Below are 113526 nucleotides of genomic sequence, written 5' to 3' on the forward strand. Positions count from 1 at the left end.
ATCTGGTTGTGGTCGGAGTCCGTGGTGCACACGAAGCGGGCGGTGTGCAGCGTCTCGGAGATACGGACGGACGCGGTGTCGACGCCGTGCCGGTCCAGCCAGGCGCGGTACTCGTCGAAGTCGAAGCCCGCGGCGCCGACGAGGATCGGCTTCGTGCCGAGCAGGCCCATACCGAAGGCGATGTTCGCGCCGACGCCTCCCCTGCGTACGTCGAGGTTGTCGACCAGGAAGGAGAGCGAGACCGTGTGCAGCTGGTCCGCGACGAGCTGGTCGGCGAAGCGGCCGGGGAACGTCATGAGGTGGTCGGTGGCGATGGAGCCGGTGACTGCGATACGCACGGCGAGGCTCTCCAGAAGAAGGGTGTATTGACACTTCACGCTATCGGGTCCGTATGGAGTACTGCGAGGAGGCCGACGGCGCGGTGAAGCAGGTAAAACTACCCGATAGTAGATCTTTCTTCGCGGGCTTGGACGTGCTTACGGTTCCGTCATGACGAACCTTGAGCTGTACACCTCCACCCCGGCCGACCTGGACGGTGACCTCGCCTCGCTGCGCGGTGACTGCGCCCGGATGGCTCCGCACTGGGCGGCTCCCGACCGGATCGCGGCGCTTCCGGTCTCTCCCTCGCTCATCCACGGTGTGACGGTTCCCGAGGGGTCCGCCCGGGTGCTGGAGGCCATGTCGGAGTACCGCGACTGAGCCACGGCGCCGAGGCAGGGCGCGTGCGTCGGCGCGTTCGAGGGAACCGCGCGCTCCCCCGCTGCGTCCCATCGCCGTCCCCCGGAAAGGGGATGCGGGATACGACCCGTTTGCCGACCTTTTTGACAGGGCCGGGTCAGGGTCGAGGGACAGTTGCGCAGCAGAAGGAGCGATGCGGTGAACACCGAGCGACCCGACAACAACGACCCCGGCGAGACCTCCGACGCCGGGGACGAGAGCGCTGCGGAAGCGCGGGGTGCCGGTGGGGCGAGCGGTACCGAAGCGCAGGGCGGCGGCGAGGCGAGTGGCGCTGCGGAGGAGCGGGGTTCCGAGGCTCCCGGTGACGAGGGCACGAGCGGCGCCGAGGCCGGTCGCGGTGGTGGAACCGAGGGCACGGAGAACGCCGGGGCTGCCGCCGCGGACACGCCGGAGGACGAGGACGCCGAGGGTGTCGCCGACTCCGACTCGGACGACTCCCCGGGCTCCGACACCGAAGCCACCGCTGCCGCTGCCGTTGCCACCGAGCCGGAGGGCTCCGTAGGTGCCCGCTCCTCCCTCGGTACCGGTGCCGATCCCGACGTCACCGGCGCTGCCTCCCCCGCCGCTCGCCCCGACTCCGAGATCCCCCGGGACGGGGATGCCGGGGTGCCTCGGGTGGCTCGGCATCGGTCGCCCGTCGCCATCGCCGCCGTAGCCGCCGCTGTGTTGCTGGTGGGGGGCGGTGGGGCATACCTCGCCGCCGGTACCGCCGGGGGGTCCGGCGGTGGCGCGGCCTCCGGTGCCGCCGGAGACGGCACTCCGCCGCCTCTCGCGCTCGACGGCTACGGCGCGGGCGGTGAGACGGGGAACGGGATCGCGCCGGGGGAGCCGAATCCGTACGGCGTGACCTATCGCGTCGACGGCAGCCTCCCTCAGGGGCCCGGCTCGGCGCCCGTCTACCGGGTCCAGGGGCAGGTCACCGAGGACGACGTGACCCGGCTGGCCGAGGCGCTCGGGGTCGACGGGAAGCCGGTGGCGCAGGGGCAGCTCTGGCGGATCGGGGTCAAGGACGGTTCGGGGCCGAGTCTGCAGGTGAACCGGCAGGCGCCGGGCGCGTGGACCTTCCAGCGCTACTCCCCCGTCATCGACGACTGCCGGAGCGCCACCGTGTGCGGGGCGCCCACCGGCCGTCCGGTGAGCGAGGCGGTCGCAGAGAAGGCCGCCGCGCCGGTGCTGAAGGCGGTGGGCCAGGGCACCGCGAAGCTGGACGCGAGCCAGGTCATGGGCGCCCAGCGGACCGTGAACGCCGACCCGGTCGTCGGCGGGCTGCCCACGTACGGCTGGGCGACCGGCGTCACCGTGAACGGACAGGGCGAAGTGGTCGGCGGCACCGGCCAGTTGAAGGCGCCGGTCAAGAGCGACACGTATCCCGTGCTGAGCGCCGAGAAGACGCTGGGGCTGCTGAACAAGGTGCCCGTGTCCGGCCACCGCATGGGCATCGGCGGCTGTGCCAGTCCTGTACCGCTGAAGGACCGGCTGGAGGCGCCCTGCGGGGAGTCGACGGCGAGCCCGGCGAACAACACGCTCAGCGTCGAGAAGGCGGTGTTCGGGCTGGCGTCGCACTTCGTGGGCGGCCGGCAGGCGCTGGTGCCGTCCTGGCTGTTCGAGGTGCGGGCGCCGGGGGCGAAGGACGCCTTCACGGTGACGTATCCGGCGGTCGACCCGGCGTACATCACCTCCCCGGCGACGGCGACGCCGACCACGCCCGTCTCCCCCACCGCACCCTCCGACCGGCCCACCTCCGCGCCGAAGACGCGGGACGTCCAGGTGGACGGCTACACCGCCGAGGGCAATGAGCTCACCGTGAGCTTCACGGGCGGGGTGTGCGGGGACTACACGGCGTCGGCGGGCGAGAGCGCGGACGAGGTGAAGGTCACGGTGACCTACACGCCGTGGCCGGACAAGGTCTGCATCATGATCGCCAAGGAGATCCAGAAGACCGTGCCGCTCGACGAGCCGCTCGGTGCCCGCAAGGTCGTGGGCTCGGACGGCAAGGAGATCCCGCTGAAGAAGGCGGGCGCACGACTGCCGGAGACCTCCGGGGCGGCCCGGTAGTAGTCCTGCGGATGCGCGAAGGCGGCGGCCCCGTCGGAGGGGGCCGCCGCCTTCTGTCGCTCTGGGCCGGTGCGAACCGCGGGTCAGCTGAAGGAGTCGCCGCAGGCGCAGGAGCCGGTCGCGTTGGGGTTGTCGATCGTGAAGCCCTGCTTCTCGATGGTGTCCACGAAGTCGATGGACGCGCCGCCCAGGTACGGGGCGCTCATGCGGTCGGTGACGACCTTGACGCCGCCGAAGTCCTTGACGACGTCGCCGTCGAGCGAACGCTCGTCGAAGAAGAGCTGGTAACGCAGGCCGGAGCAGCCGCCGGGCTGAACGGCGACGCGCAGGGCCAGGTCCTCACGGCCTTCCTGGTCGAGCAGGGCCTTGACCTTCGCCGCGGCGGCGTCGGACAGGATGATGCCGTCGGTGACGGTGCCGGTCTCGTCCGATACGGACATCTACATCTCTCCCGGGTTGTACGGAGACTGCTTGCCGACTGGTGCAACCGGCAAGGCCGCGGATTCATTCCGGGCCGGACGCCGGTTTTTCCGGCGCCTCCTTCATGCTCGCACATGCCGTGCTGGGCGGAAAACGTCTCTTCGGGATTCACGTCACATCGACGCAATGACCATCGTCAAAGTGACGTGAACCGGGTTATGATAGATAACGTCAGTTCGACGAAAAGTAGAAAGGGTGCGTGTCGTGACCACCGCCCAGACCACGGAGCTCGACGTACAGCCGACTCCGCTCGCCCTGTTGCTGCTCGGCCGCGAGGCCGACCCGAGGAGCGAGCGGGGCGTCGAGTGTCCCGGCGATCTGCCCTCGCCCTCCGATCCCGACCTGGTCGAGCGCGCCCGCGCGGCGAAGGAGAAGCTCGGCGACAAGGTGTTCGTGCTCGGCCACCACTACCAGCGTGACGAGGTCATCCAGTTCGCCGACGTCACGGGCGACTCCTTCAAGCTGGCCCGCGACGCGGCTGCCCGCCCGGAGGCCGAGTACATCGTGTTCTGCGGTGTGCACTTCATGGCCGAGTCCGCGGACATCCTCACGTCCGACGACCAGAAGGTGGTCCTGCCCGACCTCGCCGCCGGCTGCTCCATGGCCGACATGGCGACGGCCGAGCAGGTCGCCGAGTGCTGGGACGTCCTCACCGACGCCGGCATAGCCGAGCAGGTCGTGCCGGTGTCGTACATGAACTCCTCCGCGGACATCAAGGCGTTCACGGGCAAGCACGGCGGCACCATCTGCACGTCGTCCAACGCCAAGAAGGCTCTGGAGTGGGCCTTCGAGCAGGGCGAGAAGGTGCTGTTCCTCCCCGACCAGCACCTCGGCCGCAACACCGCCGTGCGGGACATGGGGATGACCCTGGAGGACTGCGTCCTCTACAACCCGCACAAGCCGAACGGCGGCCTGACCGCCGAGCAGCTGCGGGACGCGAAGATGATCCTGTGGCGCGGCCACTGCTCGGTCCACGGCCGCTTCTCGCTGGAGTCCGTGGAAGACGTCCGCGCCCGCATCCCCGGGGTGAACGTCCTCGTCCACCCCGAGTGCAAGCACGAGGTCGTGGCCGCGGCGGACTACGTCGGCTCGACCGAGTACATCATCAAGGCGCTGGAGGCGGCCCCGGCCGGCTCGAAGTGGGCCATCGGCACCGAGCTCAATCTCGTACGACGCCTCGCGAACCGTTTCGCCCCCGAGGGCAAGGAGATCGTCTTCCTCGACAAGACGGTCTGCTTCTGCTCGACCATGAACCGCATCGACCTGCCCCACCTCGTCTGGACCCTGGAGTCCCTGGCCGAGGGCAAGCTCGTCAACCGGATCGAGGTCGACAAGGAGACCGAGGCGTTCGCGAAGCTGGCGCTGGAGCGGATGCTGGCGCTGCCGTAGCACCGTCGCCAGAAGCGCTCACCCCGATGCGGAGGTCCGCTCGGGGTGGGCGGGGTCGAGGGTGAAGATGTCACCGGACGGGGTGGTGACGACCAGGGCGCCGTTGTTGAGCAGCACCTTGGGCAGCCGCTCGTTCAGTGCGTTCACCCACTCGGCACGCGGCAGCGTCTCCCACAGCAGCGTGCCCTTCCTGGCGTCCAGGGCCGCGACCCGGCCGCTGGCGCTGGACACGTAGACCACGTGGGCGCCCGGGGCGGAGGTGACACCGCCCGGCTGCTCCAGGCTCGTCGGGGTCTGCCACAGCTGCTTGCCGGTGCGGACCGACACGGCGGTCACCCGGCCGGAGGTGCCGGTGAACCACAGCGTGCCGTCCGCCGACGCCACCGTGCCCTCGAACTCCTTCGCCAGTTCCGTCGTCGTGGCGGCACCGGTGTCCGGGTCGACCAGCCGGATACGGGAGAAGGGGCCCCTTTCGTCGGAGGCCAGGCGCCCTGCCTCGAGGTAGAGCAGGCGGCCGTCGTAGGTGCCGACGAGGATCGCGTGACTGGGCACCGTCAGGCGCCGCACCGAGCCGTCGGAGCGGTCGAAACCCAGGACCAGGATCTCCTTGCTGGGCGTCATGGGGGGTACGCACTCCAGGTAGAGGCCCTCGTTCGAGCGGCCCGGGTCGCATTGCATCCCCGACGGAAGCGGCGCCTTCCAGCGCTCGGCGCCGGTGCGCGCCGACCGTGCGGTCACCGATCCGCGCTCCATGTCCGGGACGAGCAGAAGGTCGCCCGAGAGGTACGGGTGGCTCGACTCGGAGTCCACCGTGCGGCGCCACAGCCGTTCCCCTGTCCCGGTGTCGAGGGCGATGACCGAGAGCACGAGATCCCCGCCCTCGGGCTGGTAGCGCTGCTGGACCAGCATGACGTCGTCCGCGAACCCGAGGAGCGAGAAGGCGTAGGACCTCTTCCTCAAGACGGACGGCACCCCGTCGGCGCGCCAGTCGACCCGTCCGGTGAGACCGTCGAGGCGCACGGGCAGCACCGCGTCGCCCGCGCAGTAGGCGGAGCCCTCGTGCATCTGGCACTCCGGGCCGCTGTCCAGACCTCCCTCGAGGAGGGTGATCCCCTTCTTCAGGCCCCGGTCGGCGGGGGCGTACACCGTCGTCTGCCAGGGCTGCCAGCCGCTGGGCAACGCCGTCCAGCGGGAGACGGCGGTCTGCGCACCGGCCGTGCCGGCCTCGTCGTCGCCGCCCGCCCGTCCCGGTCCGGTCAGCAGATACGCCGTCAGCCCGAGCGCCACCACGCCGATCGTGGCGGTCGCCGCCCACAGCGGGCGCAGCCGACGTCCTCGGTGGCCCGGCGACGTGGCCGACCTCGGGTCCGGGGCACCGGTGTCGGAAGGGTCCGGCAGGCCCCCGCGCAGCGTCACCGTCTGCGGGCCCTCCATTGCCTCCTCCGGCAACACCCTCGCGAGCTCCCGGGCCACGTCGTCCAGTCCGGGCCGGTCCGCGGCATCCTTGGCCAGACAGCTCTCCAGGACCGTCCGCAGCTGCGGCCGTACGCCGTCCAGGACCGGTTCGTCGTGCACCACCTGGTACGCCGTGAGATAGGGGCTGTCCGCGTCGAACGGCCCCCGGCCGGTGAGGGTGTACACCAGCAGCGCGGCGAGCCCGAAGACGTCGGAGGCCGGGCCGACCGTGCGGGCGTCGGTGAGCTGTTCCGGGGACATGAAGGGCGGGGTGCCGATCATCTGGCCGGTCTCGGTCAGCGGGTTGTTCTCCGCCGCCCGCGAGATGCCGAAGTCGATGACGCGGGGGCCGTCGTCGGCCATCAGGACGTTGGCGGGCTTGAGGTCGCGGTGCACGACACCGGCGCGGTGGATGTCCCGCAGCGCCTCCACCAACCCCAGGGCCAGGCGCCGCAGTTCGGTCTCCCGCAGCGGGCCGAGCTCGGAGATCCGGTCGGCGAGCGAACGGCCGGGGACGTACTGGGTCACCATCCACGGCCGTGCCGCCTCAGGATCGGCGTCCACCACCGGGGCGGTGAAGGCGCCGCTCACCTTGCGTACGGCCGCTATCTCCTGGCGGAAACGGGTGCGGAAGACGGGGTCCTCGGCGTACTGGGCGTGCACGACCTTCACCGCGACCTCGCGCCCGGAGCGGGATCTGCCCCGGTAGACGACGCCCATTCCCCCGGACCCGAGCCGGTCGACGAGCTTGTATCCGCCGACCGATTTCGGGTCGTCCTTGTGCAGCGGCATGCCCGCATCCCCTTCCCCCGTGCGGCAGTCCGAGGGCCCAGCATATGTAAGGGGGGTGACCGGCCCTGCCTCGGCGAGGTCCCGGGCGCCCCGTCAGTTGCGCGGACGGGAGTTGAGCCGGGCCGCCTGGCGGGTCAGGTAGTCGCGTTCGGCGAGGTTGGGGGCCTTGCGGGCGGCCTCGGCGTAGAGGCGGGCCGCGGTCGTCGGGTCGCCGGCGCGTTCGTAAAGATAGGCCGCGGCCGCGGTGTGGCGGGGCAGTGAGTCCTCGACCGCCGCCAGGGCGGCCAGGCCCGCGCGGGGGCCGTCCGCCTCGCCCACGGCGACCGCCCGGTTGAGGCGGACGACGGGGCTGTCGGTGAGGCGGGCGAGCTCGTCGTACCACTCGACGATCTGCACCCAGTCGGTCTCCTCGGCGGTGGGCGCGTCGGCGTGCAGGGCGGCGATGGCGGCCTGGGCCTGGAACTCGCCGAGGCGGTCACGGGCGAGGGCGGTCTGGAGGATCCGGACGCCCTCGGTGATCGCCGCGGTGTCCCAGCGGGCGCGGTCCTGCTCGGCGAGCGGCACGAGACTGCCGTCGGGGGCGGTGCGGGAGGCGCGGCGGGCGTGGTGGAGCAGCATGAGGGCGAGCAGCCCCGCGACCTCGGGGTGGTCGATGGCGGCGGCGAGCTGCCGGGTGAGCCGGATGGCCTCGGCGGCGAGGTCGACATCGCCGGAGTAGCCCTCGTTGAAGACCAGGTAGAGGACGCGCAGCACGGTGGCGACATCTCCGGGCTGGTCGAAGCGGACCCCGGAGACGGTCCGCTTGGCCCGGCTGATGCGCTGCGCCATGGTCGCCTCGGGCACGAGGTAGGCCTGGGCGATCTGGCGGGTGGTGAGTCCGCCGACGGCGCGCAGGGTGAGGGCGGCGGCGGAGGACGGGGTGAGCGAGGGGTGGGCGCACAGGAAGTACAGCTGGAGCGTGTCGTCCAGGGCGGGCGCCGGTCCTGGCGCCGGTTCCTCCTCGATACGGTCCTCACGCCGGCGGCGAGCGGTGTCCGAGCGGGTCGCGTCGAGGAACTTGCGCCAGGCCACGGTGACCAGCCAGCCCTTCGCGTCCCGTGGCGGATCGGCCGGCCAGACCCGGACCGCCTCGACCAGCGCGTCCTGGACGGCGTCCTCGGCCGCCGCGAAGTCGGCTCCGCGGCGGACGAGGACGGTGAGCACACTCGGTGTGAGGCTTCTGAGCAGCGCCTCATCCACCGGGGTGGCACTCCGGGTCGGTGGGTGAGGCCGCGTAGAACGGGCGCAGCTCCAGCCACTCGTGGATCGGCTTCCCGCCGGCGCCGGGGGCGGCCGACAGTTCCCCGGCCAGTTCGAGGGCCCGCTCGTAGCTGTCGACGTCGATCACCATCCAGCCGGCGATGAGGTCCTTGGTCTCGGCGAACGGCCCGTCGGTGACGGGCGGGCGCCCCTCGCCGTCGTACCGCACCCACGTCCCCTCGGGAGCGAGCGCCTGCCCGTCGACGTACTCCCCGGTCTTCACCAGCCCGTCCGCGAAGTCCCGCATGTACTGCACGTGCGCCGAGATCTCCTCGGGCGTCCACTGCTCCATGGGCACGTCGTTGGCCGGAGCCGGAGCGCCACGGTAGTGCTTCAGCAGCAGGTACTTGGCCATGGTGTCTCTCCTCGGTCCCGATGCGACCCATTCTGGTCGCTCTCATCACGGGGACGGAGCGGGGCACGGGTTCTCGACATCACCGCGAGAATTCTTTTTCCGGCCCTCGTGTTCAGGTGAGTGGACCTGGGTCATTCCACCCTCGGCCGTACCAGCCCCGACTCGTAGGCGATCACCACGAGCTGGGCCCGGTCCCGGGCGCCCAGTTTGGCCATGGCCCGGTTGACGTGGGTCTTGACGGTGAGCGGGCTGACCTCGAGGCGCTCGGCGATCTCGTCGTTGGAGTGGCCGCCGGCGACCTGGACGAGGACCTCGCGCTCGCGGACGGTGAGGGCGGCGAGGCGTTCGGAGCGCACCGGATCGTCGTCGTCCGCGTCGCCCTGGGCGAGGAAGCGGGCGATCAGGCCCTTGGTGGCGGCCGGGGACAGCAGGGCCTCGCCGCCGGCGGCGACCCGGATGGCGCTGAGGAGTTCCTCGGGTTCACTGCCCTTGCCGAGGAAGCCGGAGGCACCCGCGCGCAGGGACTGCACGACGTAGTCGTCGACCTCGAAGGTGGTCAGGATGACCACGCGGACGTGGGCGAGGGAGGGATCCTCGCTGATCATGCGGGTGGCGGCGAGACCGTCCGTGCCGGGCATCCGGATGTCCATGAGGACGACGTCGGCGCGCTCCTGCCGGGTCAGCCGGACCGCCTCGGCGCCGTCGGACGCTTCGCCGACCACCTCCATGTCCGGCTCCGAGTCGACGAGCACACGGAAGGCGCTGCGCAGCAGTGCCTGGTCGTCGGCGAGCAGGACACGGATCGTCATACGGGCTCCCCTGGTTCGTCCCTCGCCGCGGCGCGGGTCCTGACCGGCAGGATCGCATGGACGCGGAAGCCGCCTCCGTAGCGGGGACCGGTGGTGAGGGTGCCGCGCAGGGCGGTGACGCGCTCGCGCATGCCGAGCAGGCCGTGGCCGCCGCCGTTGTCGGGATCGTCGTCCTCGCCGGCGCCGTTGTCGAGGACGGTGATCTCCACGTTGGGTCCGACGCGTACGACGCTGACCTCGGCCTTGGCCTGTGTGCCGGCGTGCTTCTGGACGTTGGTGAGGGCTTCCTGGATGACCCGGTAGGCGGCCAGGTCGACGGCGGCGGGGAGGGTGGTGCCGTGGTCGGCGCGGGCGACCTCGACGTGGAGGCCCGCGCTGCGGAAGGTGCCGACCAGTTCGTCGAGGCGGGCGAGGCCGGGGGCGGGTTCGGTGGGGGCCTCGGGGTCGCCGGACTGCCTCAGCAGGCCGACGGTGGCGCGGAGTTCGTTGAGGGCGGAGCGGCTGGCCTCGCGGACGTGGGCGAGGGCTTCCTTGGCCTGGTCGGGACGCTTGTCCATGATGTGCGCGGCGACTCCGGCCTGGACGTTGACCAGGGCGATGTGGTGGGCGACGACGTCGTGCAGGTCGCGGGCGATGCGCAGGCGTTCCTCGGCGACCCTTCGGCGGGCCTCTTCCTCACGGGTGCGCTCGGCCTTCTCGGCGCGCTCCCTGATGGCCTGGACGAAGGCGCGGCGGCTGCGGACGGCGTCTCCGGCGGTGGCTCCGATGCCGGTCCAGGCGAAGATGCCGAGGTTCTCCTGGGCGTACCAGGGCAGGGGTCCGGCGAGCATCGCGGCGCCGGTGAGCACGGTCATGGTGAGCAGGCCGGCCCGCAGGGTGGTGGGACGGTCGGTGGTGGAGGCGACCGTGAACAGGGCGATGACGGCGGCCATGGCGACGGGGGCGCGGGGGTCGCCGGTGACGCACTCGATGATGGAGGCGCTGCCGGTGAGGGCGAGGACGGTGAGGGGGGCGCGGCGGCGGAAGACCAGGGCGAGGGCACCGAGGGCCATGAGGACGAGGCTGAGCGGCTCGGGGGTGTGGATGCTCCAGCTGACGGCGTCCTTGTCATGGGGCTCGACGAAGGAACCGGCCACCATGCAGGCGAGGACGCCCGCCGCCAGGACGGCGTCCAGGGCCAGGGGGTGCGCCTTGAGATGGTGCCGGGCGCGATCGACGGTGCGGCTCACTCCTGAACAGTACGGGGACCCTGCCGGGGGCGGAACGGGGGCTAGCAGTGCGTTTCCGGCTCCGCGGGCGCGCGGTGTGCTGGTCAGCAGACGCCGGGCTGAGGCGTGGGGTGCCTGCGGCACGGCGGGCGCGCCCTTGACGCCGGTAGAGCCAGTGGTGCGGGCAGGGGCGAAGGCACGAGCGGACGTGCCGGGGGCGGCACGGAGGCCACCAGTGCCTTTTCGGCACCGCGGGCGCGGCGTGCGGTGACCGTCCTCGGAGCGCCGGTCACCAGACGCCGGGCTCAAGCGGGGGTGCCTGGGCACGGCCGGGGCGTCCTTGACGCCGGTAGCGCCAGTGGCGCGGGCAGGGGCGAAGGTGCGAGCGGACGTCGGTGGCTCGGTGGCTGGGGCACATCGACGTGTGAAGTGCGGCGGCTGAAGGGGCCCGGCCCGTATCAACGGGGCGGAGTCGGTCGTACGGGCCGGTGTTCGGCGGGGTGGTCTCAGCCCGGGATCAGGCCGTCGTCGCTGAGCAGGTCCCGGACTTCCTCCAGGGTCGCGTCCGGGGACGGGAGGATCAGATCCGAGGGTTCCAGGGAGTCGTCGGGGAGCGGGTCGCCCAGGTCCCGGACCCTGGTGAGGAGGGCTTGGAGAGTGCGGCGGAAGCCCGGGCCGTCGCCGTTCTCCATCTCGGCCAACAGCTCGTCGTCCAGCTTGTTCAGGTCGGCGAGGTGGCTCTCGGCCAGCCTCACCTGCCCCTCCCCCATGATCCGTACGATCATGTCGCCCTCCTCGGCGTGGGACCTACTGCTTGTCGAAGCGTGGAGTGTCCTGCGGCTGCTGGGACTGCGACTGGCCGGTGCCGCCCTCGATGGCCTGCTGCGACGACGAGCCTCCCGCCAGCTCCGCCTTCATGCGCTGCAGTTCCAGCTCTACATCCGTACCACCGGAGAGCCGGTCCAGCTCGGCCTGGATGTCGTCCTTGTGCATGCCGGACTGGTCGTCGAGGACACCCGAGGCGAGGAGTTCGTCGATGGCACCCGCCCGGGCCTGGAGCTGTGCCGTCTTGTCCTCGGCCCGCTGAATCGCCAGGCCGACGTCGCCCATCTCCTCGGAGATGCCGGAGAACGCCTCGCCGATACGGGTCTGGGCCTGGGCCGCGGTGTACGTCGCCTTGATGGTCTCCTTCTTGGTGCGGAAGGCGTCCACCTTGGCCTGGAGGCGCTGGGCCGCAAGGGTGAGCTTCTCCTCCTCGCCCTGGAGCGTCGAGTGCTGGGTCTCCAGGTCGGTCACCTGCTGCTGGAGCGCGGCACGGCGGGACAGCGCCTCACGGGCGAGGTCCTCACGGCCGAGCGCGAGCGCCTTGCGGCCCTGGTCCTCCAGCTTGCCCGACTGCGACTGCAGCTGGTTCAGCTGGAGTTCCAGGCGCTTGCGGGAGGTGGCCACGTCGGCCACGCCCCGGCGCACCTTCTGCAGCAGCTCCAGCTGTTTCTGGTACGAGTAATCGAGGGTTTCGCGCGGGTCCTCGGCCCGGTCAAGGGCCTTGTTCGCCTTCGCGCGGAAGATCATCCCCATACGCTTCATGACACCGCTCATGGGCTTCGCGCGCCCCCTTCTGACGGACTTCCAGCTCAGCTCTGCGACAAGACCCACAGTACGGGCCCTGCATCCATTGACGCACTGTTCCGGGACGGATGCGCTCATCCCCAAGGACGACTGACCGATCCCCTGCTCCGGCGTAAGGAGTAGGTGACCTTCAGGGTGAGCAACCCGGCACCGGACATCCCCTCTGTCCCCCTGCATGACGACCGGTGTTGCCGGATCGTTCCCCACCGGGCTGGGGTCCAACCCCGGACACCCCTTACCCTTGGGTTTTGTGTTCCGTAGCCGTGCCACCAAGGAAGAGAAGGCCGCCGTCGCCGACAAGGCGCAGCTGACCGACTCCAAGCAGCCCCGCGACCCGCAGGCCCCCAAGGGCCGGCCCACGCCCAAGCGCAGTGAGGCCCAGTCCCAGCGCCGCAGCGTCGCCAACACGTCGCTCACCCGCAAGGACGCCGCCAAGCGCCAGCGTGAGGAGCGCCGCAGCGCGCTGGAGAGGCAGCGCCAGGCGCTGGCCGGCGGTGACGAGCGGTATCTGCCCGCGCGGGACAAGGGCCCGGTGCGCAAGTTCGCCCGCGACACCATCGACGCGCGGTTCAACGTGGCGGAGTTCTTCCTGCCGATGGCCGTGGTCATCCTGGTGCTGAGCGTGGTGCGGGTGGGCGCACTGCAGAGCATCGCGCTGCTGCTGTGGCTCGTCGTGATCGTGCTCATCCTGCTGGACTCGGTCCTCACCGCTTTCCGTCTGAAGAAGCGGCTCGCCGAGCGCTTCCCGGACCACAACCGCAAGGGCGCGGTCGCCTACGCCCTGATGCGCTCCCTCCAGATGCGTCGCCTCCGGCTGCCGAAGCCGCAGGTCAAGCGCGGAGAGCGGCCCTGAGTACGACATCTTTCTCCGGGGGCGCGGCCGATGCCTGGCTGGACAAGCTGGGTGGGCTGCGAAATGTCGTACGACAGGAGCTGGTGGCCCGGCAGCTCGATGAGCAGATAGTGGGGCGGTACCCGGTCGGACAGCGGCTGCGGGTGCTCGACGTGGGGATGGGCCAGGGCACGCAGTCGCTGCGGCTGGCCCGGGCCGGGCATCAGGTGACCGGCCTGGAGCGGGACTCCACCATGGTCGCGGCGGCCCGGGAGGCCCTGTCCGCCGAGCCCGAGGGCATCCGGGAGCGGATGCGGATCATCGAGGGCGACGGCCGGGACACCGGGGTGCACTTCCTGCCGGGCAGCTTCGACGTGGTGCTGTGCCACGGCGTGCTCATGTACGTCGAGGAGCCGGACCCGCTGCTCGCCGGGCTGGCGCGGATGCTGGCACCGGGCGGGCTGCTGTCGCTGCTCGTGCGCAACGCCGACGCGCTGGCGATGCGGCCGGGGCTGGCCGGGGACTGGGCCGGCGCCCTGGGCGCCTTCGACACCACCGCCTACCGCAACCGGCTGGGGCTCGATGTGCGGGCCGACCGGCTGAGGACGCTGACCGCCACCCTCGCCGGCATCGGGGCGCCGCTCCAGGCCTGGTACGGCGTGCGGGTCTTCACCGACACGGCAGCGGACGACACCGAGGCACCTGCCGACGTGGAGACGCTACTGGCCTGCGAGGAGCGGGCCGGGCGCACGGACCCCTACCGCGGGGTCGCCGCACTGCTGCACCTGTGCGGGGTGCGGGGCTGAGCGTTCGGTGACGCTGGGTGAGCAGTAGCGCGGTGCCGGGCGAGGGTGGTGCCGCTGCGTCCCTCGCCCAGCCCGGTCACGCTTCCTCTGCCGCCTTCAGGCTCATCGGGCCGTAGATCTCCGTGGCGTCCTCGAACAGCCGCACCTGTTCCGCGCCGCCGGCGAGCAGGGGCTTCCAGTACTCGCCGAGCCAGGACTCGGCGTCGCCCTGGGTGGTGAACTCCTCCGGCTCTACGGCGGGCTGGGTCTCCGCGCCGTCGGCCTTCTCGAATCGCCAGGTCCATGTCGCCATGTGAGCCTCCCGTGTTTGATCCGTTACGAAGAGCACCCTAAGCGGTGCGTCGTCGGCTGCGGGCCGGTGGGGGCGCACCCCCTGCGACGCGGCCGCGTATCGACACGGCCCCGCGCCCCTTGAATGCGCCGCTGCGCGCGCTGGATCACCGGGCACCGGCGAGAATCGTCCCGTGGAACTGACATTGCTCGGCACCGGCGCTCCCGCCGGCCTCCCCCGCCCCGCCTGCTCCTGTGCCGCCTGTGCCGTCGCGCTCGGTGAGGACGCCCGGGCCGCCACCTCCGTGCTCGTCGACGAGACGCTGCTCCTCGATCTCACCCCCGGTGCCGCCTTCGCCGCCGCCCGGGCCGGGCACTCACTGGCCGGCGTACGGCAGGTGCTGCTGTCGCACCCCCATGACGGGCCCCCCGTCGAGGTGCCCGCCGGGCTCCCGCAGCCGGGGCGGGTGCCGGACGGGCGGGAGTTGGCGTTGCTGACGGGACATCGGGTACGGGCCGTGGCGCTGGACGCGCCGGGGACCGGGTACGCCGTCACCGGGCCCGCGGGGCAGCGGGTGCTGTATCTGCCCCCCGGGGGTGCGCCCGCCGGGCTGGAGAGGGGCCCCGTGGAGTCGTACGACATGGTGCTCGCCGATGTCGTACGGCGGCCGGACGCGCTCGCCCGGCTGCGCGCCGTGGGAGCCGTGGGGCCCACGACCGACGTGGTCGCCGTGCATGTCGATCACGACGTGCCGCCCGGCACGGAGGTGCGGCGGAGGCTGGCCGCCGCCGGGGTGCGGGTCGTGCCCGACGGGACGACTCTGGTCGTCGGGGTCTACGAGGACGTCCCCGACGTGCCGCGGCGGACGCTGGTGCTGGGCGGGGCGCGGTCCGGGAAGTCGGTGGAGGCGGAGCGGCGGCTGGAGGCGTTCCCCGACGTGCTGTACGTGGCGACCGGCGGCTCGCGGAACGGGGACACCGAGTGGGCTTCCCGGGTCTTCGCCCATCGGGAGCGGCGGCCGGGGTCGTGGCGTACGGCGGAGACCTGCGACCTGGTGCCACTGCTGAAGGACGACGGGGCGCCGCTGCTGATCGACTGTCTGTCGCTGTGGCTGACGGACGCGATGGACGCCGTGGGGGCGTGGGACGACGCGGAGTGGGCCGGCGGCGGGGAGCGGGAACTGCGGGCGCGGGTACAGGAGTTGACGGAGGCGGTGCGGGACACGCGGCGGACGGTGGTGGCCGTGTCGAACGAGGTGGGGTCGGGGATCGTGCCGGCCACCGCGTCGGGCCGCCGCTACCGGGACGAACTGGGGCGGCTGAACGCGGCGTTCGCGGGTGAGTGCGAGCAGGTGCTGCTGGTGGTGGCGGGGCAGGCGATGGTCCTACGGGGCTGACGGCTCCTTGCGGGCGATGACCCGGTAGGTCCTGGCGAAGCGGGTGCCGGCGAGGAGGAGGGCCAGGGCGTGGTCCAGCGCTCTCGCGGCAAAGGCCGTCGGTCCGGTCGCCCTCGGCGGCAGGCGGGTCGTCACGCGGCCCGGGATGTGCGCGGACCTGCGGGCCGTGGCGACGATGACGCAGCCCCGGGCCTCCAGTTCGGCGCGGGGGTCGTGCCGGGATTCCACCAGGAGGTGGCCGCCGGGGCGCAGCACGGCGAGGGCCGCCGCGAGTTCCCCGGGGTCCGCGTGCGGGTTCAGCAGGCTCACCACGTCGTAGCGGGCCCGCAGGTGGGCGGTGATCGGCGGGTCCGTCAGACGGCCCAGGTAGCCCTCCTCCAGGCGCTCGACCGCCTGGGCGTGCAGGACGCGGGGGGTGGGGTCCAGGCCGTCGAAGGCCGTGTAGGGGAAGTACGTTCGCGCCGCCTCCGGGAAGTCCGCGTCCCCGGTGTCCACGTCCAGCCAGCTCTCGGGTTCGGGGAACGGCAGTATCGCGCGGGCGGTGGAGCGAAGACGCCGTACGGAAGGGGCGGTCGGAGCGGGCATGGAGCCTCCCGGGGGCGCACGGCAATTCGTACAAAGCGGAACGTATGGGATCCCGATCCCGGGTGCAATGACGCCATGGCCACGTGGCGCCCCCGTGTTCGATCAGGGCCGGTACTGTTCAGCGAATGAGCTCGCTTAATCTCGACGACTTCACCGATCTGATCGAGCGCCCCGACGGCGGGATGCGTCGCGACGCCGAGGCGCGCCGGGAGCGTCAGATCGTGCCGCCCGGGGCGCTGGGCCGCCTCGACGACCTGGGTGAGTGGCTGGCCGCGGCGCAGTCGGCCGTACCGGTACGGCCGGTCGAACGGCCGCGGGTCGTGCTGTTCGCAGGCGACCACGGGATCGCCGAACTGGGTGTCTCGGGGCGGGCCGCGGGCAGCGCGTCGGAGCTGGTGCGGGAGGTCCTGGAGGGCGGCCGTCCGGTGTCGGTCCTCGCGAGGCGCTTCGGCGTGCCGGTGCGGATCGTCGACATGGCGCTGGACTGCGATCCGGCCGAGCTACCGGAGGCGGTCGTACGGCATCGGGTGCGGCGCGGGAGCGGTCGTATCGATGTCGAGGACGCGTTGACCCTCGAGGAGGCGGAGGCCGCCTTCCGGGCCGGGATCGCGGTGGCCGACGAGGAGGCCGACTCCGGGACCGATCTCGTGGTGCTCGGCGATGTGAGCGTGGGCGGGACCACGGCGGCCGGGGTGCTGGTCGCCGCGCTGTGCGGGACCGACGCGTCGGTGGTGACCGGGCGGGGCGGGACCGGGATCGACGATCTGGCGTGGATGCGCAAGTGCGGGGCGATCCGGGACGCGCTGCGGCGGGCGCGGCCGGTGCTCGGGGACCAGTTGCAGTTGCTGGCGACGGTGGGCGGGGCCGACCTCGCGGCGATCACCGGGTTCCTGCTCCAGAGCGCGGTGCGCAAGCTGCCCGTCGTGCTGGACGGGGTGGTCGTGGCCGCCTGTGCCCTGGTGGGCCAGCGGATCGCGTTCCGGGCGCCGGACTGGTGGCTGGCCGGGCAGAACAGCGGTGAGCCGGGGCAGACGAAGGCGCTGGACCGGATGGCTCTGGAACCGCTGCTCGACCATGGCGTGACGGTCGGAGAGGGCGCGGGCGGACTGCTGGCGCTGCCGCTGGTGCAGGCCGCGGCGGCGCTGGCCGCCGAGCTCCCGGAGAAGCCCGCGGTTTCCGAGGAGGAGCCGGAGCAGGCGGAACCGGAGAAGGTGTCCGAGGAGGAGTAGCCGCGAAGGAGCAGCCGCGGACAGGTGAGTGCCCTTGCGACGGAATCGCCCGTGCAAGGGGCATGATCGCCCTTCATGGGAGATGTCCGGGTTGCACCCGTTCGGAATGTCCGCCGGTCCACCGGTGCCTCACGACGGGCCGCCGGGTTCGCCGTCTGGTACCTGCGGGTCGTCGCGTTCGTCAACTTCCTCAGCGCGGTGTGGGTCTCGCTGGGGCAGGACGTGCGACGGCACAACCAGGAGGACTTCTTCACGCCGTATCTGCTGACGGCGGGCTTCGCCTCCGGGGTGTTCACGGCCTTCCTCGCGATCACCATGCGGCGGCGCAAGCGGGCGGCGTGGATCCTGAACCTGGTGCTGTCGGGGGCGTTCCTCGCGCTGTTCGTCCTCGCGATGGCGTTCCCGGAGATCCGGCGGTACGCGCAGAACTGGATCTCACTCGGTCTCACGGCCGCGTTCGTCGCCGCCCTGCTCGCCGGCCGGCGGGAGTTCTACGCCAAGGGCGACCGGTCCAATCCGCGGCTCGCCGCCGCCGTGGCCGTGGGCGGGCTGCTCGTGTCCTCGCTGCTGGCCGCGCTGCTGGTGACCGCCACCAACAAGGCGTCCAGGTCCTCGTCCTTCGGGGAACGGTGGTGGTACGGAACGCTGCGGCTGGTCTCCGTCGCCGCCGACGACTCCCGCTTCGACGGGATCCTGACGCCGAACTGGGTCAACGTCGCCATCAACGTGCTCAGCACGGTCCTCGTCCTCGCCGTCCTCTACGCCGCCTTCCGCTCCCGGCGGGCGGTCGACCCGCTCACCGAGGACGACGAGCGGCGGCTGCGGCAACTGCTGGAGCGCCACGGGGAGCGGGACTCGCTCGGGTACTTCGCGCTGCGCAGGGAGAAGAGCGTCGTCTGGTCGCCGACCGGGAAGGCGGCCGTGACCTACCGGGTCGTCAGCGGGGTCTCGCTGGCCTCCGGCGATCCGATCGGCGACCCGGAGGCCTGGCCGGGGGCGATCGAGCCGTGGCTCGCCGAGGCACGAGAGCACGGGTGGCTGCCGGCGGTGATGGGGGCAGGCGAGGACGCGGGGACCGTGTACGCCCGGCACGGACTGAACGCGCTGGAGCTGGGTGACGAGGCGATCGTCGAGGTCGCCGAGTTCACGCTGGAGGGGCGGGCGATGCGGACCGTCCGGCAGGCCTACAACCGGGTCAAACGGGCCGGGTACACGGTACGGATCCGGCGCCACGAGGACATTCCCGCCGAGGAGATGGCGGCTCTCGTACGGCGGGCCGACGACTGGCGGGACGGGGCCACCGAGCGCGGGTTCAGCATGGCGCTGGGGCGGCTCGGGGACCCCGAGGACGGCCGGTGCGTGGCGCTGGAGTGCAGCGATGCCGAGGGTGAGCTGAAGGCGGTGCTCTCCTTCGTGCCGTGGGGGCCGCACGGGCTGTCCCTCGACCTCATGCGCCGGGACCGCGACGCGGAGAACGGCCTCATGGAGTTCATGGTCATCGAACTGCTGAACCGGGCCCAGGAGATCCGGATCACCCAGGTCTCGCTCAACTTCGCGATGTTCCGTTCGGTCTTCGAACGTGGTGCACGTCTTGGCGCCGGGCCGGTGCTGCGGCTGTGGCGGTCGCTGCTCAGCTTCTTCTCCCGCTGGTGGCAGATCGAGTCCCTGTACCGGGCCAACGCCAAGTACCGGCCCATCTGGGAGCCGCGGTTCCTGCTCTTCGAGAAGAGCGCGGACCTGCCGCGCATCGGCATCGCCTCGGCGCGCGCGGAGGGGTTCCTCGAGGTGCCGGGACTGCCGGGGTGGCTACGGCGCCGGGAGCACCTCAGTACGCACAGATGAGGACCATGGGATGAAGAGGGTCGCCCGCTGGGCCCGCGCGGAGTGGGGGCCGCTGTACGTCACCGTGCGCGGGCCGTTGCTCCGGCGGGGGTGGCGGGCGGTCCCCCTGGCCCTGGCGGCCGTGTGTCTGACGGCGGCCCTGCACTTCGTGCACAACCAGTCGTGGGGCTACGGCTTCGTCCAGGACGTCGGTGCGGTACGCGCCGCGGATCCCCTCTGGCTCGCCCTGCTCCGCACTCCGCTCTCCCTGTTCGTGCCGGCCCTGGACCTGCCGGTGTGGGGTGCGCTGGCGCAGCTCCTGTTCGTGTTCGGGATCGCCGAGATCTGTCTGGGCCGGTGGCGGACTCTCGCTCTGGCCTACGCGGCCACGCTCGCCGGGACGCTGTACGCGCGCGTGGGCATCTGGCTGGGCCCCGACAGCCCACTCGGCCTGCCCGCCTCGGACGCCCACGTCGTCGACACCGGGCCGTCGGCGGCCGTGGTGGGCCTCGCCGTCTTCCTCGGCCTGCGCTACGGCGCGCGGGTCACCGCGGGTGCCGTGATCGCGGCGATGGTGGTCGAGGTACTGGTGAAGGAGAACCTCGCCGGCAAGGAACACATGGCGGCGATCGCGGCGATGCTGATGCTGTGCGCGATCCCGGCGGAGCGTCGGCGGCGGGCGAGGGAACGGGTCCGGACGGACCTGCCGCCGTCAGGACGGTGAGGGGACCGGCAGACAGCCGTTTCACACAGCCCTCGCGGTGCGTCAGCGGCGTTCCAGTGACGGGGTCGGGTCCGGTTTGCCGCCGATCAGGTCCTGGAATTTTCGGCGGGGGCCCGACCAGCGTCTGTCCCGGCGGTAGGCGCGCAGGACGGCCCGGGCACGGGCGCGCGGGCGGCGGCGGTAGAAGCGGCGGGCCCAGGGTGAGCCGGGGCGGGCCAGGCGGAGGACGCCGATCAGGCCGACGAGCGGGACGATCACGCTGAAGATCGCCATCCGGGTCTTGCCCTTGAACAGGACGAGCATCGCGAAGAGGAAGTTGATCACCACACTGGTGATGACGCCGCCCCGGTCCTGGGCCTCCTCCTGCGTCACGTCGTTGACACCGAACGGCGAGAATCCCGCGAGCATCAGACCGACCAGCGCCGCGGTGAGGACGACGACCTCGACGCTCTTGCGGCCCTCCTCGCTCCAGTACACGTCGTCGAGGTGCAGGATCAGCGCGAACTCGTCCAGCACCAGACCCGCGCCCATCCCGAAGACGACCGCGCACAGCCCCGCCACGAAACCGTGCCGCCCGCTCGTGACCGCGCCGAAGCCGCCGACGATGGTGAGGACGACTCCGGGCACCACGTGGTGGATGTGCACCCCTCCGGTGCTGACGTTGCCGAAGGGACCCTTGCCCGCCCGGATGAGCCGGGTGATGACCCGTGTGATCAGGAAGGTCAGCACGAACGCGGTCAGGGCGAGGAGCAGCGGCAGCTTGCCGGGTTCCACGATGTTGCGGTGCAGCCAGTGGCCCATGGAACCAGTCTCCGGTCGGCGGGGGCGGGCCGCCCGGCGGCCGGGGCGTCCGGGCTACCCTGCCGACGTGTCCATGACCCTGCCCCCGCTCGACGGCCTCCGCTTCGCCTTCGGCACGCTCAGCGTGCTCCCCGTGAAGGTGACCCGCTGGGACCGGGAGGCGGCGCGCGCCGGAATGCTGTGCGCGCCCCTGGTGGGGCTGGTGCTGGGCTGCGGGTCGGCCGCGGTGGGGCTCCTGCTCCTGTTGCTCGGTGTCTCCGCGCCGCTCGCCGCGGTCGCCACGGTGGCCGTACCCGCCGTCCTCACCCGGGGCCTGCACCTCGACGGCCTCGCGGACACCGCCGACGGCCTGGGCAGCGGCAAGCCCGCCGAGGACGCCCTGCGGATCATGAAGCAGTCGGACATCGGCCCGTTCGGGGTGATCACCCTCGTCCTCGTGCTCCTCGCCCAGGTGGCCGCGCTCTCACAGATGTACGGCGACTCCTGGGCGCGGGGTGCGACAGCCGCGGTGGTCTCGGCGACGGCCGCGCGCCTGGCCCTGACACTCGCGGCCCGCGCCGGAGTCCCGCCGGCCCGGCCGGAGGGGCTGGGGGCCACGGTGGCCGGGGTCGTCCCGGTGCGGGGGGCGGTGCTCACGGCCGCCGCGGTGACCCTGGGGGCGGCCGCGGTGGGGGCGCTCTTCGGGTTGTACGACGTCGTCCGCGCGGTTCTCGCGGTGGCCGCCGCCGTGGGCGTGGCCGAGCTCGTGCTGCGGCACTGCACGCGCCGCTTCGGCGGAGTGACCGGGGACGTGTTCGGCGGGCTGGCGGAAACGGCGGCCACGACGGCGCTGGTGGTCCTGTCGATGACGTTCTAACAGGCCTTCCGCCACGACCCGAGCTCGTACTTCTTCAGCATCGAACTCAGCTTCAGCCGCCGGGACTCGGCGCAGAAGCGGCTGGTGGGGAGTTCGTACTCGACGTGGAAGACCGCCTTGCCGGCCTTGATGAACGGCTCCATGTCCCCGCACTCGCCGTACTGCGCGCACTGCTCGTTGACCGCGAAGTCGAAGTCCCCCACCAGCGCCGGGATCTGGTCGAGGTCGTTCTTCAGGCCGACCGACATGCCGCGCTCGTGGGCCAGTTCGGCGAGCAGGCGGTTGTAGCGGAGCTGGTCCGCCGCCGTCAGCGGGAAGCCCGTGCGGTTCCGGTAGCCGTCCATGTTGTCCGGCTCCACCGCGTCGAAGCCCTTCTCGCGGCACATGTCGAGGCGGTCCGCCATCAGCGGTTCCAGGACGTCCGTGGCGCGGATGTCGAGCCAGCGCTCCCCTTTCCAGCCGTTGCCGCGCCCGATCACCGACTTGGGGAAGTCTCCGGCGTCGGGGCGCCAGTCCTCCCACGCGCCCGTGGAGAGGTAGCAGATGACCTTGCGGCCTTCACGGTGGAGCGACGACACCACCGCCTTCGGCTGGTCGAAGCCGTCGATGTCGTACACCGGCACGTCCACGGAGGTGTCGACGCGGCCGGTCAGCTGCCACTGCCAGGCGATGCCGGGGCGGGGCCGCCAACGGGAGTCCCCTGACCCGGAGTCGGGGGCGGAGTGAGGGGTGGAGCGAGGGGCGGTCGAGCATCCCGTCGCCAGGAGGAGCAGGGTCACGAGCAGGAGGCGGCGTATCAAGAGGTGGGCTCCAGGGCGTGCGGCGAACGATCGGCGGCCGACCCGAGCGTAGGCTCTTCCCGGGTGGTCGCCGACAGGGGTGAAGGCCCCGATCGGGATCCGTGTTCGGACACGAAATAGGGTCGGCCGTCGGGCCCGGTCGACCCACCCGCTCGACCCAGACAACCTCACATCGGAAGCGAGAATTCACCACCGTGACTGCTCTGACTCTCAGCACCTCCGCGGCGCCCGGCCTGCGGGCCGACGCGATCGTGATCGGTGTCGCCAAGGGCGTGAAGGGCCCGGTCGTGGCGCCGGGCGCCGAATCCGTGGACAAGGCCTACGACGGCAGGCTCGCCGGTGTCCTGGAGACCCTCGGTGCCTCCGGCGCCGAGGGCGAGGTGACGAAGCTGCCCTCTCCCGCCGGCCTCAAGGCCCCTCTCGTGGTGGCGGTCGGCCTGGGCGCCGAGCCCGAGAAGGACTCCTCGTTCGCCGCGGAGACGCTGCGCAAGGCCGCCGGTGTCGCCGCCCGCACGCTGACCGGCGCGAAGAAGGCCGCGTTCGCGCTGCCACTCGCTGACGCCGCCGACCTCGGCGCGGTCGCGGAGGGCGTGCTGCTCGGGGCGTACTCCTTCGACGCCTACAAGGAGAACGCGAAGGACCCCAAGGCCAGGAACGGCAAGGCGCCGCTGGCCGAGGCCGTGCTGCTGGGCGGCAAGCCGCGCGACGCCGCGTACAAGGCCGCGCTCGCCCGGGCCGTCGCGGTCTCCGAGGAGCTCAACCGCGCGCGCGACCTGATCAACATGCCGCCGAACGACCTGGACCCCGCTGCCTTCGCCGCGATCGTGCAGGCCGCGGGCAAGGAGCACGGCCTCAAGGTGCAGGTGCTCGACGAGAAGGCCCTGGAGAAGGGCGGCTACGGCGGCATCCTCGGCGTCGGCGCGGGCTCGGCGTCGGGGCCGCGACTGGTGAAGCTGTCGTACACCTCGTCCAAGGCGAAGAAGCACCTCGCGCTGGTCGGCAAGGGGATCACCTACGACTCGGGCGGTATCTCGCTGAAGCCGGCGGGCCACAACGAGACGATGAAGTGCGACATGAGCGGGGCGGCGGCGGTGTTCGCGGCCGTGGTCTCGGCCGCGCGGCTGGGCCTCGAGGTCAACGTGACCGGGTGGCTGGCGCTCGCCGAGAACATGCCGTCGGGGTCCGCGACGCGCCCCGGTGACGTGCTGCGCATGTACAGCGGCAAGACGGTGGAGGTGCTCAACACCGACGCCGAGGGCCGGCTGGTGCTCGCGGACGCCCTGTGGGCGGCGTCGGCGGAGAAGCCGGACGCGATCGTGGACGTGGCGACGCTGACCGGGGCGATGATGCTCGCGCTGGGCAGCCGGACGTTCGGGATCATGGCCAACGACGACTCCTTCCGTACGGCGGTGCACGAGGCCGCGGAGGAGGTCGGGGAGCCGGCGTGGCCCATGCCGCTGCCGGAGCACCTGCGCAAGGGGATGGACTCCCCCACCGCCGACATCGCGAACATGGGCGAGCGGTTGGGCGGTGGCCTGGTCGCCGGACTCTTCCTGCGGGAGTTCGTGGGCGAGGGCATCCCGTGGGCGCATCTCGACATCGCGGGGCCGGCGTTCAACGACGGTGGCCCGTTCGGGTACACGCCGAAGGGCGGGACGGGGTCCGCGGTGCGTACGTTGGTGCGGCTGGCGGAGCTTGTCGGCTCGGGTGACCTGGGGTGATGGTCGCCTAAGAGCTCGATGCCATCGGTTGTGTGGCGTCCATAGGGGCGTGGGGCTGGTCGCGCCCACGCGGCGGAGCCGCATATGGCTACAGCCCCGCGCCCCTTGCGTGTCTCACATGAACCCTTCTTCTCATGTGAGCGTGTGGTGTCTCACACCCCGGCCCGGCGTCTCGTTCAGTGCTGACAAGTGCGAAGATGGGGCTCGGCAGGACAGGGCCCCCACACAGGGCCGAAGAAAGAGCGGCCGGACACCAGCCGCCGCCCGGTCACTGGAGACCGGCGTACGGCGCACATGCATGGAGGACGTGACGTGGCGAACGACGCCAGCACCGTTTTCGACCTAGTGATCCTCGGCGGTGGTAGTGGCGGTTACGCCGCGGCCCTGCGCGGGGCGCAGCTGGGGCTTGACGTCGCCCTGATCGAGAAGGACAAGGTCGGCGGTACCTGCCTGCACCGGGGATGCATCCCCACCAAGGCCCTGCTGCACGCGGGCGAGATCGCCGACCAGGCCCGCGAGAGCGAGCAGTTCGGTGTGAAGGCCACCTTCGAGGGCATCGACATCGCCGGGGTGCACAAGTACAAGGACGGCGTGGTCGCCGGCCTGTACAAGGGCCTGCAGGGGCTCGTCGCCTCCCGCAAGGTGACGTACATCGAGGGTGAGGGCCGGCTGTCGTCGCCGACCTCCGTCGATGTCAACGGTCAGCGCGTCCAGGGCCGCCACGTGCTGCTCGCGACCGGCTCCGTGCCGAAGTCGCTGCCGGGCCTGGAGATCGACGGCAACCGGATCATCTCCTCGGACCACGCCCTCGTCCTGGACCGCGTGCCCAAGTCCGCGATCATCCTGGGCGGCGGTGTCATCGGCGTGGAGTTCGCCTCCGCGTGGAAGTCCTTCGGCTCGGACATCACCATCATCGAGGGCCTCAAGCACCTCGCTCCTCTCGAGGACGAGAACTCCTCCAAGCTTCTTGAGCGCGCGTTCCGCAAGCGCGGCATCAAGTTCAACCTGGGCACCTTCTTCCAGAAGGCCGAGTACACCCAGGACGGCGTCAAGGTCACCCTCGCCGACGGCAAGGAGTTCGAGGCCGAGGTGCTGCTGGTGGCCGTCGGCCGCGGGCCCGTCTCCGCCGGTCTCGGCTACGAGGAGCAGGGCGTCGCGATGGACCGCGGCTACGTCCTGGTCGACGAGTACATGCGCACCAACGTCCCGACGATCTCCGCCGTCGGTGACCTGGTCCCCACGCTCCAGCTCGCGCACGTCGGCTTCGCCGAGGGCATCCTGGTGGCGGAGCGTCTGGCCGGTCTGAAGACCGTTCCGATCGACTACGACGGTGTCCCGCGGGTGACGTACTGCCACCCCGAGGTCGCCTCCGTGGGCATCACCGAGGCCAAGGCCAAGGAGATCTACGGTGCGGACAAGGTCGTCGCTCTGAAGTACAACCTGGCGGGCAACGGCAGGAGCAAGATCCTGAACACCGCGGGCGAGATCAAGCTCGTCCAGGTGAAGGACGGTGCCGTGGTCGGCGTCCACATGGTCGGCGACCGCATGGGCGAGCAGGTCGGCGAGGCCCAGCTGATCTACAACTGGGAAGCGCTGCCGGCCGAGGTCGCCCAGCTCATCCACGCCCACCCGACGCAGAACGAGGCGCTCGGCGAGGCGCACCTGGCCCTCGCGGGCAAGCCGCTGCACGCGCACGACTGATCCCTCGGTCCACGAACGCGACTCCGCGACGACACAGACTTCCGCAATTCGTAAGGAGCAACCGAAACCATGGCGGTTTCCGTAACCCTTCCGGCGCTCGGCGAGAGCGTCACCGAGGGCACCGTCACCCGCTGGCTGAAGGCCGAGGGTGAGCGTGTAGAGGCCGACGAGCCGCTGCTCGAGGTGTCGACCGACAAGGTCGACACCGAGATCCCCTCCCCCGCCGCCGGTGTCCTGGCCTCCATCAAGGTCGCCGAGGACGAGACGGTCGAGGTCGGCGCCGAGCTGGCCGTGATCGACGACGGCACCGGCGCCCCCGCCGCCGAGCCGGCCCCGGCCGCCGAGCCGGTGGCCGAGCCCGCCCCCGAGCCGGCCCAGGCCGCGCCCTCCACCGAGCAGGCCGCCCCGGCGCCCGCTCCCACCGCCGAGTCCGCTTCCGGCGGCGGCTCCGCCGAGGGCACGGACGTCGTCCTGCCCGCGCTCGGCGAGTCCGTCACCGAGGGCACCGTCACCCGGTGGCTGAAGGAGGTCGGCGACTCCGTCGAGGCCGACGAGCCGCTGCTCGAGGTCTCCACGGACAAGGTCGACACCGAGATCCCGGCGCCCACCTCCGGTGTGCTGCTGGAGATCGTGGTCGGCGAGGACGAGACCGCCGAGGTCGGCGCCAAGCTCGCCGTCATCGGCGCCCCGGGTGCGGCTCCGGCCGCTGCCCCGGCCCCCGCCGCTCCCGCCCCGGCCCCGGCTGCCGAGGCCCCCGCCCCGGCCCCGGCTCCGGCTCCCGCACCTGAGGCGCCCGCCCCGGCTCCGGCCCCGCAGGCACCCTCGGCTCCGGCGCCGCAGCAGCAGACGGCTCCGGCGCCCGACCCGGCGCCCGCCGCTCCGGCTCCGGCTCCCGCCCCGGTCACCCCGGCCCCGGCGCCCGCCGCGACCTCCGGTGACGACGGCGCCTACGTGACCCCGCTGGTGCGCAAGCTCGCCGCCGAGCACGGTGTCGACCTGTCGTCCGTCAAGGGCACCGGCGTCGGTGGCCGTATCCGCAAGCAGGACGTCATCGCCGCCGCCGAGGCCGCGAAGGCCGCCGCCGCTCCGGCTCCGGCCGCTGCCGCCGCCCCGGCCGCCGCCAAGAAGGCGCCGTCCCTGGAGGCCTCTCCCCTCCGTGGCCAGACCGTCAAGATGCCGCGCATCCGCAAGGTCATCGGCGACAACATGGTCAAGGCGCTGCACGAGCAGGCGCAGCTGTCCTCGGTCGTCGAGGTCGACGTCACCCGGCTGATGAAGCTGCGCGCCCGTGCCAAGGACGCGTTCGCGTCGCGTGAGGGCGTCAAGCTCTCCCCGATGCCGTTCTTCGTCAAGGCCGCGGCCCAGGCGCTGAAGGCGCACGCGCCGGTCAACGCCAAGATCAACGAGGGCGAAGGCACGATCACCTACTTCGACACCGAGAACATCGGTATCGCGGTGGACTCCGAGAAGGGCCTGATGACCCCGGTCATCAAGCACGCGGGCGACCTCAACCTCGCCGGCATCGCCAAGGCCACGGCGGAGCTCGCGGGCAAGGTCCGCGCGAACAAGATCACGCCCGACGAGCTGTCCGGCGCGACCTTCACCATCTCCAACACCGGTTCGCGCGGTGCGCTCTTCGACACGATCATCGTGCCGCCGGGCCAGGTCGCGATCCTCGGCATCGGTGCCACGGTCAAGCGTCCGGCGGTCATCGAGACCGAGGAGGGCACGGTCATCGGCATCCGCGACATGACCTACCTGACCCTCTCCTACGACCACCGTCTGGTGGACGGCGCCGACGCGGCCCGTTACCTGACCGCGGTCAAGGCGATCCTGGAGGCGGGCGAGTTCGAGGTCGAGCTCGGTCTGTAAGCCTCTTCGCTCCTACGGTGCCCCCGTCCGGTTTCCGGTCGGGGGCACCGGCGTTTGATCACCGGGGTGTCAGTGCGCCGAACGCGACACTTCTCGGTGTCGTGGGGTTCCGTGACTTGACAGAAGCCGTGCGGCTGGGAGCGTGTAAGCCTCGTCTCACCTGCATGAAAGCGCCCCCGTGCGCCCCTCCCGGACGGGCCCTCGGCCTTATTGTCTTTACGTCAAACGCCCTTAAGGAGCTCTCATGACCGCGCCCGTCGTCCACTCGCTGCGCGAACAGATCCGCGAGCACATCGTGGAGGGGATCGTCAGCGGGCGCTGGCAGCCGGGCGAGCGGATCGTGGAGCGCCGTATCGCCACCGAGCTGGAGGTCAGCCAGACGCCGGTGCGGGAGGCGCTGCGCGAGCTGGAGTCGCTGCGGCTGATCGAGTCCGCGCCGAACAAGGGCGTACGGGTGCGGAATCTTACGGCGGCCGACCTGGAGGAGAGCTACCCGGTCCGGGCCGGTCTGGAGGCGATCGCGGCGGAGCTGGCGGCGGAGCGGCTGGCGCGGGACTGCTCGGCCCTGGAGCCGCATGTCGCCGCGCTGTACGAGGCGGACCGGGACTCCGACGGCACCGGCCAGGTGCGGCACACGGTGGGTTTCCACCGGGAGCTGGTGCGGGCGGCCGGCAACTCGGTGCTGCTGCACACGTGGGAGGGCCTGGGCATCGAGGTGTTCACCGCCCTGTCGATCCGCTGGTTGGGGACGGTCCAGCAGTCGTACGCGGAGGAGCACGAGGAGCTGGTGGCCGCGTTCCGGAGGCGGGACCCTCGGATCGCCGACATCGTGAAGTCCCACGTCCTGGGCTGCGCCCCAAGGGCCTGACGGCCGGTTCGGCACCGCCGCAACTGAGCACGACCAGCCCGAGCGAGCACCGTCGCGACTGAACAACACGGTGGCCGAACACGGTGGACCCGACCCCGGTCGCGGCCAAGCACCATCGCGGCGAACACCACCTGGCCCGAGCAGCGTCCCGGCCAAGCACCACCGTGGTGAACACCGCCCGCCCCAATCAGCGTCACGGCGAACACCACCCGGCCCGAGCACCGCCACGGCCATCACCACCGCGGCCGAGCACCACCGGCCCAAGCAGCGTCACGGCGAGCACCACCCGGCCCCGAACACCGCTAAGCCAAGCCCCACGCCGCCAAGCACCGCCCGGCTCGAGCACCGTCGCGAGTGAACACCACCCGGCCGAACACCGCCGGACCCGAGCACGGTCGCGGCCGAGCACCACCCGGCCCAAGCAGCGTCACAGCGAGCACCACCCGGCCCCAGCACCGCCAAACCAAGCACCACCGCCGCCGAGCACCGCCAAGCCAAGCACCACCGCGGCCGAGCACCGCCACGCCAAGCACCACCGCCGCCGAGCACCGCCAAGCCAAGCACCACCGCGGCCGAGCACCGCCACGCCAAGCACCACCGCGGCCAAACCGCCGGACCCGAGCACCACCAGCTCCGAGCACCGTCCCGGCCGACCACCACCGCGCCCCAGCACCGCCAGGCCGAACGCTCCCGAGGACCACCAGGCCGAACCACCCGACCTCAAGCACCACCGCGCCCGAGAACACGGGACGCCCCAAGACGTTGCCGCACCCGAGCGCGCCTCCGCTCAGACGGCCTCCGACCTGCAAAAACCCGCGGCTCCACAGTCACCCGGTGCCACCGCCGGAGGCACCCCGTGCCTACTTTCTCGTCATCGAGAAGTTTTGCCTCTCAACCCTTTGATCGATCATCGATCAGCAAGTTAGAGTCGCCGACGGGCCCTTACCGGGGCCCTCCGCCCTGTCCTGCCAAAGACAAAGGGCACCCCCGAACCCTTACCGATGAGGGAACCCCCTTCGACTGAGGAAGGCGGCGACATGACCGACCCCAATGCCATCCAGGCCAGCGAGCTCGACCAGCTCCCCGACCGGGACCCCGAGGAGACCGCCGAATGGCAGGCCTCCCTGGACGCGGTCGCCAAGGCGGCCGGCCCGCACCGTGCCGCGTACCTGATGCGCCGCACGCTGGAGAGGGCGGAGGGCAACGGCATCGCGCTGCCGAAGCTCCTCGAGACCGACTACGTCAACACCATCCCCACCGCCGCCGAGCCGGGCCTGCCCGGTGACCCGGCGATGGAGGCCCGCATCACCGCGTGGAACCGCTGGAACGCGGCCGCGATGGTCACCCGCGGCTCCAAATACGGCGTCGGCGGCCACATCGCCACCTTCGCCTCCGCGGCCTGGCTCTACGAGACCGGCTTCAACCACTTCTTCAAGGGCAAGGAGGCCGACGGGTCCGGCGACCAGCTCTACATCCAGGGCCACGCCTCCCCCGGCATCTACGCCCGCGCCTTCCTCGACGGCCGGCTGACCGAGCACCACCTCGACAACTTCCGCCGCGAGTCGGGCGGCGACGGCCTCCCGTCGTACCCGCACCCCCGCCGCCTGCCCTGGCTGTGGGAGTTCCCGACGGTGTCGATGGGCCTCGGCCCGCTCTCCGCGATCTACCAGGCGCGCTTCAACCGCTACCTGACGGCCCGCGGCATCAAGGACGTCTCGCAGTCCCACGTCTGGGCCTTCCTCGGCGACGGCGAGATGGACGAGCCCGAGTCCACGGCGGCACTCGCACTGGCCTCCCGTGAGGGCCTCGACAACCTCACCTTCGTCATCAACTGCAACCTCCAGCGTCTCGACGGCCCGGTCCGCGCGAACTTCAAGATCGTGCAGGAGCTGGAGGCCCAGTTCCGCGGCGCCGGCTGGAACGTCGTGAAGTCGCTGTGGGGCAACGCCTGGGACGAGCTCTTCCAGCTCGACACCACGGGCGCGCTCGTACGACGGCTCCGCGAGGTACCCGACGCGCAGGTGCAGACGTACCAGACGCGCGACGCCGCCTACATCCGCCAGGACTTCTTCGGCAAGGACCCGGCGCTCGTCGAGATGGCGAAGCTGCTGTCCGACGACAAGATCCTCGAGTGTTTCCACCTCTCCCGCGGTGGCCACGAGGCGCGCAAGGTGTACGCCGCCTACAAGGCCGCCGTCGAGTTCAAGGGCGCGCCGACCGTGATCCTGGCCCAGACGGTCAAGGGCCACACCCTCGGCGAGGGCTTCGCGTCGAAGAACGCCAACCACCAGATGAAGAAGCTGACGGTGGACGAGTTCAAGACCATGCGCGACCTGCTCGAACTGCCCATCAAGGACAGCGACTTCGTCGACGGCGTGGTGCCCTACGGCCACCCGGGCGCCGACTCCCCCGAGGTCCGCTACCTCCAGGAGCGCCGGGCCGCTCTCGGTGGTCCCGCGCCGGCCCGCCGAGTGCACCCGGTGGCCCCGCTGCCGGCCCCGGCGGAGAAGACGTTCGCCTCCTTCGACAAGGGCTCGGGTACGCAGAACGTCGCGACGACGATGGCCTTCGTACGGCTCATCAAGGACCTGGTCCGCGACAAGGAGACCGGCAGGCGCTGGGTGCCGATCGTCCCCGACGAGGCGCGCACCTTCGGCATGGAGTCGCTGTTCCCGTCGCTCGGGATCTACTCCCCCAAGGGCCAGACGTACGAGCCGGTCGACCGCGACCAGCTGATGTACTACAAGGAGGCCACCAACGGCCAGATCCTCAACGAGGGGATCACCGAGGCCGGTTCGATGGCCGACTTCATCGCCGCTTCGACGTCGTACGCGACGCACGGCGAGGCGATGATCCCGTTCTACATCTTCTACTCGATGTTCGGCTGGCAGCGCACGGCCGACCAGATGTGGCAGCTCGGCGACCAGCTGGGCCGCGGCTTCCTCGTCGGCGCCACGGCGGGCCGTACGACGCTGACGGGCGAGGGACTGCAGCACGCGGACGGGCACTCGCCGGTGATCGCGGCGACGAACCCGGCGGCGCTGACGTACGACCCGGCGTTCGCCTACGAGGTCGCCACGATCGTGCGCGACGGCATCCGCCGCATGTACGGCGAGGCGGCCCCCGGCGAGGACCCGAACGTCTTCTACTACCTGACGGTCTACAACGAGCCGCTCCCGCAGCCCGCCAAGCCGTCCGGCCTCGGTGTCGACGAGGGCATCGTCAAGGGCCTGTACCGCTTCAACACGGCGGAGTCCGCGGGACTTTCCCCGGTCGCGAACGCCCCCCGCATCCAGCTGCTCGGCTCCGGCACGGCGATCCACTGGGTCCTGAAGGCGCAGCGGATGCTGGCCGAGGAGTGGGGCGTGGCGGCCGATGTCTGGTCCGCCACCTCCTGGACGGAGCTGCGCCGCGACGCGTTGGAGGCCGACGCCGGCCTGCTGCGCGGCGAGGAGCGGATCCCGTACGTCCGTCAGGCGCTGCACGGTGCCGAGGGTCCGGTGCTCGCGGTCTCCGACTACATGCGCCAGGTCCCCGACCAGATCGCGCAGTGGGTCGAGCAGGACTGGTCCTCGCTCGGCGCGGACGGCTTCGGCCTCTCCGACACCCGCGAGGGCGCCCGCCGCCACTTCGGTGTCGACGCCGAGTCGGTCGTCGTCGCGGCCCTGGCCCAGCTGGCCCGCCGCGGCGAGGTCAAGGCGACGGCGGTGAAGGAAGCGCGGGAGAAGTACGGGCTGTAAGCGCCTGGACTTCGATGCTTTAGCTTCGATGCTTTCGCTTCGATGTTTTCGGTGAAGGGGTACGGCTGCCGCCGTGCCCCTTCGCTGTCAGTGGGCCCCGGCATCATGGCCGTATGCGTGCTGCCCGGCTCATCAAGATGGTGCTGTTGCTCCAGTCCCGGTCCTCCATGACCGCCGCCGACCTGGCGCGCGAGCTGGAGGTGTCGGAGCGGACGGTGACGCGGGACGCGCAGGCGTTGTCGGAGGCCGGGGTTCCGGTCTACGCCGACCGGGGGCGGGCCGGCGGGTACCGACTGATCGGCGGGTACCGGACCCGGCTGACCGGGCTGGCGCGCAGCGAGGCCGAGGCGCTGTTCCTGTCCGGGGTGCCGGGGGCGCTGCGCGAGATGGGGCTGGAGGACGCCGCCTCCGCCGCCCGGCTGAAGGTGTCCGCCGCGCTGCTCCCCTCCCTCAGCGACGCCTCCCGTACGGCCGCTCAGCGTTTCCATCTCGACGCGCCCAACTGGTTCACCGAGCCGAAGTCCCCCGAGCTGCTGCCCGCCGTCGCCGACGCGGTGTGGGACGACAGACGGGTCGACGCGCGCTACCGCGGCCGGGAGGGCGAGGTGGAGCGTGACCTCGAGCCGTACGGGCTCGTGCTCAAGGCGGGCGTCTGGTATCTGTGCGCACGGATCCCGGACGGCGGTTCCTTCCGGGTGTACCGAATCGACCGTTTCACGGCGGTGACGGCCGGCGAGGCCCGCTTCGAGCGCGACGAGGAGTTCGACCTGCCCGGCTTCTGGGCGGAGCGCGCCGAACAGTTCGCGCGCTCGATCCTGCGGGCCGAGGTCGTCGTACGGCTGTCCGGGGCGGGGGCGCGCGGACTGCCGTACGCCGTCGATCCCGCCGCGGCCCGGGAGGTGCTGGCGGCGGCCGGGCCGCCGGACGGCGACGGGTGGGTGACGGTGACCCTCCCGGTGGAGTCCGAGGAGGTCGCCCACGCGCAGCTCGCGTCACTGGGGCCGGAGGTGGAGGTGCTGGCCCCGGAGAGCCTGCGGGCGCGGTTCGCGGGGGACGCCGTACGTCTGGGGAGGCTGTACAGGACGTGAAGACCCTGTTCGGGACATAACAATCCGCCGCACTCCACGTGCGCCGCACCCTTCCAGGCCCGATGCTGGACCCGTGATGGACGAGACGGAGTTCTGGGAGCTGGTGGACGCCACCCGCGAGGCCGCCGAGGGCGACCCCGAGGAACAGGCCGACCTGCTCGTGGAGCGGCTGCTGGCGCTGGACCCGGACATGGTCCTCGACTTCGCCCGTCACTTCGAGGCCCGCTTCAACCGCGCGTACACCTGGGACCTGTGGGGCGCCGCCTGGATCCTGCTGGACGGGGCGAGCGACGACGCCTTCGACTTCTTCCGGTGCTGGCTGATCGGCCAGGGCCGTGAGGTGTACGAGGGCGCGGTGCACGACCCCGACTCGCTCGCCGACCTGCTGGCCGACTTCGACGAGGAGATCGACGGCGACGGCGAGGAACTGGGCTACGCGGCCGACGAGGCCTATGAGCAGCTCACCGGTACCGTCGCTCCCGACCTCGGCATCCCGCCCGCGGCCTCCGAGCCGCTCGGCGCGCCGATCGACCTGGAGAGCGACCGGGTGCTGGCGGAGCGGTATCCCAAGCTGTGGGAGCGGTTCAGGGGCTGAGTTCCCGTCACACCGCTCGTGCTGCGTTCAGGCCGCCGTGCCGGCCCTGCGCCGGGTCGTGTCCGTCGGGATGTACGCCTGCGTCTGGTCGGCCTTCACCGCATGGTGCATCGGGGCCGCGTTGGCCTGGTCGAGCGCGGACGCGGTGACGGCGGCCGGGCCGAGGACCACGGCGACGACGGCGCAGACGACCGCCCAGGGGCCGCGGGTCCTGCTGCTCAGGGTGCTCATGTGACTGCTGTTCATTTCTTCCCCACCTCCGTCAGTGCGTGTGCATGACCATAGGGCGGCTGTTTCGGCGTGATCCTTGAGTGGCCTACGAGAACCCTGTGAGAGCTCGCCGACCCGACGGGTCACGTCCTGCCCTGGAGGCGGGCCGCCCGCCGTCTGATCTCGGGCAGCAGGGCTCTCAGCGCCGCGCCGGGACAGGTCGTCATGTAGGCGGCGCCGTGGCCCGCGAGGGCGGGCAGCGCCGCGGTGGTGCCGGCGGTGTAGCGGCTGGCGCTGTTGCTGGAGGTGAGACGGACGGTGCTGCGCGGGTCGATGCCGGCGAGGCCGAGCTTCCAGGCGACCAGGGCGGCGATCGCGTCGGTCATCGCCCGCGGGACGGTGACGCCCGCGGTGAAGGTGCCGAGGGCGGCGATGCCGGCCGTGCGGTGGTTGAAGCCGAGGGTGTGGGCGCCGGTGACGGGACGGTCGACGCCGCCCGCACGGCCCTCGTAGATGGTGCCGCAGCGGTCGACGAGGAAGTTGTAGCCGATGTCGTCCCAGTCCCGGGCGCCGGTCTGGCCGGCGGCCAGGTAGCGGATGATGCGGGGCGCGTCGGCGCAGTCGTAGTCGTTGGGCGAGTCGGTGTGGTGCACGAAGACCGCGAGGACCTTGTCGTCGTAGTCCGGGGGCGGCGGCGTACGGGCGGCGGTGTTCGCCTCCCCGTCGACGGCCCACACCGACCTCGGCACGATGTGCGGCCTGCTCGCGGCGTGCGTCACGGTCTTCTGCCGGGCCACCGCCCCACTCCGCGCGGACCGGACGGAGACCGCGTCCTCGATACCGGTGACACACAGCACCAGAACGAGGACGACGGCGAGGCCGGGGAGACAGGCGAGGAGGGGGTGGGGGGCGGGTGGAACGGGGGGTGAGAACTGGTCGACGGACGCGGGGTTCGCGGGCTGTACGGAGGGTGATCCCCCCGGTGTCACGGGCCCCGAAGGAAGCGCCCGCTCCGCAGAGCCCCCGGAGGGCGGGGCGTCCGAGGCCGCAGGTCCCTGCGACGCCGCCCGCTCGGCGGGGCCGGCAGGCGACGGGGGCCGGGCCGGCTGGGCCGTATGTCGGTCGGAGGCCGTTGGCTGGGGGCCGGACCATGGGCTCGCCGAGCGGGGTGCGTCCGAGGGCGGGGCCGGCTGCTCGGCGGGGTCGGCAGTCGGCGTCGCGGAACGGGCCGCAGGCGTGGGAGTCACGGAGGGGGGCGCGTCTGACGGTGCGGCCGGGGCGCGGCCGGAGGGCAGGGCTTTGCGGATCGCGAGACCTATGCGGCTCGCGTGGCGTATTCGGGGCGCCCGCCGTCTTCGCGGTCCCCGCGATCTTCGGACACGCATGCTCCCACTGTCGGACGTATTCGCCCCGCCCGCGATGTGTGCTGTGCCACGCGGTGGAACCATCGTCCGGGTCCGCGACGTTTTTCCAGGTGCACGCACGCGTACCGCCGGGAACCGGCCACGCGTGCGTGTAGCTGATCACTGGACGCCTCGCCTGCGTACTGAAGGTTCCGAGAGAGAAGGGCGGCTCCGTGGACGTGCTGGACATCCTGCTGTTGCTGGTGATCGCCGCCTATGCGGCCTCCGGCTACCGGCGCGGCCTGGTGGCCGGCTGTGTCTCGTTCGCCGGTTTCGTGGGCGGCGCGGTCGTGGGCGTGTGGGTGCTGCCGTGGATGATGGACCTGGTGACACCGGGGAGTACGGCCGCGACGGTGACCGCGGTGGCGACCGTGCTGGTCCCGGCCGCCGTGGGGCACGAGCTGGCCGGACGCCTGGCGCTCAGGCTGCGCCGGGAGCTGGACCAGGGCCCGCTGAGAGTCGCCGACGGCGTCGGCGGGGCCGCCGCCAACTCCGTGGCCGTGCTCATCGTCGCCTGGGTCGCCGCGAGCGTCCTGGGTGCGTCCTCGTCCCCGCTGGTCACCACGGCCATCCGGGACTCCGCCCTGCTCGGCGCCGTCCAGGACTCCATGCCGGAGACCACGCCGAACTGGTTCTCCCGGGCCACCTCCGCCCTCACCGAGGCGGGCTTCCCGCAGGTCTTCAACCCGTTCGAGAACGAGTCGACGGCCGAGGTCGCGAGGCCCACCGGCGACAGCGTCACGGCCGCCGCCACCAACGCCGCCAAGCTCAGCACCGTCAAGATCGAGGGCGCCTCCGGCACCCAGGGCCGCGAGGGCAGCGGCTTCGTGTACGCGCCGCAGCACGTGATGACCAACGCCCACGTGGTGGCCGGCATCGACGCCCCCGGCGTCCGGATCGGCGGGGTCGGACAGGTGTACGAGGCACGGGTGGTGCTGTTCGACCCGGACCGGGACGTGGCCGTGCTGTTCGTCCCGGATCTGCGCGCACCGGTGCTGCGCTTCGACCAGGGCGCCGCGCGCGGCGACTCCGCGGTGGTCGCGGGCTATCCGCAGGACGGCGACCTGAACCTGCAGGCGGCCACGGTCGCCAACCGGGTGAAGGCGACCGGGCAGAACATCTACAGCGACGCCACCGTGACCCGCGAGATCTACTCGATCCGCTCCACCGTCCGCCCCGGCAACTCCGGCGGCCCTCTGCTGACCACCACCGGCAAGGTCTACGGCGTGGTGTTCGCCCGCTCCACCTCCGACAACGAGACGGGCTACGTCCTGACGGCCGACGAGGTCGCGGGCGACGCCCAGAAGGCGGCGGACGCCACGTCACCGGTGGACACGGGCGAACTGGTCACGTCATAGCGCGGCCGGCTCCCGGATGATGGGGCCACGGTCCCGCACGGCACTCCGGAGGCACCCGTGCCCGTCCTCTTCCTGATCTCCTACGACCGCGCCGGCCGACCAGGTCCTCAGAGTCGGCGCCCCATGAGTACGTCGTCGACGTACTCCCCGGCCAGCAGGAACTCCTCGGGCAGCACGCCCTCGACCGTGAAGCCCTCGGACTCGTAGAGCGTGCGGGCCGGGGTGTTGTGGCCGAGGACGCGCAGGGTGAGACGGCGGGCGCCCCGGCGGCGGGCCTCGTCCGTGACCGCGCGGATCAGGGCACGGCCGACGCCCCGGCCCCGGGCCTCCTCGCTGACGGCCAGGCCCTGGATCTGGCGTACATGGGCGTTCGCTTCGACCGGCGTCGGGAAACCGAGAAGGACGTATCCCAGGATGCGGCGGTCGGCCTCGGCGACCAGGCAGTCGTCGGGACCGTGGTGCTCGCCGAAGAACGGCCGGTAGGGAGGCTGCTGCTGCGGCGAGACCGCGTGCAGGGGCGACCAGGTCGCACGGTCGAGACGGGCCAGCTCCTCTTCGTCGTCGGGGAGGGCACGGCGTATGGACAGCTCGGACATGACCGCCACCCTACGGCGGGACAACCGGAACCAGACATCGCTCTTACGCACCCACCAGGCAGGATGAGATCATGGAACATTCAAGAATCGCGGTGGCCGGGGCGTCCGGACTGATCGGCTCGGCCCTGGTGGGTTCCCTCACCGCGGACGGGCACGAGGTGGTGCGGCTGGTGCGCCGGGAGCCCCGGGACGGCAGCGAGGTCCGCTGGGACCCCGAGGCCGGACGGGTCGACACGGCCGGGCTCGCCGGATGCGACGCCGTGGTCAACCTCGCCGGTGCGGGGGTCGGTTCGCGGCGCTGGACCGAGGAGTACAAGAAGCGGATCCGCGACAGCCGGGTGAACGGCACGACCGCCCTCGCCCGGGCCGTCGCCGCCCTGGACGAGCCCCCGCGGGTCTTCGTGAACGGCAGCGCGATGGGGTACTACGGCGAGACCGGCGACCGGATCGTCGACGAGGACTCGCCGGCCGGCCAGGGCTTCCTGCCCGAAGTGTGCGTGGAGTGGGAGGCGGCCGCCGCACCCGCGCAACAGGCGGGCGTACGGACCGCGTTCACCCGCACCGGCCTGGTGGTGGGCCGCGGCGGCGGGGCCTGGGGCAGGCTGTTCCCGCTGTTCAAGGCGGGGCTCGGCGGGCGGATGGGCGACGGCGGTCAGTACTGGTCGTTCATCGCGCTGCACGACGAGGTCGCCGCGATCCGCCACCTCCTGGAGACCGACGGGCTGTCCGGACCCTTCAACCTCACCGCCCCGGAGCCCCGGACGAACCGTGAGATCACCGAGGCCATGGGCCGCGTGCTGCACCGGCCGACGCTTTTCACCGTCCCCGCGCCGGTCCTGCGGGCCGCGCTCGGCGAGATGGCCGGGGACGTGCTGGGCAGCGCACGGGTGCGGCCGAGGCGACTGCTGGAGTCGGGGTTCACGTTCGCGTTCCCGGACATCGAGGGCGCGATCCGGGCGGCCTGAGAAACGCGCCGGGCCGCGTGCGGCCGTACGACATCCTCGGCGACCGTCCGTGACGACATGCGACCGGTGTGCGACCGTGCTCTGCTGATGCGCGACTGTTCCTGACCGGTCGCGGCCCTACCCTCGACCCGAACTCGGGTATCCCCGGAGCCTGTTGGGGGCATGACGTTCCCACCGGCCGCGCAACCTCGAGGAGGGGCACGTGCTTGAGCCCGCGTACCAGGCGGACGTCGTGATCGTGGGAGCCGGGGTCGCCGGACTCTCCGCGGCACATCGGCTGACCAGCCAAGGAGTGAGCGTCGCGGTGGTGGAGGCCGCCCCCTGCGTGGGCGGCCGCATGTCGACCGAGAAGGTCGACGGCTTCCGGCTCGACAGGATCGGACAGTTGCTGTCCACGGCGTATCCCGAACTACGCCTGACCCCCGGGCTCGACGGGCTGGTCCTGCGCCCGTTCGCGCCGGGGGTCCTGCTGCACGGAGACGGGCGCCACCACCGGGTGGACGCTCCGGCGGGCGCCCGGAGCGCGAGGGGCGCACTGCGTGCGGTACGCGCCCTGGCGAGCGCCCCTCGGGGGGTGCCGGGACCGGGGCTGGTGGCCGCGTCCCGGAGGGCCGCATTCCGGCGGGCCGCGTTCCGGGTGCTGCCGGGTGCCGGTCAGGGGACGGCGTCCCGGGTGGCCCGAGGAGTCGCGCCGCTCGGCGGTGCCGTCGATCAGGCCCGGCTCGGTGCCGCCCTCACCCGGTTCGCCAACGTGCCGGTCGAACGTCTCCTCGCCCGTCCCGACCTGCCCGCCGGGCAGGCACTCGCGGCCCGGGGGCTGCCCGCGCGCACCGTCGACGGGTTCCTGCGTCCGCTGCTCGCCGCGCTGCTGTGCGACCCCGCGCTGACGACGTCCAGCCGGTGCGCCGACCTGGCGCTGCGGGCCTTCGCGGGCGGGCGGCTGTGTGTGCCGGAGGGGGGCGCGGAGACGCTTCCGGAGCTGCTCGCCCAGACCCTGCCGGCGGGGACCGTGCACACGGGAGTGCGGGTCACGTCCGTCGCGACGACCTCGGTGACCACGGCCGAGCACGGCGAGATCCGATGCCGGGCGGTGCTGCTGGCGACGGACGCGCGCACCGCGGCGGAGCTGTTGCCGGGGTTGCGGGTGCCGGACTTCCACCCGGTGACGGTCGTCCACCACACGACGGACGACCCGCCCCGCACGGGTTCCGCGCTGCTGCTCGACGCCGACCGGGGCGGCCCGGTGGCCCACACGGCGGTGATCAGCGAGGTCGACCCGAGCCGGGCTCCCTCGGGCCGGGCCCTGATCTCCTCGACGGTCCTGGGCACCCCTCCGGCGGATCTGGAAACGGCCGTCCGCACCCATCTGGCCCGCCTGTACGGCACCCCCACCCACCGCTGGGAGACCCTCGCGGTCCACCACACCCGGGACGCGGTCCCGGCCATGCCCGCCCCCCACGACCTGCGCCGCCCGGTCCGCCTCCTGGCCGGCCTGTACGTCTGCGGCGACCACCGCGACACGAGCACGGTCCAGGGGGCATTGCATTCGGCCCACCGCGCAACGACGGCAATCCTGAAGGACCTGGGCGCAGCGGGCTCAATGCACCGAGCAGACCCGATTCCTACGGCTCAGGCAGCGTGACGGCCCACCCGCGCCCCTTCAGGGGCGCGGGGAACTGCGCGACGAGCCACGATGGCGCCGCACCCGCCACCGGACAGTCGAAGTCACGGCGAGGCGGCCCCTATCCCAGCGCAGCGACCTTGTCCCGGTAACTCCGAACCGGCGCCGCATCCTTGTACGGCTCCAACCGCCGCTCGAAGTCCCGCACATACTCCACCGCCCGCACCGACCGCATCTCCGCCGCCTGCCCCGCGGCCTCCGCGGCCAGCGAACAGGCCTGGTCCAACTCCCCCAGCCCCAGCCTCGCAGAGGCCAGCACCACCCGGCAGAACAGCCGACTCCGCGCATACGCCGGCGCGCGCAACTGCAGGGAGCGCTCGGCGTGTTGCGCCGCCGCCCGGAACTGCTGCAGGTCCCGGTGGCAGTGCCCGAACTCGTCGGCCAGCTGCGCCTCGTCGAAGAACCGTGCCCAGTGGGGGACCTCGTCGCCGGGCCGCGCCGCCTCCAGGGCCCGTTCCGCGCGGACCAGCGACCCCGTGCACGCCCGCACCTCCCCCAGCACCCCGTGCCCCCGCGCCTCGGCCGAGTGCAGCAGCGCCTGCACGACCGGCGGGGCCGTCGTACCGACGCCCTGCTGGGCCACTCGCGCGAGCTGGGTCGCCTCCCGGCCGTGCCCCAGATACACGGCCTGCCGGCTCATCGTGACCAGCACATACGCCCCGTACCCCCGGTCCCCCGCGGCCTGCGCGAGCCGCAACGCCTGCACGAAGTACCGCTGTGCGAGTCCGTGCGCGGCGATGTCGTACGAGGTCCAGCCCGCGAGCCGGGTCAGGTCCGCCGCCGCGGCGAACAGTCTGCGTCCGGTGGTCTCGCCGTAGGTGCCGCGCAGCATCGGCTCGCACTCGTGCTCCAGGTAGCGGACCAGGGCCTGCCGGGCGTGGCCGCCGCCGTACTGGTCGTCGAGGGTGCGGAAGAGCTCGCCGACCGAGGCGAGCGCCGCGATGTCGCCCCCGGTGACCTTCTGGCCGGGTCCTCGTTCGGCGTGGCCGCGCTGCCGGGGCACCACCGGGCGCCCTTGGGGAGGGACCCGGATGGGAGGCTCGCCGCGGGCGACCCGGTCGTCGGGGCGGCCGATCAGCCAGTCGCGGCTGGGGACGACCAGCCCGGCCGGCGTGAAGGCGATCTTGCGGAGTTCGGCGTGACTGCCGGAGTCCTTGCGCCACAGGCCGCTGACGATGTCGACGGCCTCCTCGGGGCCCGCGGCGAACTCGAGCCCGGCGTAGACGGGTGCGCAGGCGTCGAGGCCGAGGTCCTGCGCGGAGAGCCGCCGTCCGAGCCGGCGGGTGAAGACCTCGGCGATGAGGGCGGGTGTGGTGCCCCGGGGCTGCTGTCCGCGCAGCCACCGGGTCACGGAGGTCTTGTCGTATCTGAGATCCAGCCCGTGTTCGAGACCGAGCTGGTCCACGCGTCGGGCGAGACCCGCGTTGGAGAACCCCGCTTCTGCGATGAGCGCGGCGAGCTGTCGGTTGGGAGTGCGCTGCGCGGGTCGTTCCGTCATCTGCGGTGCGGTCTCCTGCCTTTCGGGCCGTCACGTGGTCACGTGGTGCCCGGATTGCCTGTGAGCAGCCCTTATGGCCTGCGCGAACGGCGAATGTAGCGGAGAGTGAGCAGACGATCGCACACTTCGACGTTCGTTCATCCGATCGTGTGAGGATTGCCCCCGGGGCTGACGCCCGCGGGCCGGACGTACAGTGGCGTGGGCACCCTTCGTGCCTTACGACCTTCTAGGGAGGCGCTTGCCGTGAGTGGGTTGCGGTTCGTCCGTATGGGCTTCGGTGCGGACGCGGTCGAGTACCAGGAAGCCTGGGACGAGCAGCGCAGGGTGCACGCGGCGCGCTTCGAGGACGAGATCCCCGACACGGTCCTGCTGCTCGAACACCCCCCTGTGTATACGGCGGGCCGGCGCACCGCGGACAACGAGCGCCCCCTGGACGGCACCCCGGTCATCGACGTGGACCGCGGCGGCAAGATCACCTGGCACGGTCCGGGCCAGCTGGTGGGCTACCCGATCCAGAAGCTCCCGCGTCCGGTGGACGTGGTGGCGCACGTACGGCGCCTGGAGGAGGCCCTGATCCGCACCTGCGCGGAGTTCGGCCTCGAGACCACCCGGGTCGAGGGCCGCAGCGGCGTATGGGTGCTCGGCGACCCGGTCGAGCAGCGTCCGGCGATCGGCGGGCTCTCCCTGGACTTCGACCCCCGCCTCACCGACGAGGAGTTCGACCCGCGCCTGAACGGCCCGGAGTACGCCCCCTCCAACGCCGGCCAGCGCCGGGAGGACCGCAAGATCGCGGCGATCGGCATCCGCGTCGCCAAGGGCGTCACCATGCACGGCTTCTCGCTGAACGTGAACCCGGACAACAAGTGGTTCGACCGGATCATCCCGTGCGGGATCCGGGACGCGGGCGTCGCCTCCCTCGCGAGCGAACTCGGCCGGGACGTGACCATCGACGAGGTCCTGCCGGTCGTCGAGCGGCACCTGAGGGACGTACTGGAGAACGCGGAGCTGAAGCCGAGGGTGATCGAGAAGACACCTGCGGCCTGAGACAGGCCGCGGGCTTTCAAATCCACGGGCGTACCCTTGAGCACGCCGAAGAATCAATCGCTAGGGAGCCGGTCGTGTCCGCAGTCGCACCCGACGGACGCAAGATGCTGCGCCTGGAGGTCCGTAACGCCCAGACCCCCATCGAGCGCAAGCCCGAGTGGATCAAGACCCGGGCGAAAATGGGTCCCGAGTACACCGCCATGCAGAAGCTCGTGAAGAGCGAGGGCCTGCACACGGTCTGCCAGGAAGCCGGCTGTCCCAACATCTACGAGTGCTGGGAGGACCGCGAGGCGACCTTCCTCATCGGCGGCGACCAGTGCACCCGGCGTTGCGACTTCTGCCAGATCGACACCGGCAAGCCCGAGGCCCTGGACCGTGACGAGCCGCGCCGCGTCGGCGAGTCCGTGGTCACCATGGACCTGAACTACGCCACCATCACCGGCGTCGCCCGCGACGACCTGGAGGACGGCGGCGCCTGGCTGTACGCCGAGACGGTCCGGCAGATCCACGAGCAGACCGCGGGCCGTGAGGCCGGCCGCACCAAGGTCGAGCTGCTCGCTCCCGACTTCAACGCCGTGCCGGAGCTGCTCCAGCAGGTCTTCGAGTCCCGGCCCGAGGTCTTCGCGCACAACGTCGAGACGGTCCCCCGGATCTTCAAGCGCATCCGCCCCGGCTTCCGCTACGAGCGCTCCCTGAAGGTCATCACCGACGCCCGCGACTTCGGCCTGGTGACCAAGTCCAACCTGATCCTCGGCATGGGCGAGACCCGCGAGGAGGTCAGCGAGGCGCTCCGGCAGCTGCACGAGGCGGGCTGCGAGCTGATCACCATCACGCAGTACCTGCGCCCGTCGGTGCGTCACCACCCCGTGGAGCGCTGGGTCAAGCCGCAGGAGTTCGTGGAGCTGAAGGAGGAGGCCGAGCAGATCGGCTTCTCCGGCGTGATGTCCGGACCTCTCGTCCGGTCCTCCTACCGGGCCGGCCGGCTCTACCAGATGGCGGTCGAGAAGCGCGGTTCGTACGTCGCTTCGCAGGCCGTCTGAGCACCGCCTGAACATGATCTGAGCACTTTCGGATGGCACGGAGTGCCACTCCAAACGTGTGAATCCAAGCACAAGCAACTACCACCCGGTAGTGGCCGATTGACGCGGTCCCGGACATCCCCGCAGATAGGGGGGTCATCGGGGCCGCGTCCGCGTTTTCGGGCGGCGTATCAAGGCTTCATGGGCGTTTGACCGGCCGGTCACGCCCTGGTAACACCAATCAGTGACGCTCGTTGTACACCCCGTGCATCACTCACCCGAGCCGCCATCCCGAGGGGGGACCTCAATGCAGGCCGCGCCGGTTCGCGCCACCGCCATCCCGTCGTTCACCACTGCACTGCGTGCCGTCGAGTCGCTGCTCCTGAGCAGCGGTCAGCGCACCGCCCGCCGCAACGCCTGGACCTCCGTCCTCGAGGACCGCCGTCGCGCCAAGGACCGGGTCGAGGTGCAGCGCGTGCTGGACCAGACCTTCACCGTCAGCTCCTGAGCCGCCCCTTCCGAGGGGCGGACACTGCCGTCGTCGGCGTCTGCGGGGCCACGTAGACTTCGGGGCATGGCGAGAAGTGACAGTGCGGCGGATGCCGCGAACAGCGGGCGACTGAAGCAGATCGCCCTGACGTACAAGATGACCCGCAAGGCCGACAAGAAGATCGGCCTGGTACTCGCGGGTGTCTTCCTCCTCATCCTCGGCGTCTTTCTCGCCATCGGCTTCCTGATCGGCCACCCGGTCTACCTCGGCATCCTGGGCGTCCTGCTCGCCTTCCTCGGGACGGCGATCGTGTTCGGGCGCCGGGCCGAGCGGGCCGCGTTCGGGCAGATGGAAGGCCAGCCGGGTGCCGCCGCGGCCGTACTGGACAACATCGGCCGGGGCTGGACGACCACCCCCGCGGTGGCGATGAACCGCAGCCAGGACGTGGTGCACCGGGCCGTCGGCAAGGCCGGCATCGTCCTGGTCGCCGAGGGCAACCCGAACCGGGTCAAGGGCCTGCTGGCCGCCGAGAAGCGGAAGATGAACCGTATCGTCGCGGACGTGCCGGTCCACGACATCCTCGTCGGCACGGGCGAGGGCCAGGTCCCGCTCAAGAAGGTGCGGACCACGATGCTCAAGCTGCCGCGCGTGCTGACCGGCCCCCAGGTGACCGCCACCAACGACCGACTGCGGGCGCTGGGCGACCTGATGAGCAACATGCCGCTCCCCAAGGGCCCGATGCCGAAGGGCATGAAGCTGCCGAAGGGCGGCGGCAAGGCCCGCTGAATCCTCTCGTACGACGATGGGGGCGCCCGGTGTCACACCGGGCGCCCCCATCGTCGTAGCGGATCAGCAGTCGTTGCGGGCGGATCTGCCCGCGAAGCGGTCGCCGAGCCAGGAGACGACGTCGCCGACGGCCTGGTTGTCGGTGAGGAGGTGGTCGCCGGGGTAGATCTTCCAGCCGGTCTTCACGCCCGCGGCGCAGTAGGCGGCACGGACCGCGTCCTCCGTGGCGGTGGGGATGACCTCGTCGAGGGCGCCGCGGTACTGGAGGACGGGGAAGGCGATCTTGTAGGTCCCCAGGTTCACGCCGAGCTTCTGGGCGTCCAGGACCTGCCCCCAGGTGCGGCCGTCGCTGCCGCGCTGCCGGTAGAGCTGGTCGAGGGTGAGCCCGGCCGTGGTGAAGTCCTTGATGCTCTTGCCCGCGAGGGCGGTGACCGTGCCGGCCACGCAGACGGCCTTGGCTGTCTGCACTGCCTCCCGGCCCTGGTCGTTGAGGAGCGAGTCGAGGGGCAGTGCGGGATGGGCGGCCTGGATGCCGATGGCCGCGTCGGCGAGGAACCCGGAGAAGGCGCTGCCGTCGAGCCCGGCCGCCACCTCCTTCAGATCACCGGGGACGCCTCCGGAGGCATCCCCGACCACGTTGAGCTCGGGTGCGTAGCCCGCCGCCAGCTGGGCCGCCCACAGGCTGGCCGCGCCGCCCTCGGAGTAGCCCCACAGGCCGATACGGGCCTGCCGGGACAGACCGCTGCCCGGTACGGCGGGGGCGGCGCGGGCGATGTCGAGCAGGGCGTGGCCGGAGTCGGTGCCCGCGACATAGCGGTGCGTCTGCCCGTCGAGGTAGCCGGGACCGTCGGTCGCGGCGACGGCGTACCCGGCCTTGAGCAGGGCCGCGATGTTGTCGCCCTCGTACTCGTCCTGGTAGGCCCCGGCGAGCTGCTTGGAGAACGCGCACTGGGGGCCTAGACCGAGGGTGCCGGGGTGGAAGGCGACGACAGGACGGGGGCCGGGGCCGGTCCAGGGCGCCGTGGGGACGGCGAGGGTGCCGGAGACGGCGACGGGCCGGCCCTGGTTGTCGGTGGAGCTGTAGAGAACCTTCCACGCGGACATGGCGATGGTGCCCGGCACCTGACTCAGCGTGACGGAACGGCAGGCCAGCACGGTGCCCGGGGTGGCGGGGACGGACGCGGGGGGTGTGTAGACCTCGGCGTCCGCGGCCATACAGGCGGCGGCCTCGGTGCCGTCAGCGGCGGCAGGAGCTTCGGCGGCGGCCTGGGATACGAGGGCGCCGCCCAGCAGGGCGGCGGTGGTGAGGGCGGTGAGGGCGGTGACCAGGGCGGATCTCTTCATCGGTCCGGCGTGTCCCTTCGCAACGGGGGGAGGTTGCTTGGGTGCTCGACGCTAGGAGCCGGACCGGCTGACCCATAGTCAGCCGCCGCGCGAGTTCGCGGCGGCGGCTGTCAGGACACGACAAAGCCGTCGGGACACGACGAGGACGAGGACCTCCTCAGATCCGCACTTCCACGGTCTTCGCGAGCCGGTCGTGCAGGCCCCGGCCGTCGCGGTCCCAGATCAGGGCCGGGAGGGCGAGGCAGAGCAGGACCGTGCGCAGGAGGGCGCGCGCCGGGTGCACGCGTCCGGTGTCGAGGGCGACCACGCGCAGGCCGAAGAGGCGCTTGCCCGGGGTGAAACCGATGGTGCCGACCGTGAGGACGCCCATCACGAAGAAGACCAGCAGCGACCAGTTCGAGGTCGACGGGTCGCCGTAGCTCTGAGTGATCAACCGGGATGCAATCAGGACGCTCATCGCCCAGTCCACGGCGAGTGCGCCGAGCCGTCGCCCGGGGCGGGCGATGGACCCGGGTCCCTCCTCCGGCAGGCCGAGCTGCTGTCCGCGGTATCCGAAGTCGACACCGGCGTCCTCGGCGGCCGCGCGGGGCCCGGAGAGCCATGATCCGATTGCTTCCCTCTTGTCCACGGGTCCACGGTACTGCGACCGTTTCGGGATACGGACAGGTGGGGCCGGGCCGACGATGTCCGGTTAACTTGTGCGAAACAAATGGGTCACGCCCGAGAAACCACCCGTCCCTAGGGTCGAGAACAGCGTGTGCCACCGCACTGGCCGCACGAACGAACTACCACCCCGGTCCAGGAACGGTCGGGAGTAGGAGGAGCTGGATGTTCCAGAACGCCGACGAGGCCAAGAAGTTCATCGCGGACGAGGACGTCAAGTTCGTCGACGTCCGGTTCTGCGACCTGCCGGGCGTGATGCAGCACTTCACGCTGCCCGTCGAGGCGTTCGACCCGGACGAGGAGCTCGCGTTCGACGGTTCGTCGATCCGTGGCTTCCAGGCCATCCACGAGTCCGACATGGCGCTGCGCGCGGACCTGTCGACCGCCCGGGTCGACTCCTTCCGCCGCGACAAGACGCTGAACATCAACTTCTTCATCCACGACCCGATCACCGGCGAGCAGTACAGCCGTGACCCGCGCAACGTGGCGAAGAAGGCCGAGGCCTACCTCGCCTCCACCGGGATCGCCGACACCGCGTACTTCGGCCCCGAGGCCGAGTTCTACGTGTTCGACAGCGTGCGCTTCGCCACGTCGTCGAACGAGTCCTTCTACCACATCGACTCCGAGGCCGGCGCCTGGAACACCGGTGCGGTCGACAACAACCGCGGCTACAAGGTCCGTTACAAGGGCGGTTACTTCCCGACCCCGCCGGTCGACCACTTCGCCGACCTGCGTGCGGAGATCTCCCTGGAGCTGGCCAAGTCCGGCCTCCAGGTCGAGCGCCAGCACCACGAGGTGGGCACCGCTGGCCAGGCGGAGATCAACTACAAGTTCAACACGCTGCTCGCCGCGGCCGACGACCTCCAGCTCTTCAAGTACATCGTGAAGAACGTCGCCTGGCGCAACGGCAAGACCGCGACCTTCATGCCGAAGCCGATCTTCGGTGACAACGGCTCGGGCATGCACGTCCACCAGTCCCTGTGGGCCGGCGGCTCCCCGCTCTTCTACGACGAGGCCGGTTACGCGGGCCTGTCGGACACCGCCCGTTACTACATCGGCGGCATCCTCAAGCACGCCCCGTCGCTGCTCGCCTTCACCAACCCGACGGTGAACTCGTACCACCGTCTGGTGCCGGGCTTCGAGGCGCCGATCAACCTGGTGTACTCGCAGCGCAACCGCTCCGCGGCCATGCGTATCCCGATCACCGGTTCCAACCCGAAGGCCAAGCGCGTCGAGTTCCGCGCGCCCGACTCCTCCGGCAACCCGTACCTGGCCTTCTCGGCGCTGCTCCTGGCGGGCCTGGACGGCATCAAGAACAAGATCGAGCCGGCCGAGCCGATCGACAAGGACCTGTACGAGCTGGCTCCCGAGGAGCACGCGAACGTCGCCCAGGTCCCCACCTCCCTCCCGGCGGTCCTCAACTCCCTCGAGGCCGACCACGAGTTCCTCCTCCAGGGCGACGTCTTCACGCCGGACCTGATCGAGACGTGGATCGACTTCAAGCGCACGAACGAGATCGCCCCGCTGCAGCTGCGTCCGCACCCGCACGAGTTCGAGTTGTACTTCGACGTGTGATCGGCTCGTAGGCCAGTCCTACGGCGGCTTCACGGCGCCCCCGTCCCCGGTTTCTCGGGGCGGGGGCGCCGTCGTATGGTTTCTGGCACGGCTGTTCGAGAAGACCGACGGGGGTTAGGGATGTCCGAACAGGGCGACACGGAGCGGGAGTTCGACATCAAGTGGGCCGACGGGGCCGAGCTCAAGGAGCCCTCTGCGCGGGCCCGGATGCTCGCCGCCCGTTGGAAGGAGAATCCGCCGAAGCCCCAGCCGTTCCGCGCCGGCCCGGAGCCGAGGGCGCCTCGCCGGTCGTCGTGGAGGTCGACGGCGATCGTGTTCGGCAGTGTGGCGGCGATCGTTTTGCTGCTGGGGTACGTGAACTTCCGGGCGTCGTACTAGCCCGAGACGGGAAGCAATGATGGACGGGGACACGGCGGACAGCGCGGCGGTGGCGGTACGCCTCGCGGAGGGGGCTTCGCTGCGGGAGATGCTCGACACCACCGATCCGGCCGCTTGGCTCGCACTGGACGCCGCGGTACGGCAGACCGCCTGGCGTCCGGGCGCCGATCCGCTCACCGAGGCGCAGCTCGCCCTCGCCCTGTGCCACCGGGACGGCCGGATCCGCGCGGCTGCCCTGCAGCAGGCCCCCGCATACCCCGGGCTGTGGCCGCTGGTGGTCGTACGGTGCTCCGACTGGGCGGCGCCGGTGCGTGAGGACGCCCGGCGGGTGCTGGCAAAGGTGCTCGACCCCGGGTCCGCGGTACGGCTGATGCCGCTGATCCTGCGCATCGGGCGCCGGAGCCGGGGCGACTTCGTCATCGACCTCGCCACCGGGTTGCTGCGCGCCGCACCCCGGGGCACGCTCGCGACGCTGTACACCGGCGACGACCGGATCACCCGCAGATACGCCTACCGCCTGGCCGTCGCGCAGGGCTTCCTCTCCCCCGTCGAGCTGGCCCACGCCGCCGCCCGGGACGACGACACGGTCGTCCAGAGCCTCTGCGCGGAGGCCGCCCTGGCCGGCATCGCGGAGGGCGACGCGGACGACGACGTACTCGAACCGTTGCTCGCCGCCCGCAATCCGCGGGCGCGGTCGGCCGGGGTGACCGCGTTGCGGCGGGCCGGGCGCGGGGAGCGGGCGGTCGGGTTTCTCGGCGACCGGGCCGGGGTGGTGCGGGCCTGCGCCCGGTATGTCGTACGGCAGGCGGGGAGCGACCCGGTGGAGTGGTACCGGCGGCGGTGTGCCGACCCCGGTGATCCCGAGCTGTCGGCGGGCGTGGTGAGCGGGCTCGCGGAGTGCGGGAACTGGAGTGACGCCGAGACACTGTGGGCGTTGACCGGGCATCCGGATCCGGTGGTCAGGGCGCGCGCGGTGGGCGGGCTGCGGCTGCTGGACGTGTTGGACGTACGGCGGCTGCGAGCGCTGCTCGACGATCCCGCGCCCGGTGTGGTCCGGGAAGCGACCCTGGCGCTGGTGCCGTCCGCGCGGCTGCTGGACGACGGGTGGCTGTCGGAGCGGCTGGCGGTGCAGCGGGGCCGGGAGACGCGGGTCTCCGCGTTCCGGCTGCTCAACGCGCACGGCGGGCTCGTACGGCTGCGGGCCGCCGTCGCGCTGCTCGACGACCCGGACGACAAGCTGCGGCTCTGGGCCCGTCAGTCGGTGCGGCGCTGGCGTCCGACGGCGGATGTGCCGCCCGGGTCGGCGGAGGTGGGTGAGCTGCTGGACCGGGCGCGGCTGTTCGACGCGCACACGTTGCACCGGCTCAGGTGGGAGGCCGGGCTCAGGGACTGAGCCTTTGCCGGCCCCAGGGCTGATCGCGACCGCTTCATGGGCCGGGCCAGGTGCACACTGAAGGGTGGGACGAGTGCCTGACTGCGGGGTGGTGCAGATGCGGAGTCGTTTCCGGAGCGACCGGCGGCTGACCGTGCGGATGACGGTCACGATGTTCCTGCTCGGACTGCTGTACGTGGCGTTCTTCGCCGCGTTGATCGTGTTGCTGAAGTCGTGGCTGCTGGTCGTGGCCCTGATCGCCGTGATGTTCGTGGCGCAGTTCTGGTTCTCCGACAGGATCGCGATGTTCGCGATGCGCGGGCGGGTCGTGGGGCGGGAGGAGTATCCCGAACTGCATGCGGTGGTCGACCGGCTGTGTGCGATCGCGGACATGCCCAAGCCCGTGATCGCGGTGTCCACGATGGACATGCCCAACGCGTTCGCCACCGGGCGGAACCCGGACAACGCCGTGGTGTGTGTGACCACCGGACTGCTGCGGCGGCTGGATCCCGCCGAACTGGAGGGCGTGCTCGCGCACGAGCTGTCGCACGTGGCGCACAAGGACGTCGCCGTGATCACCATCGCCTCGTTCCTGGGCGTGATCGCCGGGCTGATCGTGCGGTTCGCCTTCTACAGCCAGCTGTTCGGCGGGCGGAAGGACCAGAACACCGCCGTGATCTTCGCTGCCGTGATGGGTGTCTCGGCGGCCGTGTACGCGCTGAGCTTCCTGCTGATCAGGGCGCTGTCCCGGTACCGGGAGCTGGCGGCGGACCGGGCCGCGGCCCACCTCACCGGCCGGCCCTCGGCCCTCGCGTCCGCGCTCACCAAGGTCTCCGGGGAGCTCGCCCGCATCCCGACCAAGGACCTGCGCACCGCCCAGGCCTTCAACGCCTTCTACTTCACTCCCGCCACCGGCAAGGAGCCCGGCATCGAGCGGATCTTCTCGACCCACCCGTCCCTGGAGCAGCGGCTGGAGCAACTGGGGCGGATCTCGGCGGAGTTGGGCGAGGCGGCGACGCCCGGGAACGGCAGGGCGGACTGAGTATGGGGCTGCTGGACATCCTGCTCGGGCGTACGAAGCCCGTCGCGCCCGATCTCGACCGGCTCTTCGCGCTGCCGTCGGCGGCCGTCACGCTGGAGGCGGCCGCCTCCTTCACGCCGACCGGACGCGGGGCGGTGTGCTTCGCCACGGTGGAGGGCGCGGCCTTCGAGCAGACGCACCGGGAGGTCCAGGCCCTGCTGGACGCGGACGCCGACCGGGACGGCCCGCCGGTGGAACTGCGGCGGGACGAGTTCGGCTACTCCTGGCTGGTCTCCGAGCGCACCCCGGAGCAGCTGCCGCAACTGGTGAACGACCTGCACGCGGTGAACAGTTCGATGGAGGTCAACGGCTTCGGGCCGCAACTGCTGTGCTCGATCGCCGGGTTCCGGGACGCCGAGGGCCGTTCCCTCGCGCTGGTCTACCTCTACAAGCGCGGCACCTTCTATCCCTTCGCGCCGCTGCCCGGCGAGGGACAGCGGCGCGACAACCCGCTGGAACTGCGGGTGAAGGCCGCGCTCACGGACGATCTGCGGATCGAGCAGGACCTGAGCCGCTGGTTCCCCCTGTGGGGCGCCCCCGGCCTCTGAGCACCGGCCCTTCCCTCATGAGCCCTTTCTCTCACGCGCCTGCCGACGGGACTCCAGGGGACGCTCGCGGCGGTAACGGCGGTCCCACTTGGCCTGCTTGTCCCGGCGGTCGCGGTACGCCCGGTAGTCGCCGGGCACGGCCCCCGAGCCGCCGCCGGACGAACCGCCCGACGAGGACGCCGAGGCCCCGCCCCGGCCGTACTGCATGTACACGAAGAGCAGGGCGACGGCGACGAGCCACCAGGTGTGGTTCCCGAAGCCCAGGATGACCAGGACGACGGTCCCGGAAAGGATGATGGTGCCCATGACGGGCCTCCGTGTGCGTGGGTGTGGTGTAGAAGAGTAGCCCCGGAGCGGCGGGGTGATGCCTGCTCTGTGCGAAGCTCTTTCGCCGCGTGGCCGCACCCCGATACAGCGCCGAGCCCCGTGTGGCGCGCGTGTTGTCAGTGGCCTGCGCCAAGATGGTCCGTATGGCTACGGATGGCGGGGAGCGGTACGTCGGGGTGGATGAGCGGCGGGCTCGGCTCGGGGTGCGGCAGCAGTTGGCCGTGCGCGCTCGGGTGGGGAGTCCCGAGGAGGTGGCCGGTGCTCTGGTCGCGCTGCACGGGTCCGATCCCGCGACCGTGTATCTGGCCGTCGGCGCGCGGCTCGCGGATCCCGCCGGGACCGTCGCCGAGACCGAGCGGGCGTTGTACGAGGACCGGTCCCTGGTGCGGATGCACGGGATGCGGCACACCGTGTTCGCGTTCCCGGCCGAGCTCACCGCGGTCGTGCACGCCTCGACCGGTCTCACGGTCGCCGCGCGGGAACGGGCCGCGCTCCTCAAGGACATGGCGAAGGCGGGTGCCCCGGACGCGGCCTGGCTGAAGGAGGTCGAGGAGTCGGCGCTGGCCGCGCTCGCCCGGCGCGGAGAGGCGACGGCGACGGAGCTCTGCGAGGACGAGCCGCGGCTGCGGGAGCAGTTCGCGTACGCGGCCGGGAAGAGCTACGAGGGCGTCCACACCGTCGTGAGCCGCCTGCTGAGGGTGCTCGGTGTGGAGGGCAAGGTGGTCCGCGGGCGGCCGCTCGGCACCTGGATGTCCTCGCAGTTCCGCTGGGCGGTGGCGCCGCCGCATCCCGAGCTCGAGGTGGCCGGGGCCCAGGCGGAGTTGCTGCGGCGCTGGCTCGCCGTGTGCGGTCCCGCCACCGAGGCCGACCTGAAGTGGTGGACGGGCTGGAAGGTGACCGACGTGCGCCGCGCCCTCACGGCGATCCGCGCGGTGCGGGTGACCGTGGACGAGGGCCCCGCGTACGTCGTCGAGGGCGACGCCGGCCCGCTCGTGGAGCCGGTGGAGCCCTGGGCCGCCCTGCTGCCCGGCCTCGATCCGACGGCGATGGGCTGGCAGCAGCGGGACTGGTATCTGGCGCCGTCCCTGCGGCCCGCGCTGTTCGACCGGAGCGGAAACGTGGGGCCGACGGTGTGGTGGAACGGGCGGGTGATCGGCGGGTGGGGCCAGCGGCCGGACGGCGAGATCGTCTGGCGGTTGTTGGACACGGACGGGGTGGGACGCGAGGCGGAGGCGGCCGTCGCGGTGGAGGCCGCCCGCTTGCGGGACTGGGTGGGGGCGACTCGGGTGCGGCCCCGGTTCCGGACGCCGTTGGAGAAGGAACTGGCCGAACCCGCGGGCTGACCGGAACGCCGGGCACCCCCGGAGAGCAGGGGTACCCGGCGTCGCGGCCTATCGGGCGTACCGCATCAGCGCCCGCACCATGTGGCACGTCGTGTCCGACGGTGGGTGGACGCCGATCATTTCCGCCGCGTCCCGGATCGTCTCGTTGCGCGCCTGGTTCGGCACGTAGACGCCGGAGTCGAGCAGGGCGATCGCGAGCCGCATCGCCTTGAGTCGGCGGTTGTGGGTGACATACCACTCGCGGGGGCGGCCCGGCGGCAACGGGCGCTTCTCCACGGGGGTGTACGGCAGGTCGAGCAGCACGGGGTGCTTCGCGGTGGACTGGGTCGGGAACGGCTTCTGCTTCAGTGCGGCAGCGGGCACAGGCATCCTCCTGTCGCGGTAAGGGCGGCCACCGGGACCCCGGCGACGCCCTCGAACACTGGTTTCATTCTACCGTCCGCCACTGACAAAAGCCCCTGGCCACAAGGGCTTTCGGGGGTGCTGTGACGCAGGTGGACAACGGGTTTTCGCAGTACCGTGGGGCCATGGAGATCTGGATCAATCCGGCCTGTTCGAAGTGCCGCAGCGCGATCAGCCTGCTCGACGCGGAAGGGGCCGAGTACACCGTCCGCCGCTACCTGGAGGACGTCCCGAGCGAGGACGAGATCCGCGAGGTGCTCGACCGGCTCGGCCTCGAACCCTGGGACATCACCCGCACCCAGGAGGCCGCCGCCAAGGAGCTCGGCCTCAAGGAGTGGGCCCGGGACGACAGTTCGCGCGACCGCTGGATCACCGCGCTCGCCGAGCACCCCAAGCTCATCCAGCGGCCCCTCATCACGGCGGACGACGGCTCGGCGGTGGTCGGCCGCACCGAGGACGCCGTGCGGGATGCCATGGCCAGGAAGTAACCGGGTGTGACGCAGGTTACGTCACCTGACTCCCGCGACCGCTGAGCAACCTCGTTCGGTATCTCGTACATAGCGGCGTACACTCCCCTAGCTCTCAGGAGTCGCGGATGTCGCGCAGGAGAACGCTCGGTACGAAGAAGAAGGTCGCGCTGCTGGTGAGCGCGGCGGTGGCGGCGGGTGGTGGGGCCTTCGTGATGGCCAGCACCTCGAACGCCGCGAGCCCGCAGACGGCCGCGGAGTCGACGGTCTGCCAGGGGCTCGCCACCGCGCTCGGCAACAACCAGCGGTTCATCGCGGATCAACGGGCCGCTCCCGACGCACAGTCGGCGGCCCGGATCGCCAACCGGGAAGCGGTGATCGCGCAGATCAAGGTGCAGCAGGAGGCGTCCGGTTGCGTGGTCGGGGAGTCGGCTCAGGGCTCCCAGGCCACCGCGGGGCAGCCCTCGCAGCCCTCGCAGTCCTCGCAGCCCCCACAGGCCGCGTCCCCCTCGGCGCCCGCCGCTTCCCAGGCCCCCTCCACCGGGAACGCCGCCTCCGGGCAGCAGGTGTGCAACGGCTCGACCGTCACCCTGTCCGGTGAGGCCGGCGCGCCCGCCGCGTCCAGCAACCAGTTCCCGACCGGTACGAAGTTGAAGGTCACCAACCTGGACAACAACAAGTCCACGACGGTGGAGGTCACTTCCGTCTCCGGCAGCTGTGCGCTGCTCAACAACGCGGCTTTCGAACAGGTACGGGAGCCCGGCAAGTTCCTCATCCGCCGGGCCTTGATCGAGAAGGTGGGGTGAGGCTATTCGGGTCGTTCACCTAGGAACTCGCTGAGGCGGCGGGCCAGTTCGGGAGGTGCGGACTGCGGCAGCGCGTGGTGGGAGACGCCGGGGACGACGTCGATCTCCGCCCGCGGCAGCAGTTCGCCGGCCTGGGCCGTCACCTGGTACGTGTCATGGGTCCTGCTGTTCGCGGCCACGAGCAGCAGGACCGGCGTGTTCAGGGCGCGCAGTGCGTCCAGGGCAGGGCGGGGGCCGGTGACAGGCCGGGCGGCGGGAAAACCGGCGGCGGCCTCCTGGAGGCGGAGCCAGTCGGGGTCCAGGACGCCTCCCCCGGTCTCCCACTCCAGGAAGGCGCGGACACGGGTCGGCGTCGGACGCAGCAGCATCGGCAGGGCGTGCAGCAGATACGCCGCCTTGAACCCGGCGAAGCACTGGGTCGGGTCCAGGAGGAACAGGCGGCGCATCCGGTCGGGGGCGCGCAGGGCGTAGTGCAGGGCGGTCCAGGCGCCGTAGGAGTGCCCGCCGAAGTCGGCCCGCCCGACGCCGAGTCCGCCGAGGAGGGCGTCCAGCCAGGCGGCGAGGTCGGCGACCGTGCGGGGGTGGCGGTCGGCGGCCGGTTCACTGCGGCCCGGGGCACCGATCAGGTCGACGGCGAGGACCCGGCGGGTGCGGGCGAGGTGGGCGGCCTGGGCGTACCAGGACGTGGAGGTCGCTCCCCCGCCGCCCGGCAGCAGGACGAGCGGGGGTGCGTCGGCCGGGCCGCAGGCGTTCACGTACGTCGTGCCGAACGGAGTGGGAACCCGGAGCGCCTCCCGGCCTGCGGGCCACTTCTCCCACACCTTTTCGTATGCGGCCTCGAACGCGTCACCGTCGTATCGGCCCATCGATCCCTCCCCTATTATCTCGTTCAGCGAGATACTCGATGAGCGAGATAATAACGGGAGAGTGTCCATGCCGTCCGAGGGACCCGAGATGGAGCTCGTCCATCTGCTGCGTGCGGTGGCCGTCGAACTCGGCCTGCACAGCGCCCGGTTCGCGCAGCGCAACGCCATGCACCCGACGGACGTGCGCGCCCTGATCGCCCTCATGGACGCCTCCCGCGCGGGCGAGGAGATGACGGTGGGGCGGCTCGGCGCTGAGCTCGGGCTCAACTCGGCCGGGACGACCTCGCTGCTCGACCGGCTGGAGCGGGCCGGTCATGTGCGGCGGGTGCGGGGCCGCGAAGACCGGCGCAAGGTGGTCGTGGAGGTGGACGAACGGGCCGTGGAGCTGGGGCAGGCCTTCTTCGGGCCGCTGATCGGGCGGGCGGTGGAGCTGCTCCGGGGGTACGACGAGGGGGAACGGGTGGCGATCCGGGCGTTCTTGGCGGGGGTGCGCGATGCGGCGGCCGAGGGAACCTGACCTCGCCCGAGGGCGCGGGACGCGGCGACCGACGGGACCCGACCCCGCCCGAGGATGCAGGACGCGGCGACCGACGGGACCCGACCCCGCCCGAGAGTGCGGGACGCGGCGGCCGACGGGACCCGACCCCGCGGAACGCGGCGGCCGACGGGACCCGACCCCGCCCGACGCGCCCGGTGCCGCGCACCTGCGTGCCCCGGCAGGCGAGGCCGAGCGCTCTTCTCAGCCGCGTTCCCCGGCCGCGAGTGCCTTCGCCTCCGTCTCCTCGTCGATACCCACCACCGGCCGGTCCGGGCGCTGCGGCGCCACCCCGCCGATCTCCCGCAGCCAGCGCCAGGTGTCGGCCACCGTCTCGGTGACCGGACGGCAGCGCAGGCCCGCGGCGGCGGCCCGGGAGGTGTCCCCGTCGTGGAGGGTGGTGTGCAGGTCGGTGTCCGGCGGGACCCACACCGGCAGGCCGGTCCAGGGGGCGATGCCCGCGCCGAGGACGACGTCCGGGTCGGTCCAGCGCAGTTCGGCGGGCCCGCCGGTCACGGCCACGCAGGCGTCGAGGAGTTCGCCCATCGTGGTGTGGCCCGGAGGACCGACCAGGTTGTACGGCCCGTTCCGCCCCGCCGTGGAGGCCTCCAGCACCCACTGCGCCAGGTCGCGGACGTCGACGTACTGGAGGGGAAGGTCCCGTGGCCCGGGCGCGAGGACCGGGCCGCCACGGGCGATCCGGTCCAGCCACCACGGGAGCCGGCCGATGTTCTCGTACGGGTCGAGGATCAGGCCGGCGCGTACGAGAAGGGAACGGTCCGCGCCGAAGGCCTCGACGGCGGCCAGTTCACCGCCCCGCTTGTCCCGGGCGTAGTCCGTGTGGTCCGCGTCGGCGAGGGCGCCCTCGACCACCGGGGCCTCCTCGGTGAATCCGGCCGGCTGCGGCCAGGCGTACACCGAGCGGCTCGACACATACGCGTAACGGTCGGCGCGGTCCCGCAGCAGCCGTGCCGTGTCCCGGACCGCGCGGGGCGCCGCCGACCAGGTGTCCACGACCAGGTCCCAGGAGCCCCCTGCGGCGAGGGCCGTGAGACCGTCGGGGGCGGTGCGGTCGCCGTGCAGCGACCGCACCCCGGCCACCGGCGCGTGCCGTCCCCGGTGGAAGACGGTCACGTCCCAGCCGTGCGCCAGGGCCGCCTCGGCGACGGCCCGGCCGACGAACTCCGTACCGCCCAGCAGAAGAAGTCTCATGCCGCTGACTGTGCCCGCCGACGCGGCACGGGGGAACCCTGATCTGCCGTGGGCAGAGGCAGAGGGTCAGCCTTCGGTCGGCGGGGTGTACTTGTAGCCGACCCGCCGCACGGTCTGGATGGCGCCCCGGAAGTCCGCGCCCAGCTTGCGGCGCAGCCGGGCGATGTGGACGTCGACGGTACGGCCGTCGCCCACGTGGCCGTAGCCCCAGACCGTGGTGACCAGCTGGTCACGGGTGTGCACCCGGTGGGGGTGCTGGACGAGGTGGGCGAGAAGCTCGAACTCCAGGTAGGTGAGGTCGAGTTCCCTGCCGTTCACCTCGGCGGTGCGCTGCACGGTGTCGATCCGCACGAGGGGGACCTCGGCGCCGGCGGCAGCGTCCGTGATCGCCGGTTCCTGCGGGAAGGGCGGGTGCTGGTCGGCCGGGACGAGCACCAGGTAGCCGATCATCGGGGGCTGGCCCGGCAGGGTGGGCAGGGTGTGCTGGGGAGCGGGCAGCCAGGTGGCGCCCGGGGGGAGGAACTCCGCCACGTTCAGGACCTCGTCCGGGCCGACGGCTCGCAGTCGATGCCGTGCGCCGTTCTCGGACGGGGCGGGAAGGGTGGCGGTGGAGAGAGAACGAGTGGTCGCCATGAGGTCAGCTCTTTCGCGCGAGAGGGTCGTCGAGGGACGTACGCTGCGCGCTGGCCGAAGGCCGGGGTACGGCTTTAGAGGGCCGGCGCGTTCGTCGCGCGGCAACACACCCGGTCGAAGTCATGGTGCTGACGGGAAGGCCAGAAGGGCTCGAGGTCATGGCGACCCGTCGCGCTGCACTTCCGGTAGCTGGCCATGAGCTCATTGAAGCAGACGTCGGCCGACAACAGGAGCCTCCTCTCACTGCTCGGACAATTCCTTGGCTTGATTCCTCCCCTCCCTGAAGGGAAGGGGATTCCTGGCTCAGGCCGCCTCCTGGAGCAGCGCTCCAGGAGGTCTTGCGCCGTCAGCGCCAGCCGGGTTGAGACCAGCCCGGACGAGCATCACGCGGGCGGAGTTCTTGTCCCGTGGGGAGACAGTTCCGCACACGGTGCAGGTGTAGGTGCGCTCACCCAGCGGCAGGCGATGCTTGGCTCTCGCATCGCAGTGCGCGCAGTCCATCGTGGTGTACGCGGGGTGGACAAGGCGGATGTCCCGCCCGTGTTTGCGGCCCATCTCGATCAGAGCGGCCTTGGTGGCGCCGATGGCGGCGTCAGCGGCCTTGCGGGCCATGGTGATCCGGGCGAGGAACTTCGGGCGGAAATCCTCGACCGCGATGGCGTCGTGGTCGCGGACCACCTTCTTGGCCCACTTGCGGCCGGTGTCCTCGCGCTGCCTTCTTGTACGCCTTCGCCCGCAGTTTCTTCGCCTCGCGGTAGCCCTTCGATGCCGGTTGTCCCTTCTTCGGCCTGCGGCGGGCCATCATCCGGTCGTACCGGACCAGCTGCGCCTTCGCCTTCCTGCCGTGCCCGGCGTGCGGCAGATCGTGCACGTCGGACGTGGTGGTCGCGGTCTCCTTCACACCCCAGTCGACACCGAGTACGCGACCGGTCCTGGGCAGGGGCTCGACATGGGCGGGGACGACGAACGAGGCGTACCAGTGCCCGAGGCAGTCCTGGTACACGCGCACCGAGGACGGCTGGGCCGGCAGTTCCCGCGACCACACCACCGCCACGACGATGCCGCCCGCCAGATGTAGCCGACCGCCCTTCAACCGGAACCCGCGCTGGGTGTAGTTGAGGGTCGGCAGTGCCTCGCGTTTGGATTTCCACTTCGGCATCCCGGCCCGGCGCGCCATGGGCAGACGCTCGCGGATGTCCTTGTGTGCCTTGGCGCGGGAGCAGCCGAAGTCACGGATGACCTGCTGCTGGCAAACCGACGAGCCCTCACGCAGCCAGGGCGTACGGGCGCGGGCCTCGGTCAGCATCCGGTCGAGCTGAGCCGGACCGCACGTGGCCTTCTCGCCGGTGGCCTTGTTGTGCAGGTGCACGGCCTTGGACTTGGCGACGCATTCGTTCCACACCCAGCGGCACCGGTCCCACTCCGCACCCAGGGCGGTACAGGCAGCGGCCGACAAGCGCAGCCGGTAGGTGTAGCGGGCATGCCCGGCCTCCGCAACCGCCGTCACCTGCTCCATCTCGCCCCCTCATGGTCTCCGGCCAGAACACTGGGCCGTCCCGAACCCTCCGCAGGACCGTGCGTACGACAGCCGCACAAACGCACCCGGATCCCACAGCCACCACCCCGACCAGCGATCACCGGCACACGCGTTCGCATCGTCTTGGCGACACCGGCAGCGGCACGGGCGCTCCGCGCCCCGACCCCGACGCGGCGACACTCCGCGTCGCGACCACCGGATGCGATTCTTCCCCGGCGTGAACGCCGGGCCTCCTCACAGGAAGCAGGTGAAATCGGCGTGGCATCCGTACGGCGCGACGCGCCGAGGGGCGCCCACCGTGGCCGGTGGACGCCCCTCGGGGAACAGCGGGGGGTCAGACCTGGCCGGCCTTCTCCAGCGCGGAGCAGCAGGTGTCGACGATCAGCCGCGTCACGACGTACGGGTCGACGTTGGCGTTCGGACGGCGGTCCTCGATGTAACCCTTGCCGTCCTTCTCGACCTGCCACGGGATACGGACCGAGGCGCCGCGGTTGGAGACGCCGTAGGAGTACTCGTTCCACGGGGCGGTCTCGTGCAGGCCGGTCAGGCGGTCGTCGATGCCGGCGCCGTAGTTCTTGACGTGGTCGAGCGGCTTGGAGCCCTCACCGAGCGACTCGGCGGCGGTGATGATCGCCTCGTAGGTCTCGCGCATCGCCTTGGTGGAGAAGTTGGTGTGCGCGCCCGCGCCGTTCCAGTCGCCCTTCACCGGCTTCGGGTCCAGGGTCGCGGCGACACCGAAGTCCTCGGCGGTGCGGTAGAGCAGCCAGCGGGCCACCCACAGGTGGTCGGAGACCTCCAGCGGGGAGACCGGGCCGACCTGGAACTCCCACTGGCCGGGCATGACCTCGGCGTTGATGCCGGAGATGGCGAGACCGGCCTTGAGGCAGTTCTCCAGGTGCGCCTCGACGATGTCACGGCCGAAGATCTCGTCGGCGCCGACACCGCAGTAGTAGCCGCCCTGCGGGGCCGGGAAGCCGCCCTTGGGGAAGCCGAGGGGGTAGCCGTCCTTGAAGAACGTGTACTCCTGCTCGATGCCGAAGATCGGCTCCTGGGCGGCGAACTTCTCGGCGACCTCGGTGAGCGCGGCACGGGTGTTGGACTCGTGCGGCGTCATGTCGATGTTGAGGACCTCGCACAGGACGAGGATGTCGTCGCCGCCGCGGATCGGGTCGGGGCAGGAGAAGACCGGCTTGAGGACACGGTCCGAGGAGTGGCCCTCGGCCTGGTTCGTGGAGGACCCGTCGAAGCCCCAGATCCCCAGCTCGGCGCCCTTGGCGTCGTCCGAGAGGATCTTGGTCTTGGAGCGGAGCTTCGCCGTCGGCTGGGTGCCGTCGATCCAGATGTACTCAGCCTTGAAGGTCACGGGCCACTTCCTTCGGGGGATGTGTCTACGCACTGCGGGTGCTGCGGCGCTGCGGCACTGAAACGCCGCCACTTGGTGCCCGCGAGCCTGTCAACAGGCGATTTCCCGGTCATTGCTCGAATGTGAACCCCGTGTTACCGGGTGGTGCTGTGGCGCGATTCACGGTGTGAGCGCGGCAGAGGGTGTATCTGGCACCACCGACCGACCGGGCGGCCAGGCCCAGTGACCCGCGTCGCCGCCTCGGCGAGACTGACCGTATGACCATGCAGAGGGGGAACGGCAGCTGGGGTACGAGGGTGCGGGCCATCGGTCTCGCGGCCGCACGGGGGTTCGCGCTGGCGCTGGTGACGCTGCCGGGAGCGCTGCTCGGTTTCACGCTGGCCCTGGTGTCGATCGCGCTGGTGCCGGTCGGGATCGGCCTGTTCACGACCCCCTGGGTGCTCACCGGGGTACGGGCCTTCGCGGACTGGCGGCGGGTCCTGGCCGCCGAGTGGAGCGGGGTGCGGATCCCGTCGGCGTACCGGCCGGCACCGAAGGACGCCAAGCCCTGGACCCGCACCTACCAGATGCTGCTCGACCCGGCGGTCCGGCGGGACCTGCGGTGGCTGCTGGTGGACATGACGGCGGGGTTCGTGACCGCGCTGCTGTCCGCGGTGCTCGTCTTCTACCCGCTGGAGGGGCTCGCGGTCGCGGCCGGGCTGTGGCGGCCGCTCGCGGAGCTGGGCGGCGGCTACTGGTACGGCTTCGTGCATGTCACCGACCAGGCCTCCGCGCTCGCCGCCGGCGCCCTGGGCATCGCCCTGCTGTTCCTCGCCCCGCTCGCCCCGCGTCTGCTGACCGCCCACTTCCGGCTCACCCGGGCCGTACTCGGCGCAGGACAGGGCGAGTTGGCCGAGCGAGTCCGGGTCCTGACCGAGACCCGGCGGGACGCCGTGGACACCTCCGCGGCCGAACTGCGGCGCATCGAGCGGGACCTGCACGACGGGGCGCAGGCCCGCCTGGTCGCCATGGGCATGGATCTCGGCACCATCGAGATGCTCCTCGACAAGGACCCCGCACAGGCGAAGCGGCTCCTCGCACAGGCCCGTCAGTCCTCGGCGGACGCGCTCACCGAACTGCGTGACCTGGTGCGCGGTATCCATCCGCCGGTGCTGGCGGAGCGCGGACTGGGCGACGCCGTACGGGCGTTGGCGCTGCGGCTGCCGGTCCCGACGGAGGTGACCGTGGAGCTCGAAGGCCGGCCGGACGCGCCCGTGGAGTCGGCCGCCTACTTCGCGGTCAGCGAGGTCCTCACGAACGCGGTCAAGCACTCGGGTGCCGACCGGATCTGGATCGACCTGCATCACGTGAAAGAAGGAGCGGGGATGCTGCGGATCAGCGTCACCGACAACGGCCAAGGCGGCGCGCTCATCACGGCTGGTTCGGGACTGGCCGGGGTCGAGCGGTGGCTCGGTACATTCGACGGCGTCCTGGCCGTCAGCTCACCCGCGGGCGGTCCCACCATGGTGACCATGGAGATCCCTTGCGCGTAGTCCTGGCCGAAGACCTGTTCCTGCTGCGCGACGGCCTCGTACGGCTCCTGGAGGCACATGGCTTCGAGATCGCCGCGGCCGTCGAGAGCGGGCCCGAGCTGGCCCGCGCGCTGGCCGAGCTGGAACCGGACGTCGCCGTGGTCGACGTACGGCTGCCGCCGACGCACACCGACGAGGGCCTGCAGTGCGCGCTGAACGCCCGGCGGGACCGACCCGGCCTGCCGGTGCTGGTGCTCTCCCAGCACGTGGAGCAGCTGTACGCGCGCGAGCTGCTCGCCGACGGCACCGGCGCGGTGGGCTATCTACTCAAGGACCGGGTGTTCGACGCGGAGCAGTTCGTGGACGCAGTACGGCGGGTCGCGGCGGGCGGGACGGCGATGGACCCGCAGGTGATCCAGCAGCTGCTGACCCGGCGGGCCGCCGACGACCAGCCGCTCGCCCGGATCACGCCCCGGGAGCGGGAGGTGCTCGAGCTGATGGCGCAGGGGCGGTCGAACGCGGCGATCGCCGGCAAGCTCGTCGTCACGGAACGGGCGATCGCCAAGCACACCGCCAACATCTTCGCCAAACTGGGCCTTGAGGTGTCGGACGACGACAATCGCCGCGTTCTGGCGGTGCTGGCGTATCTGGACCGGGGCCGGTGAGCAGACCTTCATTCTCTGTAACTCCTGCTGCTCAGGGGCCTGTTGTCCCCCCGAGGCCCGGCAAACCTCTGATTTGTTTGTGGGACTGGTGAACACCCTTGGGACGCCATGCGTATGGGAGGGCGCCGCTTCACTCCTGTCGGGCGCCTCGATAGCCCCGAAAAAGGAAGTCAGAGGAGTTCCATGGGACGCAATGCACGTAAACGCCGCTCGTCGATGACCACGAAGGTCATAGCCGCGTCGGCGGCCCTAACGCTCGGTGGGGGCGGGCTGATCTGGGCGAACTTCTACGCTTCGGCGCACGAGTCGAACAACAACGGCTGGTCGCAGAACCAGACCAAGGCCGCCGCCGCGCAGGTCGCGACCATCTCGTGCCCCGACGTCGGTCAGAAGCTGACGAATGTGCCTCAGAACGCGCGTCAGGGGGTGGCCACGGAGCTGGCCAACCTGGACAAGCAGATCACCGAGGCCTACGCCAGGCTCGCCTCGACGCGACAGGCCCAGGCAGGTGACTCGGGCTTCGTCCAGAACGCCATCGTCGGTCCCCTGAAGGAGAAGCGGGCGGCCACGATCGACCGGATCCGCATCGACATCCAGCGGGTCGGGGGTCAGTTCAACACTTCGCTCAGCCAGTTGGCCGCCTGCACGACGCAGGCGGCGCAGACGAACGCCGGCGGCCAGCAGCAGAACGGCGGTCAGCAGCAGAACGGTGGCCAGCAGAACAACGGCGGCCAGCAGCAGAATGGCGGCCAGCAGAACAACGGTGGCCAGCAGAACGGTGGTCAGCAGAACGGCGGCCAGCAGCAGGGCAACGGCGGACAGGGCGGCAACGGCCCGGTCGCGGCCGACTTCGTGGACATCACCAAGGTCCAGGGCAATGCCCAGCTCGGTGTGGGCCAGAACGGCCTCGCGGCCAACGGCAACTCGGGTTCGCGCGGCACCTTCACCAGCAAGTGCGGGACCAACGCGAACAAGAACCACAACACCGACAACGTGATCGTCGCTCCCGGTGTCGCCAACGGCGCCCACCACCTGCACGACTACGTCGGCAACCAGAGCAACGACGCCTTCGCGAGCGACCAGGAGCTGGCGGCTGCCCAGTCCACCTGCCAGAACCAGGGCGACAAGTCCTCGTACTTCTGGCCGGTGCTGCGTCTGCAGAACGGCACGCAGGACTTCGACCAGAACGCGGACGGCGGTGGCAAGGAAGGCAACGTCGGCAAGATCCTGCAGGCCTCCCAGGCGCAGATCAAGTTCGTCGGCAACAAGAAGGGCAACGTCGTCGCGATGCCGACCGCCCTGCGCATCATCACCGGTGACGCGAAGGCCTTCGTTAACGGCAACGCCAACGCCAACGTGAACTGGAGCTGCACCGGCTTCGAGAACAAGGTGCAGCTGAAGGACAAGTACCCGATCTGCCCGCAGGGCAGCCAGGTGGTGCGCACGACCAACTTCCAGAGCTGCTGGGACGGTCAGAACATCGACAGCGCCAACCACCGCACCCACGTGGCGTTCGTCCAGGCCGACGGCAGCTGCGCCAACGGCTTCAAGGCGATCCCGCAGCTCCAGGTCCGGCTCGTCTACAACGTCCCGGCCCCGAAGCTGCAGAACGGCACGGTCGTCAACCCCTACGCGGTGGACACCTTCCCGGAGAACCTGCACAAGCCGATCACCGACCACAACGACTTCATCAACTTCTTCTCGCAGAACACGATGAACAAGATGGTCAACTGCATCAACACCGGCAAGAACTGCCAGTGACTCACTGAGAAAGCCGGCGGTGAGAATCTCTCACCGCCGGCTTTCGCGTGTCCGGGTCCCCAGTGCGCCGTGCTCAGTGCGCCGTGCTCAGTGCGCCGAGTGCGTGGCCCCCATTTTCGAGTGGTCCGTGCCCTCCTCGATGTCCCCGCCGAGCGTCTTGCGCAGCCCCGTCACCGTCTTGGTGGTGTCCCCGACGGCGACCCATTTGCGGCCGACCAGGAAGTGACCGCCGTAGTCCTTGGCCCCGTTGATCCACTCGCGCTGGCCGCGGTCGGTGGCGAAGGTGGCGAGGATGAACTTGCCGTCGGCGTCCTTGGACTTCTTGCACACCGCCTGGCGCAGTTCGTCGGCGTCGATCTGGATGTTGGGCGTGCACTTCACCTCGGCGGCCAGGTGCTCCAGGCTGCCGGTGGCCGCCGGCGGTACCGCGGCGGCCGTCGCGTCACCGCCGGATCCGCAGCCCGCCAGCGCCAGCACCGCGGCCGCGCCGGTCAGCGCGAGCATCGGTCGGGTCAACCTCATCTGTTCCTCCGGTCACGGGGTCACGTCGGACGGGCCCCGGCGGGGGTCCGTCTCCTCCCCATACGGCTGTGGAGCGCGGGACGCTCAAATCCTGGTGTCATCAGGGGTACGGCTGTGCGAAAGTGTGCCGGTGAACGACGACTGGGAGAAGCGGGTCGACGCCGCCTGGGCGACCTTCGACGAGTATCCGCAGGAGCGGGCGGCCGAGTTCCGGGCCCTGATCGACGCGCTCGTGGCCGAGCTGCCGGACGGCGGTCCGCTCGGTCTCTTCGAGCGGGCCTGCGCCTGGGACTCCACGGGGCACTCCGACAAGGCGGCCCCGCTGTACCGGGAGGCACTCGCGAAGGGACTCAGCGAGGAGAGCGGCTACAAGGGCCGCCGCGCCAAGATCCAGCTGTCCAGTTCGCTCAGGAACATCGGACAGGCGGCGGCGGGCGTCGAGCTGCTCACGCCCGAACTGGACGCCCCCTCCGACGAGTTGGACGACGCCGTCCGCGCCACGCTCGCCCTGTGCCTGTCCAGCCTCGGCCGCGACCGCGAGGGGCTCTCACTGGTCCTGGGCGCGCTCGCCCCCCATCTGCCGCGCTACCAGCGGTCGATGGCCAACTACGCGCGCGCCCTGGTCGACCCGGCAGACTGAATTCGCCCGAGCGGCGATGATCTCGTGCCGCGATGCGGCCGCAGAGCCGCGGAGACCATCGCCACGCAGGTCACGCGGGGTTCCCGTGCATGCTCCGCGTCCCACCGGTCACCGGGACCGGACGCCCCCGCTCCCGCACCACCCCGCGGGACGCGACGGCGGCGGTGACCAACCGCCGATTCGCTCGTTCTGCTGAACGTGCAGTCACAGGATGTCGCCCCGCGCCCCGCACCCGCTTCCGGCTCCACCGCCGACCCCGTCGTCGATGTGGCGCAGGCCGAGGCCGCGCTCGTCGAGCACTACCCCCGGCTGGTCCGGCTCGCCTATCTGGTACTTCCGCCGGGCCTGGGCCGGGGCCGCCGGGTCCTGACCGCGCACGCCCTCACCCAGCGTGCCCTGCCGCGGGGCCGGAAGGCGATGCCGGTGATCCCGGCCCAGTCGGCCGGCCGCGAGGGTGACTGCGGCTACGCCTTCGTCCGCCTCCAGGTGGTGCGTACGGCACTGGAGGCGGGCCTGCCGCTCAGGCGCAGGGCGTGGCCCAAGCGCTCCCAGCTCCCGCCGCTGCTCCCCCAGGTGTGGGGGCTCAGGCTCTTCCCGCGCTCCGGCGGCGCCGACGAACTCGCCCTGGACCAGCGCCTGTCGGCCATGTCAGGACCGGCCCGTGCCGCCTGTGTGCTGCGCGGCCTGGAGAAGCTCCCCGACGGCGACGTGCGCGAGCTGCTGACGGCGGCGGGCGTGGCCGACGTGGACGCGGCGCTCGACGAGGCCGCCGGTACCGAGGGCGCGTACGCCCTCCTCGACTCCCCCGAGTTCGACCCCTGTTCGCTCCAGGCCCGCCCCACCGACCTGATGCGGCGCAGGCAGCACATGAAGGCGGCGCTCGCCGCCGCCGCGGCCGTCGCCGTGTGCGGGGCACTGCTCGGCATGCCCGGCGACGGCTGGGGTCCCGACGGCGCCGCCGCGCCCCCCTACGCGCGAAACCCCGCCGCCCAGGCCGCCCTGAACCCCGCCCTGCTGCTCAAGGTCCCGGCCGCCGCGTGGGAGTCCTCGGCGCGCACCGACTTCTCCGTGTGGCCCGCGCGCGGCGACCTCACCGGTGACGAGGCCCTACTGCGCCGCGCCCTCGCCGTCTGGGCCCGCCCCGGCGAGAGCGTCCAGGTCTCCGCGACCCCCGGCACCCCCTCGGGCGGCCCCGCCGGCCCGCCGCAGCTGCTGTACGCCGGGACCGTCGACAACGCGCACGTGGTGCTCCTCCACGACGGTCTGCGCATCGTCCGCTACGCCGAGCCGCGCGACGGCACCCAGGGCGCCGCCCTCGACTTCGCCCGGGTCGACGGCGCGGACCGGGCCGGGGCGAGCGCGGTCGTGCTGGGCCGGGCCGACGGCAACATCCGCTATCTGACGGCCCCTTGGGTGACGAGGGCCGCCGAGCGGGACCTGCTGAAGCCGGGCGCCGGTGCCATGGACCTCACGCTGACCGGCGGCACGACCGCGCCGATGGCGGGCCCCGCGCAGAGCGGCGCCTGCACCTCCTGGAACGTGCTCCAGCTGACGGACGCCTCCGGCACCCGGCTGCTGACCGACCTCGGCGAGCTGGTCCCGGCCCGTCTCACCACCGGCCGCCCCGGGTCCGTGAAGGACGCGTCGGGAGCGGGGGCGCTGCGCGCCTGGGCGCCGTACGCCTGCTCGCTGGGGGCGATGCGCTCCTCGGGCGTGCGCGCGGTGAACGCCTGGGCGTACGCGTCGCAGCCGCTGCCCGAGGCGGGCGGTTCGGCCGACTGGGTGTGCACCCGGGCCGAGACCTGGCAGGGCGGCGGGGAGCGGGTGCTGGCCCAGTTCCACACGCCGGGCTCGACGTACGGGGCGGTCGCGGCGAAGGCCGAGAACGTGCCGGCGTGCGGGGCGAAGGATCCGCAGGTGCTGGCCGGGGTGCTGTGGAAGTCGGGGTCCGGCTCCTGGTACCTGCTGGCGGCGGGGAGCCGGGGGACGTCGTCGATCAGCGCGACGGGCGGGGTGCAGGGGTCCGCCCCGGGCAATCTGCTGGCCGTCAAGGCGAATCAGGGGGCTCAGGCCGAGCTGAAGGGGACCCTGGACGACGGGCGGGCGGTCAGCGGGCTCCGCTGACACCACCGACCGGATCGGCCCGTTCCAGGCCGGATTCGATCGGTAAGGTGTTCGTATGACAACCGGGGTCCGTCGAAGAATGGGAGTCGAGGAACGGCGTCAGCAGTTGATCGGCGTCGCCCTCGAACTGTTCGCCCGCCGCTCGCCCGAAGAGGTCTCCATCGACGAGATAGCGTCGGCGGCGGGTATCTCCCGGCCACTGGTCTACCACTACTTCCCCGGCAAACTCAGCCTGTACGAGGCCGCGTTGAAGCGGGCGGCACAGGATCTGGCGAGCCGGTTCGAGGAACCGCACACGGGGTCGCTGGGCGGCCGGCTGCTGCGGGTGATGCGCCGCTTCTTCGACTTCGTGGACGAACACGGGCCGGGTTTCTCGGCGTTGATGCGGGGCGGGCCCGCCGTGTCCGTGGGCGGAGCCCACTCAATGAGCCACGTCTCGACGACGAACGCGCTCATCGACTCCGTACGCCAGGTCGCCTACGAGCAGATTCTGTCGCATCTGCGGGTGACGGACCCGCCCGCACGACTGGAACTGCTCATCCGCTCCTGGATCTCGCTCGTCGAGTCGACGGCCCTGATCTGGCTGGACGGCCGCCGCATCCCGCGCGCCGAGCTGGAGCGGCAGCTCGTCCACGACTTCGCCGCGCTGGCCGCGGTGAGCGCGGCCTACGACGAGGAGATGACCGCGCTGCTGCGCCGCATGCTCAAGGACGAGCCGAACGACGGCCCCTTCACCGACCTCGCCGCCCGGCTGGTCGCGCTGGCCTCGTAGACAGGGCCTAGAGCACGGCCTTGGTGTAGGAGGCGTCCAGGTCGCGCACCTCGGCGGAGAGGTGCACGGTGAGGCCCTCGGCGGGGCCGACGTGCTTGCGCAGCAGTTCCACGACGGCCTCGGTGAGCTTCGCCTTGGTCTCCTCGGACCGTCCGGCCAGCAGGGCGAGCGTGACGTTCACGATCGCGTGGTTCCTGATCTCGCCGCCGACCGCCTCGTCCTCGGTGCGCAGGACCCGGGTCTTGCACGCCTCGAGCTTCGCGGCCGCCGTCTCGACGACGACCGGGTGCAGCGCCAGGGCGAACTCCTCCCAGTCGACATGGTCGAGATACGGGGAGTGTTCGACGGTGATCTGCGGCATGAGGGCTCCTGTTCTACGACGGCACAGGTCACCCTAGCCGCAGCGCCAGCATGGCGATGTCGTCCTCCCGGTCGTGGCCGAAGGTGTCCAGGAGGGTGTCGCACAGCGCGTCCAGTCCTGGCAGGGCGCCCGAGGAGGCCGCGCGCAGGTGTTCCAGGGAGGCCGAGAGGTCGGTGCCCCGGGTCTCGATGAGGCCGTCGGTGACCATGAGGAGCCGGTCGGTGGGTTCGAGGAACAGCTCGGTGGTCGGCGGATGGGGCAGTCCGACCCCGAGCAGCGGGCCGGCCGCCTCGGCGTAGTCGGCGGTGCCGTTGTCGCGGACGATCAGCGGCGGGATGTGACCGGCGTTGGCGATCCGGGTGCGCCCGGTGTCCGGATCGATCAGGGCCAGGCAGACGGTGGCCGTGGTGTCGGGGTGGTAGCGCCGCAGCGTCCGGTCGAGGCGCTCGGCGAGCACGGCCGGATCGCTCTCGTCGACGGCGTAGGCGCGCAGCGCGTGCCGGAGTTCGACCATGACGGTCGCCGCGTCCAGCGAGTGCCCGACGACATCGCCGACCGCGGTCAGCACGCCCTCGTCCACGCGGAGCGCGGCGTAGAAGTCGCCGCCGATCTCGGTCTGCCGGGAGGCGGGGACGTACCGGACCACGACGTCGATGCCCGGCAGCTCGGGCAGCCGGTGCGGCTGGGGCAGGAAACTGTGCTGGAGGGTGAGGGCGACATGCCGCTCGACCTTGTACATGAGCAGCGGCTCGGCGGCCAGCGCGGTGGCCTGGGCCAGCTGGGCCAGCAGGGCCTCGCCCTCCAGGCCCACCCTGCGCATCCCGCGCGCGGGCGCGGCCAGGCACACCGGGGCCCGGCCGTCCTGGGTGACGACGAGCGCGAGGCGGGCGTCCTGCTCGACACCGGGCCGGAAGAACCCGCTGGGCCACAGCGGCGCGGGCACGGTGGTCAGCTGTACTCCGGCCTGCCCGCGGGTGAGCCGGCGCAGCAGTCCGGCGACGGCCTGGTCGGCAGCCTCGTCGGGCAGCGCGACGGGGATGCGGTCGCGGGACAGACCGCGGTAGAGCTGGTCGTCCTGGTCGAGGACGAAGACCGCGGCGGGGGTGCCGGTGAGCCGCGAGACACCCTCGGCGGCCGCGTCGGACAGTTCTTGGAGGGTGCGTGCCGACTGGATGGTGACGATCGTCTCGGAGAGCAGGGTGAGCCGTCGTACGAGCGCCTGGTCACCGGCCCGCAGTTGCGCGTTGCGTACGGCGGCCCGGACCACCGCCTCGATCTCCAGGGGCTCGGCGGGCACCCGCAGGTAGGCCTCGACGCCCGCGTCCAGGCCCTGGCAGAAGTCGGCGGGGGGCGAGGCCGCGGCGGAGAAGTGCACGACGGGCATCCCGGCCGTGTGCGGGCGCTCCTTGAACAGCCGGCACAGGTCGAAGCCGCTCATGTCGGGCAGCCCGACGTCGACGAGCGCCACGTCCGGCAGGGTGCCCTTGAGCAGCCGTGCGTCGAGTTCGGCGAGGGCCTCGCCGCCGGTGGCGACCGGTACGACCCGGTGCCCGGCGCGGCTCAGCACGGTGCCCACGGCGTACCGGCTGGCTTCCACGTCGTCCACGACCAGCACGGTCGTGCCTGTCAGCTTGCTTTTTACGTCCATCTGTCACCCCTCGGGCAACACCGGTGGAGCAGACCGGGGTTCGGGGCCTGCTCCACCAAGGTAATGCGTTCGGCTAGGGATGGCGGAGGAAAACGGCCACGGTTCTCGCCGGAACGGCGAACGTACCGGATTCCTTCTCGTAGGACGCCTCCTTGACGGTAGAGTCCGCCCCCGCCACCTGCACGGGGTGCAGCCGGTAGGTGCTGCCGGCAAGAGTGCCGACCCGCTGGCTCTGGGCTCTCGGGGTCGCGTTGAAGACGACGACCAGGTCACCGAGTTCCATCGTGATCACCCCGGGCGTCTCCTGCGTGCCGGACAGCGGGAAGGACAGCCGCGACTGCACCTGGTCCGCCGTGCCGAGCGAGAACGCCCGCTCCGTCGTACGGATCCGCAGCAGGTCCCGGTACGCGGCCGACGCGCCCTCGATCTGCGCGCAACCGACCTTCACCGAGCTCAACAGCGGCTTGGCGTACGGCCACTTGGAGGCGTTGTCGGCCGCCATGGGCAGTCCGCGGCCGAAGCCGTTGCCGTCCCGGCAGTCCCAGTGGATCGCGTTGAACCAGTCGCCGCTGTCGAAGGAGTTGCGGTCCAGGGACTTGGAGCGCAGCAGGTCGGTGCCCGCCTGGGAGAGCGCCGGGCCCTGGGAGAGGGCGGCCGTGGCCAGGGCGAGGACCTGCATCCGGGCCCGCTCAGAGGCGCTGGTGCCCGCGGGCAGTTTGTACGTCAGCGCGTCGAACAGTGACTCGTTGTCGTGCGCGTCGGCGTAGGCGAGGGCGTCACCGGGCGCGTCGGCGTATCCGGCGGGCTGCCCGTTGTAGTCGACCTGGGCGCCGGTGACCTCCTTGCCGTCGCTGCCGGTGAAGCGGTACGTCGCGAGGTTGCCGGACAGGCCCACCTTGATGAGGTCCTGGTAGTGGAGCAGGCGGGCCTTCTGCTGCGCCGGCGTCCCGTTCGCCGTCGATCCGTTGGGGTCGGTGTACAGCCCGGACGCGAAGCCCTGGACGCCGGGGTCCTCGTCGAAGGGTCCGCCGCCGCGTACGGCGTCACGGGCCCGGTCGGAGAAGGTCGCGATCCCGGTCCCGGCCATGTTCTTCTGCGTGGCCTGTACGAAGCGGGCGTCGTCGGCGACCTCGCCGAAGTTCCAGCCCTCGCCGTAGAGGATGATCTTCTTGCCGTCGACGCCGTCCTTCTCGAGGGTCAGCGCGTCGAGGGCCTTGCGCACGGCCAGGATGTTGGCCTTGGGGTGGTGGCCCATGAGGTCGAAGCGGAACCCGTCGACCTTGTACTCACTGGCCCAGGTGACGATCGAGTCGACGACCAGCTTGCCCATCATGGCGTTCTCGGTGGCCGTGTTCGCGCAGCAGGTGCTGTTGGCGACCGAACCGTCGGCGAGGAGCCGCTGGTAGTAACCGGGCACGATCCGGTCGAGGACGCTCGTGGCGGCCTGTCCGCTCGCCGCGGTGTGGTTGTAGACGACGTCCATGACGACCCTCAGGCCGTCGTCGTTGAGGGACTTGACCATCTTCCGGAACTCGGCCGTGCGGCGGGTGCCGTCGGGGTCGGTCGCGTACGAGCCCTCGGGGACCGTGTAGTGGTACGGGTCGTAGCCCCAGTTGTAGGTGTCCTTCGCGGCGGTCTTCGCCACGCACTCCTGCTGCCGGTCGGAGTCGGCCGGGTAGGAGGCGAGGTCGCAGTCGGGAGTCGCCCGGTCGGACGCCTTCTCGGGGATGGTCGCGATGTCGAAGGCGGGCAGGAGGTGGACGTACGACGTGCCCGACTTCGCCAGCCGGCGCAGGTGCTCGGAGCCGTCGCTGTTCCTGTCGGCGAAGGCGAGGTAGGTGCCCCGGTCCTCGGCCGGCACGGTCTTGTCGGCCACCGAGAAGTCCCGGATGTGCAGCTCCTGGATCTCGGCGTCCCTGAGGGGCACCGCCTTCGGCTTGGTGTACGTCGACCAGCCGGGCGGGGCGAGGGACCTGTCGTCCAGGTCGACGACGAGGCTGCGCTCGGAGTCGGTGGTGAGGGCGACCGAGTAGGGGTCGGTGACCTTGTTGGTGACGACCTTGCGGACGCCGGGCGCCCAGACCTTCACGACGTACCGGTAGGGCTTGCCCTTCCAGGACGCGGGGCCGGTGACGGACCAGACGCCGGTGGTGGCGTCGCGTCGCATGGCGACCGTGGAGCCGTCCAGTTCGAGCTGCACCGACTGCGCGGTCGGCGCCCAGACGGCGAGCCTCGGGCGTCCCTTGCTGAACGTCGGCCCGAGGTCGGCCTTCGTCGCCTTCGGGTACAGGTCGTCGAGCACGCCCGCGATCTGCACGCCGGTCGCCGTCAGCACGGCCCCGTTGGCGGCACGTTGGGAGGCGACGAGCTGTCCGCCGAGGGCTTCCTGCACGCGGTCCCGGTCACGCGGGTCGACCGACCAGGCCGTGTAGTCCTTCAGGTGCGGGAACTTCGCCTTCTGCGCGTCGGTGAGAGTGGTCCTGGTCAGCCGCAGCCACCGCTCGTCGTCGCTGGTCAGGGCTCCCCCGTCGACGGTGATCGAGCCGTCGTGGGAGTACAGGAGCTGGGTGGAGGCGGCGGCCTCGGAGCCGTTCCAGGCGAGGGTGTCCCGGTCGATCCAGACCGCCTTGGAGGTGGTCAGGTCGAGCGCGGCGGCCGACCCGGCGGGCTGCGGGAGCAGGTACTTCTCCTGGCCGTTCAGCAGCCACACCTCGTGGCCGTTCGCCGTGAGGTCGAGGGACTGGTCGGTGGGCAGGTCCTTCTCGTCGCCCTTGTGGATGATGTAACTCAGGCTCGTGGAACCGTCGTTGAGCGGTACCTCGTAGACCGCGCCGAAGGCGTCGGTCCGCACCGGCTCCAGCGGCTTCGACCAGTCGGTGGGGTGCGCGGCGCCGGTCCAGACGTGCAGACCCCAGCCGTCGTAGTTCCCGTCCGCGCGGTGGTAGTGGACGACCGCCTTGGTCCTGTCCTGCGCCGGGTAGTCGGGCCGCTGTGTCCGTACGGCGTCCTTGCCCTGCTCGATCCAGATCTCACCGGTCCTGGTGACGTCGATCGTGCGGTCGGTGGAGACGTCCTTGTTCCCGTCCTTGTCGATGACGAGGAAGCCCACGTTCGAGGCGCCGGGCTTCAGCTTGACGTAGGCGAAGGCGCCGTAGGCGTCCCGGCCGACGAACGGGTGGCTGTCGGGCCAGGTGGTGGACTCGCCGTCGGCGAGGTCGCCCCAGGCGTACAGACCCCAGTCGGCGTAGTCGCCGTCGGCGCGCTTGTAGTGGACGACCGCGTAGTCGCGGGAGGAGGCGGTGGGGGTCTCGGCGGCGGGCGGGGTGCCGGTGACGGACTCCGCCGTCGCCGAAGCGGTGCGTCCCCTCGCGTCGACGACAACGGCCTTGTACCGCAGGGCCGTTCCGGCCGGTACGTCCTTGCCGACGACCTGCGTGACCTTGTACGGCGCGTGGTCGGCGGAGCCGAGGGTCCGCCACTTGCCGCCGCCCACCTGTGCGGCGAAGACGACCCGGTTGAGCTGTCCGCCGGTCACGTCGGCGGTGAGCTCGACGGTGCCGGTGGCTCCGGTGGCGGGTGCCTTGAGGGTGATCGTCGGCTTGGTGGCGGGCGGGGCCGGCGCGGCGGAAGCCCTGAGGACGATCGCGGAGCCGGCGGGGACGGTGACGGTGACCTTCTTGTCCGCGTCGGAGGTGACGCCGGCGGTACCGCCGTAGATTCCCTTGAACGCCATGTTCGCCGAACCGGTCGCGAAGGTCGCCGACTTGGCCCCGCTCGCGTTGTTGAAGGCGACGACGTACTCGGTGCCGGTCTTGGCGTCGGTGCGGGAGAAGGCGTAGACCCCGGCCCCGTCGGCCGCGTACCGCTCCTCCTGGACGCCGTCCGCGAGGGCCGGTTCGGCCTTGCGGAGCTTGGCGAGCCGGGCGATCTGCCGGTAGAGCGGCCCGCTCGTGTCGTACGCGTCGCTCGCGTGGGTGCGGTCGGTGCCGATCTCGTCGTCGTCCAGGTAGTCGGCCGTCCTGGACGCGAACATCGTCTGGCGGGCGTCCTTGTCGCCGCCGGCGCCGGTGAAGCCCTGTTCGTCGCCGTAGTAGACGACCGGGTTGCCGCGGCTGAGGAACATCAGCTCGTTGGCGAGCCGGTCCTTGGCGAGGAGTTCGGCGTCGGTGGCCTTCGGGTTGTCCTGGTTCAGGAAGTACCCGAGGCGGCCCATGTCGTGGTTGCCGAGGAAGGTGACCTGCTCGTAGGCGTTGGCTTTGTCGGTCGTGTACTTGTAGTCGTCGCCGAAGACGCTCGCGAGCTTTTGCGCGCTGCCGCCCTGGGAGGCGTACTGGCGGGCGGCCTCCTGGAAGGGGAAGTCGAGGGTGGCGTCGAGGCGGCCCTGGGTGACGTACGGCGAGGTGATCGACGTGTCGGCGGAGTAGACCTCGCCGAACATGAAGAAGTCCTTGCGGCCCTGCTCGGCCGCGTAGCCGTCGAGGGCGGTGGCCCACTGGGTCCAGAACTCCATGTCCACGTGCTTCACGGTGTCGATCCGGAAGCCGTCGATGTCGAAGTCCCTGACCCAGCGCCGGTAGATCCGCTCCATGCCGGAGACGACCTCGGGACGCTCGGTCCACAGGTCGTCGAGGCCGGAGAAGTCGCCGTAGGTCGTGGACTCACCGGCGTAGGTCGAGTCGCCGCGGTTGTGGTACATCGTCGGGTCGTTGAGCCAGGAGGGGACCTTGGCGCTCCTGCTGGTGATCGTGGGTGTGCGCGGGAAGGAGTCGGCGTCCACGGCGGGGAACCTCTTGCCGCCGGACGCGTAGTCCGCGTCGTCGAAGGGCTCCCCGTCCTTCGTCAGATAGGGGAAGGCGCCCTTGGAGAGGTAGTCGTAGGACTTCTCCTCGTAGTCGACGACGTCGGCCGTGTGGTTGGTGATGACGTCGAAGAAGACCTTCATGCCCTTGGCGTGGGCCTTGGAGATGAGGGTCTCCAGGTCCTTGTTGGTGCCGAAGTGCGGGTCGACCTGGGTGAAGTCGGTGATCCAGTAGCCGTGGTAACCGGCGGAGGCGTCGGCCCCCGTGCCCTGGACGGGCCGGTTCTTGAAGATCGGGGCCATCCAGATGGAGGTGGTGCCCAGGCCCTTGATGTAGTCGAGCTTCTTGGTGAGGCCCTTGAGGTCGCCGCCCTGGTAGAAGCCCTTGTCGGTGGGGTCGTAGCCGGTGCTCAGCCGTGAACCGGTGAGCCCGCCCCGGTCGTTGGAGGTGTCACCGTTGGCGAAACGGTCCGGCAGGACGAAGTAGAACTGCTCGCGGGTGTCGTCGTGCCGGGCCGGCTGCGCGGCGAGCCTCGCGTCGGAGGGCGGGGGCGGCGGGGTGTCCGCCCGGGCGGACAGCGGCTGGACGAGCGCTGCGGCCAGCGCGGTCACGGTGACCGCGGCGACCCGTCCGGCATGCGTGGTGCGGCGCCTCGACGGCACCGGCCATCTCGGTATCACAGACGTGAACTCCTTGCGATGTACGGCTCTGCGGGTCCGACCCCGCGTGACCGTATCGCCGCCGTAAGGATTACAGCAAGAGTCCTGAAACAGATGGAAAGAACTTTCAGCGCCGGACGGTGTAGGTGACGAGCGAGCGGGCCGGGACGGTGGCCGTGAGCGAGCCTCCGGTGACCGGGACCGACGCCTGGCGGGAGGTGCTGTTCGAGCCGTTGGTGAGGTACGGCGTCGCACTCCCGCTGGTGATTCCGGTGTTCCTGAGGCTGAAGCGGACCTGGTTCGCGTCGGTGGCCGTGTTCAGCGCCACGACGGTGACCGTGCCGTCCGTGTTGCGGAACGCCGAGAGCTTCAGGGCGCTGTCGGTGCTCGTGGCACCGAGGCGGGTGGCGCCGGGGCGGATGAAGCGGCTGTAGTTGGCCATCGCCCACAGCCGCTTGGAGACGTGGTAGCTGTCGCCGTCCAACTGGATCAGACCCCGGGTCGCACCAAGGGAGGCGCCGTACCAGTAGACGTATCCGCTGACGTTCCCCTTGGTGAGGGCGTCGTGGATCGCGGAGGCCACCGTGAAGCCGTCGTAGCCGCTGCCGTCGTCCCAGTTCTCGTTCCAGGTGGTGCCGTTGGGCGACCATTCCGACATCCAGGTGCGCCTGGAGGTGGGCAGCGGGCTGTCGACCGGGCTGGCGTAGTTGTGGCCGGTGTGGGTGCTCACGTAACCGCGGGCGGTCGCGTCGGCCTCGATCGCGCTCGTGTAGGCCTTCTGCTGGGCCCAGCCGAAGGAGTCGCAGCAGGCGACCTTGTATCCGGCCGCCTTCGCGATCGGACCGAAGAACTTCACGTACTCCGTCGCCTGGGCGGGAGTGAGCCGCATCGAGTCGTACGTCGCCGTCCAGTCGGGTTCGTTGGTGAAGCCGATGTCGGTGATGCCGACGCCCTCCCGGCCGTAGAACTTCGCCCATTCCACAAGGAAGTCGGCGTACGCCTTGCGCCAGTCCCCGCTCGCGCAGGTGGCTCCGCTCAGCCCGCACAGCGTGCCGCCGTCGGCGTCCGTGCCGTTGGTCTTCATATAGCCGGGCGCGGTCCAGGCGTCGGCGTAGAAGCGGTTCACGCCGTACGCCTTGGCCTCCTTGGCGAGCCACACCTGGCCCTTGTCGTAGCCGTCCCAGGTGTACCGGGGCGTGGCGTCCGGGCCGCCGGGGTCGGTGGGCTGGATGCCGGAGTCGATGCCGAGGCGCAGGATGCTGAGGCCCGCGCCGGTGGTGCGGCTGAGCAGCAGATCGAGCAACTCCCGCTGATGCTGGGCCGACAGGCCCTGCGAGCCGTTCATGACGGCGGCCCGGCCGAAGTGCTCGGAGAAGCCGAAGCCGTCGATGGGCTGGTAGGTGGTGGAACCGTTGACGGTGGCGGTGGTGGCGGTGACCTTCTGGGGCAGGTCGGCGGCCGTGACGCCGGCGACGGTGAACAGGGCCGCCGCCGCGGTCAGGGCCCACGTGCTGAGTCCGCGCTGCATGACGCACTCCTTCGGGAAAAGGGTGGGAGCGCTCCCATAGACAGCAGGGAACGTAGGACGACACTCCTTGAGCGTCAATCCCACGTTCCCCATGAGTGGCTCAGCAGGTGGACTTGCCCGCGTAGATCGCCAGTGCCGTGTTGGCGCCGAGGGTGGCGGTGAACTGGCCGTTGGAGCCGACCGTCACGCTCGTGTTGTTCTGCACGTTGCAGTACGTCCCGGCGGGCAGCGAGGTCTGGTAGGTCCGGCTCAGGCTGCCCGACTCGTGGTTGATGGCGACATAGCCCTTGGCGCCCCGCCCGAAGGCGATCCAGTCGCCGCCGTTGTCCCACCAGTTGGTGACCGGCTCACCGCGGGTCGCGTTGCGGAAGGCGACCATGCGCAGGATCTCCGGCCAGGCGTGCTGGCACTTCCAGCCGTTCTGCCAACACGCGCTCACGGAACCGTTGTTGGGCGGCCCGGCGTCCGCGTCGGACCACTCGTAGCCGGAGTTGATGTCCGGGGCACCGTACGGGTAGGCAAGCATGAACACGTTGGCCAGCGTGTAGTTCGCGCCGTCCTTGTAGTTCAGGGTGCTGCCGTTGCGCTCGGTGTCGTGGTTGTCGACGAAGACGCCGGCCACCGAGCTGTTCATATAGCCCCAGCCCTCGCCGTAGTTCTTCAGATAGGCGAGGTTCTCGTTGTTGAGGACCCGCTTGAGGTCATAGGCGTAACGGAACTCCTGGACGTCCCCGTTGCCGGTGTACTCGGTGGGCTGGACGGCCTCTCCGCTGCCGTGGATGACCTCCTGCTTCCAGTACACCGACGGGTTGCTCAGCCGGGACTTGATGTTGGCGAGGTCGGTGGCCGGTATGTGCTTGGCCCCGTCGACGCGGAAGCCGTCGACGCCGTAGCCGAGCAGGGAGTTCATATAGCCGGCGATGGTGGCGCGGACGTACTCCTCGCCGGTGTCCAGGTCGGCGAGGCCGACGAGCTCGCAGTTCTGGACGTTGGCGCGATTGGTGTAGTCGGTGATGGTGGAGGTGCAGTCGTCCATGTCGTACGAGGAGTACAGGCCGGGGTAGTTGTACTTCGTGTACGACGAGCCGCCGGTACCGGTGCCGCTGCCCGCGGACATGTGGTTGACGACGGTGTCGACCACGACCTTCACCCCGGCCGCGTGGCAGGTGCTCACCATGTTCTTGAAGGCGGTGGCGTCACCGAGGCGCCCCGCGATCCGGTAGCTGACCGGCTGGTACGAGGTCCACCACTGCGAGCCCTGGATGTGCTCGGCGGGCGGGGAGACCTGGACGTAGCCGTATCCGGCGGGGCCGAGGGTGTTGGTGCACTCCTTGGCGACGGAGGCGAAGTTCCACTCGAAGAGGACCGCGGTGACGTCCTTGCCGCCCGGCGGGGAGGCCTGGGCGGCGGTGGGGGTGAGGACGGCGACGGCGGCGGCGAGGGCGGCGGCGGTCGCGGTGGTGGACCATCTCGATATCACGTGGGGGTTCTCCTTGCCCGACGGCCAGGCGTCTTTGCCTGGCGCCGGCGAGAAGGTACCGCTGTTGAAATGTTTACAGCAAGGGTCGTGAAAGCAACGGCAAGAAGTTTCACGCGCTCTCGTGAGGAGCCGCTCAGCGCTGGCTGGCCGGCTTGTCCGGAAGGTCCTCGCGGCTCCCGGTGCAGGAGTACACGATCTCCACCGACCCGCCGGGCAGCGCCCGCTGGCTGAGGAAGGTCAGGCCGGCATCGGGGCTGAGGGCGGGGGTCAGCCGCATGCCGCCGCCGAACAGCATGGGCACGACGACCAGTTCGAGGCGGTCGAGGGCGCCGAGGGCGTGGAAGGTGCCGATCGTGCGGGGGCCGCCGATGAGGTGGACGTCGCCGCCCCGGTTGGCGGCGCGGACCTTCTCCAGCAGGCGTACCGGGTCGCTGTCGGTGGTGACGTGGTCCGGTGTGCCCTCGGGGCGGCGCGAGCCGAGGACGAACACGTCCAGGTCCGGCCAGGGCCAGCGGCTGTTGGTCAGGGCGGGCTCGAAGGTCGTACGGCCCGTGAGCGCGGCCTCGCAGTCGGCCAGGAACTCCCGGATGCCGTGGCTCTGGCCGGAGGCGAAGGCGGGGTCGGCGGTCTGCGCGGGCCAGCCGTTCGGCGTGGTCACATAGCCGTCGGCACTGATACCCAGGCGGGCGCGGATCTGCATGGTCTCTCCTCGGACGCGGGGCGCGGTTCGCCCTCTCACCCAAGCGTCGAACGCACCTCCCGCCGATCGACACGCCGGGCAAAAAAATCACCGGGCCCCCGTGAGGGCCCGGTGATTCCCGCATCTGCTCAGGCCGTCGTCCACCACACGGTCGTGTCGGCCGGCAGCTTCGCTTCCCCGTCGGCCTCGGCGACCTCCGCGCTGGCGAGCAGCAGACGGCCGTACGCCGGAATCGTCACCGACTCACGACCGGTGTTGGCCACGCAGACGAACTCGCCGCGGCGGAAGGCGAGGACGCCCTCGGGTGCCCGGAGCCACTCGACCGCGTCCCCGGCGCCGAGGTCGGGCTGGGCGCGGCGGACGGCGAGGGCCGTGCGGTACAGCTCCAGGGTGGAGTCGGGGTCGCCGGTCTGCGCCTCGACGCTCAGCTCCGCCCACTCCGACGGCTGGGGCAGCCAGCTGCCGCCCGCGCCGAAGCCGTACGACGATCCCTCGCGCGTCCACGGGATCGGCACCCGGCAGCCGTCGCGGAAGCCGTCCTGGCCGGCGCCGCGGAAGTACGCCGGGTCCTGGCGGACCTCGTCGGCGAGGTCGACGACGTCCGGCAGGCCGAGCTCCTCGCCCTGGTAGATGTACGCCGATCCGGGCAGCGCCAGCATGAGCAGCGTGGCGGCGCGGGCGCGGCGCAGGCCCAGCTCCCGGTCCCCCGCCGTGCGGATCTGGGTGCCGAGACCGGGCGGGTTGGCGAAGCGGGTGGCGTGGCGGGTGACGTCGTGGTTGGACAGCACCCAGGTGGCCGGGGCGCCGACCGGGCGCATCGCCTCCAGGGTGCGGTCGATGACCTCGCGCAGCTCCTCGGCGTCCCAAGCGGTGCTCAGGTACTGGAAGTTGAAGGCCTGGTGCAGCTCGTCGGGCCGCACGTAGTTGGCGGTGCGCTCGATGGTCGGGGTCCAGGCCTCGGCGACGAAGATGCGCTCGCCGGAGTACTCGTCGAGGATCAGCCGCCACTGGCGGTAGATCTCGTGGACGCCGTCCTGGTCGAAGAACGGCATGACATCGTTGCCCAGGAGCTTCACCTGGTCGTGGGATCCCAGGTCGGGCAGCCCCTCCGCCTTCACCAGGCCGTGTGCCACGTCGATGCGGAAGCCGTCCACGCCCATGTCCAGCCAGAAGCGCAGGATCGAGCGGAACTCGTCGCCGACGGCCGGGTGGTCCCAGTTGAAGTCGGGCTGCTCGGGCGCGAAGAGGTGGAGGTACCACTCGCCGTCCGCGACGCGCGTCCAGGCGGGGCCGCCGAAGATGGACTCCCAGTCGTTGGGCGGGAGTTCGCCGTTCGCGCCCTTGCCGGGCCGGAAGTGGTAGCGGTCCCGCAGCGGCGATCCCGGGCCCTCGGCGACGGCCCGCTTGAACCACTCGTGCTGGTCGGAGGAGTGGTTGGGCACCAGGTCGACGATGGTCCTGAGCCCCAGTGCGCGGGCGTCACGGATCAGCGCGTCGGCGTCCAGGAGGTTGCCGAACATGGGGTCCACGGCCCGGTAGTCGGCGACGTCGTAGCCGGCGTCGGCCTGCGGGGAGGCGTAGAAGGGGCTGAGCCACACGGCGTCCACACCGAGGTCGCGCAGATACGGCAGTCGGGTGCGGACGCCTTCCAGGTCGCCCATGCCGTCACCGTTGCTGTCGGCGAAGCTGCGCGGATAGACCTGGTAGATCACCGCGTCCCGCCACCAGTCGCTGCGCTGGGCTTTGGCGGAGGTCGATGCCGGGGCGGTGGCGTAGTGCTGCTGGCTCATGGCGTCCTTGAAACGTAAGGGGGTCATGGGGTTCGTCAAGTGGCGAGACGGCCGCAGTGACAGCGGGGTCGGATGGACACTGCGGCCGCCTCGGGTCTTCGAGTGGGCCTCAGCCCTTTGTGCCGCCCGCGGTGAGGCCGGTCACCAGGTTCTTCTGTACCAGGTAGAAGAACACGGACACCGGTATCGCGATCAGCACCGCCGTCGCGGCCATCAGGTTCCGCTGGGCGTCGTGCTCGCTCACGAAGCTCTGCAGTCCCACCGCGAAGGTGTACTTCGTGTCGGACAGCATGAACGTCGAGGCGAACGCGACCTCACCGAAGGCCGTGAGGAAGCTGTAGAACGCGGCGACCGCGAGCCCCGGCTTGGCGAGCGGCAGGATCAGCCGCGCGAACGTGCCGAAGGGGGTCAGCCCGTCGACGCGTCCGGCCTCGTCGATCTCGAACGGGATGGTGTCGAAATAGCCCTTCAGCAGCCATGCGCAGTACGGCACCGCTGTCGAGCAGTACACGAGGACAAGTCCAAGGTAGCTGTCGATGAGCTGGAGGTCCGAGAGCATCTGGTACATCGGCACCATGAGTACGGCCACCGGGAACATCTGGGTGACCAGGAGCACCCACATGAACTTCCGGTAGCCCGGAAAGCGCATCCGGGACACGGCGTACCCGGTGGTCGCGGCGATCAGCACGCCGATCACCGTGGTGCCGAGCGAGACGATCAGCGAGCTCTTCAGCCAGTCGAAGAACGCCGTGTGCTGGAGGACGAACGAGTAGTTGTCGAACGTCATCTTCTTCCAGATGCCGCCCGGGTGGAGGTAGTCGTCCTTGTCCGGGCCGAGGGACAGGAACACCAGCCAGGCGATCGGGAACAGTGCGACGAGGCTCGCGACGACGAGGATGCCGTGCGAGACGAGGGAGCCGGCGAGGCCCGTCTCACCGCGGCGGCGGATCCGGCCGGGTGCCTGTGCGGGGCCGGCCTGGGACACCGCGGCGGAGGTCTCGACTGTGGTCGTACTCATGGGAGCTCCTGCCTCAGATCGCGAGCTGCTGGTCATTGCGGTTCAGCCAGCGGCGGTAGAAGGAGGTGAAGACGATCAGGATGGCCAGCAGCAGGATGCCGTACGCGGCCGACTGTGCGAAGTCACGCGGCTGCTGTCCGAAGCCCAGGTAGTAGGCCCAGGTGACCAGGATCTGTGCGTCCGGGGCGGTGTTGCCGAAGAGCAGGAAGATCACGGCGAACTGGTTGAACGTCCAGATGATGCCTAGCAGCACGACGGTGGAACTGACCGAGCGCAGGCCCGGGAGGGTGACGTACCGGAACCGCTGCCAGGCGCTCGCGCCGTCCATCTCGGCGGCCTCGTACAGCGAGCCGTCGATGGACTGGAGTCCGCCGAGCAGCGAGACCATCATGAACGGCACTCCGCACCAGGTGTTGACCATGATCGCGGCGAACCGCTGCCAGAAGGTGTCCTCCAGCCAGGCCGGTGACGGCAGGTGCAGTGCGTCCAGCGCGGTGTTGATGATGCCGCCGTCGGCGAGCATGAACCGCCAGCCGAAGACGGTGACGAAGGTCGGCACGGCCCAGGGCAGCACCAGGATCAGCCGGTACAGGGTGCGTCCCCGCAGCTGCTGGTTGAGCAGCAGGGCCAGGCCGAGCCCGATGCAGTAGTGCAGGGCCACGCACAGGGCCGTCCAGACGACGGTCCAGATGAAGTGCGACCAGAAGCGGTCGTAGGCCGTGTCGCCCCACAGGATGTCGGCGTAGTTGTCCAGGCCGATGAACTTGTAGGTGGCGTCGATGTGGTTGACGCCGATCGTGCGGGCCGTGTTGAGGCTGTTGGCGTCGGTGAGCGTGAGGTAGACGCCGTAGACCAGGGGGTAGAGCACGAGGACACCGAGGACGACCGCCACCGGGGCGATCATCGCGTAGGCGTACCAGTGCTTCTGGTAGCTGTGCTTCAGGCGTTGGCCCCGCCCGGGCCGCGGCGCGCGGTCACCGCGGCGCTTGCCGGTGGCGCGGTCGATGGCGACTGTCATGTTCGACACCTTCTGAAAGTTCTGCGGCTCTGAGAAGTGGCTGGGCCGAGCGGCCCGTCGGCGTGGCTGGGCGCAGGCCGGTGGCCGCCGGATCTCTCCCCCGTGACCGGGAGATCCGGCGGCCACCCGGGCTCACTTGCTGAAGTCCGGCACCAGCTTGGCGATCGCGACCTCGGCGTTGCTCAGGCCCTTGTCCAGGGACTCCTTGCCGCCGGCGATCTTGAGCAGCTCGGTGTCCAGCGGGGTCAGCAGGGAGCTGTACTCCGGCAGGGCCACGCGCGGCTGGGCGGAGGCGAGGACCGTCTGGTACCCGGCGATGCCCGGGTCGGCCTTGACCTCGGCGGTGTAGGCGTCGTCGCGGGTGGGCAGCGTGGAGTTCTTCAGCGCGATCTGCGTCTGCGACTTCGCGGAGGTCATGAAGCCCACGAACTTCTCGGCCGCCTTCTGGTGGGCGGAGTCCGAGCCGGCGTAGACCGACAGGTTGTGGCCACCGGTCGGGGCGCCCGCCTTGCCGGTGGAGCCGGCCGGGACGGTGGCGATGCCGAGGTTGTTCTTGTCCTTGAAGGCCGAGCCCTTGTAGAAGTTGGTGATCTCCCACGGACCCTGGATGATCGCGGCGACCTTGCCGTTGACGAACGCGTCCTGGACGTGGGCGTAGGCGTCCGCGGTGGTGTCGGCCTTGTGCAGGCCCTTGCCGGAGAAGAGGCTCAGCCAGGTGCCGTAGCCCTTCTTGGCGGCGTCCGAGTTCACCGTGATCTTCTTGGCGGCGGCGTCGACGGTGTCGGTGCCCTCGCCGTACAGGAAGGTCTGGGCGTAGTAGGCCGCGGTAGAGCCCCAGTAGCCGTCGACGCCGGTCTTCGACTTGATCGTGGCGGCGGCGGTCTTCAGGTCGTCCCAGGTCTTGGGGGCCTCGACACCGGCCTTCTCGAAGAGCTGCTTGTTGTAGACCAGGGCGAGGGTGTCGGTGACGAAGGGGACGCCATAGGTCTTGCCGTCGTACTTCGCCTGCTCGATCAGGTTCGGCTTGAACTTGGCCTCGTCGGCGAGGGCCTCGGTGCCGTCGAGGGGCAGGAAGTAGCCCTTCTTGGCGAAGGCGGGGGTCCAGCCGACGTCGGAGCGCAGCACGTCGGGGGCGCCGCTCGCGCCGGCCGCCGTGTCGAACTTGTTCTGCGCCTGGTCGAAGGGCACGTTGACGTACTTGACCTTGATGCCCTTGTTGGCGGCCTCGAAGTCCTTGATCAGGGCCTGGTACGTCGGCGCCTCATTGGTGGCGTTGGAGGTGTCCCACCAGGTGATGGTGACCGGACCGTCGGCCTTGTCGCCGCTGTCGCTTCCGCCGCACGCCGTCGCCGCGAGAGCGAAAGACGCCACCAGCGCTGTGGCCGCTATGCCACGCCGCATGAGTTCTCCTTGAGGGTGAAAGCCCGTGTGCTGCGAGGAGAGGCCCCGTCTGCCCTCCCCGTCCACCGGCTGCGCCTTTGCGGCCGCCGGGCGAGTGGGAACGTAACAGCGATGCAAGGCTTGCGAAAGAGCTTGCAGCAAAAAAGTGCAAGAGGCTGCGGAAGTTACCCCGCCGTGACCCCTTGTCGACCGTCGCGAGACCCTTGTTTTACGGGGCTGAGCGGGACGATTACGGGGTGTGCAAGACTCTGCAAGCTCTTGCCATCCCCCTGTCTTGCGGGAATCATCCCCTTGCGGGACAAGGGGCGCCGACCAGAACAGAGGGACCGCGATGACGATACGGCCGGTACAGTCCGGTGCCGTGACCACACGGCTAGCCGACATCGCTGCTCAGGCCGGGGTGAGCGAGGCGACCGTCAGCCGCGTCCTCAACGGGAAGCCGGGCGTCGCCGCGACCACCCGCCAGACCGTGCTGGCCGCACTCGACGTGCTGGGCTACGAACGCCCGGTCCGACTGCGGCAGCGCAGCGAGGGCCTGGTGGGCCTGATCACCCCGGAGCTGGAGAACCCGATCTTCCCGGCCCTGGCCCAGGTGATCGGCCAGGCGCTGACCCGGCAGGGCTACACACCCGTCCTCGCCACCCAGACCCCGGGCGGCTCCACGGAGGACGAGCTCACCGAGATGCTCGTCGACCGGGGCGTGGCGGGCATCATCTTCGTGTCCGGGCTGCACGCGGACACCTCCGCGGACATGCAGCGCTATGAGCAGCTGCGGGCCCAGGGCGTGCCGTACGTGCTCGTGGACGGGTTCTCACCGAAGGTGCAGGCGCCGTTCATCTCCCCCGACGACCGCGCGGCGACGGCGCTGGCGGTGACGCACCTGGTGTCGCTGGGGCACACGCGGATCGGGCTCGCGCTCGGCCCCAAGCGCTTCGTGCCGGTCCAGCGCAAGATCGAGGGCTTCGTCCGCACCATGCACGACCTGCTCGGGCTGGCCGCGGCGACCGTCGAGGCGGACCTCGTCCAGCACTCGCTGTACACCCTGGAGGGTGGCCAGGCGGCGGCGTCGGCGCTCATCGACCGTGACTGCACGGCGGTGGTGTGCGCGAGCGACATGATGGCGCTGGGCGCGATACGGGCGGCCCGGCAGCGCGGTCTGGAAGTCCCGCGGGACGTGTCGGTGGTGGGTTTCGACGACTCCCCGCTGATCGCCTTCACCGACCCGCCGCTGACGACGGTCCGCAAGCCGGTGCCGGCCATGGGACAGGCGGCGGTGCGGACCTTGCTGGAGGAGATCGGCGGAACGCCCGCGCCGCACAGCGAGTTCGTGTTCATGCCGGAGCTGGTGGTGCGGGGTTCGACGGCCTCGGCCCCTGGGGACCGCACTCGTCCGTAGGGCGGAGACGCCGGGTTTTCACCCCTGCGCCGGTAGGAGAACGGGACACTCTCCCCGTCGTAGGACATGCGGCCCGAACCCGACCGCGGGATGATCGGTGGGACAAGCCGTCTCTGGCAGACTTTGTGTCTATGGGTGACTCGACCGTGACCAGTCTGGAAGACCGCGGGAATGCGGCCGCTCCGGACTCCCTCACGGCCGCGGACCGGCCGGGTTCCCGGCCCGGTTTTCTGCGCCGGACGCGCACCCCGGGCCGACCGCGTCTGTGGTTCGAGATCCTGCTGATCGCGGTGAGTTACTGGACGTACTCACTGATCCGCAACGCGGTGCCGGAGCAGAAGGCGGAGGCGCTGCGCAACGCCGACTGGATCTGGCGGATGGAGCACCATCTGGGCATCGCGGTCGAGGAGTCCGTCAACCACGCGGTGAACTCGGTGACTTGGCTCGTCGTCGGGATGAACTACTACTACGCGACACTGCACTTCATCGTGACGCTCGGCGTCCTGGTCTGGCTCTTCCGCAGCCATCCCGGCCGTTACGCGGCGACCCGTCTGGTGCTCTTCGCGACGACGGGTGTGGCACTGGTCGGTTACTACCTGTATCCGCTCGCGCCCCCGCGGCTCATGAACGGCGGCGACTTCGTCGACACGGTCATGGTCCACCAGACCTGGGGCTCGATGGCCTCCGGCGACCTGAAGCAGATGTCCAACCAGTACGCGGCGATGCCGTCCATGCACATCGGCTGGTCCCTGTGGTGCGGCCTGACGGTCTTCGCGCTGGTGTCGGTGCCCTGGGTGCGTGTCCTGGGCCTGCTCTACCCGGCGGCGACTCTGCTGGTCATCGTCGCCACCGCCAACCACTTCTGGCTCGACGCGGTCGGCGGCATCCTGTGCCTGATGTTCGGCTTCGCGATGGCGGGGCTCTGGTACGGGGCGCTGCCGTACGCGTTGCCGAAGACCGTGCCGGCTCGGCCGCGGGGCGCTGCGAGCCGGTTTGGGCGCCCTGGGCGGCCGCCGGTCGGGACGCCCCCTCACGCTCCGTAGAACAGCTCCTCCACCACGCCCCGGGCCCGCCGGGCCGTACGCCGGTAGTCCTCCAGCATGTCCCCCGCGTGCCCCGGCCCGTACCCCAGGTACCGGCCGACGGCGGCGAGTTCCCGCGCCTCGGCCGGGAAGGTGTCCCCGGCCCGCCCGCGCACCAGCATCACCGCGTTGCGCACCCGGGTCGCCAGCACCCACGCCTCGTCGAGGACCTGGGTGTCGTCCGCGGAGATGAATCCGGCGTCCCGTGCGGCGACGAGGGCCGCGCGGGTACGGGTCGTGCGCAGCCCCGGCACCTGCGCGCCGTGCCGCATCTGGAGCAGCTGGACCGTCCACTCGACGTCCGAGAGGCCGCCGGGCCCGAGCTTGGTGTGCAGTTTGGGGTCGGCGCCGCGTGGCATCCGCTCGGACTCCATGCGTGCCTTCAGCCGCCGGATCTCGCGTACGGCGTCGTCGCCGAGGCCGGCCGCCGGATAGCGCAGGGGGTCGATGAGCTCGACGAAACGGCGGCCCAGCTCCTCGTCGCCGGCGACCGGTTCGGCCCGCAGCAGCGCCTGTGCCTCCCAGACGAGCGACCAGCGGCGGTAGTAGGCCGCGTACGACGTCAGGGTGCGCACCAGCGGCCCGGACTTGCCTTCGGGGCGCAGGTCGGCGTCGATGAGCAGCGGGGGGTCGGCGCTCGGGATCTGGAGCAGGCGGCGCATCTCGGAGACGACCTTGTTGGCGGCCTCGGAGGCCACCCGTTCCTCGACGCCCTCGCGCGGTTCGTGCACGAACAGGACGTCCGCGTCGGAGCCGTAGCCGAGTTCGTGACCGCCGAAGCGGCCCATGCCGATGACGGCGAACCGGGTCGGCAGGGTGTCGCCCCAGCCCTCCCGGACGACCGCGCGCAGGGTACCGGCGAGGGTCGCGGCGGTCAGGTCGGACACCGCGGCGCCGACGCGCTCCACGAGGGCGCCCTGGTCCGGTTCGGCCGGCTGGGTCTCGGTGCCGTAGGAGCCGACGATGTCCGCGGCGGCCGTACGGAAGAGTTCGCGGCGGCGGACGCCACGGGCCGCCGTGACGCCCTGGACGGCGCCGTCCGCGCGGCCGACCGCGGAGAGTATCTCCTGCTCGAGACCGGCCCGCCCGCGCGGAGCCAGCCCGCCGCCGTCGCCGTCCCCGAGCAGGGCCACGGCTTCGGGGGCGCGCATCAGCAGGTCGGGGGCGAGGCGCCCGGCGGACAGCACGCGCGCGAGGTTCTCGGCGGCGGCGCCCTCGTCCCTCAGCAGCCGTAGATACCAAGGGGTCTTGCCCAACGCGTCCGACACCTTGCGGAAGGTGAGCAGTCCGGCGTCCGGGTCGGCCGACTCGGCGAACCAACCCAGCAGAACGGGAAGGAGGGTTCGCTGGATGGCGGCCTTGCGGCTGACGCCGGAGGCGAGGGCCTCCAGATGGCGGAGCGCGGAGGCCGGGTCGGCGTACCCGAGCGCGATCAGCCGCTCCCGCGCCGCCCCGGGGCTCAACCGTGCCTCGCCGGGCCCGAGTTGGGCCACGGCGTCCAGCAGCGGCCGGTAGAACAGCTTCTCGTGCAGTCGTCGTACGACGGAGGCGTGCCGCTTCCACTCTCGGTTCAGGTCGGTCACCGGGTCGGCGCGCAGGCCCAGGGAGCGGCCGAGGCGCCGCAGGTCGGCCTCGTCCTCGGGGACGAGGTGGGTGCGGCGCAGCCGGTAGAGCTGGATGCGGTGCTCCATCGAGCGCAGGAAGCGGTAGGCGTCGTCGAGCTGGGCGGCGTCGGCCCGGCCGACGTAGCCGCCGGCGGCGAGGGCCTGCAGGGCGTCGAGGGTGGTGCCGCTGCGCAGCGAGCCGTCCTCGCGGCCGTGCACCAACTGCAGGAGCTGTACGGCGAATTCGACGTCCCTGAGGCCGCCGGGCCCGAGCTTCAGCTGCCGGTCGAGCTCGGCGACGGGGATGTTCTCCACGACCCGGCGGCGCATCTTCTGCACGTCGGCGACGAAGTTCTCGCGCTCGGCGGCCTTCCAGACGAGGGGTTCGAGGGCCGCGACGTACTCCTCGCCGAGCTCCAGGTCGCCGGCGACCGGGCGGGCCTTGAGGAGGGCCTGGAACTCCCAGGTCTTGGCCCAGCGCTGGTAGTAGGCGAGGTGGCTGGCGAGGGTGCGCACCAGCGGACCGTTTCTGCCCTCGGGCCGCAGATTGGCGTCGACGGGCCAGATGGATCCCTCGACGGTGGTCTCGGAGCAGACGCGCATCATGTGCGAGGCGAGCTTGGTGGCGGCACGCAGGGCCTTGCCCTCGTCGGCCCCGTCCACGGCCTCCCCCACGAAGATCACATCGACGTCGGAGACGTAATTCAGTTCGTGGCCACCGCACTTGCCCATCGCGATCACCGCGAGCCGGCACAGCGCCGCGTCCTCGGGGGCGGCCGCCCGCGCTATCGCGAGCGCGGCGCGCAGGGTCGCGGTGGCGAGGTCGGCGAGTTCGGCGGCGGTCTCGGCGAGGTCGGTGGTGCCGCACACGTCACGGGCGGCGATCGACAGCAGACAGCGCCGGTAGGCGACGCGCAGCGCGACGGGGTCGACGGCCTCGGCGAGCCCGCGCTCGAACTCCTCGACGCCGGGGTGCAGGTCGCGGGGCTCGTAGGTGACGAGGGCGTGCCAGTCGCCGGGGTGCCGGGCGAGGTGCTCGGCGAGGGCGGCGGACGCGCCGAGCACCCCGAGCAGCCGGTCACGGAACGGCTTCGCCGCTATCACCGTGTCGAGCAGTTCCCGGCCCGGCTGCGCCTCCAGGAGCCGGACGAGCCCGAGCAGCGCGAGATCGGGGTCGGCGGTCGCGCCGAGCGCCTCCAGGAGCACCGGATCATTGCGTACGCCGCTCAGCTCCGCGCTGTCGAGCAGCCGCTCGGCGGCCGACGGATCGGTGAAACCGTGCCGCAGCAGCCGCGTGAAGGTACTGCTCCTGCGCCCCGGCGCCGCCGTCATCCCGGCCTCCCGTCCGATCAAGGTCGTACCGATCGAGCCTAACCGGAGAGCTGGGGAGAAGCGCCCTCGTCGTCTTGCCCCGCATTCGGGGAACGCCTTCGGCAGACTGGAGGTGTCGAGCCGGACCGCCGCGGTGGCCCGGGTGTTCCCCGAGCCGGAGGCCCTGTGATGACCGAGACGGAACCCGAGACCCAGCTCGACCCGCGCTACAGCGATCCCGACGCGACCGCGCACGCCTGGGCCGACGCGGAGTCGCTGCTGGCCGCCGCCGAGCTGTTCTGGATCTCGACGGTACGACCGGACGGGCGCCCGCACGTCACGCCGTTGCCGGCGGTGTGGGCCCACGGGGCGCTGCACTTCTGCACCGGCCCCGAGGAGCGCAAGGCGAAGAACCTCGCGCACAACGCGCACGTGACGCTGACGACCGGCACCAACATCTGGGACAAGGGCTACGACCTGGTGGTGGAGGGCGAGGCGGTGCGGGTGTCGGACGACGTTCGTCTCCGGGAGCTGGCCGCCGCGTGGGAGGCCAAGTACGGCGATTTCTGGCGCTTCGAGGTGCGGGACGGCTACTTCCATCACGGACCGGGACACGCTGTCGTCTATGCGGTGGCGCCGCGCACGGTTTTCGGCTTCGGTAAGGGACAGCCGTTCAGCCAGACGCGGTGGCGCTTCTGAGAACGGCCCTCTGTACTGACGTCGACAAGGGAGTCACGCCATGGACATGAGCCTCGAAGTCATCCTGCTGCCGGTCACGGACGTCGACCGCGCCAAGGAGTTCTACCGCGACAAGGTCGGTTTCCACGTGGACCTGGACGGCGAGGTGATGGAGGGCGTCCGCATCTGTCAGCTGACCCCGCCCGGCTCGGGCTGTTCCATCGCCCTGGTGGACGGCCTCCAGGTCCCCACGGGAACCCCCCAGCCCGGCACGTACCACGGCATGCAGCTGTGTGTGACGGACGCGAAGGCGGCGTACGAGGAGCTCACCTCGCGTGGCCTGGACGTCAGCGAACCGGTGCAGTTCGCCCCGCAGGACGGCGCCACCTTCATGTACTTCAAGGACCCGGACGGCAACGGCTGGGCGATCCAGGAGTACAAGCGCAGGGAGACGGAGCCGCTGCACCAGGTACTGGCGAAGCTGGCACAGCAGTAGCCGACCGCCAGGGGCGCGGGGAACCGAGCAACAGTCCCCCGCGCCCTACGGCGAAGCCCTACAGCACCGGCAGGTTCTTCCGCAGCTCGAAGGCGGTGACCTCGCTGCGGTACTCCTCCCACTCCGACTTCTTGTTGCGCAGGAAGAAGTCGAACACGTGCTCGCCCAGGGTCTCGGCGACCAGGTCGCTGCGTTCCATCAGGGTGAGGGCCTCGCCCAGGTTCTGCGGCAGGGGCTCGATGCCCATGGCGCGGCGCTCGGAGTTGGACAGGGCCCAGACGTCGTCCTCGGCGCCCGGCGGGAGCTCGTAGCCCTCCTCGACGCCCTTGAGGCCGGCGGCCAGGAGGAGGGCGTACGCCAGGTACGGGTTGGCGCCGGAGTCGAGGGAGCGGACCTCGATGCGGGCCGAGCCGGTCTTGCCGGGCTTGTACATCGGGACGCGGACCAGGGCGGAGCGGTTGTTGTGGCCCCAGCAGATGTAGGAGGGGGCCTCGCCGCCGGCGCCGGCGGTGCGCTCGGTGCCGCCCCAGATGCGCTTGTAGGAGTTGACCCACTGGTTGGTGACCGCGGAGATCTCCGCCGCGTGCTTGAGCAGGCCCGCGATGAAGGAGCGGCCGACCTTGGAGAGCTGGTACTCCGAGCCCGACTCGTAGAACGCGTTCCGGTCGCCCTCGAAGAGGGACAGGTGGGTGTGCATGCCCGAGCCGGGGTGCTCCGAGAACGGCTTCGGCATGAACGTGGCCTGGACGCCCTGCTCCAGCGCCACCTGCTTCATGACCAGGCGGAACGTCATGATGTTGTCGGCCGTCGAGAGCGCGTCGGCGTAGCGGAGGTCGATCTCCTGCTGGCCGGGGGCGCCCTCGTGGTGGGAGAACTCGACCGAGATGCCCATCGACTCCAGCATGGTGATCGCCTGGCGGCGGAAGTCCATGCCGATGTTCTGCGGGGTGTGGTCGAAGTAGCCGGAGTTGTCGGCCGGGGTCGGGCGTGAGCCGTCCAGCGGGCGGTCCTTCAGGAGGAAGAACTCGATCTCCGGGTGGGTGTAGAAGGTGAAGCCCAGGTCGGAGGTGCGGGCCAGGGCACGCTTGAGGACGTACCTGGGGTCCGCGAAGGACGGGGAGCCGTCCGGCATGAGGATGTCGCAGAACATCCGGGCCGTACCGGGGGCCTCCGCGCGCCAGGGCAGGACCTGGAAGGTCGACGGATCCGGCTTGGCGATCATGTCGGATTCGTATACGCGGGCGAATCCCTCGATCGCCGAGCCGTCGAAGCCGATGCCCTCGTCGAAGGCCTGTTCCAGCTCGGCCGGGGCCACGGCGACGGACTTGAGGAAGCCCAGCACGTCCGTGAACCACAGGCGTACGAACCGGATGTCGCGCTCCTCCAAGGTCCGGAGCACGAACTCCTGCTGCTTGTCCATCTTCCGCTTCCCCATCCTTGCTGGTCAGGCCGCCTGTCTCCGTGTCCCGCAGGAGGCGGTCGGGCACCTGAGCATCACACCACAACAGCATTTCGTGCGCGTTGCCGACCTTGATCGTCCCGGCGGCCCGGGAATGAACGCCTCACGTCCGGTGGATGTACTGCTCCGCTGCCCATCTTGCCTGCTCGGACTGACATACGTAATGCCCGGCCCGCCCCGTCTCACCCCGCGCCCCGGTTTCCTGCGGCCTCCCTACGAGAAGTCACCCCCGCCCCACTACGATCAGCGGACCGATCGTCACCATCCGTCCCGCCCCTTTCCCCCAGAAGGACACACCTCATGGGTTCCGCCAAGAAGAGCACCGCCACGGCACGCAAGGCGCGCATAGAGGAGATGCGGCGCGCCGAACAGTCCCGCGAGCGCCGCAACCGGATCCTCACGATCAGCGCGAGCGCGGTCGTCGTGGCCGCTCTGGTCGCCGGCGCCATCGTGCTGGTGCAGTCGCAGTCCGACGACGACAGCACGGCGGCCGACGGCAAGGGCAAGGGGCACTTCGTCACGGGCTCGGACGGCGTGAAGTCCTGGAAGGGCACACTGGGCCGCAACCACGTCGTCAAGACCGTGAGCTACCCGATGGAGCCCCCGGTCGGCGGCGACCACAACCAGGTCTGGATGAACTGCAACGGCGACGTCTACACCAAGGCGCTCAACAACATGAACGCCGTGCACTCGCTGGAGCACGGCGCGGTCTGGGTGACGTACACCGCCAAGGCCAAGAAGGCGGACGTGGACGCGCTCGCGGCGAAGGTGAAGAAGACGCCGTACACGCTGATGAGCCCCGACGACAAGCAGAAGGACCCGATCGTGCTGTCGGCGTGGGGCCACCAGCGGACCGTGACGGGGGCGAGCGACCCGAACGTCGACAAGTTCTTCGAGAAGTTCGTGCAGGGCGCGCAGACGCCCGAGCCGGGCGCGGCATGCACGGGTGGTCTGGGTCAGTGAGGTCCGCAGGAGTGGCCGTGGCCGTGGCGGGCGTGCTCGTCGCGGCCGGCGCGATCACCTACGCCGTGGCCGAGGACGGCGGATCGGGCGACACCCCGTCCGCCGAGTCCGCGGACGCCGGTTTCGCGCGCGACATGGCCGTACACCACCAGCAGGCCGTCGAGATGTCGTACATCGTGCGCGACCGCACCAAGGACGTCGAGGTGCGGCGGCTCGCCTACGACATCGCGCAGACGCAGGCCAACCAGCGCGGGATGCTGCTGGGCTGGCTGGATCTGTGGGGGCTGCCGAAGGTGTCGGCGGATCCGCCGATGACGTGGATGGGCATGGGTGACATGCCGTCGGCCGGTGAGGGTTCGCTGATGCCGGGCATGGCGACCGACAGCGAGATGAAGAAGCTGGGCACGCTGAACGGCAAGCAGGCCGAGATCCTCTATCTGCAGTTGATGACGGACCATCACCAGGGCGGCGTCCACATGGCGAAGGGCTGTGTGGACAAGTGCACGGTCGGGGTGGAGAAGCGGCTCGCGCAGGGGATGGTCGCCGCGCAGCAGTCGGAGATCGACCTGATGGCGGGGATGCTGAAGGAGCGGGGCGCAAAGCCTCGATCATAGAGGGTTAACCCTCGAACGAGCCTTTTTCATTAGGTTAATTGGGCTCTTCTTGGCATGCGCATTCCCCTTGCATGAACCGTTCGTCGCAAGAGTGGCCACACCGTCGAGTGATCACTCGCGACGAACCGCATCCAGGGGGTTCCATGAGATCCAACCGCGCCAAACTCCGCGCCGGGGTGAGCATGGCGGCGACGCTGCCGATGCTCGCGGGCGCGCTGGCGCTCGGTATACCCGCGGCCCACGCCGCGGACAGCCCGAACCGTGACACGCTGGCCGGGACCAAGCCCGCGTGGGCCACGGCCAAGGCCGACAAGGGCGCCACCGCGGACAGTTCCAAGGTGTCCGCCCGCGTCTACCTCGCCGGCAAGGACGCCACCGGGCTCGCCGCCTACGCGAAGGCCGTGGCCGACCCGAGCTCGGCGTCGTACGGCAAGTACCTGAGCGCGCAGCAGGCGAAGCAGCGTTTCGGCGCCACGGCCGCCCAGGTCGCGGCGGTCAAGTCCTGGCTGACGTCCGCCGGACTGAAGGTCACGGACGTGACCGAGCACTACGTCGCCGTCAGCGGTGACGTGGCCGCCGTCGAGAAGGCCTTCGGGACCCAGCTGCACAACTACGCCAAGGGCTCGAAGACCTACCACGCCCCGGCCAAGGCCGCCTCCGCGCCGGCCGCCCTCGACGGTGCGGTTCTGACCGTCACCGGCCTGGACAACGCACCGCACAAGGCGAGCAGCAAGGACCAACTGCCGCCGCCGGACGCCGTGTTCAAGAACGCCGGGCCGTTCTCCTCGTACTACGGCTCGAACACCGCGAGCACGCTGCCCGCGGCCTACGGCTCGAAGATCCCGTACGCGATCAAGGGCTACACGGGCAAGCAGCTGCGCGCCGCCTACGGCGCGGGCAAGTACACCGGCAAGGGCGTGCGCGTCGCCATCACCGACGCGTACGCCTCCCCGACCATCGCCTTCGACGCGGCCACGTACGCGAAGAAGAACGGTGACGCCGGCTACAAGAGCGGCCAGCTGAAGCAGGTGCTGCCCGACGGCTACACCAAGACCGAGGAGTGCGGGGCGGCCGGCTGGTACGGCGAGGAGACCCTCGACGTCGAGGCCGTGCACGCGGTCGCGCCGGACGCGAACATCACGTATGTGGGTGCCGCGTCCTGCTACGACGACGATCTGCTCGACTCGCTCAGCAAGGTCGTCGACAACCACCTGGCCGACCTCGTCTCCAACTCGTGGGGCGACATCGAGGCCAACCAGACGCCGGATCTCGCGGCCGCCTACGACCAGGTCTTCCAGTTCGGCGCGGTCGAGGGCATCGGCTTCTACTTCTCCTCCGGCGACAACGGCGACGAGGTCGCCAACACCGGGACGAAGCAGGTCGACACCCCGGCCAACTCGGCGTGGGTGACGGCGGTCGGCGGTACCTCGCTGGCGGTCGGCAAGGGTGACAAGTACCTGTGGGAGACCGGCTGGGGCACCGAGAAGGCCACGCTGTCCGCGGACGGCAAGAGCTGGACGAACTTCCCCGGCGCGTTCACCTCCGGTGCGGGCGGCGGCACCAGCAAGACGGTCGCCGAGCCCTTCTACCAGAAGGGTGTCGTCCCGGACGCGCTCGCCACGGCCAACAACGCCGCCGGCAACCGTGTCGTCCCGGACATCTCCGCGATCGCCGACCCGAACACCGGTTTCCTGGTGGGGCAGACGCAGACCTTCCCCGACGGCTCGCAGCAGTACAGCGAGTACCGCATCGGCGGCACGTCGCTGGCCTCGCCGGTGATCGCGGCCGTGCAGGCGCTCGCCCAGCAGGCGCGGGGCGGCAAGGCGATCGGGTTCGCCAACCCGTCGATCTACGCGAAGTACGGCTCGAAGGCCTTCCACGACGTCACGGACAACCCCACGGGGTCCGGACTCGCGGTGGCCCGCACCGACTTCGTCAACGGCTCTGACGCCAGCGGTGGTCTGACCGTCTCGGTCCGCAGCCTCGGCAAGGACAGCTCGCTGTCGGCTGTGAAGGGATATGACGACGTCACCGGCGTGGGTACGCCCGCGAACGGTTACGTGCAGTCGTTCGGCAAGCACTGATCCGGACGCGCGTCCACAGGGGTCCGGTCCCGGGGTTGAGAACCTCCGGGACCGGGCCCTCGCGCATGTTCCGCCCGGCCAGGGCCCGTCTGATGGATCTCCGCGGACGAAGGAGCGGCGTTCGGTGCATGCGATCAGCGTGCGGCGTGGAGCGTCATGTGGCGGAGCCACCTGGCGCTTCGCGCCGTGCGGTGAGCGTGCGTGTCGGGCGTCGCGACGCTGCGGAGATCCATCAGACGGGCCCTAGCTCTTCGACACGCGGTCCGCTCCCCCGCCGCGGCCGGTCACCGCGTGGATCACGCAACCGGCCACCAGTACGAGCACCCCGGCGACGAGGAACGGAACCGGCGTGTACTCGTCGGTGCAGGACTGCCCGCCCGGCACCGCGTGGCACACCTCCCCCGGGCCGCCCCGGTTCAGGTACGCGAGGTAGAACAGCGGCAGGGCCACTCCCGAGACGCCGCCCAGGACAGCGCGTCGAGGTCCGCTGCGGAGCAGGAATACCGCGGCCACCGCGGCCAGTACGACGAAGGCCGCGCCCACCGTCAGGATCGCCGCGAGGCCGATGCCGGCGCACGCCCCCACGAGGAGCCAGGCCAGGAACCAGCCCCATCCCGCCGCACGGCCCGGGGCTTCATCTCGCGTGCCGCTCATACCACTTATGCCGCTCATGCCGCTCATTGAAGGCAAGGTCATGACAATCCGGCAAGGGGCATCGAAGGATCATGACCCGGCCAACACACAGACTTGGCTTCGGGCAGACCGTCCCGCCCCGCGCAGGCCCCCTCCCCCATCGCGTCGCTCTGACGATTACACTGATGCCCGTGACTGCCTCGAACTTCTGGTCCATCTATCAGCACGGGTTCGCACGCATCGCCGCGTGTACGGGTCACACCGTCATCGCGGACCCGCCCGCCAACGCCGAAGCGGTACTGCGTCACGCGCGCCGGTGCTCCGAGGAGGGGGTCGCGGTCGCCGTCTTCCCGGAGCTGGGGCTGTGCGGCTACTCCATCGAGGACCTGCTCCTGCAGGACGCGCTGCTCGACGAGGTCGAGGCGGCGCTCGCGGACGTGGTCGCAGGGTCGGCCGACCTGCTCCCGGTGCTGGTCGTCGGCGCCCCGCTGCGCCACCGCAACCGGGTCTACAACTGCGCGGTGATCGTGCACCGCGGCCGGGTCCTCGGTGTCGTACCGAAGTCGTACCCGCCGAACTACCGCGAGTTCTACGAGCGTCGGCAGATCGGCGACGGTGCCGACGAGCGCGGCGGCTCGATCCGGGTCGGCGGTGCGAGCGTGCCGTTCGGCGTGGACCTGCTGTTCGAGGCGGGAGACGTCCCGGGTCTCGTGCTGCACGCGGAGATCTGCGAGGACATGTGGGTGCCGGTGCCGCCCAGCGCGGAGGCCGCCCTCGCCGGTGCGACCGTCCTGGTCAACCTCTCCGGCAGCCCGATCACGGTCGGGCGGGCCGAGGATCGCAAGCTGCTCTGCCGCTCGGCGTCCTCGCGCTGCCTCGCCGCCTATGTCTACGCGGCGGCCGGACTCGGCGAGTCGACGACCGACCTGTCCTGGGACGGCCAGGCCATGGTCTACGAGAACGGCGTCCTGCTGGCGGAGACCGAGCGGTTCCCGCAGGGCGACGAGTACGCGGTGGCCGACGTGGACCTGGACCTGCTGCGGCAGGAGCGGATGCGGATGGGCACGTTCGACGAGAACCGGCGGACCCATCTCACACGCACCGGTGACTTCCGGACGGTGTCGTTCGAGCTCGACCCGCCGGCGGGCGACCTGGGTCTCAGGCGCCGTCTGGAGCGCTACCCGTTCGTGCCTGCCGACGCCGAGCGGCTCGCCCAGGACTGCTACGAGGCCTACAACATCCAGGTCGCCGGGCTCCAGCAGCGGCTCGCGGCGATCGGCGGCCCGAAAGTGGTCATCGGCGTCTCCGGCGGCCTGGACTCCACGCACGCGCTGATCGTCGCCGCACGCGCGATGGACCGGGCCGGCCGGCCGCGCAGCGACATCCTTGCCTGGACGCTGCCCGGCTTCGCCACCAGCGACCACACCAAGTCCAACGCCCACCGTCTGATGCGGGCCCTCGGCGTGACCGCGGCCGAGCTGGACATCACGCCGACCGCGCGGCTGATGCTCCAGGAGATGGACCATCCCTTCGCCTCCGGCGAGCCGGTGTACGACGTCACCTTCGAGAACGTCCAGGCGGGCCTGCGCACCGACTACCTGTTCCGGCTGGCCAACCAGCGCGGCGGGATCGTGCTCGGCACCGGTGACCTCTCCGAGCTGGCGCTCGGCTGGTCGACGTACGGCGTGGGCGACCAGATGAGCCACTACAACGTCAACTCGGGCGTGCCGAAGACGCTGATGCAGCATCTGATCCGCTGGGTCGTCAGCAGCGAGCAGTTCGACGCGGAGACCGGTGAGATCCTCACCGCGATCCTCGGCACCGAGATCAGCCCGGAGCTCGTACCGGGCGAGGAGATGCAGTCCACCGAGTCGAAGATCGGGCCGTACGCGCTGCACGACTTCACGCTCTTCCATGTGCTGCGCTACGGCTTCCGGCCGTCGAAGATCGCCTTCCTGGCCTGGCACGCCTGGCACGACGTCGACGCCGGCGCGTGGCCCCCGGGCTTCCCCAAGGACAAGCGCGGGACGTACGACCTGCCGGAGATCCGTCGCTGGCTGGAGGTGTTCTGCCGCCGCTTCTTCGCGTTCGCCCAGTTCAAGCGCTCGGCCATGCCGAACGGACCGAAGGTCTCGGCGGGCGGTTCCCTGTCACCGCGCGGTGACTGGCGGGCCCCGTCGGACAGCTCGGCGAAGGCTTGGCTGCGGGATCTGGAGCGGTTCGACTAGGCCGGTGGCAGGGCGGGTGACTACGGAGTTCAGCCCGCGCCGCTGCAGATGCCGGGGTACGCGGAGGCGATGAAGGCGGCCGCCGCGCTGCCCGAAGGTGTCGGCGGGCAGTGACTGGCGGGCGCCCTTCGGACAGTTCGGCGCGTGCCTGGCTGCGGGATCTGGGGCGGTTCGACTGAGCCGGGGCCGCCAGGGAGGTGACGGCTGACGGGGAGCGCCCCGCCGACGGGGGAAGATCGGCGGGGCGCTGTGGTGCCGCTGTGGCTCTGGAGGGCCTTCGGCCCTAGTGGACGGAGTGCTCGTCCAGCGGGAACGTGCCGCCGACGACGTCCTCCGCGAAGGCCTTCACGGCGTTGCCCATGACCTCGCGCAGGTTGGCGTACTGCTTGACGAACTTCGGGACCCGGCCACCGGTGAGGCCGAGCATGTCGGTCCAGACGAGGACCTGCGCGTCGGTCTCCGGTCCCGCGCCGATGCCGACCGTCGGGATGTGCAGGACCCGGGTGACCTCGGCCGCGAGCTCCGCCGGGACCAGCTCCAGGACGACGGCGAACGCGCCCGCGTCCTGGACGGCCTTCGCGTCACGCAGCAGCTGCTGGGCCGCCTCCTCGCCGCGGCCCTGGACGCGGTAGCCCATGGCGTTGACGGACTGCGGGGTCAGGCCGATGTGGGCCATGACCGGGATGCCGGACTCGACAAGGAGACGGATCTGCTCGTGGGAGCGCTCGCCGCCCTCCAGCTTCACGGCGCCGACGCCCGCCTCCTTGACCAGCCGGGTCGCCGAGCGCAGCGCCTGCACCGGCCCCTCCTGGTAGGAACCGAAGGGCAGGTCGCCGACGATCAGGGCGCGCGAGGTGCCCCGTACGACGGCCGCCGACAGCATGGTCATCTCGTCCATGGTGACGGGCACGGTGGTCTCGTAGCCGAGATGGCAGTTGCCCGCCGAGTCGCCGACGAGCATCACGGGGATGCCGGCCTCGTCGAAGACGGAGGCGGTCGTCGCGTCGTAGGCGGTGAGCATGGGCCACTTCTCGCCGCGTTCCTTGGCGAGAGTGATGTCCCGGACAGTGATGCGGCGAGTGCCCTTCCCCCCGTACAGCGTCTTGCTGCCGTCGGAGGGCTTGGTGTGGGCAGCCGAAAGCTGCGTCATTGCAACGGCTCCTTACGTCATCTCGAGGCGCCCTCACGGCGTCCCCGGATCGCCTCCATGGTGGCACCTCGTCCCGGTCAGGGCCAGAGGTGGTCGGTGTGACCGTTCAGGCACGGCTCGGACGGCCGCCAGGATGAGTAAGAGCTGGGTAAATAATTAACGATACGAGACGGTGCCGTATCGTAATGGGGCTACTCTCGGAGGCATGACTACCGCAGCCCCTGACTCCCGGGTACCGGAAGCGGTGCACCGGCGCCGCTGGGCGATCCTCGGTGTACTGATGCTGAGCCTCCTGATCGTGGTGCTCGACAACTCCATTCTGAACGTCGCGATCAAGACGATCTCGACTCCCGCGCCGACCGGCCTGGGCGCCACCCAGAGTGAGCTCGAGTGGGCGATCAACGCCTACACCCTCGTCTTCGCCGGTCTCCTGTTCACCGCGGGCCTGCTCGGCGACCGGCTGGGCCGCAAGAAGGTGCTGCTGGGCGGGCTGTTCGTGTTCGGCGCCGGTTCCGCCCTCGCCGCGTTCTCCGACTCGCCGAACCAGCTGATCGCCTTCCGCGCGCTGATGGGCCTCGGCGCCGCGTTCGTCATGCCGGCCACGCTCGCCGTCCTGATGAACGTGTTCGAGCGCGAGGAGCAGCCCAAGGCCATCGGCATCTGGGCGGGTGGCGTCGGGCTCGCCATCGCCATCGGTCCGATCACCGGCGGTGTGCTCCTCGACCACTTCTGGTGGGGCTCGGTCTTCCTCATCAACGTGCCGATCGTGGTGCTCGCCCTCGCGCTGATGCTGTGGCTGGTACCCGACTCGCGCGACCCGAACCCGGGCCGTCTCGACCCCGTCGGCGTCGTGCTGTCGGTCATCGGACTGGTCCTGCTCGTCTACGGCATCATCAAGGGCGGTCAGCTCGCCGACTTCACGGACGCGACGGTGCTGGCCACCATCGGTGCCGGTCTCGCGGTGCTCGTCGCGTTCGTCGTGTTCGAGAAGCGCAGCGACCATCCGTCGATCGATGTCACCTACTTCAAGAACAAGGTCTTCTCGGCCGCGATCGGTGCCATAGGGCTGGTGTTCTTCGCGCTGATGGGCGTGACCTTCTTCTCGGTCTTCTACACCCAGAGCGTGCGGGGCTACTCGCCGCTGCAGACCGGTCTGCTGATGCTGCCGCTGGCCGCCGCGCAGCTGATCTTCGCGCCGCGCGCCCGGCTGGTCGTGGACCGCTTCGGCAACCGGGCGACGACCACGGGCGGCATGCTGCTGATCGCCGCGATGCTGTGCGCGTTCGCCGCACTGGAGGCGGACACGCCGATCTGGCTCCTCGAGGTGATCTTCTTCCTCATGGGCACCGGCATGGCGCACATCATGACGCCGACCAGTGTCGTCATCATGCAGGCCCTGCCGCGCGAGAAGGCCGGCTCCGCGTCCGCCCTCAGCAACACCTTCCGGCAGGTCGGCGGCGCGCTCGGCATCGCCGTCCTCGGTTCGGTGCTCTCCACGGCCTACCGCAACGGCATCGAGTCCCACCTGGGCCTGGTCCCGGCGGGCGTACGGCACACCGCGGGCGAGTCCATCGAGGCCACGCTCGGCGTCGCCGCGAAGCTCGGCCCCCGGGGCGACGCCCTGGTCGGCCCGGCCAACGACGCCTTCCTCCACGCGATGCACGTCACCGCGCTTTGGGGAGCGGGCGTGGCCGTGGTGGGCGCGGTAGTGGTGGCGCTGTACCTGCCGGGCCGCCCGAAGGAACCTCAGCAGGGCCAGGAGGAAGAGAAGTTGGTCCCGGCGTCGGAGTGATCCGACGAGCCTGACGCCCGGGCCGGCCAACTGGCCCGGGGGTCTGGGGCGGTGGGGCCGGACGGGACGACTGGACGGCAGCGGCAACAGGCCGACGCCACCGGCGCCGGGCGAACGGCCGGAACAGCGGCGCCGAAGAGACCGGCAACGGCTGTAGCCCCGGCAGGACACCAGGAGTCACCGGCACCGGGTGAAGGGCCGGGAGCAGTGGCGCCCCGAGGGAGTGACGTCGGGGAAACCTGAGGCGGCGGTGCGGGACGGGACGACCGGACGGCGGCAGCGGCAGCAGGCGGGCGCCCGACGCCACCCGCACCGGCGACGACCAAAAACCACCTGCACCGCGCAGAAGCCGCCGCCGCCCCCACCAGGCGGCCGCGGCCCAACCCCGGCCCCCTGCACCGCCGTAGACCGTAGACCAGGGAGAATCACCCCATCCCACAGAGAGGACCAAGCGACGTGAGCGGCCTCGCGGAGGGTCAGGCCAGGCAGTCGGGGGCCGTACGGGGGCGGCCCCGCAGTGAGGCCGTGGAGCGGTCCATCATCGAGGCCGTCATCAAGCTGCTGGAGGACGGCGTGCCGCTCGCCGAGCTGTCCATCGAGCGCATCGCCCGGACCGCGGGCGTCGGCAAGGCCACCATCTACCGCCGCTGGAGCGGCAAGGAGGAGCTCTTCGTCGACGTCGTGCGCACCGCCGAGCCCCCGGACGCCGATCTGCCCGGCACCTCGATGCGCGACGATCTCGTGGCGCTGCTCGAGCAGTTGCGGCAGCGCGGGCTGATGACCCGTTCCTCGGCGCTGCTGCACAGTGTCTTCGCCCAGATGAAGAGCAGCCCGAAGGTGTGGGACGCCTACCACTCGCTGGTCGTCGCGCCCCGGCGCCGCAAACAGATCGCCATCCTGCGCCGAGGGCAGGCCAACGGCGAGCTCCGCACGGACATCGACGTCGAGTTGGTCAACGACCTGATCGTCGGCCCCATGCTGTTCCGCACCATCATGCAGCCCAACGCCGACCTGCCGGAGGGCCTCTCCGAACAGATCGTCGACACCGTCCTCGAAGGCCTACGCCCCGTCAGTTCCTAGTGTGCGCGTTTCGTCACAGAGGGCGCTTTCCGAGCCTCAGCAGGGAACTCGGGAAGCCGACTTGTACGTCAACGCCCCCGTACGGTCGTCATGGGACGACGAGAGAGGACCCGATCATCCCCTAGGGTCGTACGGGGCGTCCGGCGCCCCACGGCAACGGGGTGAACGGTGTGCACGGCAGGTAGTGAGGCGACGGTATGGCGCAGCAGGCATACGTGACGGAGACGGCGGACGGCGGCTCGGGACCCGAGCGCCAAAGAGACCGGCTCCGGCGCCTGCTCGGCCGCCCGCTCTCCGGCTGGCGCGGTGACCGCCGGATCTGGCGGCGCGGTGTCGTCCTGGCCGCCCTCGCGCTGCTCATCGCCCTGGTGATGCTGCTGCACGCGCAGATCCCGAACGCCGTCGGCAACCTCGGCAGTCTCACCGAGACCTTCCTGCCGTGGCTCGGCGTGTTCGTCCCGGTGCTGCTCCTGCTCGGTTTCCTGCGCAGGTCGGCGACGGCGCTGATCGCGGTGCTGCTCCCGGCGGCCGTGTGGCTGAACCTCTTCGGCGGGCTGCTCTCCGACAAGTCCGCCACCGGCGGCGACCTCACGGTGGCCACCCACAACGTCAACGCCGACAACCCCGACCCGTCCGGCACCGCCCGGGACGTGGCCGCCTCCGGCGCGGACGTGGTGGCCCTGGAGGAGCTGACCGCCTCGGCGGTGCCGGTGTACGAGAAGGCGCTGGCGTCGACGTACAAGTACCACGCGGTCGAGGGCACCGTCGGGCTGTGGAGCAAGTACCCGCTCAGCGGCGTGAAGCCGGTCGACATCAAGCTGGGCTGGACCCGTGCGATGCGCGCCGCGGTGGCCGCCCCGGACGGACAGGTCGCGGTGTACGTGGCCCACCTGCCGTCCGTGCGGGTGAAGATGGCGGCCGGGTTCACCGCCCGGCAGCGCGACAAGAGCGCCGACGCGCTGGGCGAGGCCATCGCCGACGAGAAGCTCTCCCGGAAGATCCTGCTCGGCGACCTCAACGGCACGATGAACGACCGCGCGCTCAACGCCGTCACCTCCCAGATGCGCTCCACGCAGGGCGCGGCGGGCAGCGGTTTCGGGTTCAGCTGGCCGGCGTCGTTCCCGATGGCGCGGATCGACCAGATCATGGTGCAGGGCGTGGAGCCGTTGAGCTCGTGGACGCTGCCCGCCACCGGCAGCGACCATCTGCCGGTGGCTGCCCGTGTGAACCTCGCCACCTCGTCGTAACCCGCCCGACGTCCCTTGGAATACCGGGCCCGGGAGCATTTGTTCCGTACTTGAACATACACTCGTACAGAACTCCGCTCTCCCCTGAAAGGCTCGGCTCTTCATGCCCTTGGCCCTGCTCGCCCTGGCCGTCGGCGCTTTTGGTCTCGGCACCACCGAATTCGTGATGATGGGCCTGCTGCCCGATGTCGCGGACGACCTCGGCATCTCGATCCCGACCGCCGGACATCTGGTGTCCGCGTACGCGCTGGGCGTGGTGATCGGCGCCCCGCTGCTCGCCGCGGTCACCGCCCGGATGTCCCGTCGCATGGTCCTCATCGGTCTGATGGGACTGTTCGTGGCCGGCAACGCGCTGTCCGCCTTCGCCCCCGACGAGCACTGGCTGCTCGCGGCCCGCTTCCTGAGCGGGCTGCCGCACGGTGCCTTCTTCGGGGTGGGCGCGGTCGTCGCCACCGGCATGGTGGCACCGGAACGCAAGGCCCGCTCGGTGTCCCTGATGTTCCTCGGCCTGACCCTCGCCAACATCGCGGGCGTGCCCGTCGCCACCCTCATGGGCCAGCACCTGGGCTGGCGGGCGACCTTCCTCGGCGTCAGCGCGATCGGTCTGGCGGCGATAGCCTCCCTGGCGCTCCTCATCCCGCGCGACCACGCGCACGCCCCCGCGGTGGGCCTGCGCCGCGAACTGGTCGCGCTGAAGTCGCTGCCGGTCTGGCTGGCGCTCGGCACGACGGTCGCCGGCTTCGGCGCGCTGTTCGCCGCGTACAGCTACATCACGCCGATGCTCACGGACGCGGCCGGTTACGCCGGCTCCAGCGTCACGCTGCTGCTCGCCCTGTTCGGGGTGGGCGCGACGGCGGGCAACCTGGTCGGCGGACGGCTCGCCGACCACTCGCTGCGCGGCACCCTGTTCGGCGGCCTGACCGCGCTGGTCGTGGTCCTGGCCCTGTTCCCGGTGCTGATGTCCACGCAGTGGAGCGCGGCGGTGGCGGTCGTCCTGCTGGGCACGGCGGCCTTCGTCACCGGCTCGCCGCTCCAGCTGATGGTCATGGAGAAGGCGTCCGCCGCCCCCTCCCTGGCCTCCTCCGCCAACCAGGCCGCCTTCAACCTGGCCAACGCCGGCGGCGCCTGGATCGGCGGCCTCGCCCTGGCCGCGGGCCTCGGCGCGACGTCCCCGGCCCTGACGGGCGCCGCCCTGGCGGTGCTCGGCCTCGGCGTCGCCGCGGTGGCCGCGGTCGTGGACCGGCGGCGCGTAGCCGTCCCGGCGGGCCGGGAGCGCGTGGTCGCGGCCCATCTGCCGGAACACGCGGAGGCCGTACGGTACTGAGCTGCCGTACGACCGAGGGGGCGCCCGGTGTTCACCGGGCGCCCCCTTTCCGTGTCCGTGGCCGACGGGCTGCCCCAGGGCTGCCCGGGCGGCGTCCCGGAACGCCAGGCGGTTGGCCTCCAGGTGGTCGCGCACGCTCTCGCCCTCCGGCAGGTCCTCCCACACCGTCCGGTTGAGGTCGAGGAAGTAGGCGCGGGCCGCCTCGTGGAAAGGGAGCGGGAACTGGGCGCGGATGAGGCGTTCGGCCACCCGGAGGCGGTTCATCGCGTCGCTGGTCGTAAGGAACCAGGGGTCGGTGCGGTCGTGGCCCAGAGCGACGCCGCCCAGCGATATCAGAGACACCCGGACCTGGCCCTACATGGGCGTCTTCGTGCCGCGGCGGTGGTCCGCGCCCGGTCTGTCGGCGGGCTGTAGGTCCCTGTAGGCGGCCTGTCGGTGGTTTGTCGGTGGCGGCTGGCACCGTCCTCGGTATGACGCGAATCGACAAGAACCCCAAGAGCGGGGACTCCGCCGTTTCCGTGCGGGGGCTGGTCAAGCACTACGGCGAGACCAAGGCGCTGGACGGCGTCGACCTGGACGTGCGCGAGGGCACCGTGATGGGTGTCCTCGGGCCGAACGGCGCCGGCAAGACCACCCTCGTACGCATTCTCTCCACCCTCCTCGCCCCGGACTCCGGACAGGCCACGGTCGCCGGTTACGACGCCGTACGGCAGCCCCGGCAGCTGCGGCGGGTGATCGGGCTCACCGGGCAGTACGCCTCGGTGGACGAGAAGCTGCCGGGCTGGGAGAACCTGTACATGATCGGGCGGCTGCTCGACCTGCCCCGCAAGGAGGCCCGCACCCGGGCCGACGAGCTGCTGGAGCGGTTCTCGCTCACGGACGCGGCGAAGCGGCCGGCGAGCACCTACTCCGGCGGTATGCGGCGCCGGCTCGACCTCGCCGCCTCGATGATCGGCCGGCCCCAGGTCCTGTTCCTGGACGAGCCGACCACCGGTCTCGACCCGCGTACCCGCAACGAGGTGTGGGACGAGGTCAAGCGGATGGTCGGGGAGGGGGTGACCGTCCTGCTGACCACGCAGTACATGGAGGAGGCCGAGCAGCTCGCCTCCGAGCTGACCGTCGTGGACCACGGCAAGGTCATCGCCGACGGCGCCATCGAGGAGCTCAAGGCGAAGGTCGGCGGCCGCTCGCTGCGGGTACGGCCCGTCGATCCGCTGCAGCTGCAACCGCTCGCCGGGTGGATCGACGAGCTCGGCATCACTGGGCTGGCCACCAGCACGGTGGACACCGACGGCGGCGCCCTCATCGTCCCCATCCTCAGCGACGAGCAGCTGACCGCCGTGGTCGGCGCGGTCACCGCGCGCGGTATCACCCTCTCCTCCATCACCACCGAACTGCCCAGCCTGGACGAGGTGTTCCTGTCCCTCACCGGCCACCGTGCCAGTGCCCCGCAGGACGCCGTCCCCACCGACACCCGCGAGGAGGTCGCCGTATGAGCGCCGCCACCCTTACCGCCACCGAAGCCGACGCCCGTATCCCGCTGCGCGGCCACCTGCGCCACACCGGCGCCCTGGTCCGCCGCAACCTGCTGTGGATCAAGCAGGACCCGGAGTCGATGTTCGACGCCATCCTGTTCCCGGTCATCTTCACCCTGCTGTTCGTGTACGTCTTCGGCGGCTCCATCGGCCAGTCCCTCGGCGGCGGCCAGCAGGCCTATGTGCAGTACGTGGTGCCCGGGCTGATGGCCATGATGGGCATGAACATGGCCCAGGGCGTCGGCACCGGCTTCAACACGGACTTCAACTCCGGTGTCATGGACCGCTTCCGGTCCCTGCCGATCGGCCGCGGCTCGGTGCTGTTCGCCAAGATCGCGGTGGAGCTGATGCGGATGCTGTTCGCGACCGCGGTCCTGATGGTCGTGGGTGTTCTGGTGGGCTTCGACATCACCAACTGGGCCGGTCTGCTCGCGTCGGTGGGGCTGTCCGCCGTCTTCGGCTCGGCCCTGATGTGGGTGTTCCTCACCCTCGGCGTGGTGATGAAGAGCGCCCAGTCCGTGCAGGCCATGGGTTTCCTGGTGCTGATGCCGCTGCAGTTCGGCTCGTCGATCTTCGCACCCACCCAGTCGATGCCGGGCTGGCTGCAGAACTTCACCGACTACAACCCGCTGTCCGCGCTCGCGGACGCCGCGCGCGGGCTGATGGTGGGCGGTCCGGCCGCGCACGACGTGTGGCTGACGCTCGCCTGGTCGGCGGCGCTCACGGCGGTGATGGCGCCGATCGCCATCCACAAGTTCCGCACGAAGAGCTGACGTTCACCTTGCGTGCGCGTCACACCAGGGCGGCGGCCTCCTGCGGGGAGAGGCCGTCGCCCTCCGCGTACGCCGACTCGTAGGCCGCGTCGCCCAGCACCGCGCGCAGCTCCTGCTCGGCCCTGCCGCGCACGGTGCGCTCGATGGTCGTCGGGGCGTGGCTGGGCGGCAGCAGCGCGTCCCCCGCCCTGAGGCAGCGGGCTCCGTCGCGGGCGCGGGCGCCGCCGTCGGCCCCGGCGAGGGCCAGCCCGGCGGTGTGCAGGTACATGGTGCGCATCTGCGGGGCGATGGTCAGGGCCAGCGGGTCCTCGGACTTCTCAAGCGCCCGGCGGGTCAGGGTCAGGCACTTCTCGTAGCAGCCGTCCCAGGCCTCGAGCCAGGCCTCCGAGCCGAGGATGAAGGCGTCGAAGATGACGAAGTGAGCGATGCCGAACTGCTGGCGCAGCAGCTGGAGTTGTTCGCGCGCTTCGGGAATGCGGCCGGTCATGCCGAGCCGGCCGGCGAGGAACATCCGTGCGGCGGGCATCGCCTCGTTGCGGGCGCCGTCCCGGTCGGCGATCACCTCACGCAGCAGGAGTTCGCCGCGCTCGGCCTCCCCCGTCTCCAGCAGCGCGCTGCCCAGCCGGGCGTTGAGCACGGACTTCTGGGCGCGGGCGCCGAGTTGTTCGGCCCGCTCGATCGCCCGCTCGTAGTCGGCCGCGGCCTCGTGCCATTCACCCTTGCGCTCATGGGCCTCGGCCCGCGCGGAGAGCGCCTCGGCGGTGCCCCACAGATCGCCGATCCGCTCGTAGATCTCCAGCGCCTCCTCGGCGTCCTGGATGGCGTCCCCGGCCCAGTCGGAGCGGTTGGCGAGCAGATTGGCCCGCCACTGGAGGGCCGCGGCGAGCTCCCAGTCGTAACCCGGGGTGGTCCGGCAGGTGTCGACGGTCGCCTGGATGACCTTCCGCAGCCGCTCGAGGTCCCCGGTGAGCATGATGGCGAAGAACCACAGGGAGCCCGGCATCCGGCAGGTCTGCGCCATGCCCGGCTCGTAGGTGGCCGCGATGGACCGCAGCTTCGCCTGCGCGTGCTGGTTCTGCCAGGCGTCCAACTCGGTGTCCATGCAGGCGAGATGAACGAGATGGGCGCCGCGCCGGGCCTCCTGCAGCACCTCGCCGGTCCAGGGCGGCGGGGTGTCCGTGCAGCGCTCCCACACCGGTGCGGCCGGGCGGACCGGCTCGGTGAAGGGGTCGGGGCCCAGGCCCTGGACGTCACGGGACCAGTTGCGGGCCTCGATGCGCAGGTCGCGCATCTGCCAGTACCAGGCCAGCGACAGGACCAGGCACAGCCCTTCCTGCTCGTCGCGGTCGGCCACGGCCCGGCGCAGGGCGGTGCGGAGGTTCTCGTACTCGCGCTCCAGCCGCCCGATGGCGGCGAGTTGGCCGGGCCCGCGCAGCAACGGGTCGGTGGTGCGGGCGAGTTCACGGTAGTACGTCAGATGCGCGCGCTCGGCGTCGGCGCGCAGCCCGTCCACCTCGTCGAGGCGCTCGCCGGCGTACTCGGCGACGGTCTCCAGGAGCCGGTAGCGCATCTCGCCGTCCCCCTGACCCGGTGAAGGCGCCGCCACCACCAGGGACTTGTCGACGAGCGAGCCGAGCGCGTCCAGCGCGACGGGACCGCACACGGCCTCGGCGGCGGCCAGGTCGCACCCGCCGGCGAACACCGACAGCCGCCGCAGGACGTCCCGTTCCTCCTCGTCGAGCAGGTCCCAGGACCAGTCGACGACGGCCCGCAGGGTCTGCTGGCGGGGCAGCACGGTACGGCTTCCGGAGGTGAGCAGCCGGAAGCGGTCGTCGAGCCGGTCGGCGATCTGACGTGCGGTCAGCATCCGTAGCCGGGCGGCGGCGAGCTCGATGCCGAGAGGCAGCCCGTCGAGGCGCCGGCAGATCTCGGCGCAGGCCGCCGCGGTCTCCTCGTCGGTGTCGACCCGGAATCCGGGCCGGGCGGCGGCACCCCGGTCGGCGAGCAGCCGCAGCGCGACCGGCTCGGGGAGAGGCTCCACGGGCCGCAGCAACTCCCCTGGCACACCGAGGGGTTCACGGCTGGTGGCGAGGACGGTCAGCCCCGGACAGCGTTCCAGGAGCGTCTCCGTCAGCCGCGCCGCCGCGTCGACCACGTGCTCGCAGTTGTCGAGGATCAGCAGCATGCTGCGCCGGCCGCAGTGCTCGGCGAGCCGCTCCACGGGGTCGTCGAGCCGCTCGCTCCCGGCGGCGCGCATCGCCTCGGCACCGGCGCCGTACATCACGGTCTCGCGGGCGCCCACTGCGGTGAGCACGGCCTCGGGGACGGCGTCCGGATCGTCGACCGGCGCGAGCTCGGCCAGCCACACCCCGTCCCGCACCACGTCTCCCACGGCCTCGGCGGCCTCCTGCGAGAGCCGGGTCTTCCCGGCCCCGCCCGGCCCGAGCAGCGTGACCAGCCGCGCGCCGGCGAGGTCTCCGCGAATCGCCTCGATGTCGGCTTCCCGGCCGACGAAGGAGGTGAGACGGGCGCGGAGGTTGCCGGGGGGCGAGGGTGCGGTCGTCTGAGTCGCGGCCGGGGCGTTTGTGCCGGCGCCACCGTCGGTGCCGCGAGCCCCCTCACCCGCAGGTGCTGCCGCAGCGGCCCCCCGGTCCTCGCGGGGCGGCTCCGGTCGCAGCAACTGCCCGTGCAGCGCCCGCAGTTCGGCTCCCGGGTCGGCTCCCAACCGGTCCGCGAGCAGCTGTCGTACGGTCTCGTAGGCGGCCAGCGCCTCCGCCGTGCGGCCCGTGTCGCGCAGGGCGCGCAGGCGGAGGGCCTGGAGGGGCTCGTCGAGGGGGTGGGTGTCGCACAGGGCGGTCAGTTCGGGCAGACACTGGTCGGCCTGGCCCAGGGCGAGCGCGGCGGTGTGACGGGCGCGCAGGGCATCCAGCCGGCGGGCCTGCACGCGCGCCGCCTCGGCCGTACGGTCGGGCAGATCGGCCAGCGCCGGGCCCCGCCACAGCGCGAGGGCGTCGTCCAGGACCACGGCCGCCTTCGCGGGGTCGCCGTCGGCCAGCGCCCGCATGCCGTCACCGGCGAGCCGCTCGAAACGGTGCAGGTCGATGTCGTCCGGCCCCGCCGTGAGCCGGTAACCGCCGCCCTCCACCGAGGCGACCGCGTCCGCCCCGAGCGCCCGCCTGAGCCGCCCGACCAGCGCCTGCAGCGCACCGGTCGCGTCGGCCGGCGGGTCGTCACCCCACACCTCGTCCACGAGAAGGCTCACCGGGACGGTACGGCCGGGCCGCAGGGCGAGAACGGTCAGCAGCGCGCGCAGCCGCGTGCCACCGACGGGGACGGACGTACCGTCGGGACGGAGTGCCTGGGTGGTGCCGAGGATGCGATAGCGCACGGGGTCCATTGTCTCCGGTGAGGTCGGGGCCGGTCACGGGGTTACTTCAGCGGGGTGTCGTCGGAGCCGGGCGGGTCGAGTCGGATCGCCGGCGGGGGTCGGACCGCCAGCCAGGTCGACTCGCGGCCCGCACTGGTCGCAGCCGCATCGGTCCGCCAGCCAGGTCGGGCCGCCATGCGGGTGGGGTCGCCGAGCGGGCCAAGTCGCCGACCGCATCTGGTCGCCGGGCGGAGTGGTCCGCCAGCCAGGTCGGGCCGCCGTGCAGGTGGGGTCGCCGAGCGGGCCAAGTCGCCGACCGCATCTCGCCGCCCCGCGGACCGGGTTGCCGGCCAGGTCGGGCCCCGGCCAACTCGGGCCCTCGCCCACCACGCACCCCAACGCCCCGCACCAGCCCCCGCCCGCCCGACCCCCAGAAGCGCCGCAGGCATGCGCACCCCCCAACCCTCCATGGAACCTCCGCCCCACCCCAAGACGTTCTCACCTGTGCCCGGTACCGTCGGGCCGTCCCGCCGCGTGCTCGTCCAGTTCAGGGAGCCCCATGACCACCGCCACCACCCGCCACAGCGACCGGCGGATCAGCCCCGTCTTCCTCGGGATCTGCGCCGTGACGGCGGTGACGGGCTGGGCGACCTGGACCGGATTCGCCGAGCGGACGGACATCGCCGTCTTCCTGTTCGTGACCGGCGCCTGGATCGTGTCCCTCTGTCTGCACGAGTACGCCCACGCCCGCACCGCCCTGCACAGCGGCGACATCACGATCGGCGCCAAGGGCTACCTCACGCTGAACCCGCTGAAGTACACCCACGCCCTGCTCAGCATCGTGCTCCCCGTCATCTTCGTGATCATGGGCGGCATCGGCCTCCCCGGCGGCGCGG

The 113526-nt window shown here is 71.1% G+C and carries 95 protein-coding genes and 2 pseudogenes (2 of these 97 cut by a window edge); 54 read left to right on the plus strand and 43 right to left on the minus strand.

All coding sequences use genetic code 11. The annotated features are described in order from the left end of the window. Positions 1 to 338, minus strand: the 5' portion of a protein-coding gene (locus tag ACGFWE_RS10240; RefSeq protein WP_352383007.1) for a carbohydrate kinase family protein. 637 nt of this gene lie to the left of the window's left edge; the window shows 338 of its 975 coding nt (coding positions 1-338); it begins with the start codon at positions 336 to 338; its stop codon lies beyond the left edge, outside the window. A gap of 151 nt (positions 339 to 489) precedes the next feature. On the opposite strand from ACGFWE_RS10240, the gene ACGFWE_RS10245 reads away from it, so the two are divergent. Further along, positions 490 to 699: a hypothetical protein gene (locus tag ACGFWE_RS10245; RefSeq protein ID WP_393599234.1), complete on the plus strand. Its 210-nt coding sequence runs from the start codon at positions 490 to 492 to the stop codon at positions 697 to 699. 177 nt (positions 700 to 876) lie between these two features. Continuing rightward, entirely contained in the window at positions 877 to 2793 is a 1917-nt protein-coding gene (locus ACGFWE_RS10250) for a hypothetical protein (RefSeq protein WP_393599236.1), read from the plus strand. An 83-nt stretch (positions 2794 to 2876) separates the two neighbouring features. Here ACGFWE_RS10250 and ACGFWE_RS10255 read toward each other — a convergent pair whose 3' ends face one another. Further along, on the minus strand, positions 2877 to 3233 hold the full coding sequence (locus tag ACGFWE_RS10255) for an iron-sulfur cluster assembly accessory protein (RefSeq protein WP_266525746.1): 357 nt from the start codon (positions 3231 to 3233) through the stop codon (positions 2877 to 2879). A 244-nt stretch (positions 3234 to 3477) separates the two neighbouring features. Here ACGFWE_RS10255 and nadA point away from each other — a divergent pair, with 244 nt between their 5' ends. After that, a complete protein-coding gene (nadA, locus tag ACGFWE_RS10260) occupies positions 3478 to 4662 on the plus strand; it encodes a quinolinate synthase NadA (protein WP_306982620.1) in 1185 nt (394 codons plus the stop codon). Between the two features lie 18 nt (positions 4663 to 4680). Here nadA and ACGFWE_RS10265 read toward each other — a convergent pair whose 3' ends face one another. From ACGFWE_RS10265 to ACGFWE_RS10295, 7 genes are all read right to left on the minus strand, one after another. Then, the gene (locus ACGFWE_RS10265) at positions 4681 to 6909 is read right to left on the minus strand and encodes a PQQ-binding-like beta-propeller repeat protein (RefSeq protein WP_393599238.1); all 2229 of its coding nucleotides are present in this window, start codon (positions 6907 to 6909) and stop codon (positions 4681 to 4683) included. 93 nt (positions 6910 to 7002) lie between these two features. Next, on the minus strand, positions 7003 to 8148 hold the full coding sequence (locus tag ACGFWE_RS10270) for an RNA polymerase sigma factor (RefSeq protein ID WP_393599240.1): 1146 nt from the start codon (positions 8146 to 8148) through the stop codon (positions 7003 to 7005). Beyond that, a complete protein-coding gene (locus ACGFWE_RS10275) occupies positions 8141 to 8563 on the minus strand; it encodes a YciI family protein (RefSeq protein ID WP_352383018.1) in 423 nt (140 codons plus the stop codon). The genes ACGFWE_RS10270 and ACGFWE_RS10275 overlap by 8 nt, the downstream gene beginning before the upstream one ends. Before the next feature lie 131 nt (positions 8564 to 8694). Then, a complete protein-coding gene (locus ACGFWE_RS10280; RefSeq protein ID WP_352383020.1) occupies positions 8695 to 9372 on the minus strand; it encodes a response regulator transcription factor in 678 nt (225 codons plus the stop codon). Then, the gene (locus ACGFWE_RS10285) at positions 9369 to 10601 is read right to left on the minus strand and encodes a histidine kinase (RefSeq protein WP_393599243.1); all 1233 of its coding nucleotides are present in this window, start codon (positions 10599 to 10601) and stop codon (positions 9369 to 9371) included. Before ACGFWE_RS10285 ends, ACGFWE_RS10280 begins: the two co-directional genes overlap by 4 nt. A gap of 485 nt (positions 10602 to 11086) precedes the next feature. Continuing rightward, positions 11087 to 11365, minus strand: coding sequence for a hypothetical protein (locus ACGFWE_RS10290; protein WP_053848718.1), 279 nt, complete (start codon positions 11363 to 11365; stop codon positions 11087 to 11089). 22 nt (positions 11366 to 11387) lie between these two features. After that, a complete protein-coding gene (locus ACGFWE_RS10295) occupies positions 11388 to 12179 on the minus strand; it encodes a PspA/IM30 family protein (RefSeq protein ID WP_352383026.1) in 792 nt (263 codons plus the stop codon). Between the two features lie 205 nt (positions 12180 to 12384). On the opposite strand from ACGFWE_RS10295, the gene ACGFWE_RS10300 reads away from it, so the two are divergent. Further along, on the plus strand, positions 12385 to 13062 hold the full coding sequence (locus ACGFWE_RS10300; protein WP_352383027.1) for a DUF3043 domain-containing protein: 678 nt from the start codon (positions 12385 to 12387) through the stop codon (positions 13060 to 13062). Between the two features lie 83 nt (positions 13063 to 13145). Next, positions 13146 to 13847, plus strand: coding sequence for a methyltransferase domain-containing protein (locus tag ACGFWE_RS10305; RefSeq protein WP_393599246.1), 702 nt, complete (start codon positions 13146 to 13148; stop codon positions 13845 to 13847). Between the two features lie 76 nt (positions 13848 to 13923). Here ACGFWE_RS10305 and ACGFWE_RS10310 read toward each other — a convergent pair whose 3' ends face one another. Then, a complete protein-coding gene (locus ACGFWE_RS10310; protein WP_020115856.1) occupies positions 13924 to 14139 on the minus strand; it encodes a hypothetical protein in 216 nt (71 codons plus the stop codon). A gap of 172 nt (positions 14140 to 14311) precedes the next feature. Between ACGFWE_RS10310 and ACGFWE_RS10315 the strand changes: the two genes are divergently transcribed. Next, positions 14312 to 15514 carry a bifunctional adenosylcobinamide kinase/adenosylcobinamide-phosphate guanylyltransferase gene (locus ACGFWE_RS10315; RefSeq protein ID WP_393599248.1) on the plus strand — a complete coding sequence of 401 codons (1203 nt, stop codon included), beginning with the start codon at positions 14312 to 14314 and terminating at the stop codon, positions 15512 to 15514. On the opposite strand, the gene ACGFWE_RS10320 is transcribed toward ACGFWE_RS10315, so the two are convergent. Then, positions 15503 to 16099 (minus strand): MarR family transcriptional regulator, encoded by a 597-nt coding sequence (locus tag ACGFWE_RS10320; RefSeq protein ID WP_352383033.1) that lies wholly within the window; start codon positions 16097 to 16099, stop codon positions 15503 to 15505. The genes ACGFWE_RS10315 and ACGFWE_RS10320 overlap by 12 nt on opposite strands. A gap of 125 nt (positions 16100 to 16224) precedes the next feature. Here ACGFWE_RS10320 and cobT point away from each other — a divergent pair, with 125 nt between their 5' ends. From cobT to ACGFWE_RS10335, 3 genes are all read left to right on the plus strand, one after another. Further along, on the plus strand, positions 16225 to 17328 hold the full coding sequence (cobT, locus tag ACGFWE_RS10325; RefSeq protein ID WP_352383035.1) for a nicotinate-nucleotide--dimethylbenzimidazole phosphoribosyltransferase: 1104 nt from the start codon (positions 16225 to 16227) through the stop codon (positions 17326 to 17328). A gap of 75 nt (positions 17329 to 17403) precedes the next feature. Beyond that, positions 17404 to 19170, plus strand: a complete 1767-nt coding sequence (locus tag ACGFWE_RS10330) for a phosphatidylglycerol lysyltransferase domain-containing protein (RefSeq protein ID WP_393599251.1) — start codon at positions 17404 to 17406, stop codon at positions 19168 to 19170. A gap of 10 nt (positions 19171 to 19180) precedes the next feature. Beyond that, positions 19181 to 19873, plus strand: a complete 693-nt coding sequence (locus ACGFWE_RS10335) for a hypothetical protein (RefSeq protein ID WP_352383039.1) — start codon at positions 19181 to 19183, stop codon at positions 19871 to 19873. A gap of 42 nt (positions 19874 to 19915) precedes the next feature. On the opposite strand, the gene ACGFWE_RS10340 is transcribed toward ACGFWE_RS10335, so the two are convergent. Next, positions 19916 to 20674 (minus strand): hypothetical protein, encoded by a 759-nt coding sequence (locus ACGFWE_RS10340; protein WP_352383041.1) that lies wholly within the window; start codon positions 20672 to 20674, stop codon positions 19916 to 19918. A gap of 73 nt (positions 20675 to 20747) precedes the next feature. Between ACGFWE_RS10340 and ACGFWE_RS10345 the strand changes: the two genes are divergently transcribed. Next, entirely contained in the window at positions 20748 to 21530 is a 783-nt protein-coding gene (locus ACGFWE_RS10345) for an adenosylcobinamide-GDP ribazoletransferase (protein ID WP_352384312.1), read from the plus strand. Here ACGFWE_RS10345 and ACGFWE_RS10350 read toward each other — a convergent pair. Continuing rightward, positions 21527 to 22330, minus strand: coding sequence for an endo alpha-1,4 polygalactosaminidase (locus tag ACGFWE_RS10350; RefSeq protein WP_393599254.1), 804 nt, complete (start codon positions 22328 to 22330; stop codon positions 21527 to 21529). The two genes, ACGFWE_RS10345 and ACGFWE_RS10350, sit on opposite strands and share 4 nt — an antisense overlap. A 194-nt stretch (positions 22331 to 22524) precedes the next feature. Here ACGFWE_RS10350 and ACGFWE_RS10355 point away from each other — a divergent pair, with 194 nt between their 5' ends. From ACGFWE_RS10355 to ACGFWE_RS10385, 7 genes are all read left to right on the plus strand, one after another. Beyond that, a complete protein-coding gene (locus ACGFWE_RS10355) occupies positions 22525 to 24051 on the plus strand; it encodes a leucyl aminopeptidase (RefSeq protein ID WP_393599256.1) in 1527 nt (508 codons plus the stop codon). A gap of 312 nt (positions 24052 to 24363) precedes the next feature. Next, positions 24364 to 25752 (plus strand): dihydrolipoyl dehydrogenase, encoded by a 1389-nt coding sequence (gene lpdA, locus ACGFWE_RS10360; RefSeq protein WP_352383044.1) that lies wholly within the window; start codon positions 24364 to 24366, stop codon positions 25750 to 25752. 69 nt (positions 25753 to 25821) lie between these two features. Beyond that, entirely contained in the window at positions 25822 to 27624 is a 1803-nt protein-coding gene (gene sucB / locus ACGFWE_RS10365; protein WP_393599258.1) for a 2-oxoglutarate dehydrogenase, E2 component, dihydrolipoamide succinyltransferase, read from the plus strand. Between the two features lie 244 nt (positions 27625 to 27868). Continuing rightward, complete coding sequence (locus ACGFWE_RS10370) at positions 27869 to 28492, plus strand: GntR family transcriptional regulator (protein ID WP_352383048.1); 624 nt, start codon at positions 27869 to 27871, stop codon at positions 28490 to 28492. Positions 28493 to 29529: 1037 nt separating this feature from the next. Beyond that, entirely contained in the window at positions 29530 to 32232 is a 2703-nt protein-coding gene (gene aceE, locus ACGFWE_RS10375) for a pyruvate dehydrogenase (acetyl-transferring), homodimeric type (RefSeq protein ID WP_352383050.1), read from the plus strand. A 113-nt stretch (positions 32233 to 32345) separates the two neighbouring features. Continuing rightward, the gene (locus tag ACGFWE_RS10380) at positions 32346 to 33320 is read left to right on the plus strand and encodes a helix-turn-helix transcriptional regulator (RefSeq protein ID WP_393599261.1); all 975 of its coding nucleotides are present in this window, start codon (positions 32346 to 32348) and stop codon (positions 33318 to 33320) included. A 76-nt stretch (positions 33321 to 33396) separates the two neighbouring features. Beyond that, positions 33397 to 33915, plus strand: a complete 519-nt coding sequence (locus ACGFWE_RS10385; protein WP_393600186.1) for a DUF4240 domain-containing protein — start codon at positions 33397 to 33399, stop codon at positions 33913 to 33915. Between the two features lie 27 nt (positions 33916 to 33942). Here the strand turns inward: ACGFWE_RS10385 and ACGFWE_RS10390 are convergent, their stop codons facing one another. Next, on the minus strand, positions 33943 to 34161 hold the full coding sequence (locus tag ACGFWE_RS10390) for a hypothetical protein (RefSeq protein WP_352383053.1): 219 nt from the start codon (positions 34159 to 34161) through the stop codon (positions 33943 to 33945). A gap of 107 nt (positions 34162 to 34268) precedes the next feature. After that, complete coding sequence (locus ACGFWE_RS10395) at positions 34269 to 35114, minus strand: peptidoglycan recognition protein (RefSeq protein WP_393599263.1); 846 nt, start codon at positions 35112 to 35114, stop codon at positions 34269 to 34271. Between the two features lie 587 nt (positions 35115 to 35701). On the opposite strand from ACGFWE_RS10395, the gene ACGFWE_RS10400 reads away from it, so the two are divergent. Then, on the plus strand, positions 35702 to 36886 hold the full coding sequence (locus ACGFWE_RS10400) for a MarP family serine protease (RefSeq protein ID WP_393599265.1): 1185 nt from the start codon (positions 35702 to 35704) through the stop codon (positions 36884 to 36886). 107 nt (positions 36887 to 36993) lie between these two features. Here the strand turns inward: ACGFWE_RS10400 and ACGFWE_RS10405 are convergent, their stop codons facing one another. Next, positions 36994 to 37482 (minus strand): GNAT family N-acetyltransferase, encoded by a 489-nt coding sequence (locus ACGFWE_RS10405; protein ID WP_352383057.1) that lies wholly within the window; start codon positions 37480 to 37482, stop codon positions 36994 to 36996. Between the two features lie 71 nt (positions 37483 to 37553). Between ACGFWE_RS10405 and ACGFWE_RS10410 the strand changes: the two genes are divergently transcribed. Continuing rightward, positions 37554 to 38447 (plus strand): TIGR01777 family oxidoreductase, encoded by an 894-nt coding sequence (locus ACGFWE_RS10410; RefSeq protein WP_393599268.1) that lies wholly within the window; start codon positions 37554 to 37556, stop codon positions 38445 to 38447. Positions 38448 to 38649: 202 nt separating this feature from the next. Then, a complete protein-coding gene (locus ACGFWE_RS10415; protein ID WP_352383061.1) occupies positions 38650 to 40089 on the plus strand; it encodes an NAD(P)/FAD-dependent oxidoreductase in 1440 nt (479 codons plus the stop codon). Positions 40090 to 40189: 100 nt separating this feature from the next. On the opposite strand, the gene ACGFWE_RS10420 is transcribed toward ACGFWE_RS10415, so the two are convergent. Continuing rightward, positions 40190 to 41626: a regulator gene (locus ACGFWE_RS10420; protein WP_393599270.1), complete on the minus strand. Its 1437-nt coding sequence runs from the start codon at positions 41624 to 41626 to the stop codon at positions 40190 to 40192. A gap of 243 nt (positions 41627 to 41869) precedes the next feature. Between ACGFWE_RS10420 and lipB the strand changes: the two genes are divergently transcribed. The 4 genes from lipB (at position 41870) to ACGFWE_RS10440 (ending at position 44965) form a co-directional block, all read left to right on the plus strand. Beyond that, positions 41870 to 42670: a lipoyl(octanoyl) transferase LipB gene (gene lipB, locus ACGFWE_RS10425; RefSeq protein ID WP_352383065.1), complete on the plus strand. Its 801-nt coding sequence runs from the start codon at positions 41870 to 41872 to the stop codon at positions 42668 to 42670. 74 nt (positions 42671 to 42744) lie between these two features. Then, positions 42745 to 43710, plus strand: coding sequence for a lipoyl synthase (gene lipA / locus ACGFWE_RS10430; RefSeq protein ID WP_352383067.1), 966 nt, complete (start codon positions 42745 to 42747; stop codon positions 43708 to 43710). 286 nt (positions 43711 to 43996) lie between these two features. After that, positions 43997 to 44197 (plus strand): hypothetical protein, encoded by a 201-nt coding sequence (locus ACGFWE_RS10435; protein WP_352383069.1) that lies wholly within the window; start codon positions 43997 to 43999, stop codon positions 44195 to 44197. Between the two features lie 66 nt (positions 44198 to 44263). After that, entirely contained in the window at positions 44264 to 44965 is a 702-nt protein-coding gene (locus ACGFWE_RS10440) for a DUF4191 domain-containing protein (RefSeq protein WP_352383071.1), read from the plus strand. 63 nt (positions 44966 to 45028) lie between these two features. On the opposite strand, the gene ACGFWE_RS10445 is transcribed toward ACGFWE_RS10440, so the two are convergent. Together ACGFWE_RS10445 and ACGFWE_RS10450 are read right to left on the minus strand one after the other, a co-directional pair. Next, a complete protein-coding gene (locus tag ACGFWE_RS10445; protein WP_352383073.1) occupies positions 45029 to 46309 on the minus strand; it encodes a lipase family protein in 1281 nt (426 codons plus the stop codon). 157 nt (positions 46310 to 46466) lie between these two features. Beyond that, positions 46467 to 46937 (minus strand): RDD family protein, encoded by a 471-nt coding sequence (locus ACGFWE_RS10450; RefSeq protein WP_352383075.1) that lies wholly within the window; start codon positions 46935 to 46937, stop codon positions 46467 to 46469. A 200-nt stretch (positions 46938 to 47137) separates the two neighbouring features. Here ACGFWE_RS10450 and glnA (ACGFWE_RS10455) point away from each other — a divergent pair, with 200 nt between their 5' ends. The 5 genes from glnA (ACGFWE_RS10455) to ACGFWE_RS10475 all read left to right on the plus strand — a co-directional run bounded on the left by glnA (ACGFWE_RS10455) (position 47138) and on the right by ACGFWE_RS10475 (position 51926). Then, complete coding sequence (glnA, locus tag ACGFWE_RS10455; protein ID WP_352383077.1) at positions 47138 to 48547, plus strand: type I glutamate--ammonia ligase; 1410 nt, start codon at positions 47138 to 47140, stop codon at positions 48545 to 48547. Between the two features lie 120 nt (positions 48548 to 48667). Next, entirely contained in the window at positions 48668 to 48925 is a 258-nt protein-coding gene (locus ACGFWE_RS10460; protein ID WP_352383079.1) for a hypothetical protein, read from the plus strand. Between the two features lie 19 nt (positions 48926 to 48944). Then, a complete protein-coding gene (locus ACGFWE_RS10465) occupies positions 48945 to 50318 on the plus strand; it encodes a hypothetical protein (protein ID WP_393599275.1) in 1374 nt (457 codons plus the stop codon). Positions 50319 to 50415: 97 nt separating this feature from the next. Continuing rightward, the gene (gene htpX, locus ACGFWE_RS10470) at positions 50416 to 51339 is read left to right on the plus strand and encodes a zinc metalloprotease HtpX (protein ID WP_352383083.1); all 924 of its coding nucleotides are present in this window, start codon (positions 50416 to 50418) and stop codon (positions 51337 to 51339) included. 2 nt (positions 51340 to 51341) lie between these two features. Further along, on the plus strand, positions 51342 to 51926 hold the full coding sequence (locus ACGFWE_RS10475) for a hypothetical protein (protein ID WP_352383085.1): 585 nt from the start codon (positions 51342 to 51344) through the stop codon (positions 51924 to 51926). A 15-nt stretch (positions 51927 to 51941) separates the two neighbouring features. Here the strand turns inward: ACGFWE_RS10475 and ACGFWE_RS10480 are convergent, their stop codons facing one another. Next, a complete protein-coding gene (locus ACGFWE_RS10480) occupies positions 51942 to 52232 on the minus strand; it encodes a hypothetical protein (RefSeq protein WP_352383087.1) in 291 nt (96 codons plus the stop codon). A 164-nt stretch (positions 52233 to 52396) separates the two neighbouring features. Here ACGFWE_RS10480 and ACGFWE_RS10485 point away from each other — a divergent pair, with 164 nt between their 5' ends. Then, positions 52397 to 53596, plus strand: a complete 1200-nt coding sequence (locus ACGFWE_RS10485; RefSeq protein WP_393599278.1) for a winged helix DNA-binding domain-containing protein — start codon at positions 52397 to 52399, stop codon at positions 53594 to 53596. A gap of 48 nt (positions 53597 to 53644) precedes the next feature. Here ACGFWE_RS10485 and ACGFWE_RS10490 read toward each other — a convergent pair whose 3' ends face one another. Further along, positions 53645 to 53959, minus strand: coding sequence for a hypothetical protein (locus tag ACGFWE_RS10490; protein ID WP_352383091.1), 315 nt, complete (start codon positions 53957 to 53959; stop codon positions 53645 to 53647). 164 nt (positions 53960 to 54123) lie between these two features. Here ACGFWE_RS10490 and ACGFWE_RS10495 point away from each other — a divergent pair, with 164 nt between their 5' ends. Next, positions 54124 to 54486, plus strand: a complete 363-nt coding sequence (locus ACGFWE_RS10495; RefSeq protein ID WP_393599280.1) for an arsenate reductase family protein — start codon at positions 54124 to 54126, stop codon at positions 54484 to 54486. A gap of 107 nt (positions 54487 to 54593) precedes the next feature. After that, positions 54594 to 55271, plus strand: coding sequence for a hypothetical protein (locus ACGFWE_RS10500; RefSeq protein WP_393599281.1), 678 nt, complete (start codon positions 54594 to 54596; stop codon positions 55269 to 55271). Between the two features lie 2 nt (positions 55272 to 55273). Here ACGFWE_RS10500 and ACGFWE_RS10505 read toward each other — a convergent pair whose 3' ends face one another. Continuing rightward, positions 55274 to 56137 carry an alpha/beta fold hydrolase gene (locus ACGFWE_RS10505; RefSeq protein ID WP_393599283.1) on the minus strand — a complete coding sequence of 288 codons (864 nt, stop codon included), beginning with the start codon at positions 56135 to 56137 and terminating at the stop codon, positions 55274 to 55276. 67 nt (positions 56138 to 56204) lie between these two features. On the opposite strand from ACGFWE_RS10505, the gene ACGFWE_RS10510 reads away from it, so the two are divergent. Further along, entirely contained in the window at positions 56205 to 56654 is a 450-nt protein-coding gene (locus tag ACGFWE_RS10510) for a MarR family winged helix-turn-helix transcriptional regulator (RefSeq protein ID WP_393599285.1), read from the plus strand. Between the two features lie 222 nt (positions 56655 to 56876). Here the strand turns inward: ACGFWE_RS10510 and ACGFWE_RS10515 are convergent, their stop codons facing one another. The 4 genes and pseudogenes from ACGFWE_RS10515 to glnII form a co-directional block, all read right to left on the minus strand. Then, the gene (locus tag ACGFWE_RS10515; RefSeq protein WP_393599287.1) at positions 56877 to 57884 is read right to left on the minus strand and encodes an SDR family oxidoreductase; all 1008 of its coding nucleotides are present in this window, start codon (positions 57882 to 57884) and stop codon (positions 56877 to 56879) included. A 66-nt stretch (positions 57885 to 57950) separates the two neighbouring features. Next, complete coding sequence (locus tag ACGFWE_RS10520; RefSeq protein ID WP_352383102.1) at positions 57951 to 58517, minus strand: winged helix-turn-helix domain-containing protein; 567 nt, start codon at positions 58515 to 58517, stop codon at positions 57951 to 57953. 303 nt (positions 58518 to 58820) lie between these two features. Beyond that, positions 58821 to 60033, minus strand: a pseudogene (locus ACGFWE_RS10525) (RNA-guided endonuclease InsQ/TnpB family protein). 355 nt (positions 60034 to 60388) lie between these two features. Continuing rightward, positions 60389 to 61417, minus strand: coding sequence for a glutamine synthetase (gene glnII / locus ACGFWE_RS10530; RefSeq protein ID WP_352383106.1), 1029 nt, complete (start codon positions 61415 to 61417; stop codon positions 60389 to 60391). Between the two features lie 257 nt (positions 61418 to 61674). On the opposite strand from glnII, the gene ACGFWE_RS10535 reads away from it, so the two are divergent. The 3 genes from ACGFWE_RS10535 to ACGFWE_RS10545 all read left to right on the plus strand — a co-directional run bounded on the left by ACGFWE_RS10535 (position 61675) and on the right by ACGFWE_RS10545 (position 65354). Further along, positions 61675 to 62949, plus strand: a complete 1275-nt coding sequence (locus tag ACGFWE_RS10535; protein ID WP_393599289.1) for a sensor histidine kinase — start codon at positions 61675 to 61677, stop codon at positions 62947 to 62949. Continuing rightward, positions 62940 to 63593: a response regulator transcription factor gene (locus tag ACGFWE_RS10540; protein WP_352383110.1), complete on the plus strand. Its 654-nt coding sequence runs from the start codon at positions 62940 to 62942 to the stop codon at positions 63591 to 63593. The genes ACGFWE_RS10535 and ACGFWE_RS10540 overlap by 10 nt, the downstream gene beginning before the upstream one ends. Positions 63594 to 63776: 183 nt before the next feature. Continuing rightward, positions 63777 to 65354, plus strand: coding sequence for a DUF1996 domain-containing protein (locus ACGFWE_RS10545; RefSeq protein ID WP_352383112.1), 1578 nt, complete (start codon positions 63777 to 63779; stop codon positions 65352 to 65354). 87 nt (positions 65355 to 65441) lie between these two features. On the opposite strand, the gene ACGFWE_RS10550 is transcribed toward ACGFWE_RS10545, so the two are convergent. Further along, the gene (locus tag ACGFWE_RS10550; protein WP_352383114.1) at positions 65442 to 65876 is read right to left on the minus strand and encodes a hypothetical protein; all 435 of its coding nucleotides are present in this window, start codon (positions 65874 to 65876) and stop codon (positions 65442 to 65444) included. Positions 65877 to 66006: 130 nt separating this feature from the next. Between ACGFWE_RS10550 and ACGFWE_RS10555 the strand changes: the two genes are divergently transcribed. The 3 genes from ACGFWE_RS10555 to ACGFWE_RS10565 all read left to right on the plus strand — a co-directional run bounded on the left by ACGFWE_RS10555 (position 66007) and on the right by ACGFWE_RS10565 (position 69412). Continuing rightward, complete coding sequence (locus ACGFWE_RS10555; RefSeq protein WP_352383115.1) at positions 66007 to 66516, plus strand: tetratricopeptide repeat protein; 510 nt, start codon at positions 66007 to 66009, stop codon at positions 66514 to 66516. A gap of 198 nt (positions 66517 to 66714) precedes the next feature. After that, positions 66715 to 68640 (plus strand): hypothetical protein, encoded by a 1926-nt coding sequence (locus ACGFWE_RS10560; RefSeq protein ID WP_393599292.1) that lies wholly within the window; start codon positions 66715 to 66717, stop codon positions 68638 to 68640. Positions 68641 to 68695: 55 nt separating this feature from the next. After that, on the plus strand, positions 68696 to 69412 hold the full coding sequence (locus tag ACGFWE_RS10565; protein WP_393599294.1) for a TetR/AcrR family transcriptional regulator: 717 nt from the start codon (positions 68696 to 68698) through the stop codon (positions 69410 to 69412). 7 nt (positions 69413 to 69419) lie between these two features. Here the strand turns inward: ACGFWE_RS10565 and ACGFWE_RS10570 are convergent, their stop codons facing one another. The 10 genes from ACGFWE_RS10570 to ACGFWE_RS10615 form a co-directional block, all read right to left on the minus strand. Next, complete coding sequence (locus ACGFWE_RS10570) at positions 69420 to 69773, minus strand: isomerase (protein WP_352383121.1); 354 nt, start codon at positions 69771 to 69773, stop codon at positions 69420 to 69422. A 28-nt stretch (positions 69774 to 69801) separates the two neighbouring features. Next, a complete protein-coding gene (locus ACGFWE_RS10575; RefSeq protein WP_393599296.1) occupies positions 69802 to 71421 on the minus strand; it encodes a SpoIIE family protein phosphatase in 1620 nt (539 codons plus the stop codon). A gap of 73 nt (positions 71422 to 71494) precedes the next feature. Then, positions 71495 to 76900 carry a pullulanase-type alpha-1,6-glucosidase gene (gene pulA / locus ACGFWE_RS10580; RefSeq protein ID WP_393599297.1) on the minus strand — a complete coding sequence of 1802 codons (5406 nt, stop codon included), beginning with the start codon at positions 76898 to 76900 and terminating at the stop codon, positions 71495 to 71497. Between the two features lie 106 nt (positions 76901 to 77006). Then, entirely contained in the window at positions 77007 to 78407 is a 1401-nt protein-coding gene (locus ACGFWE_RS10585; protein ID WP_393599299.1) for a glycoside hydrolase family 30 beta sandwich domain-containing protein, read from the minus strand. Positions 78408 to 78507: 100 nt separating this feature from the next. Beyond that, a complete protein-coding gene (locus ACGFWE_RS10590; protein WP_393599301.1) occupies positions 78508 to 79887 on the minus strand; it encodes an alpha-amylase family protein in 1380 nt (459 codons plus the stop codon). 133 nt (positions 79888 to 80020) lie between these two features. Further along, entirely contained in the window at positions 80021 to 80587 is a 567-nt protein-coding gene (locus ACGFWE_RS10595) for a dihydrofolate reductase family protein (RefSeq protein WP_393599303.1), read from the minus strand. Between the two features lie 128 nt (positions 80588 to 80715). Beyond that, complete coding sequence (locus tag ACGFWE_RS10600) at positions 80716 to 82377, minus strand: glycoside hydrolase family 13 protein (RefSeq protein ID WP_393600187.1); 1662 nt, start codon at positions 82375 to 82377, stop codon at positions 80716 to 80718. Between the two features lie 109 nt (positions 82378 to 82486). Continuing rightward, positions 82487 to 83395: a sugar ABC transporter permease gene (locus ACGFWE_RS10605; protein ID WP_393599305.1), complete on the minus strand. Its 909-nt coding sequence runs from the start codon at positions 83393 to 83395 to the stop codon at positions 82487 to 82489. A gap of 13 nt (positions 83396 to 83408) precedes the next feature. Then, positions 83409 to 84413: a sugar ABC transporter permease gene (locus tag ACGFWE_RS10610; protein WP_352383137.1), complete on the minus strand. Its 1005-nt coding sequence runs from the start codon at positions 84411 to 84413 to the stop codon at positions 83409 to 83411. A gap of 132 nt (positions 84414 to 84545) precedes the next feature. After that, complete coding sequence (locus tag ACGFWE_RS10615) at positions 84546 to 85814, minus strand: extracellular solute-binding protein (protein ID WP_393599307.1); 1269 nt, start codon at positions 85812 to 85814, stop codon at positions 84546 to 84548. 361 nt (positions 85815 to 86175) lie between these two features. On the opposite strand from ACGFWE_RS10615, the gene ACGFWE_RS10620 reads away from it, so the two are divergent. Further along, entirely contained in the window at positions 86176 to 87210 is a 1035-nt protein-coding gene (locus ACGFWE_RS10620; protein ID WP_352383141.1) for a LacI family DNA-binding transcriptional regulator, read from the plus strand. A gap of 131 nt (positions 87211 to 87341) precedes the next feature. Beyond that, the gene (locus tag ACGFWE_RS10625) at positions 87342 to 88253 is read left to right on the plus strand and encodes a phosphatase PAP2 family protein (protein ID WP_393599309.1); all 912 of its coding nucleotides are present in this window, start codon (positions 87342 to 87344) and stop codon (positions 88251 to 88253) included. On the opposite strand, the gene ACGFWE_RS10630 is transcribed toward ACGFWE_RS10625, so the two are convergent. Next, positions 88241 to 91228: a bifunctional [glutamine synthetase] adenylyltransferase/[glutamine synthetase]-adenylyl-L-tyrosine phosphorylase gene (locus tag ACGFWE_RS10630; protein WP_393599311.1), complete on the minus strand. Its 2988-nt coding sequence runs from the start codon at positions 91226 to 91228 to the stop codon at positions 88241 to 88243. The genes ACGFWE_RS10625 and ACGFWE_RS10630 overlap by 13 nt on opposite strands. Positions 91229 to 91396: 168 nt before the next feature. Here ACGFWE_RS10630 and ACGFWE_RS10635 point away from each other — a divergent pair, with 168 nt between their 5' ends. Beyond that, complete coding sequence (locus ACGFWE_RS10635) at positions 91397 to 91906, plus strand: pyridoxamine 5'-phosphate oxidase family protein (RefSeq protein WP_393599313.1); 510 nt, start codon at positions 91397 to 91399, stop codon at positions 91904 to 91906. Between the two features lie 40 nt (positions 91907 to 91946). Continuing rightward, entirely contained in the window at positions 91947 to 92381 is a 435-nt protein-coding gene (locus tag ACGFWE_RS10640) for a VOC family protein (RefSeq protein ID WP_352383148.1), read from the plus strand. Between the two features lie 58 nt (positions 92382 to 92439). Here ACGFWE_RS10640 and glnA (ACGFWE_RS10645) read toward each other — a convergent pair whose 3' ends face one another. Further along, a complete protein-coding gene (gene glnA, locus ACGFWE_RS10645; protein WP_352383150.1) occupies positions 92440 to 93801 on the minus strand; it encodes a type I glutamate--ammonia ligase in 1362 nt (453 codons plus the stop codon). Positions 93802 to 94140: 339 nt separating this feature from the next. On the opposite strand from glnA (ACGFWE_RS10645), the gene ACGFWE_RS10650 reads away from it, so the two are divergent. The 3 genes from ACGFWE_RS10650 to ACGFWE_RS10660 all read left to right on the plus strand — a co-directional run bounded on the left by ACGFWE_RS10650 (position 94141) and on the right by ACGFWE_RS10660 (position 97501). After that, positions 94141 to 94803 (plus strand): DUF3105 domain-containing protein, encoded by a 663-nt coding sequence (locus ACGFWE_RS10650; protein ID WP_393599316.1) that lies wholly within the window; start codon positions 94141 to 94143, stop codon positions 94801 to 94803. Further along, positions 94779 to 95417: a DUF305 domain-containing protein gene (locus ACGFWE_RS10655; RefSeq protein WP_393599318.1), complete on the plus strand. Its 639-nt coding sequence runs from the start codon at positions 94779 to 94781 to the stop codon at positions 95415 to 95417. The genes ACGFWE_RS10650 and ACGFWE_RS10655 overlap by 25 nt, the downstream gene beginning before the upstream one ends. 143 nt (positions 95418 to 95560) lie before the next feature. Then, entirely contained in the window at positions 95561 to 97501 is a 1941-nt protein-coding gene (locus tag ACGFWE_RS10660; protein WP_393599320.1) for a protease pro-enzyme activation domain-containing protein, read from the plus strand. A gap of 243 nt (positions 97502 to 97744) precedes the next feature. Here the strand turns inward: ACGFWE_RS10660 and ACGFWE_RS10665 are convergent, their stop codons facing one another. Next, positions 97745 to 98173: a hypothetical protein gene (locus ACGFWE_RS10665; protein WP_393599322.1), complete on the minus strand. Its 429-nt coding sequence runs from the start codon at positions 98171 to 98173 to the stop codon at positions 97745 to 97747. 146 nt (positions 98174 to 98319) lie between these two features. Here ACGFWE_RS10665 and ACGFWE_RS10670 point away from each other — a divergent pair, with 146 nt between their 5' ends. After that, entirely contained in the window at positions 98320 to 100362 is a 2043-nt protein-coding gene (locus ACGFWE_RS10670) for an NAD(+) synthase (RefSeq protein WP_393599324.1), read from the plus strand. A 283-nt stretch (positions 100363 to 100645) separates the two neighbouring features. Here the strand turns inward: ACGFWE_RS10670 and panB are convergent, their stop codons facing one another. Beyond that, complete coding sequence (gene panB, locus ACGFWE_RS10675; protein WP_393599326.1) at positions 100646 to 101512, minus strand: 3-methyl-2-oxobutanoate hydroxymethyltransferase; 867 nt, start codon at positions 101510 to 101512, stop codon at positions 100646 to 100648. Between the two features lie 205 nt (positions 101513 to 101717). Between panB and ACGFWE_RS10680 the strand changes: the two genes are divergently transcribed. The 4 genes from ACGFWE_RS10680 (at position 101718) to ACGFWE_RS10695 (ending at position 106955) form a co-directional block, all read left to right on the plus strand. Further along, positions 101718 to 103304 (plus strand): MFS transporter, encoded by a 1587-nt coding sequence (locus tag ACGFWE_RS10680; protein ID WP_393599328.1) that lies wholly within the window; start codon positions 101718 to 101720, stop codon positions 103302 to 103304. Positions 103305 to 103760: 456 nt separating this feature from the next. After that, positions 103761 to 104384, plus strand: coding sequence for a TetR/AcrR family transcriptional regulator (locus ACGFWE_RS10685; RefSeq protein ID WP_393599330.1), 624 nt, complete (start codon positions 103761 to 103763; stop codon positions 104382 to 104384). Between the two features lie 197 nt (positions 104385 to 104581). Then, positions 104582 to 105631 carry an endonuclease/exonuclease/phosphatase family protein gene (locus ACGFWE_RS10690; RefSeq protein WP_352383167.1) on the plus strand — a complete coding sequence of 350 codons (1050 nt, stop codon included), beginning with the start codon at positions 104582 to 104584 and terminating at the stop codon, positions 105629 to 105631. 103 nt (positions 105632 to 105734) lie between these two features. Beyond that, positions 105735 to 106955, plus strand: a complete 1221-nt coding sequence (locus ACGFWE_RS10695; protein WP_393599332.1) for an MFS transporter — start codon at positions 105735 to 105737, stop codon at positions 106953 to 106955. Between the two features lie 72 nt (positions 106956 to 107027). Here the strand turns inward: ACGFWE_RS10695 and ACGFWE_RS10700 are convergent. Beyond that, a pseudogene (locus ACGFWE_RS10700) lies at positions 107028 to 107258 on the minus strand (hypothetical protein); the annotation flags it as partial. A gap of 167 nt (positions 107259 to 107425) precedes the next feature. On the opposite strand from ACGFWE_RS10700, the gene ACGFWE_RS10705 reads away from it, so the two are divergent. Next, the gene (locus ACGFWE_RS10705; protein ID WP_393599334.1) at positions 107426 to 108451 is read left to right on the plus strand and encodes an ATP-binding cassette domain-containing protein; all 1026 of its coding nucleotides are present in this window, start codon (positions 107426 to 107428) and stop codon (positions 108449 to 108451) included. After that, on the plus strand, positions 108448 to 109263 hold the full coding sequence (locus tag ACGFWE_RS10710) for an ABC transporter permease (RefSeq protein WP_393599335.1): 816 nt from the start codon (positions 108448 to 108450) through the stop codon (positions 109261 to 109263). Before ACGFWE_RS10705 ends, ACGFWE_RS10710 begins: the two co-directional genes overlap by 4 nt. A gap of 19 nt (positions 109264 to 109282) precedes the next feature. Here the strand turns inward: ACGFWE_RS10710 and ACGFWE_RS10715 are convergent, their stop codons facing one another. Next, positions 109283 to 112660, minus strand: a complete 3378-nt coding sequence (locus ACGFWE_RS10715; protein ID WP_393599336.1) for a BTAD domain-containing putative transcriptional regulator — start codon at positions 112658 to 112660, stop codon at positions 109283 to 109285. A gap of 529 nt (positions 112661 to 113189) precedes the next feature. On the opposite strand from ACGFWE_RS10715, the gene ACGFWE_RS10720 reads away from it, so the two are divergent. Next, positions 113190 to 113526 carry the beginning of a site-2 protease family protein gene (locus tag ACGFWE_RS10720; protein ID WP_393599338.1) on the plus strand. 431 nt of this gene lie beyond the right edge of the window, so the window shows 337 of its 768 coding nt (coding positions 1-337); the start codon lies at positions 113190 to 113192; the stop codon falls past the right edge of the window.

This window comes from Streptomyces sp. NPDC048523 (genome assembly GCF_043199815.1).
In the GTDB taxonomy this organism is placed as follows: domain Bacteria; phylum Actinomycetota; class Actinomycetes; order Streptomycetales; family Streptomycetaceae; genus Streptomyces.

Coding starts and splice junctions, on each gene's coding strand:
- ACGFWE_RS10245 (WP_393599234.1), top strand. CDS start 490: ATGACGAACCTTGAGCTGTACACCTCCACCCCGGCCGACCTGGACGGT.
- ACGFWE_RS10255 (WP_266525746.1), bottom strand. CDS start 3,233: ATGTCCGTATCGGACGAGACCGGCACCGTCACCGACGGCATCATCCTG.
- ACGFWE_RS10265 (WP_393599238.1), bottom strand. CDS start 6,909: ATGCCGCTGCACAAGGACGACCCGAAATCGGTCGGCGGATACAAGCTC.
- ACGFWE_RS10275 (WP_352383018.1), bottom strand. CDS start 8,563: ATGGCCAAGTACCTGCTGCTGAAGCACTACCGTGGCGCTCCGGCTCCG.
- ACGFWE_RS10280 (WP_352383020.1), bottom strand. CDS start 9,372: ATGACGATCCGTGTCCTGCTCGCCGACGACCAGGCACTGCTGCGCAGC.
- ACGFWE_RS10290 (WP_053848718.1), bottom strand. CDS start 11,365: ATGATCGTACGGATCATGGGGGAGGGGCAGGTGAGGCTGGCCGAGAGC.
- ACGFWE_RS10295 (WP_352383026.1), bottom strand. CDS start 12,179: ATGAGCGGTGTCATGAAGCGTATGGGGATGATCTTCCGCGCGAAGGCG.
- ACGFWE_RS10300 (WP_352383027.1), top strand. CDS start 12,385: ATGACGACCGGTGTTGCCGGATCGTTCCCCACCGGGCTGGGGTCCAAC.
- ACGFWE_RS10310 (WP_020115856.1), bottom strand. CDS start 14,139: ATGGCGACATGGACCTGGCGATTCGAGAAGGCCGACGGCGCGGAGACC.
- ACGFWE_RS10320 (WP_352383033.1), bottom strand. CDS start 16,099: ATGCCCGCTCCGACCGCCCCTTCCGTACGGCGTCTTCGCTCCACCGCC.
- cobT (WP_352383035.1), top strand. CDS start 16,225: ATGAGCTCGCTTAATCTCGACGACTTCACCGATCTGATCGAGCGCCCC.
- ACGFWE_RS10330 (WP_393599251.1), top strand. CDS start 17,404: ATGGGAGATGTCCGGGTTGCACCCGTTCGGAATGTCCGCCGGTCCACC.
- ACGFWE_RS10335 (WP_352383039.1), top strand. CDS start 19,181: ATGAAGAGGGTCGCCCGCTGGGCCCGCGCGGAGTGGGGGCCGCTGTAC.
- ACGFWE_RS10340 (WP_352383041.1), bottom strand. CDS start 20,674: ATGGGCCACTGGCTGCACCGCAACATCGTGGAACCCGGCAAGCTGCCG.
- ACGFWE_RS10345 (WP_352384312.1), top strand. CDS start 20,748: ATGACCCTGCCCCCGCTCGACGGCCTCCGCTTCGCCTTCGGCACGCTC.
- sucB (WP_393599258.1), top strand. CDS start 25,822: ATGGCGGTTTCCGTAACCCTTCCGGCGCTCGGCGAGAGCGTCACCGAG.
- ACGFWE_RS10370 (WP_352383048.1), top strand. CDS start 27,869: ATGACCGCGCCCGTCGTCCACTCGCTGCGCGAACAGATCCGCGAGCAC.
- aceE (WP_352383050.1), top strand. CDS start 29,530: ATGACCGACCCCAATGCCATCCAGGCCAGCGAGCTCGACCAGCTCCCC.
- ACGFWE_RS10380 (WP_393599261.1), top strand. CDS start 32,346: ATGCGTGCTGCCCGGCTCATCAAGATGGTGCTGTTGCTCCAGTCCCGG.
- ACGFWE_RS10385 (WP_393600186.1), top strand. CDS start 33,397: ATGGACGAGACGGAGTTCTGGGAGCTGGTGGACGCCACCCGCGAGGCC.
- ACGFWE_RS10390 (WP_352383053.1), bottom strand. CDS start 34,161: ATGAACAGCAGTCACATGAGCACCCTGAGCAGCAGGACCCGCGGCCCC.
- ACGFWE_RS10405 (WP_352383057.1), bottom strand. CDS start 37,482: ATGTCCGAGCTGTCCATACGCCGTGCCCTCCCCGACGACGAAGAGGAG.
- ACGFWE_RS10410 (WP_393599268.1), top strand. CDS start 37,554: ATGGAACATTCAAGAATCGCGGTGGCCGGGGCGTCCGGACTGATCGGC.
- ACGFWE_RS10420 (WP_393599270.1), bottom strand. CDS start 41,626: ATGACGGAACGACCCGCGCAGCGCACTCCCAACCGACAGCTCGCCGCG.
- ACGFWE_RS10435 (WP_352383069.1), top strand. CDS start 43,997: ATGCAGGCCGCGCCGGTTCGCGCCACCGCCATCCCGTCGTTCACCACT.
- ACGFWE_RS10440 (WP_352383071.1), top strand. CDS start 44,264: ATGGCGAGAAGTGACAGTGCGGCGGATGCCGCGAACAGCGGGCGACTG.
- ACGFWE_RS10445 (WP_352383073.1), bottom strand. CDS start 46,309: ATGAAGAGATCCGCCCTGGTCACCGCCCTCACCGCCCTCACCACCGCC.
- glnA (WP_352383077.1), top strand. CDS start 47,138: ATGTTCCAGAACGCCGACGAGGCCAAGAAGTTCATCGCGGACGAGGAC.
- ACGFWE_RS10460 (WP_352383079.1), top strand. CDS start 48,668: ATGTCCGAACAGGGCGACACGGAGCGGGAGTTCGACATCAAGTGGGCC.
- ACGFWE_RS10465 (WP_393599275.1), top strand. CDS start 48,945: ATGGACGGGGACACGGCGGACAGCGCGGCGGTGGCGGTACGCCTCGCG.
- htpX (WP_352383083.1), top strand. CDS start 50,416: ATGCGGAGTCGTTTCCGGAGCGACCGGCGGCTGACCGTGCGGATGACG.
- ACGFWE_RS10475 (WP_352383085.1), top strand. CDS start 51,342: ATGGGGCTGCTGGACATCCTGCTCGGGCGTACGAAGCCCGTCGCGCCC.
- ACGFWE_RS10480 (WP_352383087.1), bottom strand. CDS start 52,232: ATGGGCACCATCATCCTTTCCGGGACCGTCGTCCTGGTCATCCTGGGC.
- ACGFWE_RS10485 (WP_393599278.1), top strand. CDS start 52,397: ATGGCTACGGATGGCGGGGAGCGGTACGTCGGGGTGGATGAGCGGCGG.
- ACGFWE_RS10495 (WP_393599280.1), top strand. CDS start 54,124: ATGGAGATCTGGATCAATCCGGCCTGTTCGAAGTGCCGCAGCGCGATC.
- ACGFWE_RS10500 (WP_393599281.1), top strand. CDS start 54,594: ATGTCGCGCAGGAGAACGCTCGGTACGAAGAAGAAGGTCGCGCTGCTG.
- ACGFWE_RS10505 (WP_393599283.1), bottom strand. CDS start 56,137: ATGGGCCGATACGACGGTGACGCGTTCGAGGCCGCATACGAAAAGGTG.
- ACGFWE_RS10510 (WP_393599285.1), top strand. CDS start 56,205: ATGCCGTCCGAGGGACCCGAGATGGAGCTCGTCCATCTGCTGCGTGCG.
- ACGFWE_RS10515 (WP_393599287.1), bottom strand. CDS start 57,884: ATGAGACTTCTTCTGCTGGGCGGTACGGAGTTCGTCGGCCGGGCCGTC.
- ACGFWE_RS10520 (WP_352383102.1), bottom strand. CDS start 58,517: ATGGCGACCACTCGTTCTCTCTCCACCGCCACCCTTCCCGCCCCGTCC.
- ACGFWE_RS10535 (WP_393599289.1), top strand. CDS start 61,675: ATGACCATGCAGAGGGGGAACGGCAGCTGGGGTACGAGGGTGCGGGCC.
- ACGFWE_RS10545 (WP_352383112.1), top strand. CDS start 63,777: ATGGGACGCAATGCACGTAAACGCCGCTCGTCGATGACCACGAAGGTC.
- ACGFWE_RS10550 (WP_352383114.1), bottom strand. CDS start 65,876: ATGAGGTTGACCCGACCGATGCTCGCGCTGACCGGCGCGGCCGCGGTG.
- ACGFWE_RS10565 (WP_393599294.1), top strand. CDS start 68,696: ATGACAACCGGGGTCCGTCGAAGAATGGGAGTCGAGGAACGGCGTCAG.
- ACGFWE_RS10570 (WP_352383121.1), bottom strand. CDS start 69,773: ATGCCGCAGATCACCGTCGAACACTCCCCGTATCTCGACCATGTCGAC.
- ACGFWE_RS10575 (WP_393599296.1), bottom strand. CDS start 71,421: ATGGACGTAAAAAGCAAGCTGACAGGCACGACCGTGCTGGTCGTGGAC.
- ACGFWE_RS10585 (WP_393599299.1), bottom strand. CDS start 78,407: ATGCAGCGCGGACTCAGCACGTGGGCCCTGACCGCGGCGGCGGCCCTG.
- ACGFWE_RS10595 (WP_393599303.1), bottom strand. CDS start 80,587: ATGCAGATCCGCGCCCGCCTGGGTATCAGTGCCGACGGCTATGTGACC.
- ACGFWE_RS10600 (WP_393600187.1), bottom strand. CDS start 82,377: ATGAGCCAGCAGCACTACGCCACCGCCCCGGCATCGACCTCCGCCAAA.
- ACGFWE_RS10605 (WP_393599305.1), bottom strand. CDS start 83,395: ATGAGTACGACCACAGTCGAGACCTCCGCCGCGGTGTCCCAGGCCGGC.
- ACGFWE_RS10610 (WP_352383137.1), bottom strand. CDS start 84,413: ATGACAGTCGCCATCGACCGCGCCACCGGCAAGCGCCGCGGTGACCGC.
- ACGFWE_RS10615 (WP_393599307.1), bottom strand. CDS start 85,814: ATGCGGCGTGGCATAGCGGCCACAGCGCTGGTGGCGTCTTTCGCTCTC.
- ACGFWE_RS10625 (WP_393599309.1), top strand. CDS start 87,342: ATGGGTGACTCGACCGTGACCAGTCTGGAAGACCGCGGGAATGCGGCC.
- ACGFWE_RS10630 (WP_393599311.1), bottom strand. CDS start 91,228: ATGACGGCGGCGCCGGGGCGCAGGAGCAGTACCTTCACGCGGCTGCTG.
- ACGFWE_RS10635 (WP_393599313.1), top strand. CDS start 91,397: ATGACCGAGACGGAACCCGAGACCCAGCTCGACCCGCGCTACAGCGAT.
- ACGFWE_RS10640 (WP_352383148.1), top strand. CDS start 91,947: ATGGACATGAGCCTCGAAGTCATCCTGCTGCCGGTCACGGACGTCGAC.
- glnA (WP_352383150.1), bottom strand. CDS start 93,801: ATGGACAAGCAGCAGGAGTTCGTGCTCCGGACCTTGGAGGAGCGCGAC.
- ACGFWE_RS10650 (WP_393599316.1), top strand. CDS start 94,141: ATGGGTTCCGCCAAGAAGAGCACCGCCACGGCACGCAAGGCGCGCATA.
- ACGFWE_RS10655 (WP_393599318.1), top strand. CDS start 94,779: ATGCACGGGTGGTCTGGGTCAGTGAGGTCCGCAGGAGTGGCCGTGGCC.
- ACGFWE_RS10660 (WP_393599320.1), top strand. CDS start 95,561: ATGAGATCCAACCGCGCCAAACTCCGCGCCGGGGTGAGCATGGCGGCG.
- ACGFWE_RS10665 (WP_393599322.1), bottom strand. CDS start 98,173: ATGAGCGGCATAAGTGGTATGAGCGGCACGCGAGATGAAGCCCCGGGC.
- ACGFWE_RS10670 (WP_393599324.1), top strand. CDS start 98,320: ATGCCCGTGACTGCCTCGAACTTCTGGTCCATCTATCAGCACGGGTTC.
- panB (WP_393599326.1), bottom strand. CDS start 101,512: ATGACGCAGCTTTCGGCTGCCCACACCAAGCCCTCCGACGGCAGCAAG.
- ACGFWE_RS10680 (WP_393599328.1), top strand. CDS start 101,718: ATGACTACCGCAGCCCCTGACTCCCGGGTACCGGAAGCGGTGCACCGG.
- ACGFWE_RS10690 (WP_352383167.1), top strand. CDS start 104,582: ATGGCGCAGCAGGCATACGTGACGGAGACGGCGGACGGCGGCTCGGGA.
- ACGFWE_RS10695 (WP_393599332.1), top strand. CDS start 105,735: ATGCCCTTGGCCCTGCTCGCCCTGGCCGTCGGCGCTTTTGGTCTCGGC.
- ACGFWE_RS10705 (WP_393599334.1), top strand. CDS start 107,426: ATGACGCGAATCGACAAGAACCCCAAGAGCGGGGACTCCGCCGTTTCC.
- ACGFWE_RS10710 (WP_393599335.1), top strand. CDS start 108,448: ATGAGCGCCGCCACCCTTACCGCCACCGAAGCCGACGCCCGTATCCCG.
- ACGFWE_RS10715 (WP_393599336.1), bottom strand. CDS start 112,660: ATGGACCCCGTGCGCTATCGCATCCTCGGCACCACCCAGGCACTCCGT.